Origin of the sequence: Pseudorhodoferax aquiterrae (assembly GCF_014652235.1) — a bacterium.
Taxonomy (GTDB): Bacteria; Pseudomonadota; Gammaproteobacteria; order Burkholderiales; family Burkholderiaceae_C; genus Pseudorhodoferax; species Pseudorhodoferax aquiterrae.
In genome coordinates this window covers 385,644-496,136 of record NZ_BMYK01000001.1, presented here as the reverse complement: position 1 = coordinate 496,136, position 110,493 = coordinate 385,644, and the positions used below count along the sequence as shown (strand labels likewise).

Here is a 110,493-nt window from a genome sequence, read left to right as displayed (position 1 = left end):
CGGTGCTCAAGTCCAAGGTGCAGGCCTGGCTGATCCAGAAGCAGGAAGTGCTGGCCTTCGTGCAGGCCCGCGCCGACGAAGGCGGGGCCGGCGCGCTGGTGGTCCTGCTCAAGCCGCAGTCCTGAGCGCAAGACGGCGGGCGCCACGCCGAACGGCGTCACCGGGACGGGTCGGCCGGGCGCGCTTCCGCCAGGATCGTCTGCGCGAGCAGCGCGATGGGCTTGTCGACCATCTTGCCGTCCACCGTGACCGCTCCCAGCGGCCCGGCCGCCAGCGCCGCGACCACGCGCTCGGCCCAGGCCACCTCGGCGGCTGTCGGCGCAAAGCCCTCGTGCACACCCGCCACCTGCTTGGGGTGGATGCAGAGCTTGGCGCCGAAGCCGAAGCGGCGTGAACGGCGCACGTCGCTGTCCAGCTGCGCGGCGTCGTCGATGGCCACGGACACACCATCGATGGGCGCGGCGATGCCGGCCAGGCGCGACACCAGCACCAGCTGCGTGCGCACGGCGTGCATCTCCTCACCCTCGCCCTGGATGCCCGAGTCGGACATGAAGTCCACGGAGCCGAAGGCCAGCCGCAGCACGCGCGGCACGCGTGCGATGGCTTGGGCAGCGAACCACCCGGCCACGGTTTCCACGAGCGGGATCAGCCACTGGTCCTGGCGCAGCCGGGCGGCCAGCTGCGCCAGGCCTTCGGCGTCCTGCGCCTTGGGCACCATCAAGCCGCGCACCATGGGTGCGGCGAGCAGGCTGCAGTCCTCGGCGTGCCAGGCTGTGTCGGCGGGATTGATGCGGACCCAGACCGGCTGGCGCGCCTGCGCCAGCCATTGGCGCACGGCCTCGCGGGCGTGCGGCTTGCGCTCCGGCTGCACCGCGTCTTCCAGGTCCAGGATCACACCATGGGCGCCGCTGGCCATGGCCTTGTCGAAGCGCTCGGGCCGGTCACCGGGCACGAACAGGTAGCTGCGTTCTTGCATCCTCAAGTCTGCCTTTCATCGATTGCATACAGAAAAAATGTCGACTCCATCACATTCGTCTGGGCCGGGCGCCAATCGAACACCAAATTCTGCACAAAAGTAATCCGCATGCTTTTGTATGCTTCGGCTACTTTTTGCGCACCACCGGAGATATCGATGAACCTGCACAGCGTCCTGGCCACCGTGGCCCTTTCCGCGTCTCTCACCGCCCCCGCCGGCGCCACCGTCGTCCAGGGCACGATGACGCCAACCAACTACTTTTCCGGCTACATGGGCGAGATGACGGGGGTCACGACCGTATCCGGCACCGAGACGCTGCCCGATACCCTGTTCGCCATCTGCATCGAACACTCGGCGCAGTTTCCGGGTTGGACCACCGCCTACCAATACACGCTGACCGACTCCTTTGCGCCCTTCCTCAAGAACCCGGGCACGATCGACATGGCCACGGCGCTGCTGCATTACGTGATCGACGGCTACTACGCCTCCCTGATGCATGGCGACTACGGAAGTGCCGCCGGCTACGGCCTCAACCTGGCCGTCTGGCAGGTGACCAACTTCGACGGCACGCAGGCCAGCATGGGCATCAAGCCCAACCAGTACGACAGCGATCCGAACGGCTCCTACGCGCTGTACACCATCATCATGGAGGACGTGAACGACAACTTCGCGTCCATATCGCCCAACTACCGCTCGACCGACTACGAGATCCGCTTCCTGCAGCAAAACGATTCCGACACCCAGTCGTTCGCCATCATCACGGATCGCGACAACGAAGTGCCCGAGCCTTCGTCGCTGGCACTGCTGCTGGCCGGCGGCATCGGCCTGGCGGCCCGCGCACGGCGCAAGTACCAGGCCTGAGCCAGGCCGCGCACGCACCACCGTGCGCTCAGCGGCCGCCATCGGCGGCCCGCGCCGACAGCCGGGCGCGCAACAGCGCCACGCAGCACAGGCCAGTCGGCATCGCCAGCGCCAGATAGCCCGCGCGGTAGGTCCCGAACAGGGCCGACAAAGCCCCGAACACCGGTGGCCCCAGCACCACCCCGAAGAACGTGAACGCCAGCGTGCCCCCCGTGGCCACGCCGGCCAGGCCGGGCGGCGCCTGGCGTGCCACCTCGGCCAGGTACACACCGTTCCAGCCGATCGCCGAGGCGCCGAACACCACCAGCACGGCCAGCACCAGCCACTGCGGCAGGGCGGGCGAGAGCCAGGCCGTGGCCGCGCTGCCGAGCGCCATCACGGCGGCCAGCAGCGCCAGCATGCGGCGCGCGCCCATGCCGCGGTCGGCCACCCATCCCCACAGGATGCGCCCCACCACGCCACCCAGCTGCGCGAGCGAGAGCGCCAGCCCCGCCGCCACCAGGCCGTAGGCCAGACCTTCGTTGAGGTAGGTCACGAGGTAGGTGGTCAGCGACAGCTGGGCGATCGAGAACACGAAGGAGCAGGCCGCCAGCATCTTGAGTGCCGGATGCCCCAGCACCAGCCGGATCGGCTGCGCGAGATTGCCCAGCGCCATGGGCTTGTCGGCCTGCCGGTCGGCATCGAGCTCGGCCCGCAGCGGCTGGGCGATGACCGCGCAGCCCAGGTTGGCCGCAGCCGAGGCCAGCAGCGCGCCCTGCCAGCCCAGCAGCAGCATCATGCTGGGGACCAGCGCGCCGGCCAGCATGCCGCCCAACGGCACGCCGGTCTGCTTGACCGAGAACACCAGTGACATGCGGTGCGCCGGCGTGCTCTTGCTGAGCAGGTGCGAGCTCGACGGCGTGATCGGCCCGTAACCCAGACCGATCAGCACCGCGCCGACGGCACTGGCGGCCGGGTGCGGCACGGCGCACAGCGCCAGGCCCGCGGCGCACAGCACCAGGCCGCCCTGGCTCACGCGGATCGCACCGAACCGGGCCACGGCCGCGCCTGCCGCCAGGCTCGCGGCCATGGCGCCGGCATAGACCAGGGCCACGTAGACCCCGACCAGTGCGGCCGATACACCGAGCGCCGGGGCCACCACGGGCGCCATGACCGGCAGGGTCAGCAAGGCCATCGACACCATGGCCTGCACGGCCAGCGTGATGGCCAGGGTCATCCGGGGACCGGTCATCGTTGTTCTTCCATGGGCGCCGACTGTAGCGGGCGCGCGGTGCACGCCCTGACCCGCGCCAGACTCAGCGCCCCTTCGCAACCCGGCCCAGCACTTGCGCCAGCGCGCCCGCTTGTCCCTGCTCGATGCCCAGCACCGCGTCGAGGATGTGGTCGGCATGGGCGCGGTCGACCGCGCGTGCGGCGTTGTCGTGGAACTTGGCCACGATGTCGGCATTGGCGATGGGCCGTCCCGCCGCGCCGCGGTTGATGGGCTCGTGGTGGCGCAGCGTGCGGCCGTCGGCCAGCTCGACGATGACCTCGCCGCCGAAGTAGCGCGGGAAGTCGGCCTCCGGGTCGCTCTGGCATTCGACCAGTGCAGCGATGCGCAGGGTCTCGGGGTCCTGCCAGGCGGCCGGATCCAGCGCGTCGAGCGTGAAGCGGCCAAATCGCAGGCCCGTGGCCACCGAGTACGGCACGCTGAACTGCGCATCGTAGGCATTGGCCGGGCGCAGCTTCTTCTCGATCGGCTCGCAGACGGCCTTCATCGCGCCCGTGGGCACGCGCGCCACGATGCGCCGGATCGGCGCGCCGCCCCAGTCCCTGGACAGGAGGCTGGCCGCGTCGGCGAAAGCATGCGTGAAGTGGCAGGCCGGCACCGGCTTGACGGCCACGTTCATGATCTCCCAGACCCGGCCCAGCCCTGCCGTGACCATGGACAGGTCGGCCTTGGCCAGCAGCTCGGCCCCCAGGTGGCTCGCGTACAGACCGAAGCGCCCCTCGTACGCCGCGCCGGGACCGACGAAGCCGTGCTTGCCCAGGGTGGCCGCGGTGATGCCGCCGGCCGCGCCCCAGCCTGGGTGCAGACGCTTCGTCCAGGCGCCGTCTTCCAGGCATTCGAGGCTGCCCGAAGCCACCGACAGCGCGATGCCCTGGGCGTCGACCAGCTGCCGCTCGCCGAGGCGCAGCAGCCGGCCGGCCGCCAGCGTGCAGCCGAAGGTGCCGACCAGGCCGGTCGGGTGGAAGCCGATCTGGTGGAAGCCGCTCTTCGCCGCCGCGCCGATGCGCGTGGCCGTCTCCATGCCCAGCACGTAGCCCGCCAGCAGATCGCTGCCGCGGCTGCCCAGGCGCGTGCCCAGGCCAAGCACGGCCGGCAACACCGAGGTGGTGGCGTGGATCACGCCGGCCGGGTGCGTGTCGTCGTAGTCCAGCCCGTGGATCAAGAGCGCGTTCATGACCACCGCATCGCGCAGCGGCAGGTTCTGGCCGCAGCCGATCACGGGCACGTCGCCGCCGGGGCCGGCCAGCTCGCGCAGGCCGGCCAGCGTGGTGCGGGCGAAGTCCCATTGCGTGGACGCCAGGCCGATGCCCAGCGCGTCCAGCATCAGGTGCGCGGCGCGCTCGCGCACTTCGACGGGGACGGCATCGAGCGTGAAGCCCGTGGCGAAGGACGCCAGTTCGGAGGAGATCGTCGCCATGCCGTCAATCCACCTTGGCGCCGGAGAGCTTGACGGCCAGCGCCCATTTGTCGATCTCGCTCTGGATGTACTTGGCGAACTCGGCCGGCGTCATGACGGCCGCTTCGGCACCCAGACCATTGAGTTGCTCGCGCACGTCCGGCGCGTCCCGCCAGTTGGCCGCCAGTGCCTTGTGCAGCGTCTCGACGATCTCCTTGGGCGTGCCCTTGGGCGCAGCGATGCCGACCCAGGCGGGCGCCACGAAGTTGCCCAGGCCCGCCTCCGCCATGGTCGGCACCTCCGGCGCGGCCGCATTGCGCTTCTCGCTGGCCACGGCCAGGATGCGCAGCTTGCCCGTGCGCATGTGCGGCAACAGCGCGGGCCCGGTGTCGATCATGGTGTTGATCTGGCCTCCGACCAGGTCGGTCACCGCCGCCGGGCTGCCCTTGTAGGGCACGTGCACGAGGTCGATGCCCAGCGAGTGCTTGAGCAGTTCCATGGTCAGGTGGCTGGTCACGCCGCTGCCACCCGAACCGAAGTTGATCTTGCCCGGCGCGGCCTTGGCCTGCTGCACGAACTCGGCCGCGGTCTTGGCCGGGAAGTTCGGGTTCACGGCGAGGAACAGCGGCACCACCGACAACAGGCTGATGGGCTCGAAGTCCTTGAGCGGGTGGTAAGGCAGCCTAGCGTACAGGCTGGGGTTGATGGCCATGGTGCCGCTCGAACCCACGACCAGCGTGTAGCCGTCCGGTGCGGCCTTGGCCACGGTTTCCGAACCGATGATGCCGGCGGCGCCCGGCTTGTTGTCCACGATCACGGGCTGGCCCAGCGTGTCCTGGAGCTTTCTGGCGGCCGTCCGCGCGATGAGGTCGGTGGCCTGGCCCGGCGGGAAGCCCACGACGAGCCGGATCGGCTTGTCCGGGTAGGCGGCCAGCGCCAGGCTGGCGCCCAGGCACAGGCAGGCGGCCACCAGGGCCTTGCGAACAGCGTTCATGTCTTGTCTCCTTCGGGTTTCGGAATGGGCCGCGCTCAGTCGCCGACGCCGTGCCCACGCTTGGGGATCAGCGACATGCGGATGAACTCCATGACCTGCACACCCTTGTGGTTCAGCCCGCGCGTGCGCGTGGTCACGATGCCCTGGGTCGGCCGGCTCCTGGACTCGCGCACCTCCAGCACCTCGGACTCCGCGTACAGCGTGTCGCCGCAGAACACCGGCGCGGTCAGCTTGATCTCCTTCCAGCCCAGGTTGGCGATGGCTTTCGCGCTGATGTCGTTGACCGTCATGCCCAGCACGATGGCCAGCGACAGGCCGCTGTTGACCAGCAGCTGGCCGAACTCGCTCTGCGCCGCGAAGTGCACGTCGCAGTGCATGGGGTGGGCGTTCATCGTGATCAGCGAGAACTGGATGTTGTCGTTCTCGGTGATGGTGCGGCCGGGCCGGTGCTCGTAGATGTCGCCGACCTGGAAGTCTTCGAGGTAGCGGCCATAGGAGGCACGGTAGCGCTGGGGGCTGATTTCAATGGCGGTCTGCATGGGGAAGGTCTCCAGAAAGTGGCTGTCGTCATACGCGGTGCCGGTCCACCAATTGCTTGGCGATGACCTGGCGCAGAATCTCGTTCGTGCCTTCGCCGATGCACATCAGCATGGCGTCGCGGTAGTAGCGCTCGATCTCGTACTCCACCGCGTAGCTGTAGCCGCCGAAGATGCGCATGGCCTGCTGCGCGCATTCGGCGCCGGCCTCCGAGCCCGCGAGCTTGGCCATCGCGGCCTCCAGGTCGCAGCGCTCGCCGCGGTCGTACCTGGTGGCGGCCTGCTGCAGCAGCAGCTTGGCGCCCTCCACCTGCGTGGCCATGTCGGCCAGCTTGAGCTGCATCGCCTGGTGCTGCCAGATCGGCTTGCCGAAGGCCTCGCGCTCCTGGGCATAGCGCAGCGCATGCTTGAAGGCGCCCTCGGCGATGCCGGCACCGCGTGCGCCCACGTTGATGCGGCCCAGTTCCAGCCCGCCAGCGGTCTGCACGAAGCCCTTGCCCTCGACGCCGCCGACCAGCTGGCCCACCGGCACGCGGTAGTCCTCGAACGTGAGCTCGCAGGTGTCGATGGCGCGGTAGCCCATCTTCTTGAGCTTGCCCACCACGTTGAAGCCCGGCCCCTTGTCGGCGATGAGCAGGCTCATGCCCTTGTGGCGCGGCTCGGCCTGCGGATCGGTCTTGACCAGCAGCAGCGTGCCGTGGCCGTGCATGCTGTTGGTGATCCAGGTCTTGCTGCCGTTGACGACGTAGTGATCGCCCTCGCGCCGGGCCACCGTGCGGATGGCCTGCAGGTCCGAGCCGGCGTTGGGCTCGGTCAGGCCGATGCTGCCGCGGTATTCCCCGCTGGCCATGCGCGGCAGGTAGGCGCGCTTTTGTTCCTCGGTGCCGTGGCGCTCGATGGCCGCGGCCATGATCAGGTGCGAGTTGAAGATGCCCGAAGGCGCCATCCAGACCGAGGCCACCTTGATCACGATCTGCGCATAGGTCCAGGCCGACAGGCCCAGGCCGCCGTATTCCTCGCCGATGGTGGCGCCGAACAGGCCCAGCTGCTTCATCTGCTCGACGATCTCGTGCGGGTACTCGTCGGCCAGGTCGTACTTGCGGGCCACGGGCCGCAGTTCCTTCTCGGCCCAGGCCTCCACCGCGTCCACGAAGGCGCTGTCGTCCGCCGCGCCGCGGCTGTCGTTCTTGCTCATGCTCTGCCCTTGTCCACTGTGTGCATGTCCGCGCTCGAATGGAGCGCACCATTTGGCATTCTTTTCTATTATTGTCCGGACATTATTAAGTCACTGCCGACACGCTGTCAACGCGGTGCCAGGCACGAACTGGTGCAGACTCCCGCCATGAGCCGCCACAAGAACGACCAGCCCCCTCCCAACGCCAGCGGGGACACCGAAGCGACCGAGGCCGCCAGCGGCACCCAGCCGATCTACCAGCGCATCGCGGCCGAGCTGCGCCGCGGCATCGCCGAGGGCCGCTACCCCGTCGGCGCGCGGCTGCCGACCGAGATCGAGCTGTGCGAACAATTCGGCATCAGCCGCTTCACGGCGCGGGCGGCCATCCGGCTGCTGTCCACGGCCGGCCTGGTCACGCGGCGCCAGCGCGTGGGCACGGTGGTGATCGCCGAGCCCGGCCAGGCGCGCTACCGGCACGACGCGACCTCGCTGCCCGACCTGCTCCAGTACGCGCAGGACACCGAGTTGCGCATCGTCTACGTGGGCCGCATCGCGCTGAGCCGCAGCCAGGCGCAGGATTTCGGCACCGAGGCCGGCGAGGAATGGGTGCTGGCCGTGGGCCTGCGCCACGACCAGCCCGGCGCCGGCGGTGCGCGCAAGGCGCCGCCGCCCTTCTGCATCACGCGCATCTTCCTGAACCCCATGCTCAAGGACATCGAGGCCCGGCTGCGCGAACGCCAGACCGCCGTCTACGCGTTGATCGAGCGCGAGTACAAGCTGTCCATCCAGCGCGTGGAGCAGGAAATCCAGGGCGTGGTGCTGAGCGCGGACGACGCCGCCAGCCTGCAGAGCGAACCCGGCGCGCCCGCGCTGCGCATCGTGCGGCGCTACTACAGCGACAGCGGCGACCTCGTCGAGGTGGCCGACAACGTGCACCCGAGCGACCGCTTCAGCTACCGCATGGAGCTGCGGCAGTAGCGCCACCGGTTGCATTTGGGCTGGTTCGGGCCATACAATTGTCCGCACAATTCAACCAAACCGCCCCACCATGCCCGAGACCCCCGCCCTGCCGCTCGCCGGCCTCCGCGTGCTCGCCGTCGAACAGTACGGCGCCGGCCCCTTCGGCACCTCCTACCTGGCCGACCTGGGTGCCGAGGTCATCAAGATCGAGAACCACCACGACGGCGGCGACGTCGGCCGCCACGTCGGCCCGCACTACTTCGGCCAGGGCGACAGCCACTTCTTCCAGACCTTCAACCGCAACAAGAAGAGCCTCACGCTGGACTTGAAGCAGCCCGAGGGCATGGCCGTGCTGCGCAAGCTCGCGGCCGGCGCCGATGCGCTGCTCGACAACCTGCGCGGCGACCTGCCCCACAAGCTCGGCCTGACCTACGCGCAGCTGAAGGACACGAACCCGCGCCTGGTCTGCGCCCACCTGTCGGCCTATGGCCGCAGCGGCTCGCGCAAGGCCTGGCCCGGCTACGACTACCTGATGCAGGCCGAGGCCGGCCACCTCTCGCTGACCGGTGAGCCCGACGGCCCGCCCACGCGCTACGGCCTGTCCATCGTCGACCTCATGACCGGCCTGGCAGCCGCCTTCGGCCTGCTGGCCGGCGTGGTGCAGGCGCGCGCGAGCGGCCAGGGCATGGACATCGACACCTCGCTGTTCGACGTGGCGCTGCACAACCTCAACTACCCCGGCACCTGGTACCTCAACGCCGATGTCGTCACGGGCCGCACGGCGCGCAGCGGCCACCCCAGCCTGGTGCCCAGCCAGCTCTACCGCACGCAGGATGGCTGGCTGTTCATCATGTGCAACAAGGAGAAGTTCTGGCCGCTGCTCGCGCGCGAACTCGGCCACCCGGAATGGGCGGAGAACCCGCAGCTGGCCACCTTCGCCGCACGCCTGAAGAACCGCAACCAGGTGCAGGAACTGCTGGACACCGCGCTCATGCAGCAGCCCACCGCCGTGTGGCTGGAGCGCCTGTCGGGCAAGGTGCCCGTGTCCCCCGTGTTCGACGTGGCCCAGGCGCTGCAGAACCCCTTCGTGCACGAGCGCGACGGCGTCGTGGACTTCGCCTACGGCGACGGCCGCAGCGCCCGCATGATCGCCAACCCGATCCGCGTCGCGGGCCGGGAACTGCCGCACCGCGCGGCACCGCGCATGGGCGAGCACAACGAGGCGCTGCTGCGCGAAGCCGGCTTCGACGACGCGGCCATCGCCAAGCTGCGCGCGCTGGGCGTGATCGCCGGCCAGGCCATGCCGGTGCGTTCCGAGGGCATCGACACGGGGCACGCGGCCAGCCCCTGAGGCTTCAGGCTCAGCCGCGCAACATCCTCTGCCCGATGGCCTGCGCGGCGGCCAGCAGTGCGGGCAGCATCTCCTCGCGCATCTGCGCCTCGCTCGTGCGGTTGGCCTGGCCGCTCACGTTGAGCGCAGCCACGGTGCGGCCCGCGCGATCCACCAGCGGCGCCGCGATCGAGATCAGGCCTTCCTCCAGCTCCTGGTTCACGAGGCACCAGCCCTGTTCGCGCACCGCCCGGATGCGGGCCAGCAGGCCTTCATCGTCCAGCGTGGTGTGGGCCGTGTGGCGTTCGCGCGGCACGCGGGCCAGGCGCGCGCGCAGCTGGTCCTCGGGCAAAGCCGCCAGCAGCACGCGGCCCATCGAGGTCCAGAACGCCGGCAGGCGCGAGCCCACGCCCAGGTTGGTGCGCATGATCTTGTGCGTGGGCACGCGCAGCACGTAGACGATGTCCAGCCCCTCGAGCACCGCGGCCGAACTCGACTCGCGCACGCGCTCCACGAGGTCTTCCATCACGGGCTCGGCCAGGTTCCAGATCGGCAGCGAGGACAGGTAGGCGAAGCCCAGGTCCAGCAGCCGCGCCGTGGGACGGAACAGCCGGCCGTCGGTCTCCACATAGCCCAGGGCCTGCAAGGTCAACAGGATGCGCCGCGCCCCGGCCCGCGTGAGGCCGGTGCGTGCCGCCACCTCGCTCAGCGTCTGCTGCGGCGCCTGGGCGCTGAAGGAACGGATGACTTCCAGCCCGCGCGCGAACGACTGCACGTAGCTGTCGCCGGGCTTGGGTGTCGCCAAAGCGACTGGGATGTTTTCTGTGGCCATGAGGGCGCTCACTATAATTCTTTTAGCGAACAAATGTTCGCATGTAGAACAAATTTTGTTTGAGGAGCGAGCAGTGATCGACAAGATTGCAGAGTCCGTCGCGTCCGCACTGGCGGACGTGCGCGACGGTTCCACCGTGTTGATCGGTGGCTTCGGCACGGCCGGCATCCCGGCCGAGCTCATCGACGGGCTCATCGCCCAGGGCGCGCGCGACCTCACCGTGGTCAACAACAACGCGGGCAACGGCGACACGGGCCTCGCGGCACTGCTGGCCACGGGCCGCGTGCGCAAGATCATCTGCAGCTTCCCGCGGCAGGTCGACAGCCATGTGTTCGACGGCCTGTACCGCAGCGGCAAGATCGAACTGGAGATCGTGCCCCAGGGCAACCTGGCCGAACGCATGCGCGCCGCCGGCGCCGGCATCGGCGCCTTCTTCTGCCCGACGGCCTACGGCACCGAGTTGGCCAAGGGCAAGGAGACGCGCGAGATCAACGGCAAGCAGTACGTGCTGGAGTACCCGATCCAGGGCGACGTGGCCCTCGTCAAGGCCGAGCGCGGCGACCGCTGGGGCAACCTGACCTACCGCATGTCCGCGCGCAATTTCGGCCCCGTGATGGCCATGGCCGCGCGCCGCACCATCGCCTCGGTGCACGAGGTCGTGGAACTGGGCACGCTGGACCCCGAGGCCATCGTCACCCCCGGCATCTTCGTCAGCAAGATCGTCAAGATCGACCGCGTGGCCACGCAGGCCGCCGGCTTCAAGAAGGCGGCATGAACATGGCCTACACCAAACGCAGCAAAGACGCGCTGGCGCGCCTGGTCGCGCAGGACATCCCCGACGGCGCCTACGTGAACCTGGGCATCGGCCAGCCCACGCTGGTGGCCAACCACATCCCGGCCGGCCGCGAAGTGATCCTGCAGAGCGAGAACGGCATCCTGGGCATGGGCCCGGCCCCCGCCGCGGGCAGCGAGGACTACGACCTCATCAACGCCGGCAAGCAGCCCGTCACGCTGCTGCCGGGCGGCGCCTACTTCCACCACGCCGACAGCTTCGCGATGATGCGCGGCGGCCACCTGGACATCTGCGTGCTGGGCGCCTTCCAGGTCTCGGCCCAGGGCGACCTGGCCAACTGGAGCACGGGCGAGCCCGGCGCGATCCCGGCCGTGGGTGGCGCCATGGACCTGGCCATCGGCGCCAAGCAGACCTGGGTCATGATGGACCTGCTGACCAAGCAGGGCGCCAGCAAGATCGTGCAGGCGTGCACGTACCCGCTGACCGGCCTGGCCTGCGTCAAGCGCATCTACACCGACCTCGCCACCTTCGCCATCACGCCCGATGGCGTGCGCCTGGTTTCGGCCGTCGACGGCCTGTCCCACGCCGAGCTGGAACAGCTCGTCGGCCTGCCCCTCCTCCAGGACTGATCCCATGAGCATCCACGCCTTCATCTGCGACGCTATCCGCACGCCCTTCGGCCGCTACGGCGGCGCGCTGTCGTCCGTGCGCACCGACGACCTGGGCGCCATCCCGCTCAAGGCGCTGATGGCACGCAACCCCGGGGTCGACTGGGAACAGATCACCGACGTGCTGTACGGCTGCGCCAACCAGGCCGGCGAGGACAACCGCAACGTGGCCCGCATGTCGGCGCTGCTGGCCGGCCTGCCCATCGCCGTACCGGGCGCGACCATCAACCGACTGTGCGGCTCGGGCCTGGACGCCGTGGGCACGGCCGCACGCGCCATCAAGTCCGGCGAGGCCGGCCTCATGATCGCCGGCGGCGTGGAGAGCATGAGCCGCGCGCCCTTCGTGATGCCCAAGGCCGAGAGCGCATTCAGCCGCGCCAACGCGGTCTACGACACCACCATCGGCTGGCGCTTCGTCAACAAGCTCATGAAGGCCCAGTACGGCGTGGACGCCATGCCCGAGACGGCCGAGAACGTGGCCGTGGATTACAAGATCGAGCGCGAGGCCCAGGACCGCATGGCCCTGGCCAGCCAGAAGAAGGCCGTGGCCGCCCAGCAGGCCGGCCACCTGGCGCGCGAGATCACGCCCGTGACCATCCCGCAGAAAAAGGGCGAGGCCATCGTCGTCGACAAGGACGAGCACCCGCGCGACACCAGCCTGGAAGCGCTCGCCAAGCTCAAGGGCGTGGTGCGTCCCGATGGCACGGTGACGGCCGGCAACGCCAGCGGCGTCAACGACGGCGCCTGCGCGCTGCTGCTGGCCAGCGAAGAGCAAGCCAAGAAGAACGGCCTGACGCCGCGCGCCCGCGTGGTGGGCATGGCCACGGCCGGCGTGGCCCCGCGCGTGATGGGCATCGGCCCGGCACCGGCCACCGAGAAGGTGCTGGCCCAGACCGGCCTCACGCTCGCGCAGCTGGACGTGATCGAACTCAACGAGGCCTTCGCCGCGCAAGGCATCGCCGTGCTGCGCCTGCTGGGCCTGGCCGACGACGACGAGCGCGTCAACGCCTGGGGCGGCGCCATCGCGCTGGGCCACCCGCTGGGCGCCAGCGGCGCACGCCTGGCCACCACGGCCGTCAACCGCCTGCACGCCACGGGCGGGCGCTATGCGCTGGCCACCATGTGCATCGGCGTGGGCCAGGGCATCGCCGTCGTGCTCGAGCGCGTGTGAGCGGGGCCGGCATGAGCGACACCCTGGTCCAGACGCCGAGCGGCACGCTGCGCGTGCGGGTCGAAGGCCCCACCGACGCGCCCGCACTGGTGTTGTCGAACTCCCTGGGCACGACGCTGGAGATGTGGGATGCCCAGGCGGCGCGCTTTTCCCAGGACCACCGCGTAGTGCGCTACGACACGCGCGGCCACGGCGGCAGCGCCGTCTCGCCCGGCCCCTACAGCTTCGACCTGCTGGGCGGCGACGTGCTCGCCATCCTGGACGCGCTCGGCATCGCGCGCGCGCACTTCTGCGGCATCTCCATGGGCGGCTTCACCGGCCTGTGGCTGGGCGTGCACGCGCCGCAGCGGCTGGACCGCCTGGTCGTCGCCAACAGCGCCGCCAAGATCGGCACCGCCGAAGGCTGGGCCGCGCGCGCCGCGCTGGTGCGCGCACAGGGTGCCGCCGCCATGGCCGAGCTCGCGGCCTCCTCGCCCAGCCGCTGGTTCACCGAGGCCTTCACCGCGGCCCAGCCCGCGCTAGTGCAGCGGGCGCAGTCCTGGATCGCCGGCACCGCACCGCAAGGCTATGCCGCCTGCTGCGAGGCGCTGGCCCAGGCCGACCTGCGTGCGGACATCGCGCGCATCGCCGTGCCCACCCTGCTCGTGGCCGGCAGTGCCGACCCTGTGACCACGGTGGCCGACGCCCAGGCCATGCAGTCCGCCATCGCCGGCGCCCGGCTCGTGGAAGTGCCGGCCTCGCACCTGTCCAACCTCGAGGCGCCACAGGCCTTCGACGCGGCGCTCGCGCAGTTCCTGCGTGGCTGAAGCGGCGCAAACGGCCATGACGACCACCACCGCAGCCGCCAACCCGCGCTGGCAACAGCGCCCGCCCGGGTCGACCTGGGGCGATTTCGGCCCGGACGACCAGCTGGGCCGGCTCAACCTGCTGACGGCCGAGAAGGTGCGCCAGGGGGTGGCCGAAGTCCGCGCAGGGCGCAGCTTCGCGCTGAGCCTGCCGCTGGACTACCCCGGCGGCAACGCGCTCAACGCCAACCGCCAGCCGCCGGTGCTGCGTCCGCTGCTGCGCAAGGGCCTCGTGAACTTCAACTGCCTGCTCGGCGCGCTGGAGCCCGGCCGCACCGATGTGCTGTCGGACGATCTCGCGATCCTGCACCTGCAGTACTCCACGCAATGGGACGGCTTCGCCCATGTCGGCGCGCTGTTCGATGCCGACGGCGACGGCCTGCCGGAGCCGCTCTACTACAACGGCTTCGCCGCCGGCCGCGACATCGCCGGCCCCAGCGACGTGCGCGACGCGGGCGTTCCCGCGGCCGGCGCCGCCGTCAGCACCTCGGCCGCGCATGCGCTGGGCATCGAAGGCATGGCGCGCACCGGCGTGCAGGGGCGCGGCGTGATGGTCGACCTGCATGCCCACCTGGGCAACGCCTACACCGTGGTCGGCTACGAGCAGCTCATGCGCGTGCTCGAGGCCGATGGCGTCGTCGTGGAGCCCGGCGACATGCTGTGCCTGCACACCGGCTTCGCCGAGGTGGTGCTGGGCATGCACAAGCGCCCGGACCCGGCGGTGCTGGCCGCCAGCTGCGCTGTGCTCGACGGCCGCGACGAGCGCCTGCTGCAATGGATCACGGACAGCCAGATCGCCGCCATCGCCGCCGACAACTATGCCGTCGAGGCCTTTCCGGCCAAGGCCGGGCCGGCCTGTTGCGCTGCGCTGCCGCTGCACGAGCACTGCCTGTTCAAGCTCGGTGTGCACCTGGGCGAGTTGTGGCATCTCACGCCGCTGGCCCAGTGGCTGCGTGCGCACGGCCGCCACCGCTTCCTGCTGACGGCGCCGCCGCTGAACCTGCCCGGGGCCGTGGCCTCGCCGGTCACGCCGGTCGCCACGGTCTAGCGCTTGCCAGGGCGGCCGCGGCCGCCCGCCCCCGTCCCGCGCCCCAGGCCCCACCGCGCACCGGCCTGCGGCGAACCGCCGCGCACCACGGAGACCGCCATGCCTTTCATCATCGAGACCTTCGACAAGCCGAACCACCAGTCCGTGCGCCAGGCGCACCGCCCCGCGCACCTGGTCTTCCTGGAGCAGCACAAGCACCTGCTGCTGGCCTGCGGCGCCAAGCTGGCCGACGACGGCAGCGACCTGGGCGGCGGCCTGTACGTGGTGGCACTCGACAGCCGCGAGGAAGCCCAGCGTTTCATCGAGGCCGATCCCTTCCACGCGGCCGGCCTGTTCGAGCGCGTGACGCTCACGCGCTGGCGCAAGGCCTACGTGGACGGCCACTGCCACCTCTGAACCCCGGTCCTTCCCGCCCTCGAACAAGGAGAACAACCATGACAACCCATGCTTCCCGCGAACGCGTGCTGATCACCGGCGGCGGCGCCGGCATCGGCGCGGCCACCGCGGAACGCTGCCGCGCCGACGGCTACGAGCCCGTGGTCATCGACCGCACGGTGGACCATGTGCCCGGCGGCATCCAGGCCGACCTGTCCAATCCCGAAGAGACCGCGCGCGCGCTGCAGCAGGCGCTGGCCGGCGGTCCGATCACGCGGCTGGTCAACAACGTGGGCATCGTGGTGCCCGCCGAGACGGCCGAGCAGACGCTGGCCCAGTTCGACCTGGCCGTGGCGCTGAACCTGCGCTGCGCGCTGCAATGCCTGCAGGCCCTGCTGCCCGGCATGCAGGCCGCCGGCTTCGGCCGCGTCGTGAACATGTCCTCGCGCGCAGCGCTGGGCAAGGAGCTGCGCACGGCCTACTCGGCCACCAAGGCCGGCCTGATCGGCATGACGCGGGTCTGGGCGCTGGAGCTGGGCCGCCATGGCATCACGGCCAACGCCATCGGCCCGGGGCCGATCCGCACCGAACTGTTCGACCGCGCCAACCCGCCCGATGCGCCGCGCACGCAGGCCATCATCGACGCGGTGCCGGTCAAGCGGGTCGGCACGCCGGACGACGTGGCCCATGCCGTGTCCTACCTGCTCGATGCCCGCAGCGGCTTCGTCACCGGCCAGGTGCTCTACGTGTGCGGCGGCATGACGGTCGGCGTGGCAGGCGTCTGAAGGCGCCCGCACCCCGCCCTTCCCGATCTCTTCCACGGATTCCATGTCGAAAATCACTGCGTTCTTCACCGAGCTGATGCGGCGTTACCTGCCCGATCCGTTCGTCTTCGCCATCATGCTCACGCTGCTCACCATGGCCCTCGCCTTCGGTGTGGAGAGCCGCCCGCTTGCCGCCGTCGTGCAGGACTGGGGCAAGGGCTTCTGGAGCCTGCTCGCCTTCACGACGCAGATGGCCGTGATCCTCGTGATGGGTTATGTGCTGGCCGCGGCGCCGGTCGTCGACCGCTTCCTGAACCGCATCACCGAGCGCGTGCACACGCCGCGCCAGGCCATCATCGTCGCCACGCTCGTGGGCTGCATCGGCAGCTACCTGAACTGGGGCTTCGGCCTGGTGATCGGCGGCATCATGGCGCGCAAGCTGGCGCTCAAGGTCAAGGGCGTGCACTACCCGCTCATCATCGCCTCGGCCTACACCGGCTTCACGATGTACAGCCTGGGTTTTTCCGCCACGATCCCGGTGCTGATCTCCACCAAGGGCCACAGCTTCGAAAGCACGATGGGGCTGATTCCGCTGAGCGAGACCATCTTCTCGGCGCCCATCCTGCTCACCAGCCTGGCCGTGCTGATTGCGCTGCCGCTGCTCAACGCGACCATGCACCCCAAAGCCGGCGAGCCCGTCACCGAACTGGACCCGGCCAGCGTGGCGGCCGAGGCCAAGGCGGGCGGCGACGCACACCAGCTGCTGGGCGACGAGAAGACGCTGGCCTACCGGCTGAACAACAGCCGCCTGCTCAGCCTGCTGATCGGCCTGTGCGGCATGGCCTACGTGGTGATGCACTTCGTGCAGGGCGGCAACCTCGACCTGAACATGATCAACTTCTTCATCCTGTTCCTGGGCGTGCTGTTGCTGGGCACGCCGATGAAGTACGTCGAGAAACTCAACGAAGGCGTCAAGACGATCGGCGGGATCATCCTGCAGTTCCCCTTCTACGCCGGCATCATGGCCATCATGCACGGCTCCGGCCTGGTGGAATCCATCGCCCACCTGTTCGTGAGCGTGTCCACCGCCGACACGCTGCCGCTGTGGGGCCTGGTCAGCTCCTTCGTCATCAACTTCTTCGCGCCGTCGGGCGGCGGCCACTGGGTGCTGCAGGGGCCGTTCATGATCGACGCGGCCCACCAGCTGGGCGCCTCGCAGGCCCAGACCGCCATGTCGGTGATGCTGGGCAACGGCTGGAACGACCTGGTCCAACCGTTCTGGATTCTGCCGGCGCTCGCGCTGTCCAAGCTCAAGCTCAAGGACATCATGGGCTACACGGTGGTGTCCATGCTGCTGGTCGGCGCCATCTACGCCGCCACCATGGTGATCTGGCCGCATCTGTGAGCCGCCCCCCATCGTCTTTTCAAGGAGTCCCCACATGCTGTACATGGTCCACATGGTCGTGAACATCCCCGCCACCGTCAGCCCTGCCGAGGCCGACGAAATCAAGCGCCGCGAAAAGGCCTACTCGCAGGACCTGCAACGCGCCGGCAAATGGCGCCACCTGTGGCGCGTGGTCGGCGAATACGCCAACGTGAGCATCTTCGACGTCGCCAGCAACGACGAACTGCACACCCTGCTCAGCGGTCTGCCGCTGTTCCCCTACATGCAAATCAAGGTCACGCCGCTGGCCAACCACCCGTCGTCCATCGTGCAGGAATGAGACCTGCGCGCCATCCCCCCATTTTCAGAGGAGCATCCATGACCACCATCCACACCGTCACCCGCCGCAGCCTGCTGGCCGTGGCCGCCGCCGCGACCACCCTGGCCGCCGGCCCGGCCGCCGCCCAGGCCTACCCCAACAAGCCCATCACCATGATCGTGCCGTTCTCGGCCGGTGGCACCACCGACATCCTGGCCCGCATCGTGGGCCAGGCGCTCTCCACCGAGCTGGGCCAGAGCGTGGTCATCGACAACCGCGCCGGCGCGGGCGGCAACATCGGCGGCCAGCTGGCCGCACGCGCCCCGGCCGACGGCTACACGCTGTTCATGGGCACCGTGGGCACGCACGCCATCAACGAGGCGCTGTACAAGAAGATGCCCTTCAACCCGATCAAGGACTTCGCGCCGCTCTCGCGCGTGGCCAATGTGCCCAACCTGCTGGTGGCCCACCCGGCGCAGCCGTTCAAGACCGTGCCCGAGCTGATCGCCTACGCCAAGGCCAACCCGGGCAAGGTCAACTTCGGCTCCTCGGGCAGCGGCAGCTCCATCCACCTGTCGGGCGAGCTGTTCAAGTCCATGGCCAAGGTCGACATGGTGCACATCCCCTACAAGGGCAGCGCGCCGGCCGTGAACGACCTGCTGGGCAACCAGATCGCGATCATGTTCGACAACATGCCCTCGGCCATCCAGCACGTGCGCGCCGGCAAGCTGCGCCCGATCGCCGTGACCACGGCCAAGCGCTCGCCCGAGCTGCCCGACGTGCCGACCATCGCCGAATCCGGCGTGCCCGGCTACGAGGCGACCTCGTGGTTCGGCCTGTTCGCCGTGGCCGGCACGCCCGCGCCCATCGTCACGCAGCTCAACAAGGCGCTGGTCAAGGTGCTGAACAACCCTGACGTGAAGGCCAAGATCGTCGCCCAGGGCGGCGAGGTCGTGGCCGAGACGCCCGAGCAGTTCGCCGCCTTCATCAAGGCCGAGACCGCCAAGTGGGGCAAGGTCGTGAAAGAGTCCGGCGCCAGCGTGGACTGATCTAGCGCGCGGTCGCCATGCGCACGCACAGGTCGAAGGCCTCCTGCAGGCCCTCGATCTGCGCGATGCCGCGACCCGCGATGTCGAAGGCGCTGCCGCTCGCCGACGTGGCCACGGGCACGGGCAGCCCGCCATGCAGCGTCACCCCCTTCTCGAAGCCCATGAGCTTCATCGCGATCTGGCCCTGGTCGTGGTACATGGAAACCACGGCGTCCACGTCGCCGCGCCGCGCACCGATGAACACGGTGTCGGGCGAATAGGGGCCGCGCGCGTCCAGGCCCTCGGCGCGCAGGCCTTGCACGGCCGGCGCGATGATCTCGATCTCCTCCATGCCGATGGAGCCGCCGTCGCCCGCGTGCGGGTTCAGGCCCGAGACCGCGATGCGCGGCCTGGCCACACCGGCCTTGCGCAACGCGCCGTCGATGAGCCGCACCGCATCGGCCACGCCCTCGCCCGTGATGTGCGCCGCCACGTCCTTGAGCGGGATGTGCGAGGTCACGCGCGAGGTCCACAGCGCACCTGTCAGGTTGAACTCGCTCGTGAAGCCGCGCACGCCGAAGCGCTCCTGCAGGTGCCGCAGTTCGTCCTCGTGCACCAGGCCGCCGAGGCGCAGCGAATGCTTGTTGAGCGGCGCGAACAGGATGGCGTCGGCGCGGCCCGCGCGCACGGCGTCGATGGCCAGGTCCAGCGCGCGCATGCTGGCGCGGCCCGAGGCCTCGTTGGATTCGCCGAGCACGGGCGGGCCCTCCAGCACGTCGCAGGGCAGCAGCGTGATGCGGCCCGGCTCGTGGCGCACGGCGTCCAGGTGCTCCACGCGCAGCAGTTCCAGTGGCTGGCCGGCGATGGCCTGGCCGGAGGCCAGCGCCGCGCGGTCGGCGATCAGCAGGATCTCGGCCTGCGCACGGTTGCGCTCGCGCGCGAGCAGCTTGACGGCCATCTCGGGGCCGACGCCGCTGGGGTCGCCGAGCAGCACGGCGATGCGGGGGGTGCTCATCTTCTTCATTCCGCCTTGATGTTGGCGCCGCGCACGAGGCGGCCGTAGTGTTCGTATTCGCTGCGGTTCATCTCGGCGAAGCGCTCGCCGGTCAACGTGCCGAGCTCGCCGCCCAGGGCCTTGATGCGGGCCTGCACGTCGGGCAGCTGCAAGGCCTGGCCGAGGTCGGCCGTCAGCCGCTCCACGGCCGCGCGCGGCGTGCCGCCCGTGGTGTAGAGCCCGTACCAGGTCGACACGTCGGCGCCCTGGATGCCGAGCTCGGCCAGCGTGGGCACGTCCGGCATCTCGGCCGAGCGCGCGGGCGCGCTCACCGCGAGCGGACGCAGCTTGCCCGCGCGGATCTGGCTCATGGCCGAGGAGGTGCTGTCGAACATCATGTCGACCTCGCCCGCGATGATGTCGATGTGGGCCTGCGAGCTGCCCTTGTAGGGCACGTGGATGGCACGCGTGCCCGTGGCCATGCCGAAGGCCTCGCCGCCGATGTGCTGCGTGCTGCCGATGCCGGACGACGCGTACTTGAGGGCGCCCGGCTTGGCCGCCAGCGCCGTCTGCACGTCCTTCGCGCTCTTGTACGGCCCGGTGCTGGAGACCACCAGCACGTTGGGCATCACGGCCACGAGGCCGATGGGCTGCAGATCCTTGAGCGGGTCGTACTTGAGCTTGAGCATGTGCGGCGCCACGGCCTGGGCCGTGTTGGTGGCCAGCAGCAGCGTGCTGCCGTCCGGTGCCGCGCGCGCGGCCAGCTCGGCCGCGATGGTGTTGGACGCGCCGGGCCGGTTCTCCACCACCACCGGCTGCTTGAGCGTGGCCGCCATCTTGTCGGCCAGCACGCGCGCGAGGATGTCGGTGCCGCCGCCCGGCGAGGCGCCGACCAGGATGCGCAATGGCTTGTCGGGAAAGCCTTGGGCCCAGGCGGGCGCGCCGGCGGCCAGCAGGCCCAGCAGGGCCAGCGCGCGGCGCCGGTCCAGGGTGTCGTGGGGGGGCATCGTGGTGTCTCCGTCTGCGCGGCCGCTCGAAGCGGCGGCCGTCGTGGACCGAGAGGTTAGGGATTTCCGTGGCGGCGATCCAATCGCGGATGCCGAACAATCCATCACCTTTTGGATATGACACCACCCGCCCACCTCAGCGATGCCGCCCTGCTGCTGCGCGTGCGCCCGCGCCAGCTGCTGCTGCTGGCCGCGCTGGACGCCGAGCGCCATCTGGGACGCGCTGCCCAGTCCATGAACGTGACGCAACCGGCTGCCACCAAGCTCTTGCTGCAGCTGGAGGAGTCGCTCGGCGAGAAGCTGTTCGAGCGGCTCGCGCGCGGCATGCGGCCGCTGCCCGCTGGCGAGGTGCTGATCCGCTACGCCCGCCGCGTGCTGACCGACTTCGGTGCCGTGCGCGAGGAGATGGGCGCGTTGCGCTCGGGCCTGTCGGGTGCGCTGCGGCTGGCCGCGGTGCCGGGTGCCGTGCCCGCGCTGCTGGCGCCGGCCCTGCTCGAATACCGCCGCCGCCATCCGCAGGTGGCGCTGGCCGTGGCCGTGGGCACCAGCGACGTGGTGCTGGCCCAGCTCGCGCGCGGCGATGTGGACCTGGTGCTGGGCCGGCTCACCGAAGGCTTCAGCGAGGACGAGTTCACGATCACGCCCCTGCTGGAAGAGGCCATGCAGGTCGTGGTGCGCAAGGGCCACCCCGCGTTCGCGCGCAAGCGGCTGCAGTTGCACGAACTGGGCGACTGGTCCTGGGTGCTGCAACCGGCGGGCTCGCCGCAGCGCGGCCGGCTCGAGGCGGCGCTGCGCGAGGCCGGCGTGCACCAGCGGCTGGACTACATCGAGACCGCGTCGACCACCGTGACGACGGCGCTGGTGGCGGGCTCGGACATGGCGGCGCTGATGCCCGCCTCCCTGGCCGCGCACTACGCGCGGCTGGGCGCGCTGCGCGTGGCCCCCATCACCTTGCCGATCCGGCTGCCGGCCATCGATGTGATCGTGCCGCGCGCGCGGCCGCTGTCGCCGGCGGCGCAGCAATTCCGTGCGCTGCTGCTGGAGCGGCGTTAGCCGCCGCGGTTGCGCATCCAGTCCGCGGTCTGGAAGAAGCTGTCCTTCAGCCGCGTGCGCAGGTCCTCGGGCACGCCGGTCTCGCCCATGGCCTGGTCCATGCAGGCCAGCCACTGGTCGCGCTCGCGGATGCCGATGGAAAAGGGCATGTGCCGCGCACGCAGCCGCGGGTGGCCGAACTGGTCGGTGTAGTAGGACGGGCCACCCAGCCAGCCGCACAGGAACCAGAACAGGCGCTGGCGCGCATTGTCCAGGCTGTCGCCATGGGCGGCCCGCAGCGCGGCGTAGCCGGGCTCCAGGTCCATGAGGTCGTAGAAGCGCTCGACCAGCGCGCGTACCTTGTCTTCGCCGCCGATCCATTCGAAGGGGGTGGCGAAGGCGGGCTGTTCCTCGGTCTGCATCGGCCGATTGTCGGTGCTGGGCCGGATCAGCCCCGCCCGGCCGCGAAGGGGCCTTGGGCGCCGTGCGGGTCCGGCGTGCGCAGGATCCGAAAGACCACGCACGCCGTGGCCAGCGTGACGCCGGCCAGCACCTGGGTGAGCAGGCCGAAGGCCCGCGCATAGGCCTGCAGCAGTTCGGCGCGCGTGCCGCCGGGCAGCAGGGCCAGGGCCTGCGCCAGATCGCCTGTGGCCAGGCGCTGTGCGGCCGGGGCCACGTCCGCGCCCGGGAACAGCGGGCGCAGCTCGGTCGCCAGCAGCGCCGCCAGGCCCGCGCCGACCAGCGCCAGCGCAATGCCCTCGCCGGCCACGCGCACGGTGTTGAAGATGCCGGCCGCCATGCCTGCCCGCTCGCGCGGCACCACGCTGACGGCCAGACCGTCCATGAGCCCCCAGGGCAGGCCGATGCCCAGGCCGATCGCGAGCAAGGGCCCGGCATAGTCGCGCAGGCCGCTGGTCGGCCCGCAGTGGCCCAGCCACAGCAGCCCCGCGGCGCACAGCACGAGCCCGGCCGCGCAGACCGCGGCGGCCGACCAGCGGCCCACGAGCCGCGCGGCGACGCCGGGCATCAGCAGGATGGGGCCGGACAGCAGCAGCATGAACTGCCCGGCCTCCCAGCTGCTGCGACCTTCCAGGCCGATGAAGCGGATCGGCAGCAGCACCAGCAGCACGACGAAGCCGTAGGCCGGCGCGGCCGCCAGCAGCTGCACGCCGACGAAGCGTGGATACCGGAACAACGAGATGTCCAGCATGGCTTGGCCGCCACGGCGCAGGACGCGGGCCTCGGTGCGCCAGAACAGCAGCGCAGCCAGCACGGCGCCGGCCAGCGGCAGCACGACCTGCACCGCGCCCCAGCCCTGCGCAGGCGCCTGCAGCACGCCCAGCGGGAGCAGGCCCAGCACCAGCGTGAAGGCCACGGTGCCAGCCACGTCCAGCCGTGTCGCCGCCGGGTTGCGCGAGTCCGGCAGGCGCCAGGCGCCGAGCACCAGGGCCAGCGCGCTGACCGAACCCGGCAGCACGACCACGGCGCGCCAACCCAGGCTGTCGCCGAGCAGGCCCGCGGCTCGCGCGACGCCCTCGCGCGCGGCGAGCTCGTGCAGGTGCTGGCCGACGCGCCGCGCGAAGCGGGGCAGTTCTCGGCGCTGTGGCCCTCGAGCCGCCAGCTCTCGCCCAAGGTACGGGCCTTCGTGGACTTCGCGGCCGAGCACCTGTTCCCGGAGTAGCCGTTACACTCGCTCCCCTTCATGGCCCACACCCTGCGCACCATCACCATTCGCCGCCGTCCGCGGACGGTGGGTTAGCGCGCGGCTGCAAGCCAAGACGACCCGCCCCAGAAGGCGCGTCGTCACGGTCTCCTGGGGTTCTCACCACCAGGAGCTCCCATGACCCGTCCCGCCAGTGCCTCCGCCATGCTGCACCTGTTGTGCGGCAGGATCGCGGCTGGCAAATCCACGCTCGCGCGCCGCCTGGCCGCGCAACCGGCCACCGTGCTCGTGCAGGAGGACGCCTGGCTCGCCGTGCTGTACCCGGGCGAGATCCAGGCCCTGCCAGACTACCTGCAGCGCACCGGCCGGCTCAAGGCCATGCTCGGCGAGCACGTGGTCGCCATGCTGCGCAGCGGCGTCTCGGTGGTGCTGGACTTCCCGGCCAACACGCGGGCCCAGCGGGCCTGGATGCGCGGGCTGATCGACCAGTCCGGCGCGGCGCACCGGCTGCACCTGCTGGACGTGCCCGAGGCCGTCTGCCGCGCGCGGCTGCAGGCGCGCAACGCGGCCGGCACGCATCCGTTCCAGACCGACGATGCGCAGTTCAGCCTGATCAACCGCCACTTCGAGCCCCCCGATCCGCGCGAAGGCTTCGCGCTGCAGCGCTACGGCTGAATCAGGCGGCGGCGCGGCGCAGCGTGTCGACCACGGGCCGGCGCAGCACGTCGCGCAGGCCCCACCAGCCCGCGCCGAGCGCCAGCACGGCGCCGGCTGCCGCGCCGGCCAGCGGCACCCACGGCGAGCCCGACCAGCTGAACTCGAACACGTACTTCGCCAGCGCCCAGCCCACGGCCATGGCCACCAGCGTGGCCAGGAGGCCGGCCAACACGCCCACGCCAGCCAGCTCGGCGCGCTGCACCTGGCGCAGCAGCGCGCTGCTGGCACCCACGGCGCGCATGATCGCGAACTCGCGCGCGCGCTCCTCGCGCGTGGCCGTGATGGCGGCGAACAGCACCACCAGGCCGGCCGCCAGCGTGAAGCCGAACAGGAACTCCACCGCGCGCACCACCTGGTCCAACACGCGCTGCACCTGGGCCAGCGCGGTGCTCATGTCCACGTTGGTCACGTTGGGGAAGGCGCGCACGAGCGCGTTGTCGAAGCCGGGCGTCTCGGGCGCGCGGTAGGCCGCCAGGTAGGTGATGGGCAGGTCGGGCATGGCCGCCACCGGGTACATCACGAAGAAGTTGGCGTGCAGCGAACCCCAGTCAACCTTGCGCAGCGAGGTGATGCGTGCGTCCGAGGGGATGCCACCGACGTCGAAGCGCAACTGGTCGCCCAGCTTGAGGCCAAGCGTCTGCGCCAGCCCTTCCTCGACGCTGACGGCGCCCTGCTCCTCGGGCGTCCAGCGGCCGCCGACCAGTTCGTTGTGCGGCGGCTTCTGGGCCGCATGCGAAAGGTTGAATTCGCGGTCGACCAGGCGCTGCGCGCGCTCGTCGGTGTAGTCGGCCGGGTTCACGGGCTTGTCGTTCACGGCCACCAGGCGGCCGCGGAACATGGGGTACCAGTCGTACTTCGCCACGCCGGCATCCTCCAGCGTCTTGCGGAAGGCATCGCCCTGCTCGGGCAGGATGTTGATGACGAAGCGGTTGGGCGCGTCCGGCGGCGTGGCCTGGCGCCAGGCCTGGACCAGATCGGTCCGCAGCAGCACCAGCAGCACCAGGGCCAGCAGGCCGACCGACAGCGCGCTGACCTGCACCACGGTGTAGGCCGGCCGCGCCGAGACCTGGCGCGTGGCCAGCACCAGCCAGCGCGGTGCGGTGCTTTCGTTGACGCTCTTGCGCAGCAGCCAGACCGCCACCCAGGACAGCGCGGCGAACAGCAGCACCGCGCCCGCGAAGCCACCCACGGCGATCAGCCCCAGCTTGAGGTCGCTGCTGACGGCCAGCAGCAGGCCGGCGAAGCCGGCCACGCCGAGCGCCAGCACCGCGATGGAGGCAGGCTTGAGCTGCCCCACATCGCGCCGGATCACGCGCAGCGGCGGCACCTTGGCCAGTTGCAGCACGGGCGGCAGGCCGAAGGCGAACAGCAGCGTGAGGCCGATGCCCAGGCCGTAGGCCACGGGCCACAGCGTGGCGGCCGGCAAGGTCGCCTCGACGAGCCCGGCCAGCAGCAGCACGAACAGGTAGTGCACGCCGAAGCCCAATGCCACGCCCAGGCAGCTGGCGAACAGGCCGACCAGCGCGAATTCGAAGCTGTAGGACAGCGCGATCGTGCGCTGCGACAGGCCCAGCACACGCAGCATGGCGCAGTCGTCCAGGTGTTTGGCAGCGAACGCACGCGCGGCCAGCGCCACGGCCACGGCGGAGAGCAAGGCAGACAACAGCGCGACGAGACTCAGGAATTTCTCGGCCCGGTCCAGCGTCTGGCGCATCTCGGGCCGGCCGCTCTCGACCGACTCCAGCCGCAGCCCGCGCGCCTCGCGCGACTGGATCTGCGCATCGGCCCAGCGCGTGAAGCGTTGCACGGCGGGCTCCTCGCCAGCCACGGCGAAGCGGTAGGTGATGCGGCTGGCCGGCTGCACGAGATGCGTGGCCGGCAGGTCGGCCGCATTGACCATCACGCGCGGCGCGAAGCTCATGAAGCCGCCGCCGCGGTCGGGCTCGATCACGATGATCCGCACGATGCGGAAGCTGCCATCGCCCAGCAGCAGCGCATCGCCCATCTTGAGGTCCAGCGCGGCCAGCAGCGGAGCATCGACCCAGACCTCCCCCCGCGCCGGGACCTCGCGCGTGTTGCCCCCCTCCTCGCCCGGCTGCTGCGCCACCTTGAGGCTGCCGCGCAGCGGATAGCCTTCCGGCACGGCCTTGAGCGCCACCAGCCGGCTGGCGCCACCCTGCGCCTCGGCTGCGCGGCCCATGGTCGGAAAACCCAGTGTGGAGACGGTCTGCAGGCCCAGCGCGCGGGCCTGCGCCTCGAACGCCGGCGGGGTCGGGTTGTCGCTGGCCACCACGGCATCGCCGCCGATCAGCTGGCGCGCATCGCGCTGCAGGCCGCCCTGCAGCCGGTCGGCGAAGAAGCCCACGGCCGTCAGCGCGGCCACGGCCAGCGTGACCGCCACGAGCAGCAGGCGCAGCTCGCCCGAGCGCAGGTCGCGCCACAGCGTGCGCCACCCCAGCGAGAGAAATGATTGATTCACGCAACCTCCACGACAGGACGCTCCACACGCGTGCCATGACCCAACGCCAGCAGCGGCCACGGAACCGGCTTCGCCGGGCCGCTGGCAGCGCCCCCGCGAGGGGGCTTGCGAAGCGCGTAGCGCGCAGACTGGGGGAGTTCCATTGCAGCTCCGAAGCAGCGGGGGATTATCCCGGCCGGGTGGTTCCGGGCCAAAAGCCCTGGCGCGGCGGGCATACTGCGCGGCTCCGACCGCTTCCCAACTCCGCACCATGTGGCAACCCGCGACCCGCTACCCCGATCCCGCCGTCGTCGTCCTGGATCCCCGTTTCGCCAAGGTCCGCATCACCTCGGCCGCGGTCGAGCGCATCGCCACCGGCATGCGCTGGGCCGAGGGCCCGGTCTGGTTCGGCGACGGCCGCTACCTGCTCTGGAGCGACGTGCCGAACGACCGCATCATGAAGTGGGACGAGACCACGGGCGCGGTGAGCGTGTTCCGCCAGCCTTCGGGCAACGCCAACGGCCACACGCGCGACCGCCAGGGCCGCTTGGTCGGCTGCGAGCACCTGGGCCGGCGCATCGTGCGCACCGAGTACGACGGCAGCATCACCACGCTGGTGGACCGCTTCGAGGGCGCGCGCCTCAACTCGCCCAACGACGTGGTCGTCAAGTCCGACGGCAGCATCTGGTTCACCGACCCGCCCTTCGGCATCCTGGGCTGGTACGAGGGCCTGCCGGCGACGCCCGAGCGGCCCGAATGCGTCTACCGCTTCGACCCGGCGACCGGCCGGACGACCGTGGTGACCGACGCCGTCGCCCGGCCCAACGGGCTGGCCTTCTCACCCGACGAGAAGCTGCTCTACGTGGTCGAGTCCGGCGCTTCGCCCAAGCGCATCCGCGTGTTCGGCGTGGCGGAGGGCGGCGCCACGCTCACGAACGACCGCGTGTTCCACACCTGCGGCGACGGGGAGTCGCCCGACGGCTTTCGCTGCGACGTGGACGGCAACCTGTGGGCCGGCTGGGGCACGGGCGAGGGCCAGGACGGCGTGCGCATCTTCGCGCCCGACGGCACCACCATCGGCCGCATCCTGCTGCCCGAGCGCTGCGCCAACCTGTGCTTCGGCGGGCGCCAGCGCAACCGGCTGTTCATGGCGGCCAGCCAGTCGGTCTATGCGCTGTATGTGAACACGCAGGGCGCGCCGGGGGGCTGATCAGGCCGCGCGCAGTTCCTGCATGAGGTCCAGCAGCGGCAGGTGCTCGATGACGCCGGCCATCGGGAAGCGCGCGTTGGCGCTGCTGACCACCAGCCGCCGCGTGGGCTGGATGTCGTCGCAGGCGATGTGGAAGCCCTTGCTGACAGACGGCGCACTGGAGCGCTTGATCTCCAGCGCCCACAGGCCGCCGCCTGGCAGTTCCAGCACCAGGTCGATCTCGGCTCCGACGGCCGTACGGTAGTAGCTGGCTTCGGTGCCCGCGGGCACGCAGGCCAGCAGGTTCTCGATGATCCAGCCCTCCCAACTGCCGCCCACCACCGGATGCGAGAGCAGCGCATCGGCCGTCTCCAGCCCCAGCAGCGCATGCACCAAGCCACTGTCGCGCACATAGACCTTGGGCGCCTTGACCAGGCGCTTGCTGGACTGGCGCGCCCATGGCTGCAAGCGACGCACGAGCAGCAGGTCGCACAGCAGGTCGAGGTAGCGCGCAATGGTCTGGCCGCTCACCGCCATCGAGGCGGCCAGCCGCGCCGCATTGAGCATCTGGGCCTGCTCGTAGGCCAGCATGGTCCAGAGCCGGCGCAGCGCCTGGGCCGGAATGCGCGGCCCCAGCTGCGGAATGTCACGCTCCAGATAGGTCGTGATGAACTGCTGGCGCCAGCGCAGGCTGGCCGCGTCGCTGCGCGCGAGGTAGGACTGCGGGAAGCCGCCGCGCAGCCACAGGGAGCCGGGTGTGGCGGCCTCGTCAAGCGACAGTTCCGTGACGATGAAGGGCGCCAGCTCCACATAGGCCAGGCGGCCTGCCAGACTTTCAGAACTCTGCGCCAGCAGGTCGATGCTGGCCGAACCCAGCAACAGGAAGCGCCCGGCAGGCGCACCGGCACGCCGCAGCCGGTCGATGCAGCCGCGCAGCACCATGAACAGGCCTGGTACGCGCTGCACTTCGTCCAGCACCAGCAGGCGGTCGGCATTGGCGGCGAAGAAGGCCTCGGGGTCGCTCAGGCGGGCCAGGTCGGCGGGCGACTCCAGGTCCAGGTACAGCGGCGCAGCATCCCGCATCTGCTGCTGCACAAGATCCAGCGCCAGCGTCGTCTTGCCGACCTGGCGCGGCCCCAGAATCGCCACGGCCGGGAACTCCTCGAGATGCTGGAGTAGCGCAGCGGCGATCTGGCGAGAGACGGAACTCATCCCTGCAATTCTTCCAGAGAATGGAAGAATTACAAGGTTCTTCATCCTTCGATCTTGAACCCCGTCTCCTTCACCACGCGCTGCCAGCGCGCGTAGTCGTCGCCGATCAGCTTGGCGAACTCGGCCGGCCCGCTGCCCACGGGCGTGTGGTCCATGGCCTTCAAGCGCTCCTGCATCTCGGGCGTGCGCACGATCTTCTGCACCTCGGCCGACAGGCGCTCGACGATGGCCCGGGGCGTGCCCTTGGGCGCCAGCAGGCCGGACCAGCTCGCGAAGTCCATGTCCTTCACCCCAAGTTCGGCCAGCGTGGGCACCTCGGGCAGCGAGGCCGCGCGCTGCGGCGCGATCACGGCGAGCGGGCGCACCTTGCCGGCCTTGATCTGCGGCAGCGTGACGAAGGAGTCCACCGAGATGTCGACCTCACCCTTGACGACGGCCTGCGCCTGCATCGAGGTGCCCTTGTACTGGGCGTTGATGAGCGTGGGCGCGCCGATCACGCGCTTGAGCTGGTCGGTGGCCAGCACGATCATGCTGCTGCCCGACGAGGCCGACAGCGGCGGGTTGGCGGCCCGCGCCAGGGCCACCATGTCGGCGAAGGTCTTCACCGGCAAGCCCTCGCGCGCGACGATCACGAAGGGGATCGAGCTGATCAGGCTGATGGGCTCCCAGCTGTCCAGCGCGTGGAACTTGGTCTTGTAGATCACGGGGGCCAGCGCCTGCGCACCGGCCGTGTTCATGAGCAGCGTGTAGCCGTCGGGCGCAGCGCGCGCGGCGATGTCCATGCCGATCACGCCGTTCGCCCCGCCCTTGTTGTCGACCACGAAGGGCTGGCCGAGCGCCTCCTGGAGCTTCTGCGCGATGAGCCGGGCCACGATGTCGGTGGAGCCGCCGGCCGTGTAGGGCACGACCATGGTGACGGGGCGGCTCGGGTAGGGCTCGTTGGCGCGGCCTGGCAGGGCGGTGGCGGCCAGGGTGCCGGCAATGCCGCCCAGGGCGGTGCGGCGGCCGATGGCGGCAGTCAGGAATCGGGTCATGGTGTCTCCTCGGTTGGAGTTGCGCATTGTGGGCAGCGCGCCCAGCGCGGCGCCCTGGGTTTCCCCCAGCCGGCTGTCGCCTAGGCGCTCACCGGCAGAAGACCGTCGCGCAGCATGCCTACGCCCAGCTCGTAGACGCCGTCCCAGACGATCTGCACGCCTAGGCACAGCAGGATGAAGGCCGACAGCCGCAGGAAGATGACGGAGCCCGCCTCACCGAGCGGTTTGAGCAACTGCTGTGCATAGCGGAACGCCAGGTACATCAGCACGCCGACCGCCAACAGCGCCACCACGCCACCGCCCATGCGTGCCAGCGAGAGCGAGAGCCGCGCATCGGCCAGGGACACGCCGACCGTGATGGCTGCGGCGATCGAGCCAGGCCCGCAACTCACTGGAAAGGTCAAAGGGTAGAAGGCCTGGCGCCGCGCCATGTCTGGCGTGAAGCTCTCGGCCAGTTCGGTGCGGCTGTCCACCGTGGCCTGCGTGGCCGTGAGCAGCCGCCATGCGGTGGCGGCCACGATCATGCCGCCGCCCACGCGCACGATGGGCAGCGAGATGCCGAAGAAGTCCAGCACGTAGGAGCCCACGAGCATGGCGCCCAGCATGAGCCAGAACATGTTGCGCGCAATGCGCCGCGCCAGCAGCGTGCGGGTGCTGGCCGACGCACCTTCGGTCAACCCCAGGAAGATGGGCGCGGTGGCCGCCGGATTCAGGATGGGCAGCAACGCGGCGAACACGAACAGGAAGCTCTTGCCGAAGGCACCCAGCAGTTCGAGGGTCAAGGCGCTCTCCGACGCTTCAGGCCCGCGGTGGCGCCTGGTCGGCCAGTTCGCGCATGCGCCGGCGCAGCGCCCGCTCGCGCCGGCGCTCGGCCTCGTAGTCTTCGCGCAGGCCGCGCCACAGCGCCACGGCCATCAGCACGATGACGACGGTGAACGGCAGCGCGAAAACGATGGTGGCCGTCTGCACCGACTGCAAGCCGCCAGCCAGCAGCAGGCTGGCCGCGATGCCGGCCACGAGCAGGCCCCAGGCGACCTTCACGCGTGCGCTGGGGTTCTCGTTGCCGCCCGTGCTCATCATGCCCAGCACCAGCACCGCCGAGTCGCCCGAGGTGACGAAGAACACCACCACGAGGATGGTGGCGATGCCCGACATCAGCGTGCCCAATGGCAACTGGTCGAACAGCGCGAACAGGGCAGTGGAAACGTCGGCCTTGACGGCCTCCGCGATCGGCACGTTCTGCATGATCTCCAGGTGCAGCGCTGTGCCGCCGAACACCGAGAACCAGACGAAGGCCGCCACCGTGGGTGCGGCCACGGTGCCCAGAATGAATTCGCGCACCGTGCGCCCACGCGAGACGCGCGCGATGAACAGGCCCACGAAGGGCGACCAGGACACCCACCAGGCCCAGTAGAAGATGGTCCAGCCACTGATCCAGCTGCTGTCGCGAAAGGGCGTCATGCGCAGACTCATGCGCACCAGCTCGCTCATGTAGCTGCCCAGTGTGGTCGTCAGCGTATCGATGATCGCGATGGTCGGCCCGAGCACGAACACCGCCAGTGCCAACAGCGCGGCCATCAGCAGATTGAACGAGGACAGCCACTTGATGCCCTTGGTCACCCCGCTGACGGCCGAGCCGATGAACAGCAAGGTCGTGACGGCGATGATGCCCAGCTGGGACCACTGGCTCACGGGCAGTCCGAGAACGGCGTTGAATCCGCTGTTGATCTGCAGCGCGCCCATGCCGAGCGAGGCGGCCACGCCGAATGCCGTGGCGATCACGGCCAGCACGTTGACCAGCGGCCCGATGCGCCGCAGCGGTGCCCAGGGCAAGGATTCCACGGCGGTGCTGACCAGCGCGGAACCGCCACGGCGGAACTGGAAGAACGCGATGGCCAGGGCCACCACGCTGTAGACCGCCCAGGGATGCAGGCCCCAGTGGAAGAAGCTGTAACGCATGGCCGCGTTGGCGGCCTCCGGCGTGTTGGGCGCAATGCCTGGCGGTGGCGTGCCATAGTGCGAGACCGGCTCGGCCACGCCCCAGAAGACCAGCCCGATGCCCATGCCCGCGGCGAACAGCATGGCGAACCAGGCGCCGACCGAGAACTCCGGCTCTTCGTCCTCGCCGCCGAGCTTGAGATCACCGTAGCGGCTGAAAGCCAGCACCAGCGCGACGATCACCAGGCCGAGGACCAGCCAAAGGTAGAACCAGCCGAAGTTGCGCGTGATCAGCGCCAGCGCACCGTCGAACACGGCACCCAGATGGGCTGGCGCTACCACGCCCCATAGGACGATGGCCAGGATGAAGCCGGCCGAGACCATCAGTTGCATGTTTTGTGTCCTCCTCGAATGACGGCACGCACGGGTGCGCACATGCAGCAGCTGGCGCGACGCGCTCGCATGCGAACCGGGATGGATGGATGGCGGCGGTGCCGGCCCGATGTGCCAGATGGAGTCTGCCGTGCCCAGAGCGCGGCAGCTGTCAGCAAGGGCCTGCAAACCGTTGGACCGGCGCCGTGCAATGCACGCTTCGTATGCGGTCCGGCCGCCCGAAAAGGGCCGTATTCTAGCCGCCGGCCTCGTGCACAAGTGACAGGACCAGCTCCTGCACCCCGTTCCAGACGATCTGCACGCCCAGACACAGCAGGATGAAGGCCGACAGCCGCAGGAAGATGATCATGCCGGCTTCGCCCAGCGGCTTGAGCAGTTGCTCGGCATAGCGGTAGGCCAGGTAGACCAGCGCGCCCACCGCCAGCAGCGCCAGCACGGCCCCGCCCGTGCGCGCCAGCGCCAGCGACAGCCGCGGGTCGGCCAGCGAGACGCCGACCGTGATCGCGGCCGTGATCGAGCCCGGCCCTGAAGTGATCGGGAAAGTCAGCGGGTAAAAGGCCTGGCGCTTGGCCATCTCGGGCGTGTAGGCCTCGGCCAGCGCCGCGCGGTGCTCGCTGGTGGTCTGCGAGGTGTTGAGCAGGCGCCAGGCGCTGGCCGCGACGATGAGGCCGCCGCCCACGCGCACGATGGGCAGCGAGATGCCGAAGAAGTCCAGCACGTAGACGCCGACCAGCATGGCGCCCAGCATGAGCCAGAACACATTGCGCGCGATGCGCCGTGCCAGCAGCGCACGCGTGGGCGCGGAGGCGCCATCGGTCAGACTCAGGAACACCGGCGCCGCGGCGGCCGGATTGAGGATGGGCAGCACGGTCACGAACGCGAACAGGAAGCCCTTGCCCAGGGCCGCCAGCAATTCCAGCGTCATGGCGCGCCGCCGTTTCGCGCGGGGTGCTTACTCGCCTTGCGAGAGCAGCGGCAGGTCGGTGTCGCTGCCCTTGCCGAGCAGGCCCACGCCCGCGTAGATGCCCAGCTTGTCGCGCGTGTCGGCGATGTCCAGGTTGCGCATGGTCAGCTGGCCGATGCGGTCGGCCGGCGTGAAGGCCGCGTCTTCCACCTTCTCCATCGACAGGCGCTCGGGCTTGTAGGTCAGGTTGGGGCTGGTGGTGTCCATCAGCGAGTAGTCGTTGCCGCGGCGCAGCTCCAGCGTCACCTCGCCGGTGATGGCGCGCGCGACCCAGCGCTGGGCCGTCTCGCGCAGCATCAGGGCCTGGCTGTCGAACCAGCGGCCCTGGTACAGCAGGCGGCCCAGCTTGCGGCCGTTGGCGCGGTACTGCTCGATGGTGTCCTCGTTGTGGATGCCGGTGACCAGCCGCTCGTAGGCGATGTGCAGCAGCGCCATGCCCGGAGCCTCGTAGATGCCGCGGCTCTTGGCCTCGATGATGCGGTTCTCGATCTGGTCGCACATGCCCAGGCCATGGCGCCCGCCGATGGCGTTGGCTTCCATGAACAGTGCCAGCGGGCTGTCGAAGGTGCGGCCGTTCAGCGCGACGGGCTGGCCTTCCTCGAAGCGCACCGAGACGGTTTCGGCCTTGACCACGCAGTCCTCGCGCCAGAATGGCACGCCCATGATGGGCTTGACGATGTGCATGCCGGCGTTCAGGAACTCCAGGTCCTTGGCCTCGTGCGTGGCGCCCAGCAGGTTGGAGTCGGTGCTGTAGGCCTTCTCCACGCTCATCTTGTAGTCGAAGCCGTTGGCGATGAGGTATTCGCTCATCTCCTTGCGGCCGCCCAGCTCGTCGATGAACTGCTGGTCCAGCCAGGGCTTGTAGATGCGCAGCTTGGGGTTGGCGAGCAGGCCGTAGCGGTAAAAGCGCTCGATGTCGTTGCCCTTGTAGGTGCTGCCGTCGCCCCAGATGTCGACGCCGTCCTCGCGCATGGCCACCACCAGCACGGTGCCGGTGACGGCACGGCCCAGCGGCGTGGTGTTGAAGTAGGTCGCGCCGCCGGTGCTGACGTGGAAGGCGCCGGACTGGATCGCGGCGATGCCTTCGGACACCAGCTGCGGACGGCAGTCGATCAACCGGGCCTTCTCGGCGCCGTAGGCCAGGGCCTTCTTCGGGATGTCGTCGTAGTCGCTCTCGTCGGGCTGGCCCAGGTTCGCGGTGTAGGCGCAGGGGATGGCGCCCTTGGCGCGCATCCAGTGCACGGCGGCGCTGGTGTCCAGGCCGCCCGAGAAGGCGATGCCGACGCGCTCGCCTGCGGGCAGGCGGTTCAGGATGGTGGCGGTCATGGGAAAGAGTCCGGAAAGCAGGGAAAGGGCGCGATTTTAGGGGCGTGCGGGCGCTCGTCGCCGTGGGGATGCGGCACCTGCGGCACAGCGCGCCCTTCGCGCCGTCGCACGGCCGGCGAGGCGGCGCGCGGCCTCAGCGGCCGGCCAGCGCCGGGTAGGTGAAGGCCAGCGCATGCACGGCGTTGACGGCGAAGTGCACGAGCACGGCCGGGCCGAGCCGGCCTGTCGCGGCATAGGCCAGCGCCGCGCCCAGGCCCGTGAGCCCCGCGAGCATGGCCATGCGCGGCCCACCCGCCAGATGCGCCAGGCCGAACAGCGCGGCCGAAAGCAACACGGCGGTGGCGGTGCGCCCGGCCGATGTCCGGCCGCCGAAGCGGCCCGCCAGCGCGTCCTGCACGAGCAGGCGGAACAGCGCCTCCTCGGCCACGCAGGTCAGCAGCAGGTTCACGGGCAGGAACAGCGCCAGCGACAGGCTCCACTTGAGGTCCGGCCGCACCATGCCCAGCCACCAGGCCAGGCCCAGCACGAGCGTCACCGTCGCCAGCGCGGTGGCCGCCGCCAGGCCCATGGCACGCCGGCCGTTGCCCGCCGCGGGTGGTGCCAGCAACACCAGCAGTGCCAGCCCCACCGAGCCCTTGTCGAAGTTCAGGTGCTGCGTGAACGGCCGCGCGCCGGCCGACCAGCGCACGCCGTCCAGCAGCACCGGGTTGTGGAAACCCGGCACGCGGTGCAGGGCCAGCGCGGCGCACAGACCCGCCAACGCCAGCCAGAGCACGACGAACAGCGCGCGGTTCTGCATGCGGGGCACCGCGGCGGCCAGCACGAACAGGGCGGCCAGTGCCGCCAGCGCCGGCGTCTGCAGCCAGCCCCGGTTCCACGCCATGGCCACCGCCGCCCCGTACAGCAGGGCCCAGGGCGGCACCTGGCCGGGCCAACCGCCGCGCGGCAGCGGCCAGCAGGCTGCGGCGATGGCCAGCAGCAACAGGATGAAGGGTGTGGGCATGGCCTACGCCCCGCAGCGGGAACGCGCCATCAAGCCGCTGCCGCCCAGACCACGCGCTCGGGATGCGTGTAGACGCTGAGCCGTTCGCTGCGCGCGAAGCCCACCAGCGTCAGGTTGGCGTCGGTCGCCAGGTCGATCGCCAAGCCCGTGACGCCCGAGACCGCCGCCAGCAAGGCGCTGCCGGCGCGCACCGTCTTGCCGACCATCTCGTAGCTGGCCCGGCTGGTCACCACGACAAAACCGTCCTGCGCCGGCTGGCGCGCCACCAGCAACGCGCCGACCAGCTTGTCCAGCGCGTTGTGGCGGCCCACATCCTCGCGCACCAGCAGCAGCCGGCCCTGGGCATCGGCGAAGCCGGCCGCGTGCGTGGCACCGCTGGCATCGCGCAACGGCTGGCGCTGTTGCAGGGCCTGCACGGCCTGCGACACGGCGGCGGCACCGAAGCGGGCCTCGCTTTGCAGAGGCGCGGGCCGCTGCACGGCCTGCGGCAGGCTTTCGGCACCGCACAGGCCGCAACCGGTGCGGCCGGCCAGACTGCGGCGCTTGTCCTTGAGCCGGGCGAAGCAGCCGGAGGCGATCTGCAACTGCACCGTGAGCCCACCGCAGCCCTCCACGAGCGCGATGTCGCGCACGTCGGCGCGGCTGTCGACGATGCCCTCGGTCAGCGAGAAGCCGAGTGCGAAGTCCTCCAGGTCCAGCGGCGTGGCCAACATCACCGCATGCGAGATGCCGTTGTATTCGAGCGCGACGGGCACCTCCTCGGCCACGCCATCGGCGTCGGGCGCCCCAGCGCCGCGCTGCACCGCCACACCGCGCGTGCCGGCGGGAAGGCCGCTGCTGGCGTCCTGCTGCGTAGCCATGGCTCCTGCGTCTCGCGCGCGCGGGCTCACGTGTCCTTGGACACCTTGATGGTCGGGAACTTGGACGAGAAGTCCTTGTTCTTCTGCGCGATGGCGACTGCCACCTGGCGCGCCACGGCCTTGTAGATGCCGGCCAGCTCGCCATCGGGCTCGGACACCACGGTGGGCGTGCCGCTGTCGGCCTGCTCGCGGATGGCCCGCGCCAGAGGCAGCGCGCCCAGGTAGTCCATCTTGTACTCGGCCGCCATCTGCTTTCCGCCATCGGCACCGAAGATGTGCTCCTGGTGGCCGCAGTTGCTGCACACGTGCACGGCCATGTTCTCCACCAGGCCCAGGATGGGCACGCCGACCTTCTCGAACATCTTGACAGCCTTCTTGGCGTCGATCAGCGCGATGTCCTGCGGCGTGGTGACGATCACGGCGCCGGTCATGGGCACGCGCTGGCTCAGCGTGAGCTGGATGTCGCCCGTGCCGGGCGGCAGGTCGACGATCAGGTAGTCGAGCTCCTGCCAGTGGGTCTGGCGCAGCATCTGCTCGAGCGCCTGCGTGGCCATGGGGCCGCGCCAGATCATGGCCTGGTCCTGGTCGACCAACAGGCCGATGGACATGACCTGCACGCCATGGCCCAGCAGGGGCTCCATGGTCTTGCCGTCCAGGCTCTCGGGCCGGCCCGACAAGCCCATCATCATGGCCTGGCTGGGACCGTAGATGTCGGCATCCAGCAGACCCACGCGGGCGCCTTCGGCCGCCAGCGCCAGCGCCAGGTTGGCCGAGGTGGTGCTCTTGCCCACCCCGCCCTTACCCGAGGCCACGGCGACGATGTTCTTCACGCCGGGCAGCAGCTGTACGCCGCGCTGCACGGCGTGGGCGGTGATCTTGCTGGCGATGTTGACGGACACGTTGTCCACGCCCGGCACGCTGCGGGCCGCGGCCACCAGCGCACTGCGCAGCGCGGGGATCTGGCTCTTGGCCGGATAGCCCAGCTCGACGTCGAACGCCACCTCGCCGCCCTGCACGGTGAGGTTGCGCAGCAGCTTGGTGGATACGAAATCCTTGCCGGTGTTGGGATCGACCACCTGCTTGAGCGCGTCGGTCAGCGCCTGTTCCGTCACTGGCATCTTGGCATTCACTCCTTTGGGGGCGCAAAGTGTAGCGAGCCGGGCGCGCGGCGCTGCCCGCTCCTAAAATACCCGTCCCTTGCGCGCCGGCCGGCGCGCAGTGCCACCGCCCTTCCCTGAAAGCGCCCCTCCCAGATGTCCGCCCCGCGCAAGATCTTCGCCACCACCGCGTTGCCGTACGCCAACGGCAATTTCCACATCGGCCACATCATGGAGTACATCCAGGCCGACATCTGGGTGCGGTTCCAGCGCATGCGGGGCGCGGAGGTGAACTTCGTGGGTGCCGACGACGCGCACGGCGCACCCATCATGATCGCGGCCGAGAAGGCCGGCAAGACGCCCCAGCAGTTCGTGGCCGACATCGCCGCGGGCCGCAAGCAGTATCTGGACGGCTTCCATGTCGCCTTCGACAACTGGAGCCACACCGACAGCGCCGAGAACCACGCGCTGTGCGCCGACATCTACCGCGCGCTGCGCGCGGCCGGCCTGATCGCGCAAAAGAGCGTGGAGCAGTTCTTCGATCCCGAGAAGAACATGTTCCTGCCCGACCGCTTCATCAAGGGCGAGTGCCCCAACTGCGGTGCCAAGGACCAGTACGGCGACAACTGCGAGGTCTGCAGCGCCGTCTACAGCCCCACCGACCTCAAGAACCCCTACTCGGCGCTGAGCGGCGCCAAGCCCGAGTTGCGCACCAGCGAGCACTTCTTCTTCAGCCTGTCCGACCCGCGCTGCGCCGAGTACCTGCAGGGCTGGATCACCGACAGCGGCCTGCAGAGCGAGGTGGCCAACAAGGTGCGCGAGTGGTTCACGGTGCGCAAGAACCCCGACGGCACCACCAGCGAAGGCCTGGCGGACTGGGACATCTCGCGCGAGGCGCCCTACTTCGGCATCGAGATCCCGGACGCCCCGGGCAAGTACTTCTACGTCTGGTTCGACGCGCCCATCGGCTACCTGGCTTCGCTGAAGAACCTGCTGAACAAGCGCGGCCAGGACTTCGACGCCTACATGGCCGACCCGGCACTGGAGCAGTACCACTTCATCGGCAAGGACATCGTCACCTTCCACACGCTGTTCTGGCCGGCCGTGCTGCATTTCGCGGGCCGCAAGGCACCCAACAACGTGTTCGTGCACGGCTTCCTGACCGTCAACAACGGCGAGAAGATGAGCAAGAGCCGCGGCACCGGCCTGGACCCGCTCAAGTACCTGAGCCTGGGCATGAACGCCGAGTGGCTGCGCTACTACATCGCCGCCAAACTCAACGGCCGCAACGAGGACATCGACTTCAACCGCGACGACTTCATGGCGCGCGTGAACGCCGACCTGATCGGCAAGTTCGTCAACATCGCCTCGCGTGCGGCGGGTTTCATCGCCAAGCGCTTTGCCGGCCAGCTCGGGGCGCCGGGCGCGGACGGCCAGGCCCTGCTGGCGACGCTGCAGCGTGAGGCCGAGGACATCGCCGACGCCTTCGAGCGCCGCGACACCGCACGCGCGCTGCGCGAGACCATGTTGCTGGCCGACCGCGTGAACGAGTACGTGGACGCGAACAAGCCATGGGAACTCGCCAAGCAGGAAGGTGCCGACGCACGCCTGCAGGATGTGTGCAGCACCTGCATCGAAGCCTTCCGGCTGCTGGCGCTGTACCTGAAGCCCGTGCTGCCGGCGCTGGCCGCGCAGGTCGAGGCCTTCCTCCAGGTCGAGGCACTGCAATGGCCGGATGCCAACCGGCTGCTGGGCGCGGGCCATGCCATCGGCGTGTACCAGCACCTGATGCAACGCGTGGACATCAAGCAGCTCGACGCGCTGTTCGAGCCGCCCGCGGCACCCGAGCCCGAGAAGCTGCTGCCCGGCGGCGAGGAGATCGCGCCGACCATCACCATCGACGATTTCGCCAAGATCGACCTGCGCATCGCCAAGATCGTGGCCTGCGAGAAGGTCGAAGGCTCGACCAAGCTGCTGCGCCTGACGCTGGACGCCGGCGAAGGCCACACGCGCAACGTGTTCAGCGGCATTGCCAGCGCCTACCAGCCCGAGCAGCTGGTCGGCAAGCTCACCGTGATGGTGGCCAACCTGGCACCGCGCAAGATGAAGTTCGGCGTCAGCGAAGGCATGGTGCTGGCGGCCAGCCACGCCGACGAGAAGGCCCAGCCCGGCATCCACGTGCTGGAGCCCTGGCCCGGCGCCCAGCCCGGCATGCGGGTGCGCTGATGCGCCGCGCCGCCGCGCTGCTCGCCGCCCTGGCCTGCATGGCGCTGGGCGGCTGCGCGGTGGTGACGGTGGCGGGTGCGGCCGTCAGCGTGGGGGCCACGGCCGTGGGCGTCGCAGCGGACGTGGCCGTCGGCGCCGTCAAGGTCACCGGCAAGGCCGTCGGCGCCGCCGTGGACGCGGTAACCCCCGACAACGAATAACAGCGTCGCTCAGTGGGCGCCGTGGGCGCAGGCCCCCACGATCAGCTCGGCCAGCACTTCCAGGCTGCCCACCTTCTCGGCCGCATCGACCGTGAACAGCTCCTGCACCGCCGCACCGCGCAGCGAGGAAAACACCACCGAGGCCACGCCCTGCGGATGGGGATGCGACTTCAGCTCGGGGAAGGTGGCGAAGAACTGCGTGTAGAAGCCGCGGTCCACTTCCTCGCGGTAGTTCTCGATGCGCGCGAACAGCGACGGAATCGCCTTGCAGCCGAAGAACAGGCTCCAGGCCGTCTGGTAGTTCGGCGCGCCGAAGATGTGCTGCCAGGCGCGCTGGACGAACTCCGGCGCCCGCTGCTCCAGCGGCAGCGACGGGTCCGGCCAGACCCCGCCCTGGTCGCCCAGCGGCGCCATGACCTCGGCCACCAGCCGCTCCATCAGCACGTCGCGGCTCTCGAAGTGGTGCTGCAGTGCACCCATGCTGACCTCGGCCCGGCGCGCGATCGCCTGCAGCGTAGCGCTCTTGAACCCCTCCTCGCGCAGCAGCGTCAGGGCTGCTTCGATGATCTTGCGCCGGGTGGCTTCCACGCGCTCGCTCTGCGGCGTGCGGACGCGGGCTTCGTCGGAAGTCGTGGTGCTGCGGCGAACGGTCATGCACAAATAATAAATTGATATGGCCGGCCGCCCGCCGCGCTGGCCGCCTTAACTTGTTCCCCGCAGTCTGTCCATAGGGTCATCCACTAAACAATAATAATTTATTGATACTGCACAATTTTCGCACCGGCCCACCAGGCCCATCCTGCGGAGTTCACCCTTGCCCCACGACATCGACCGGCTACCGACCGACGACAACACCAACGGCTGGAGCGCGCTGCTCGGCCCGCGCCAGCCGCGCGCGCCGCTGCAGCAGGACTTGTCGGTCGACTTCCTGGTCATCGGTGCCGGCTATGCCGGCCTGGCCGCGGCGCGCCAGCTGGCGATCCGGGAACCTCATGCCAGCATCGCCGTGGTCGACGCCGGCGTGGTGGGCGAGAACGCCTCGGGCCGCAACTCGGGCTTCGCCATCGACCTGCCGCACAGCTCCGCCCCGTCCGACGCCGATGTCGAAGCCGGCCGGCGCGTCATCCGGGTCAACCGCTTCGCCGTGGACGCGCTGGAAAACCTCGTGGCTGAACACCGCATCCAATGCGACTGGGCCCGGCGCGGCCGCTACCACGTGGCGGTGACCGAGGAGGTGGCCGAGAACGCGCTGCAGCCCTATGTCCGCAACCTGCAGGCCTGGGACGAGCCCTACGCCTACCTGGACCGCGACGCGCTGCGCAAGCGCCTGGGCACCAGCTACTACGCCGCAGCGGTCTACACCCCGGGCACCCGGCTGCTGAACCCCGCCGCGCTGGTACGGGGCCTGGCCGACAGCCTGCCCGCACCGGTGCAGCTGTACGAGAACACGCCGGTGGTCGAGGTCGAGCTGAAGGACCAGAACCCGCACGTGCGCACGGCCCAGGGCCGCCGCATCCGCGCCGGCCGCGTGGTCCTGACCGTCAACGCCTACTCGCAATCCTTCGGCGTGTTCCGTGAACGCCAGGTGCCGGTGCTGCTGTTCGCCAGCCTCACGCACCGGCTGGATCCCGCGCAGCTGGCCCGGCTGGGGTCCGAACCGGTCTGGGGCGTGACGCCCGCCCACGGCGTGGCCGGCTCCACGGTGCGGCTGACCGCCGACGGAAGGCTGATGATCCGCCAGGGATTCGAATACTCGCCCGGGCTGCGCACCGACGACGCGCGCCGCGCCGAGGCCCGTGCGATGAACCTGGAGTTGCTGCGCCGCCGCTTCCCGCAGCTGGGCGCCATCGAACTGGAGCATTTCTGGATGGGCTGGCTGGCCGTCTCGCACAACCATGCGCCGGCCTTCGACCAGATCGGCCCGCAGACCTGGGCCGCCTCGTGCTGCAACGGTTCGGGCATCGTGCGGCACACGGCCGCCGGCATGCTGATCGCCGACCACGCCCTGGGGCACAGGAACCCGCTGATCGACGACTTCCTGGTGCAGGGCACGGCCAACTACATCCCGCCGCGCCCGGTGCGCGACGTCGGCGTCGGCCTGACCCTGGCCTGGGACATGTGGCGCGGCAAGGCCGAGCAGTAAGCCCTGCGCCCCGCGCCGTCCCTCCCCCGACATCCCGCGATTCCCAAGGCGGCCACGAGCCGCCGCCCCCCACCTTGACCCGAGGAGACATTCCCATGACACCCACCCACAGCGGCCACCTGGAGCGCAAGCTCCAGAACCGCCACATCCAGCTGATCGCGCTGGGCGGCACCATCGGTACCGGCCTGTTCCTGGGCTCGGCCGGCATCATCGAGATGGCCGGCCCGGCCGTGCTGCTGGGCTATGCCATCGGCGGCGCGCTGATCTTTCTGATCATGCGTTTCCTGGGCGAGATGCTGGTCGAGGCGCCCAACGCCGGCTCGTTCAGCTACTTCGCCAACCGACACCTGGGCCGCTTCGCGGGCTTCCTCTCGGGCTGGAACTGCATCGCGCTGTACGTGCTGGTGGGCATGCTGGAGCTGACCGCCTGCGGCAAGTTCATCCAATACTGGTGGCCCCAGGTGCCGACCTGGGCCACGGCCGCCGTGTTCTTCGTGCTGATCAACGCGGTGAACTTCATCAACGTCAAGGCCTACGGCGAGTTCGAGTTCTGGTTCGCGCTGATCAAGATCGTCGCCGTGGTGGCCATGATCGCCACCGGCGTCTACCTGCTCTCGACCACCGGCAACCCGACCCAGACCGTCACCAACCTGTGGACGCAGGGCGGCTTCATGCCCAACGGCATCGCCGGCCTGGTCATGTCGCTGGCCTTCATCATGTTCGCGTTCGGCGGCGTCGAGATGCTGGGCTTCGCGGCGGCCGAGACCGACCAGCCGCGCAAGGTCATCCCCAAGGCCATCAACCAGCTGGTCTGGCGCGTGCTGGTGTTCTACGTGGGCTCGATGGCCGTGCTGCTGTCGCTGACGCCCTGGACCGACCTGGTCGCCCAGCTCAAGGCCGGCGGCGACACCTACAGCAACAGTCCCTTCGTGCTGGTGATCTCGGGCATCGGCCAGAACCTGGCGGCCCACGTGCTGAACTTCGTGATCCTGACCGCCACGCTGTCGGTCTACAACAGCATGGTCTACAGCACCAGCCGCCTGCTGTACGGCATGGCCGGCGAAGGCAATGCGCCCAAGTCGCTGATGCAGGTCAACCGGCGCGGCGTGCCGGTGCGCGCCATCGTCTACCCGGGCCTGGCCACCGCCCTGTGCGTGGTGCTGAACTACGTGGCGCCGCACGGCCTGATCGAGCTGCTGATGTCGCTGATCGTGGCCGCGCTGGTGATCACCTGGGTCGTCATCATCGTCACGCACATGCGCTTTCGCCGCGACGCGGTGCGCAAGGGCACGCCGCTGGCCTTCCGCGCCCCGTTCGCCCCGGTGTCCAACCTCGTCTGCCTGGCCGGCATGGCGCTGGTGGTCGGCGTGATGCTGCTGACCCCGTCCATCCGCGGCTCGGCCCTGGCCATCCCGGTCTGGATCGGCGTGCTGTACCTCGCCTTCCGCGCCCTGTCCTCCCGCCCGGCCCTGCCCTCCGTGCAGGGCGTTGCCTGAACCCAGCCCATGTCCGCCACCTTCCACCCCGCCCCCGGCCCCATGCCGTTCTCCACCGCCGTGCGCGCCGCCGGCCTGCTCATGCTGTCGGGCCAGATCCCGTTCGACGCCGCCGGCAAGCCCCACACCGGCAGCATCGAAGAGCAGACCCATGCGGTGCTGCAGACCATCGACCGCACGCTGCAAGGCCTGGGCAGCACGCTGGACCAGGTGGTCAAGACCACCGTCTGGCTGCGCGACCTGGCCGACTTCGCCGCGTTCAACGCGGTCTACCGCAGCTACTTCCAGGAAGGCCGCTATCCCGTGCGCAGCCTGGTGCAGGCCGAGCTGGCCTTCGGCGTGGCGGTCGAGATCGAAGTGCAGGCGCTGGACGTGTCCGGCGCACCCGCTTGAACAGGAGCAACCCCATGAAGATCGACCGCATCCACCACGTCGCCTACCGCTGCAAGGACGCCAAGGAAACCGTGCTCTGGTACCAGAGCATGCTCCACATGGATTTCGTGCTGGCCATCGCCGAGGACATGGTGCCCTCCACCAAGGCGCCGGACCCGTACATGCACGTCTTCCTGGACGCCGGCAACGGCAACGTGCTGGCCTTCTTCGAGCTGCCCACGCAGCCGCCCATGGGCCGCGACCCCAACACGCCCGAGTGGGTGCAGCACATCGCCTTCCGCGTGAAGGACCGCGCCGAGCTGCTGCAGTTCAAGGCGCATCTGGAATCCAGGGGCGTGCCGGTGCTGGGGGTGACCGACCACGGTGCCTTCCACTCCATCTACTTCTTCGACCCCAATGGCCACCGCGTGGAGCTGGCCTGCCCGGACCCCGAGGAAGAAGCCCTGGTCCGCCGGCTCGATGCCGTGAAGTGGGAGATGCTGGAGGATTGGTCGAAGACGAAACGCGCGCCCAAGCACGCGGCCTTCCTGCACGCCCGCGAACTCGGAGCCGCCGCATGATCGACGCCACCCACGATCCCGCGCTGCGCAGCTGGGTCGCCTCGGCCCAGGCGGCCGGCACCGATTTTCCGATCCAGAACCTGCCCTTCGCCAGCTTTCGCCGCCAGGGCACGGCCGAGCCCTACCGCGGTGGCGTGGCCATCGGCGACCAAGTGCTGGACCTGGCGGCACTGCAGCGCAGCGGCACGCTGCAGGGCCTGGCGGCCACGGCCGCGGCGGCAGCCGCCCAGCCGCAACTCAACACCCTGATGGCCATGGGCCCGGCGGCCTGGAGCGCGCTGCGCCAAGCCCTGTCCGGGGGCCTGCGCGCCGGCGCGCCGCAGCAGTCCGCCTGGCAGGCCTGCCTGGTGCCGCAGGCCGAGGCCGAGTACGGCCTGCCGGCGCGCATCGGCGACTACACCGACTTCTACACCTCGGTGCACCACGCCACCAACATCGGCCGGCAGTTCCGTCCCGACAACCCGCTGCTGCCCAACTACAAGTGGGTCCCGATCGGCTACCACGGCCGGGCCTCCAGCATCGGCGTGTCGGGCCAGCGCTTTCGGCGGCCCGTCGGCCAGACCCTGGCGCCGGGCGCCGCAGCGCCCCGGCTGGGCCCGTGCCAGCGGCTGGACATCGAGCTGGAGCTGGGCGTGTTCATCGGCACCGGCAACGCGCTCGGCGAGCCCATCGCCATGGAAGAGGCCGAAGACCACGTGTTCGGCCTGTGCCTGCTGAACGACTGGTCGGCGCGCGACATCCAGGGCTGGGAGTACCAGCCGCTGGGGCCCTTCTTGTCGAAGAACTTCGCCACCACGGTCTCGCCCTGGATCGTCACGCTGCAGGCGCTGGCGCCCTACCGCGTGGCCTTCGAGCGGCCGGCCGGCGACCCGCAGCCCCTGCCCTACCTGGACTCCGCCCACAACCGTGCAGCCGGCGCGTTCGACATCCAGCTGGCGGTGGAGCTGCAGAGCGCCACCATGCGCGCTGCCGGCCAGGCGCCGGCCCCCATCGTGCAGACCAGCTACCGCCACGCCTACTGGACGGTGGCGCAGATGGTGGCGCACCACACGGTCAACGGCTGCAACCTGCAAAGCGGCGACCTGTTCGGCAGCGGCACGCTGTCCGGCCCCACGCTGGACCAGGCCGGCGCACTGATCGAACTCACCAGCGGCGGCACGCAGCCGGTCCGGCTGCCGAACGGCGAGGTGCGCACCTGGCTGCAGGATGGCGACAGCGTGGTGCTGCGCGGCTGGTGCGCGCGGCCCGGGGCGGCCCGCATCGGCTTCGGCCGTTGCGAAGGCACGGTGCTGGCCAGCGCCGTGGCGGCTTGAAGGAACAACGGACGATGAAACTCTCGAACGAACAACTGCAACCCCTGCTGGCGCAACTGCCCGCCTGGCAGGCCAGCCCGGCGCGGGGCGGCCTGATCACGCGGCGCTTCGTGTTCCGCGATTTCGCGCAGGCCATGGGCTTCATGTGCCAGATCGCGGTGCACGCGGAGAAGAACGACCACCACCCCGAGTGGTCCAACGTCTACAACCGCGTGGACGTGACACTGACCACGCACGACGTGGACGGCCTGTCGATGCGCGACATCCGCCTCGCACGCACCATGGACCAGGTGGCCGATGCCCTCGCGCAGCAGGCCGCCCCCACCGAGGACAACGACCATGCATGACACCGCCCCCACCAAGCACGGCCTGGCGGCCGGCGACCACCGCCCGGACCGGCCCGACTGGACCATCGCCCAAGGCTGGGAGCGCTATACGGCCGCCGAGCACGGCGTCTGGAAGACGCTGTTCGAGCGCCAGAGCCGTCTGCTGCCGGGCCGCGCCTGCGCCGAGTTCGTGCGCGGCATGGCCGAGCTGCCGCTCAGCGCCGACCAGATCCCGAACTTCGAAGAGCTGTCGGAGGTGCTGATGCAGCGCACCGGCTGGCAGGTGGTGGCCGTGCCCGGCCTGGTGCCCGACGACGTGTTCTTCGAGCACCTGGCCCACCGGCGCTTTCCCGCCGGCCAGTTCATCCGCAAGCCCCACGAGCTGGACTACCTGGAAGAGCCCGACGTGTTCCACGACGTGTTCGGCCATGTGCCCATGCTCATGAACCCGGTGATGGCCGAATTCATCCAGGCCTACGGCCAGGGCGGCCTGCGCGCCAAGCAGCTGGGGGTGCTGGACCAGCTGGCGCGCGTGTACTGGTACACGGTGGAATTCGGCCTGGTGCTGGAGGGCGGTGCGCCGCGCATCTACGGCGCGGGCATCGTGTCCTCGTCCACCGAGACGCGCTTCTCGGTCGAGGATGATTCGCCCAACCGCATCGGTTTCGACCTGGAGCGCGTGATGCGCACGCGCTACCGCATCGACGATTTCCAGGAGAGCTACTTCGTGCTGAACCACCTCGACGATCTGCTGGCCCTGGCCCAGATCGATTTCGCCCCCTACTACCAGCGCGTGACGGGCGCGGCCGAACACGAGCCCGGCGACGTGCTCGCCAGCGACCGCATGCTGACACGTGGCACCGGCCGCTACCACGCGCGCAAGCGCCAGGGAGCCCCGGCATGACGACGGCCACCACCACCGTGCTCGTCACCGGCGCCGCCGGTCAGCTGGGCCAGGCCGTGGCGGCCCACTTCCAGCGAGGGGGCGCCCGCCTGCTGCTGCTGGACCGCGACGCGCAGGCACTGCAGCGCCTGTACGGCGACATGCCCGGCGCGCAGACCGTCGCCGCCGACCTGCTGGACCGGGCCCAGCTGCAGGCCCGCATCGACGCTGCCTGGGCTGCACCGCAGCGCATCGACGTGCTGTGCCACCTGGCCGGAGGCTTCCGCATGGGCGAGGCGGTGCACGAGTTGGCGACCGGCAGCTGGGACTTCCTGATGGACCTGAACGCGCGCAGCTTCCTGAACGTGGCAGCCGCCGTGGTGCCGCGCATGCTGGCCCAGGGCACCGGCCGCGTGGTGACGGTGGGTGCCGGCGCCGCGCAACGCGGCGCGGCCCACATGGGCGGCTATTGCGCATCCAAGAGCGCGCTGGTGCGGCTGACGGAATCGATGTCGGCCGAACTGCGCGACCAGGGCATCCACGTGAACTGCGTGCTGCCCTCGGTGATCGACACGCCCGCCAACCGCGCCGCCATGCCGGAGGCGGACCCCTCGCGCTGGGTGGCGCCGGAGGCGCTGGCCGAGGTGATCGGGTTTCTTGCGTCCGACGCGGCCCGCGCGGTGCACGGGGCGGCGCTGCCGGTCAGCGGCAGGGTGTAGCCGCCTCGCGGCGCCGCTACTGGACCTTGTTCTCCGGCGCCTGCGGATCGAGCATGGAGCCGGTGCGCAGCACGCGGTAGTCGGTGTTGAAGACCACGCTGAACACCATCGAGGTGTTCGGCGGCTGCAGGTAGCGCCAGTCGTAGACCACTTCACGCTGCAGATCGTAGGGCGTGATCTTCATCGGCTTGCCCAGCATCTTGCGCACGTCTTCCATCATCATGCCGGGCTGGACCTTGGCGAAGTTCTCGGGCGTGAGCACCTGGCGCAGCGCGCTCATCTTGCCGTCCGGGCCGATGGTGATCATGTAGTTGCGGTGGCCGGCGGGCTGGCGGTTGTACTCGAGGGTACGGCCGCCGCCCGGCGCGTCCCAGATCTTCTCGGGCTCGCCGAACTGCTTGCGCACGTCGGCCTCGGTGGCCACGCCCTCCTCCAGCGCGTCGATGCGTTGCGGGTCGCACCCCAGCAGCAGCAGACCTGCCAGCGCCGCTGCGGTCCACCGCGCCATCCCGTTCCATCGCGCCGCCATGCTGCCCCCTTAAAATCCGCGCCTTCGAAAGGTTCAGTGTATGTCCATCTTCCGCCGCCCCGACTACAAGTCCGACGCCACGCAGTTCATCGACCAGCTCAAGGCCCAGCAGCCCGATCTGGAAGCGCGCCAGCGCGCCGGCCGCGCCCTGCTGTGGGACAAGGCCGTGGACCGCAACGCCTGGGCCCAGTTCCGCCAGGGCCGCGTGGCGCAGAAGCCCTACGTCTACCAGACCGACAACAACAACTGATCGCCGCAGGCGCCAGGCCGCGTGGAGTCCGAACTGCTGCCGCCGGCCCCCGGCGAGGGCGCGTCCATGCCCGAAGTGGTGGACCAGGTGGCGTTGGCACGCCTGTACGGCGAGCCGCTGTTCGCCATCCCGCAGGACCTGTACATCCCGCCGGATGCGCTGGAAGTCTTCCTCGAGGCCTTCGAAGGCCCGCTGGACCTGCTGCTCTACCTGATCCGCAAGCAGAACTTCAACATCCTGGACATCCCCATGGCTGCCGTCACGCGGCAGTACCTGGCGTACGTGGACGAGATCCGCACGCGCAACCTCGAACTGGCGGCCGAATACCTGCTCATGGCCGCCATGCTGATCGAGATCAAGTCGCGCATGCTGCTGCCGCCCAAGCCCGTGGCCGAGGGCGAGGAGCCCGAGGATCCGCGCGCCGAGCTCGTGCGCAGGCTGCTGGAATACGAGCAGATGAAGCTGGCCGGCGCGCGCCTGAACGCGCTGCCGCAGTTCGGCCGCGACTTCCTGAAGGCCCAGGTGTACATCGAGCAATCGCTGCAGCCGCGCTTTCCCGAGGTGCACCTGGCGGACCTGCAGGAGGCCTGGCGCGACATCCTGAAGCGCGCCAAGCTCGTGCAGCACCACAAGATCACGCGCGAAGAGCTTTCGGTGCGCGACTACATGACCCAGGTGCTGCGCACGCTGCAGGGCCGCAAGTTCGTCGAGTTCGAGGAGCTGTTCAACCCCGAGAAGGGCTCGACCGTGCTGGTCGTGACCTTCATCGCGCTGCTGGAGCTGGGCAAGGAAACGCTGGTGGAGATCGTGCAGGCCGAGGCCTTCGCACCCATCTACGTGCGCCTGGCCTACACCGCCACGAACTGACTAGACGCCGTCGGCCGCCGGCTCGCGGCCCATCAGCGCAGCCACGGCCTGCTGCGGCTGCAACTGGCCGTCGAGCAGGGCCAGCACGCTTTCGGCGATCGGCATCTCCACCCCAAGGGCCCGCGCGCGCTGCACCACGGTGCGCGCGCTGTAGACGCCTTCGGCCACATGGCCCAGCGAGGCCACGGCCTCGTCCAGCCGCATGCCGCGGGCCAGCAGCAGGCCGACCTTGCGGTTGCGGCTGAGGTCGCCCGTGGCCGTCAGCACCAGGTCGCCCAGACCCGACAGGCCCATGAAGGTCTCCGCGCGCGCGCCCAGCGCCAGGCCCAGCCGCGTCATCTCCGCCAGCCCGCGCGTGACCAGCGCCGCGCGCGCATTGAGCCCCAGCGAGAGGCCGTCGCACAGGCCGGTGGCGATGGCCAGCAGGTTCTTGACGGCACCGCCGACCTCCACGCCCGGAACGTCGTCGCTGCTGTAGACGCGCAGGGTCGGGCCGTGGAAGGCCTGGACCAGCGCCTCGCGCAGCGCCGCATCGGCGCTGGCGGCGACCAGCGCGGTCGGCTGGCCGGCCGCGACCTCCTGCGCGAAGCTGGGGCCGCTGAGCACGCCGAACGGCGCCTGGCCGACCACGGCCTGGTGGATCTCATGGCCGAGCAGTCCGGCGCCGCCGGCCTCGAAGCCTTTGCAGAGCCAGGCCAGCGGCCGGCCCAGCGGCGCGAGCTCGGCCAGCATGGAACGCAGCGCCGCCATGGGCGTGGCGATGACGAGCAGGTCCTGGTCCGCGCACAGCGGCGCCAACGGCCCGTCGGCCAGCTGCAGCGGCGTGGGCAGCAGCGTGTCGGGCAGGTAGCGGGCGTTGCGGCGCTGCGCGCGCATCTGCGCCAGCTGCGCGGCGTCGCGCGCCCACAGGTGCACGCTGCGCCCTGGCAGCCGGCTGGCATGCACGGCCAGTGCCGTGCCCCAGGCGCCCGCGCCCAGCACGGCGATCTTCATCGGCTTTACTGGATGGCCGGAGCCGCGCCGTTCGCGGCGGTGGCCTGCTGGGCCTGCTGCTGCTCGTACATGGCCTGGAAGTTGATCTCGGCCAGGTGCACGGGCGGGAAGCCGGCGCGCTGCACCAGGTCGGCCACGTTGCCGCGCAGGTAGGGGTAGACGATCTGCGGGCAGGCGATGCCCATGATGGGGCCCATCTGGTCCTGCGGCAGGTTGCGGATTTCGAAGATGCCGGCCTGCTTGGCCTCGACCAGGAACACCGTCTTGTCGCCGCCCACGCGCGTGTGCACGGTGGCCGTCACGGTGACTTCGTAGATGCCGTCGGCCACGTTGGCGCCGTCCACGCCCAGCTGGATGTCGACCTGGGGCTGTTCCTGCTGCAGCAGGATGGCCGGCGAATTGGGCTGCTCCAGCGATGCCTCCTTCAGGTAGATGCGCTGGATCTGGAACACGGGGGCTTGGGCTTGGGTCTCGGCCATGGAGGTCTTTCGGGTGTCAAAAAATGCCCGCCGGGGATGCGTCCGCGGCGGGCGGCAGTCAGCCGGCGATTATGGCCGAGCGCCGTGTCAGCTTCCCTGCAGCAGCGGCACCAGGCCGCCGCGGCTGTCCAGCGCGATCAGGTCGTCGCAGCCGCCCACATGGGTGTCGCCGATGAAGATCTGCGGCACGGTGCGACGGCCGGTCAGCTCCATCATCTTCACGCGCTCGGCCGGATCGGTGTCGACGCGGATCTCCTCGATCTGCGCCACGCCCTTGGCCTTGAGCACCTGCTTGGCGCGGATGCAGTAGGGACACACCGCCGTGGTGTACATGCGCACGGCCTGCATCACGCCTTCTCCACCGGCAGGCCGGCGTCGCGCCAGCCCTTCATGCCGCCGGCCACGGCCTGGGCTTTCTCATAGCCCAGCTTCTTGGCGGCCGCCACGGCACGGTTGGCACGCGCGCCCGTGGGGCAGACCAGCAGCAGCGGCACGCCCTTGTTCTTGACCACGCCGGCAAGCTTGGTGTCGAGCTGGCCGAAGGGCACGTTGCGTGCACCGACGACATGGCCGGTCGCGAACTCCGCCTCCTCGCTGACGTCGACCACCACCGCCTTTTCGCGGTTGATCAGTTGCACGGCACCGGCCGGCGTCAGTGCCGAGGCGCCGGCGGCACCGGAAACCATGGGCCACAGCAGCAGGCTGGCGGACACCAGCGCCACGGCGAACAGCATCCAGTTGTCGATCACGAATTTCATGCAGAAGGCTTTCTCGTTGGGACCGCAGCCGATCTGGCGGGCGGGTCGGCGATTCTAAAATGCCGGGTTTCGGCCCGCCCGGCGCGCCGAGCCAATTCCCTTTCGCCCTCCCAAGCTTGACCACCATGCACAAACTCGTCCTGATCCGCCACGGCGAATCGACCTGGAACCTCGAGAACCGATTCACCGGCTGGACCGACGTGGACCTGACCGCCACCGGCATCGAACAGGCCAAGAACGCCGGCCGCCTGCTGCGCGCCGAGGGCTACGAGTTCGACGTGGCCTACACCAGCGTGCTCAAGCGCGCCACGCGCACGCTGTGGCACGTGCTGGACGAGATGGACCGCACCTGGCTGCCCGTGGTGCACAGCTGGCGCCTGAACGAGCGCCACTACGGTGCATTGCAAGGACTGAACAAGGCCGACATGGCCAAGCAGTACGGCGACGAGCAGGTGCTGGTCTGGCGCCGCAGCTACGACACGCCGCCGCCGGCCCTGGAAGCCAGCGACCCGCGCAGCGAGCGCGGCGACCTGCGCTACGCCAAGCTGGCGCCCGAGCAGGTGCCGCTGACCGAATGCCTGAAGGACACCGTGGCCCGCGTGCTGCCCTTCTGGAACGAGTCGATGGCTCCGGCCATCAAGGCCGGCCGCAAGGTGGTGGTGGCGGCGCATGGCAACTCCATCCGCGCGCTGGTCAAGTACCTGGACGGCATCTCCGACGCCGACATCGTGGGCCTGAACATTCCCAACGGAATTCCGCTGGTTTACGAGCTGGATGCCGATCTCAAGCCGATCCGCCACTACTATCTGGGCGATGCCGAAGCTGCGGCGCGCGCCGCGGCGGCGGTGGCGGCACAGGGCAAGAAGGCCTGATTTCAGTGAACGGCCTGTAAAGGCCGAAAATTCTCCGCTGTTCCAGCGGAACCGGCCCGCGATCCGGCATTCCAATCGCTTATTTGTCGGAACCTGTCTGGGGATTGCTCGCTATGGGTCAGAAACTGAAGATCGCAGGCTGGGTGGCAGCCGGTGCCCTGGCAGGGGCCATGACCACCGTGTCGCTGCAAACCGTGGCGCGCGGCGCCATGGCGCCCCTGCCGCTGGAGGAGCTGCAGCAGATGGCCGCCGTGTTCGGCATGATCAAGAGCGACTACGTCGAGCCCGTCGACGAGAAGAAGCTGATCAGCGACGCGATCTCCGGCATGGTGTCCAGCCTGGACCCGCACTCGCAGTACTTCGACAAGAAGTCCTTCAAGGAATTCCGCGAGGGCACGACTGGCCGCTTCGTGGGCGTGGGCATCGAGATCACGCAGGAAGACGGCCTGGTCAAGGTGGTCTCGCCGATCGAGGGCTCGCCGGCCTTCCGCGCCGGCCTGAAGCCCGGCGACCTGATCACCAAGATCGACGACACGGCCGTCAAGGGCCTGTCGCTGAACGACGCCGTCAAGCGCATGCGCGGCGAGCCCAACACCAAGGTCGACCTGACCATCTTCCGCAAGGACGAGAGCCGCAGCTTCCCCGTGACGATCACGCGCGAGGAGATCCGCACGCAGTCGGTCAAGGGCAAGGTCGTGGAGCCGGGCTACGCCTGGATCCGCCTGAGCCAGTTCCAGGACCGCACGGTGGACGATTTCGCGCGCAAGCTCGAGGAGATCTACAAGCAGGAGCCCAACCTCAAGGGCCTGGTGCTGGACCTGCGCAACGACCCGGGCGGCCTGCTCGACGCGGCCGTGGCCGTCTCCGCGGCCTTCCTGCCCGAGGGTGTGACGGTCGTCTCCACCAACGGCCAGCTGGCCGACAGCAAGTTCACCTACAAGGCCGCGCCCGAGTACTACTTGCGCCGCGGTGGCGCCGACCCGCTCAAGCGGCTGCCGGCGGCGCTCAAGAACGTACCCATCGTGGTGCTCGTCAACGAAGGCTCGGCCTCGGCCAGCGAGATCGTGGCCGGCGCGCTGCAGGACCACAAGCGCGCCACCATCATGGGCAGCCAGACCTTCGGCAAGGGCTCGGTGCAGACCGTGCGCCCGCTGGGTCCGGATACGGGCCTGAAGCTCACCACGGCGCGCTACTACACGCCCAGCGGCAACTCGATCCAGGCCAAGGGCATCGTGCCCGATGTGATGGTCGACGAGACCGAGGAAGGCAGCCCGTTCGCCGCCCTGCGCACGCGCGAGGCCGACCTGGAGAAGCACCTCAACAGCGGCCAGGGCCCGGAAGTCAAGGACCCGGCCCGCGAGAAGGCCCGCGAAGAGGCGCGCAAGCGCCTCGAAGAGGAAGCCAAGAAGCCGGTGGCAGAGCGCCGCCCGCCCGAGTTCGGCTCGGACAAGGACTTCCAGCTGGCCCAGGCCATCAGCCAGCTCAAGGGCGGCCCGGTGCTGGTCAGCAAGACCCTGGTCGAGCGCCCGGCGGAGAAGAAGGAAAACTGATCCGCGCCCGTGCGCAGGCACCACGGAGAGCCCCGCGATGCGGGGCTTTTCTTTTGGCCACAATCGCCGCATGACCGACGACCAGCTCCTGCGCTACTCGCGCCACATCCTGCTCGACGAGATCGGCATCGAGGGCCAGCAGCGCCTGCTGGACGCCCATGCGCTGGTCATCGGCGCCGGCGGGCTGGGCTCGCCGGTGGCGCTGTACCTGGGCAGTGCGGGCGTGGGCCGCATCACGCTGGTGGACGACGACGCGGTCGACCTGACCAACCTGCAGCGCCAGATCGCCCATGGCATGGCGCGGCTGGGCCAGCCCAAGACCGAATCGGCGCGTGCGGCCATCGCGGCGCTGAACCCCGAGGTGGTGGTGGAGACGGTTGCGCAGCGGGCCGACCCGGCGCTGCTGGACCGGCTCGTGCGCACGGCCGACGTGGTGCTGGACTGCTGCGACAACTTCGCCACGCGCCAGGCCGTCAACGCGGCCTGCGTGCGGCATGGCCGGCCGCTGGTGTCCGGCGCGGCGATCCGCTTCGACGCACAGCTGGCGGTGTTCGATCCGCGCGATGCCGCCTCGCCCTGCTATGCCTGCGTCTTCCCGCCCGACAGCGCGCCCGAGGAAGTGCGCTGCGCGACCATGGGCGTGCTGGCCCCGCTGGTCGGTGTGGTCGGCAGCCTACAGGCGGTGGAAGCGCTCAAGCTGCTCAGCGGCGCCGGGCCCTCGCTGGCCGGTCGCCTGCTCATGCTCGACGCGCGGCAGCTGGAATGGACCTCGCTGCGCGTGGCCCGGCAGCCGCATTGCCCGGTCTGCGCCAGCCGCTGAGGGTTCACACGCAGGGGCCGTGCTGACGGCGGAACGCGTAGGGCCGCTGCGCCGCCGGATCGGCGAACAGGCCGCGCCGGGCGGCACGCGCGGCGCGCTCTTCGTGGGCGTAGGGTCCGGAGCTGTGCCGGTAGCGGTACGACCAGGCATGGCCCGCGCCCACCATGCGGGCTGCCACGTCGTCTCCCTCCGCCCACAGGCGCGCGAGCAGGCGCCCGTAATCGTCATGGCGCAGCGGCTGCACGCGCACCGCGCGCCCGAGCACCTGGCGCTGCAGAGCCGCACGCGCCTCGGCACCATAGGCCTGGCACAACTCCGGCGCATCGATGCCGTGCATACGGACCTTGCGCGGCTGGCCGCCATCGGCGGGGCGCACCCACAGCGTGTCGCCGTCGCTGACGTGGCTGACCACGCCCCACCAGACCTCGGCCGCCTGCGCCGGCGGGCAGCACAGGTTCGCAAGGATCCAGCACAGGGCGGCAAGGGCACGGAACACGACAGGCGAAGAGAACGGACGATGGGACAATGCGCCGCCCGCAGCTTGCCGGGCGCCCTGCATGATGCCCGAAGCCCCGCATACCCCTGTCCGCCGGCCCTGGCGCCGCTTCTTCCCGTTCCTCGCGTGGCCCCGGCCGGACCGCGCCACCCTGCAGGGCGAGGCCATCGCCGGTCTGACCGTCGGCATGATGGTGATCCCCCAGGGCGTGGCCTATGCCGCACTGGCCGGCATGCCGCTGGTGACCGGCATCTACGCCTCGCTGTTGCCAGCGCTCATCGCGGTGCTGTTTTCGGCCTCCACGCGGCTGTCGGTCGGCCCCACCGCGCTGAGCTGCCTGCTGATCGCCGCCTCCCTGTCCGGCATGGCGGAGCCGGGCAGCCCGCAGTGGGTCAACCTGGCCGTCTGGCTGGCGCTGCTGTCGGGGCTGTTGCAGGTGGTGCTGGGCGCGGCGCGCTTCGGCTGGCTGCTCAACGTGGTCAGCGCGCCGGTGCTGATGGGTTTCACCCAGGCCGCGGCCGTGTTGATCCTGTTGTCGCAGCTGCGTGACCTGCTGGGCCTGCCGGCCGACTGGCAGGCGGCGCAGCTGGCGCAGCAACTCAACCCGGGCGCTGCGCTGTTCGGCATCGGATCGCTGGTGCTGCTGGTGCTGTCGCGCCGGCTGTCGCCCAAGCTGCCGGCCGTGGTGCTCGTGGTGCTGGCCGCTGCAGGCATCAGCTGGGCCATCGGCTTCGAGGCGGCGGGCGGCGCCGTGGTCGGCTCCCTGCCGGCCGGCATGCCGCAGCTGTACCTGCCGCAGTGGCCGGGCTGGCAGGACTTCAGCCGGCTGCTGGCGCCGGCCCTGGTGATCACGCTGATCAGCTTCCTGGAGACCGCCTCCAGCGCCAAGGTCGACAGCCAGAAGGGCGGCCAGCGCTGGGACCAGGACCAGGACCTGATCGGCCAGGGCCTGGCCAAGCTGGCGTCCGGCCTGTCCGGGGCCTTCCCGACCAGTTCGTCGTTCTCGCGCTCGGCGCTCAACCTCTACGCCGGCGCGCGCACGGGCTGGGCCACCATCGCCTCGGTCATCGTGGTGCTGGCCGCCCTGGTCTGGTTCACGCCGCTGTTGCACCCGGTCCCGCAGGCGGTGCTGGCGGCCATCGTCGTGGCGGCCGTGATGGGCCTGGTCAAGCCGGCCGCCTTCGTGCAGCTGTGGCGGGTCTCGCGCGTGGAGGCCGTCACGGCCGGCGTGACTTTCGGCGTGACCGTGTTGTCGGCACCCGCGCTGTACTGGGGCGTGATCGCCGGCCTGCTCATGAGCCTGTCGCACTTCCTGTACCAGCGGCTGCACCCGCGCATCATCGAGATCGGCCTGCATCCGGACGGCAGCCTGCGCGACCGCCACCTCTGGCACCTGCCGCCGCTGGCGCCCCGGCTGTGCGCGCTGCGCATGGACGGCGGGCTGGATTTCGCCTCGGCCAACGCCTTCGAGCGCGCCGTGCTGGAACACCTGGCCGCGCATCCGGAGGTGCGCCACGTCTGTGTGTTCGCGCTCTCCATCAACCACATCGACGCCACCGGCGTCGAGATGTTCGGCCAGCTGCGCAAGGGCCTGCGCGAGCGCGGCATCTGCCTGCACATCGCCGGCATGAAGCTGCCGGTCGAGCGCGTGCTGCTGCGTGCCGGGGAACTGCCCGCCCCCGGCGCCGCGCCCGACCCGCTGCTGCGCCTGTACCGCACCGACGCCGAAGCCCTGGCCGCGCTGCAACACCCGAGCATGCAGAACCCGGCCTGAAACACGGGGCCATCCGCTCGCTTTTCTGCCGTTCAGGGGCATCGCTTGCCGGCGCTGGAGCCGGACCGCACTGGTAAACTGGGCCGGTTCAACACCACGCCCATCTGTGATCCATCCGGCCCCGTCCAACCTGGTCGACCTGCGCGAATTGCGCCTGGATGCGGCGTGTGCACTGCTGGCCCGCGCGGGGACGGCCCCGCTGCCACCGGCCGATGGCGACGCCTCGGCCTACCTGCAGGCCGTGATCGACGGCCTCAACGAGCTTTCGCTGAAGGACGCGCTGACCGGCCTGTCCAACCGGCGCCAGCTCGAGCAGGTGCTGGAGGCCGAGATCGACCGCGTCGCCCGTTCGGGTGAAGCAGCGCTGCTGCTGATGCTGGACATCGACCACTTCAAGTCCGTCAACGACAACTACGGCCACATGGCCGGCGACCAGGTTCTGCAAGCCGTGGCGCAGGCCCTGGCCAGCTGCATCCGCCCCATGGACACCGCGGCCCGCTACGGTGGAGAAGAGTTCGCCGTGGTGCTGCCCAGCTGCCAGCCGGCCTTCGGCCAGGTGGTGGCCGAGCGCATCCGCCGCACCATCGAGGCCTCGCCCATCCGGGTCTCGCCCAGCGTGGACCTGCGCGTGACGGTGAGCATCGGCGGCGCGTTCGCGCTGCAATGGATCCGCTCGACCACCGAGCTGTGGATCGACCGGGCGGACCAGCAGCTCTACGAGGCCAAGACCGGTGGCCGCAACCGGCTGTGCCTGGAGGAGCAACCCGACAGCACCGTCAGCGCAGAGGAGAAACACTTGCTGTTCGGCCATCTGGCCGCCGCAGATCCTGCCTGGATCGACATGAGTTCTGGCATCGCCTCCGGCGGCGCCGTGTAAGAGGAACACGATGAGCGATCCCTCCACCCCCACGCCCATGCCACCGGCACTCGGCGCCAGGGTCCTGGCCGTCACCAGCGGCAAGGGCGGCGTGGGCAAGACCTTTCTTTCTGCCAACCTGGCCGCCGCCCTTGCCCGGCGCGGCCAGCGCGTGCTGGTGCTGGACGCCGACCTGGGCCTGGCCAATCTGGACGTGGTCCTCAACCTGCACCCCAAGATCACGCTGCACGACGTGTTCACTGGCAAGGCCACCATCGCCGAGGCCATCGTCAAGGCGCCGGGGGGCTTCTCGGTGCTGCTGGCCGGTTCGGGCATGGTCGAGTACTCGCGCCTCACGCCCGAGGTGCGCGACGAGTTCCTGGGCGTGATCCGCAGCGTGATGCCCAACTACGACGTGCTGCTGCTGGACACTGGTGCCGGCATCTCCGACGTGGTGCTGTTCGCGGTGTCCCTGGCCTCCGAAGTCATGGTCGTGGCCACGCCCGAGCCGACCTCGCTGACCGATGCCTATGCCGCCATCAAGGTGCTGGCCACCCAGCACAAGCGCCAGCATGTGCGCATGGTCATCAACCAGACCGCCCGCCCGGGCGACGGCCGGGCCATCACCTCGCAGCTGCAGCAGGTGCTGGACCGCTTCGTGACGACCGGCGCAGGCCGCTCCGTGCGCCTGATCCACCTGGGCGACATCCCGGTGGACCCCGCCGTCCGCGAAGCCGTGATGCGGCGCCAGCTGCTGATGGTCAACGCCCCGGGCAGCCCGGCCGCGATGGCCGTGACGGAGCTCGCGCGCAAGCTCGACGAGACGGTGATCTCGCGCGCCGACGGCACCGGCAACTGAGCGACGCGGCGCGCCTGCGCGCCCCTATTTGCGCCAGCCCGGCGGCTCCAGCGGGGCCTGGGCAGTGTCCCATTTGGACTGCGGCGTCATCACCTCGCCGCAATGGCCGCAGCGCCGGCCGGCATGGTCGGCCTGCTCGCCGCAATGCGGGCAAGGTGCCCACTGCGGTGCCGGCCTGGCCGGCGGCACGATGCCAACCGCCCGCGCCACCGCCACGCACTTGCGTGCGAAGCCCCGCAGGCCCTGGTTTGGATCGGCAGTGGACATGGCCCTTCCCCTGTGTAACGAGCCCGCACATTTTTGCAGGCATTCCACGAATCAGCAATGCAAACTGCGCAATCGTCAGCCAGATGATGGGAAGGGCGCGGTCAGGATCCAGCCCTCCAGCCCATCCGTGGTCGGCGGCATGCCGTAGCGCGGGTCGCCTTGCGCATACCGGCCCTGCCCCCAGGCGGCCTGCAGCAGGCACAGCGTGGCGTCCAACAGGTCGCCGCTGCCATCGTCGGCGATCGCGCGCTGGTCGGCTGGAGGCAGCGCCAGACGCAGACCCAGGCGGGTCGCACCGGCGCTGCTGCACAGGGCCGTCAGCAGGTCCGTGCGTGCCAGCCGGCGCTCCGCCGTCTGCCGCTTCGGATCGTCGCTCTTGTAGCTGCGCCTGCCCAAGACCTCGCGTGCCAGCAAGCCCGGATAGGTTTCCAGCGCGACGCGCCTGCGGTCGCCATCGGCCAGGCCGGGCAGGTGCACGCCGGCCGCGCGCAGCAGCGGCATGCCGGCGTGCAGCATCCAGGCCACGGGGGGATTGACCCATTTCATCGACGTGCTCGAACCGGCCGGACCGTCGGTGGCGCGGTGGGCGAACTTGCCTCCCGCCGGTCGATGGGCGCAGAAGGCCTGGAACAGGCCGCGCAATTGCGGCCGCGTGAAACCGGCATAGTGGGCCATGCACGCGGCCCACTCGGTCGGCCAGCCCAGTGCGAGCACCAGTTCGCGCGGCAGGCCGAAGGGCATGTCGAAGCCGCCGACCCAGTCGCCGGGCCGGGCCAGCCAGGCGCCGAAATCGGCCAGCGCGGTGAAGCGTTCGAAGCCGTCCACATGGACGGTGCTGCCGTCGAGGTGGCCGCGCGCCAGCACGATGGGTTTGCGGCGCGTGGGGCTGCTCGTGAAGTCGCAGCCGAGCAGGGTCGGGTGGACGGAGATGGTCAGCGGTTCCAGCAGTTCTGCACGCTCTCCGTGCCCGTCACACCCCGCACGCCGGTGTGGGTCAGCGTGAAGTTGCCGCATTTGTCGCCGGCCTGGGCGCCTTGCGGTGTAGCGGTCAAGGTGAAGGTGCGGCCATTGTTGGCCGCGTCGTTGTCAGTCGGGGAAGCCATCGAAATTTTGTAGCGGCGCGACTGAACCCATACAAGGTTGTCTGGCAGCGTGGCCGTACCGTATGTCGACGAAAGCGGGTATGTCCCCGATGCTGTCGCCGCACGCTCCATCCACTGCGCGGTCTGCAGCAGCGCCGCCCGCGCTTCTGACCGCGCACCACGGCGGACGTATTCGGTGTAGTTGGGCAGCGCGATGGCGACCAGGATGGCGGCGATGGCCACCGTGATCATCACCTCGATCAGCGTGAAGCCGTGCGCACGGCGTGAAAGTGTGGGGCTCATTGCAGTTGGCGCCAGTTCGGGCGCAGCGGGATTTCAGGGAGGCGCGCCAGCTTGTCGATGGTGTTCGTGGACGAGGTGCCGCTTTTCCCGATGCGGATCTGGCTGGCCCGGGTCGTCACCCGGTTTTCGGCTCCGGATGCCGTCATGCGCGAAGTACCGCCGTCCGCATTGTTGTAGACCCCATCGCCGTTCGTGTCCATGACCTGCACCGAAGGCCGCTTGCCGTCCATGATGTTGAGCAGGGTGCGGTACTTCTGGACCGTCGTGCTCGTCGCCGCACAGGTTTCCCCGGCTGTGCTGCCGCCCGAGGCGGGGACCTCCGAGATCAGCTCGATGTTGTTGCTCTCGTCGTAGAAGTACATCTGCGTCAACACCCGCTCACCGGTGGCGGGCAAGTGCATGTACCACCCCTTCTTCGCTCCGGTTCCGGTGTATGGCACATCGTTCTGGCTCACCGTCCAGAACGTCCGCGTGGCACTTGCGTTCGAACCCGTCGTGGAGGTAGCGCTGACCGTTTGCTGCACGAGGTTCGTCACCCCGCTGCCGAGGGCGGCGGGCGCGACCACGGTGGTGTCGACCACCACCTTGCCCGACACCAACTTGTAGCGTGTGTTGTCCAGCACCGAATAGACGCTCTGCACCGAGGTGTCGGTCCGGTCGGCCTCGGTCAGGTTGCGCCCGGTCCCGAACGCCACCATCAGCCCGGTGGCGCCGCGCTCGTTGGCGCGCACGACGGGCGGTGCGGTGATCGGCTGCGCCTTGCTGGCACCGCCGCTGGTGTAGACCGCGCGGTACAGCGGCGTGCCATTGAACACGAGGCTGTTGGTGGTGCTGGTGCTCAGGGCGGCCCCGCTGAAGGCCACGTTCCAGCTGGCTGGGTTGGCCGCAGACACATCGAACTTCCAGAGGTTGCCCAGAAGATCGCCGGCATAGACCAGATCGGGCGTGCCGTTGCCGTCCAGGTCCACCAGGCGCGGCGCCGACAGTCCGTTGCTCGCGCCCGTCGTGCTGCTGGCGACGATCTTGAACAGCTCCTTGGCGCCATCCAGGTACTGGATCAGCAGCACCGGGCGCTCGTTCGTGCTGTTGTAGCCGTTGCCCATCACAGCAGCCCAGCGCCCGTTGTTCATGCGCACGATCTGCGTGGTCTTGAGCGCGTTGCTGTCGTCGAGCACGGGGGCGACCATGATGTGGCCCAGGTCGGCATCCTCCGCGGCCGAGCCGGCCGGCGAGGTCTTGTCCATCACGACGAGCGATGCGGCATTGGCCTTGAGCATGTTGGACTCCACCGCGGTGCTGCCGGTGACGGTGCTGCCCGGCGTGGTCACGTCCAACACGAAATACCCCTTGCCGCCGGCGCCCAGCGTACCGAACAGCAGCGTGCGCCATTCCGGGTCGGTGCTGCTGCCGAACGGGATGAACACGTCGCCGCTGAAAGGCGAGCCGTCCACGTAGTAGCGGTGCGTGTAGCTGCTGCGTGTGAGCTCTGGCAGATTCTGGATCACGCCCTTGGGCACATAGGCGATCTTCTCGCTGCCGTCCACGCCGGAAAAGCCGTGCAGCATGCCATCGTTGCCGCCGACATAGACCATGGGGAGGCGCTTGGCATGCTTCCTGGCGAATGCCTGGTAGTTGTCGAAGCCGTAGTTGCTGACCGGATCGGCGACGTACCACAGGCTGGAGTTGACGATGTCGCCCTGGATCGACGTGCGCGTGCGCAAGGTCGTCCCCTCCAAACTCCTGTCCCCTCGAATGAAGTTGAGCCGCTGCTGGCCAAGCAGGTTGGCCGCAGTTGTCGTCGCCGTGCTCTCTTTGAGCAGGTCCTTCTGTGCCGTACTCAGATAGGTTTCGTCAGCCGCCCACTCGAACGATGTTGGCCCGGGCGCAGCCGCCGAGTCGCGCCAGCTCAGGATCAGCCGGTTGGCGATGCCCGTGGCGGTGGCGGCCAGCGCATTGAGCTTGTCCGCCGTGTTGAGGTTGGGCGGGGAGGCGCTCTTGGTGCCCCAGGTGGTGTCGGGCGTGGTGGTGGTGCCGCCCGTGTTGGTGTCCTGCGTCACCGTGTCGGCCTGCACGAAACCGTACCAGCCGTCGGCATAGTAGCCGCTCGTGTATTGGGTGGTGGCCGAGTAGGCGATCGAGGACGAGGCGTTGGCGAAGCTCGTCACCGGCGTGCTGTTGTCGGCCGCGATCTCTCCGAAGATGTCCTGGAAGGCCGCCACCAGGCCGGCCGAATCCGATGCAGGGATGAAGCGACCCCGGCCGGCCAGCGCCATGGCCCATAGCTCGATGCGCTTGGCCGCGTTGGATGCGCCAGGATTCGGCCAAGTGACGGCGCCGGTCACGAGGCTAGGGAAATCGCCGGCGTACGTGTCGTCACCCCAGGTCGGGCGGATCGTCCACTCGGCGGCATCGCGGAAACCGATCGTGTAGGTCTGGATGTGCTGCCAGGTCGCGGGATCGTTGCGCGGGTTCCAGGTCTGCGACAGCGTCACCGACCTCAGGCTGCTGCCCGTGCCGCTCTGGTACACCGTGTCCCCGGAGACCTTGGGCGCCAACCTCAGGTTGTCCGCCAGACTCGTGTTCAGATCGGTGGCCCAGTAGTAGAAGGTCAAATCCGCCAGCTTGTTGTAGTTGGTGGCATTGGGATTGCGGTACAGCTGTGTTTCGGCGCTGGTCGCGTCGTAACGCGTCACCCCGTCGGGCAAGGTCACGGAAGTCCCCGTGGGGGCGGTGGTGCCGGCGGCACGCGCTGCCGGCGTGACGTTCCACTCGCCGTCCGTCATCACGATCACGTAGTTGCGGCGGCAGCTCAGCACCGGCGCCAGCGTCGTTCCCGGCGTCGCGGCCCAGGCCCCGTTGGTGTCCGTGGCCGAGGAGCTCTGGATGTAGTTGCCGGCCGCCGCATAGGCCGCGTGCGTGGGCGTGTTTCCGGAACCGCGCAACTGGTTGCCTGTGGACGCCACGTTGGCCGGCCCCACCCAGTTGAGGAACTTGGTGCGATGCGCCGGATCGAGCACCCGGACCGCATTGCATCCATCGACGTTCGAATTGACGGTCTGGCACTGGTTGAAGGTGTTCCAGCCGAGGCGGATCGAGTTGTCCGGAATGACCTGCGCGGTCGCACTGAAGATGGCATGCAGAGCCGTCTTGAGCTCGCGCATGCCCGAGCCCGTCGTTCCGGACGAACCCATGCTTCCGGAGTCGTCCAACGTGAGGATCACGTTCGGCGCTGGCGCGCGGCTGGCCGAGCCAGCGGGGAACTGCGCCAGCGACAACTGTGCCGCGAACGGCGCCGACGGCATGCCGATCGCCGCGATGAGCACGCTCAGCAGCGTGCGCCTGGCCCTGGGATGTGCGCGCATCGTGGCCTCCTTCAATCCCTGACTTTCTGCCGCGCGAAGGTCGACTGCAGGACCACCTGCGTGCCCTCCTTCAATCCCCGGGCCACAGCGGTGATGCGGTAGACCACACGCGGACTCAGGTTCAACGCCATGGTCTGCGACGCGTTCGAGACAACGCTGGATTCGCCAGTGCTGGCGTACTGCATGACCTCGATCCAGTACCAGGCCCCGCGGCCGGCCGCGCGTTCGGTCAACAGCGGATTGACCATGGCCGTACTGCCTCTGGCTGGCAACGCGCCGGTGTATTCGCCGTAACGCGCACCGACGTTGTCGGCGATCATGGGATCCAGCGTGGCCTTCGCAGTCCAGAAGTCCTGAATGCCCGTGCGCTTGAGGCAGATGCCGTTCAGGCACTTGGCAGTCTCGGCCGACAGCTGCGTCACCAAACGCTGGAAGGCGGCCATCTCGTCGATGAACCGGACCGTCGTGCCCGTGCGGCAGGTCTTGGTGTTGGTGACGTCGGCCACGCAACTCGTCCCGTCCGCACGCATGCCCTGGATGTCGAGCTCGGCGTCCTGGATCATGGCCTGGGCGGCCTCGAATGCGCGCTGGTAATCGGCGTCGTTGCCCACGATGGCTTCGTTGACCAGCGAGGACCGGAATGCCCACAAGGCCAACAGCGAGGACAGCAGCACCACGATCATCACCACCAGCAGCGAGATGCCGCGCTGGCGCCCACGCACTGGGCCCGCAGATGCGCGCCTCACCGCGCCGCCCCCCGGCTGCGCAGCTGGAAGGTGTTGCGCAGGACCAGGCGCATGCGGTTGCCCAGCGACACGTCCGACTGGGCGCAGTTGCGGTAGGTCGCACCGGCCGTGTCGATGTTCTCATCGCCGACAAGCTCCAGACAGACGTCCACCGCAACGACCGAAGCCCAATCCGCCGTGGCCATCGCGGCTGGAGCGACGCGGCGCACGGTCGTGGCACCGACCCCGCCGGTCGGCAGCGTCTGCACCAGGTACGTCACCCGGAAGTCCGCCACATTGCCGATCAGCGCTTCCTCGGAACCGTCCGTCCCGCGGCACAGCAGGTCGCCCGTCGACGCACCGGTGGCCCGCTGCAGCCGGAAATCGCTCTGCACCACCGCCGCCGTGGTGGAACTGCGGCCCAGGCAGTCGCTGAGCAGTGACTGCGCCGTGCTCGCGGTCGACACCGTTTCCGTGAAGTTCTGGTATCCCACGCGCAGCGCGTAGGTCGGATCGCTTTGCAAGGTACGCGTGTTGCGGTCGAAGGTGGTTTCGAACGCCACAGGCTGGGCAGGATCTTCCGCTGCGCCGGCGGCAGCACCGAAGGCCGTATTCAGACGGATCGCCCCTGCTTGCCGCAGCTGCCGGCCGACGACTCGCAGCGCATAGGCGCCTTGCTGCTGCAGCTGGCTGGCGTCGCTGACCGTGCCGGACACGCCGCGCGAGATCAGCAGTGCGCCCAGCGCCACGGCAATGGTCATCAGACCGATGGCCAGCCCGACCAGCAGTTCGAGCAGCGTGACGCCGGACTGGGTGGCGCGGCTCATGGGCAATACAGCTTCGGATCGGCCGCATCACCCACCACGTAGGGCGCACAGCGCAACGTGGGCTGCAGGTACTGCAGATGGCAGATGCGGTCGGCGGGGCAGCTCACGCTGGTCGTGCCGGTCACGGCGCCGGTGGTCACGGTGGGCGTCGCGAACGGCGCCTTGTAGGCCGCGTTCTCGGCGTCCGTGGCACCCTCGCGCTGGCGCTCGTTCTCGCGCCAGCTCACCATCACGCCCAGTTGCGGCCGCACGTTGGTGGCTGCGCCCTGGGCGACAACGAACACCGTGGCCTCGCCCAGCGGCATGGTGGCGGCCACATTGGCCTTCCACTGCGCGATGTCGGCCAGCGCTGTGTCGGCCGGCCCACAGCCGTTGGCGCAGTTCGGCGGCGAGGCGCTGACCGCGTTCCAGCCCACCGCGTAGTTGGCCAGGACCGCCGCCGTCAGCGAGGTCGGATTGGCCTTGATGCGCTCGCCGAGATCTTCGATCAGACGGATCGCCTGGGCGCGGCGCACCGCGGTCTGCGTGTCGGCCAGCGTGCGCAGTTGCATGCCCAGGATGCCGAGCACGCCCAGTGCCACCAGCACGATGGCGATCATGGATTCCAGCAGCGTCACGCCGCGCTGACGCCGTGCCATCAATTGCATGTGCTGGCCCCTGCCTTGCTGCGGATGCGCCCTCCGCCACCCAGGCAGACCGCCGAGCGCACGGTGGAACCGCTGCGCGTCGACGCCACGACGAAGGTCACAGCGCCGCCGGTCGCCGGATCGCCCCAGCGCGTCAACGCGAAGGAACCAGAACTGGCTGCATGGGTGACGCTGACGCCGCTGCCCAACGGCGATTCGCGCAACACGGTCGTGCCGTCGGACACCGTCCACCCGCAACGCCAGTCGGCCACGTCGGTCGGCAGCGCGCATTGGTCGGTCCCGGGCGTGCTGCGCGCCACCGACACATTGCCCCCCCGCTTGATCGCTTCCGAGCGCGCGAACGCCATGGTCGCCACCATCTCTTCCGCAGCCTGCCGCACCCGCCAGCGCTCGATCACCGGCACCATGCTCGGCCCGGCCAGCGCCGCGAGGATGGCCAGGATGGCCACGACCACCATGAGCTCGAGCATGGTGAAGCCGCGGGCCGCAGGAAGGTGGAAATGGCCACGGGAAAAGCGACGCATGGGAGAGCGCATCCTAAACGCCAGACCGCCCGAAACAAGCATGTCGCCCGGCAGCCGCGTCAGGCGGCCCCCGGCGCGCGATGAGCGGTCAGGCCTGCGGCAGCCCCGCACGTGGCGTGCCAAATAGTTCACACAGACGCGGGTGTTACAACGGCGGAGTACGATGCTCCGGCACCCGCCGCAGCCGCGGCGCCGCCCCACCACCCAGATAAAACGGAGCATCCGGCATGGCCCACGCATTCGCGCGCACCCGCAAGAAGTTCACCACCGCATCCGGCAAGTCCGGGCAGTTCTACTCGCTGCCGGCGCTGGCCAAGGAATTCCCCCAGATCAACCGGCTGCCGGTGTCGCTGCGCATCGTGCTCGAATCGGTGTTGCGCAACTGCGACGGCAAGCGCGTGGCCGAGGAACATGTGCGCCAGCTCGCCAACTGGGCGCCCAACGCCGAGCGCACGGACGAGATCCCGTTCGTGGTCTCGCGCGTGGTGCTGCAGGACTTCACGGGCGTGCCGCTGTTGGCCGACCTGGCCGCCATGCGCAGCGTGGCCGCCCGCCTGAACAAGCCGGTCGGCCGCATCGAGCCGCTGGTGCCGGTCGACCTGGTGGTCGACCACTCGATCATGGTCGATTACTACGGCCAGAAGAACGCGCTGGACCTCAACATGAAGCTCGAATTCCAGCGCAACCGCGAGCGCTACGAGTTCATGAAATGGGGCATGCAGGCCTTCAAGACCTTCGGCGTGGTGCCGCCCGGCTTCGGCATCGTGCACCAGGTCAACCTCGAGTACCTGGCGCGCGGCGTGCACAAGACCCGTGACGACGTCTACTACCCCGACTCCCTGGTCGGCACCGACAGCCACACCACCATGATCAACGGCATCGGCGTGGTCGCCTGGGGCGTGGGCGGCATCGAGGCCGAGGCCGCCATGCTGGGCCAACCTGTCTACTTCCTGACGCCCGACGTGGTCGGCTTCGAGCTCACGGGCCGGTTGCGCGAGGGCGTCACCGCCACCGACCTGGTGCTGACCGTGACCGAGATCCTGCGCCGCCACAAGGTGGTGGGCAAGTTCGTCGAGTTCTTCGGCGAGGGCACGCGCACGCTGGCCCTGCCGGACCGCGCCACCATCGGCAACATGGCGCCCGAGTACGGCGCCACCATGGGTTTCTTCCCGGTGGACGAGAAGACCATCGATTACTTCAAGGGCACGGGCCGCACCAAGGCCGAGATCGAAGCCTTCGAGGCCTACTTCCGCGCCCAGGGCCTGTTCGGCGTGCCGCAGGCCGGCGAGATCGACTACTCCCAGGTGGTCAGGCTCGACCTGGGCGACGTGACGCCCAGCCTGGCCGGCCCCAAGCGCCCGCAGGACCGCATCGAGCTGGGCCAGGTGGCGAGCCAGTTCAAGAGCCTGTTCTCCAAGCCAGCGGCCGAGAACGGCTTCAACCAGCCGGCCGCCGTGCTGGGCACGCGGCACCACGTGCGCACCACCCAGGATCCGATGCTGGACAAGGTGCCCGAGAACCCGCCCACGCCCGCGGGCGCGGCGCGCCCCGTGATGGAGATGGAGGGCAACAAGCCCACCTTGGCGGCGGCCCAGGCCGAAGCCACGGCCCCGGCCAAGGCGGCGCCCGAGATCACGATCGGCAACGGCGACGTGCTGATCGCCGCCATCACGAGCTGCACCAACACCTCCAACCCCAGCGTGCTGCTGGCCGCGGGCCTGCTCGCCAAGAAGGCCGTGGAGGCCGGCCTGCGGGTGCAGCCGCACATCAAGACCTCGCTCGCGCCAGGCTCGCGCATCGTGACCGAGTACCTGACGGAGACGGGCCTGTTGCCCTACCTGGCCAAGCTCGGCTTCGCGCTGGCCGGTTACGGCTGCACCACCTGCATCGGCAACGCGGGCGACCTCACGCCCGAGCTCAACGAAGTCATCACCAAGAACGACCTGGTCTGCGCCGCCGTGCTCTCGGGCAACCGCAACTTCGAGGCCCGCATCCACCCCAACCTCAAGGCCAACTTCCTGGCCAGCCCGCCGCTGGTCGTGGCCTACGCCATCGCCGGCACCGTGCTGAAAGACCTCATGACCGAGCCGGTCGGCAAGGGCAAGGGCGGCAAGGACGTCTACCTGGGCGACATCTGGCCCAGCAGCGAGGAGATCCACGCGCTGCTCAAGTACGCCATGAACGGCAAGGCCTTCCGCGAGAACTACGCCAAGGTCCGCACCGAGCCCGGCAAGCTCTGGGAGAACATCAAGGGCGTGGCCGGCGCCACCTACACCTGGCCCAAGAGCACCTACATCGCCGAGCCGCCGTTCTTCGCCGATTTCGCCCTGGCCCCGCCGGCGGCCGACGAGGCCGTGGCCGTGCGCGGCGCACGCATCATGGCGCTGTTCGGCGACTCCATCACCACCGACCACATCTCGCCGGCCGGCTCGATCAAGGCCAGCGCGCCGGCCGGGCTGTGGCTGCAGGAGAACGGCGTGCAAAAGGCCGACTTCAATAGCTACGGCGCGCGCCGCGGCAACCACGACGTGATGATGCGCGGCACCTTCGCCAACGTGCGCATCAAGAACCTCATGATCCCGGCCGGCCCCGACGGTTCGCGCGAGGAAGGCGGCCTGACCCTGCTGCAACCGTCAGGCGAGAAGCTGCCGATCTACGACGCGGCCATGCAATACATCGCGGCCGGCACGCCCACGGTGATCTTCGCAGGCGAGGAGTACGGCACCGGTTCCAGCCGCGACTGGGCCGCCAAGGGCACGCAGCTCCTGGGCATCAAGGCGGTGGTGGCCAAGAGCTTCGAACGCATCCACCGCAGCAACCTGGTCGGCATGGGCGTGCTGCCGCTGCAGTTCAAGCACGGCGACAGCTGGGAGTCGCTGGGCCTCAAGGGCGACGAGCAGATCGACATCACGCCCGCGGCCGATCTGGCGCCGCGCAGCGATGCCAAGCTCGTGATCACGCGCGCCGACGGCAGCCGCCAGGAGGTCGATCTCACGCTGCGCATCGACACGCCGATCGAGGTCGACTACTACCGGCACGGCGGCATCCTGCCGTACGTGCTGCGCCAGCTGCTGGAATGAGCCGGCTCCTCGCCATCGACGAGTCGGAGGTCGAGGTGACGGCCATCCGTGCCCAGGGCGCGGGCGGCCAAAACGTCAACAAGGTGTCCAGCGCGATCCACCTGCGCTTCGACATCCCGGCCTCGTCGCTGCCCGAGGATGTGAAGGAACGGCTGCTGGCGCTGCGCGACAGCCGCATCACGCAGGCCGGCGTGCTGGTGCTCAAGGCGCAGCAGCACCGCACACAGGAGATGAACCGGCTCGACGCCTTCTCGCGCCTGCACGAACTCGTGCAGAGCGTGTCGCGGCCGCCGCGCGTGCGCAAGGCCACGCGGCCCACGCTGGCCTCCAAAGTGCGGCGGCTGGAAGGCAAGAGCCGCCGCTCGGAGATCAAGGCCGGCCGCGGCCGGGCCGGCCTGGACTAGACCGACCGCGCCTACGGCGTGCAGCTGGCACCGCTCTGCGCGATCGCGGCACGCAGCTGCGCCGTGGTGCTGCTGTCGTCCGGCCCCAGCGTGTCGCGCGTGTAGGTGCAGCCGTAGGTCGGCGCCGCCACGGTGGTGGCGGTGACCACGTCGTCGCCGCCCGGCCTGGCACCGCCCTGCTCCCACTGCACCATGGCCTCGAAGGCCTCGACCTGCTCGGCCACGGTGAAGTCGCAGTGCGAGGCGCCGCGGATCGCGCGCTGCACCAGCCAGGCGCTGTTGCCCTTGGCCGCCACGCGGCGCTGGTAGATCTGCTCCATGCTGAACGGCACGTACAGATCTCCCAGCGTGTGCAGCGTCACCACCGGAATGCCGATCTCGCCGTTGGTCTTCGGAATCCAGCGCAGCCCGTCGCGCCGCAGCCGGTTGGCGTCTGGCGTCGCCGTCACCTTCTGCGCCTGGGCGTTGAGCGCCGCGCTGGCCGTCGGGTTGCCGTCGATCACGTAGGTGAACCGGGTGGTGTCCGTCACGTTGGCATTGAGGATGCCGTTGACCGTGCCGTCGCTGCCGAACACGCCCCACACGGGCGCGAAGGAGCCGCCCACCGCCACGCCGAGCCCGAACAGCGGCCGCGGCCCGCCGGTCAGGTTCTGGATCACCGACAGGTAGCTCTGGCCCAGTGCCGTCGGTGCCGAGGGGAAATTGGTGAACAGTGCGGACGTGACCTGTGCCGAGACCGCCGCCCACTGCGCCACCGGCTGCTGCGGCACGCCGGCCAGCGCCTGGGCCGTGACCTGCGCCGCGGTGAAGTAGTCGAACAGCTCGGTGTCGCCGAGCACGCCGCACATCGGCACCGCACCGTGGTAGCGGTAGCGGTTGTTGGCGGTGGACTGCGCCTCGGCCTCGATGGCGGCGGCCGTGATGTGTCCGCCCATGGAGTGGCCGATGATGTAGCTGCGCTGCGGCGGCGAGAGTGTGCGCCCGCGCGCGGTGGCGATGCTGTTGAACGCCAGCGCCAGCGCGTTGGTGTCCTCCACGCCGGCGCGCACGTCGTAATAGTTCTTGCTGTAGCTGGAGGCGGCCCAGGCGTAGCCCTGCTGGATCAGGTAGCGGCGGATGGAGGGGTTGCTCACGCCCAACGTGTTGCCTGTGCCCGCGTAGCCATGGGCGTACATGACCAACCGCCCGTTCCAGTTCTGCGGCACCTCGATGCGGTAGGCTGCGCCGCCCAGCACGCCGGCCCAGCGGCTGGTTGTTCCGGGGTCCACCGTGTCGCTGGGCGCCGCCGCCAGGGCCGGAAAGGTCGTGGCATTGGGCTCGGCCGGCACGAAGCTGTTGCGGCTGTCCTGCGGGCGGGTGTCCTCGGGGGTGTTGTCGTCGTCGCCACCACCGCAGGCGGCCAGGGTGGCCGCTGCGAGCAGGCTCAGGAACAGGGGTCGCATGGATTGCATCGGGTGTCTCCTCGTCATGTCGTTGGCGCGGAATGCGCCGGCGCAGCCTACGCCTGCGGCCGCCTCCCGCGTGTCAGCGAAAACGCCGAGACGCGTGGTTTGACGCTTGCCAGCCGCGCGTCGCATACTGGTCCGGCAGCGCCACATCCCACCACAAGGCGCGCGGGCCGACGGAGCGGGCCCGCTGCACCAGAGGGCGCTGGCACGCTCCACCCGCCTTGCAAAGGACCGCACCATGACCGGCATGAGCTTCAAGCCCCTCGGCACCCACCCTCTTGCGGCGCGCGCGCTGCTGGCGCGGCCGGCACCGGGCAAACCGGTCACGCTGGAGTCCCCGGCGCTCGAGGTCATGACCGACTTCACGCAGACGCAACCCGTCGGCATCGCGCCCGAGGCCACGCTGTTCGCGGCCAACGAGGCCATGATCACGTATGGCGTGCGCCTGCTGTTCGTGACCGAGCGCGAGCACCTGCTGGGCATCATCAGCACCCAGGACACGCTGGGCGAGCGCCCGATGCAGCTGCGCCACCTGGGCCAGGGCACGGTGGCCGACCTCAGCGTGGCCGACCTCATGCACCCGCTGTCCAGCCTGCAGGTGCTGCGCCTGGCCGACGTGCGGCATGCCAATGTCGGCGACCTGGTGGCCACGCTGCAGCGCGCAGGCCGCCAGCACCTGCTGGTCAGCGAGCAGCTGCCCGACCAGCCCCTGTCCATCCGCGGCATGTTCTCGGCCACGCAGATCGAGCGCCAGCTCGGCGCGCCCGTGGAGACCTACGAGCGCGCCCAGACCTTTGCACAAATCGAGGCCGCGCTGGGCGCCTGAGCTTCAGCGCCCGGCGGCGCTGGCGATGGTGGCCACCAACTCGGCCGGCTCCACGGGCTTGGCCACATGGGCGCGAAAGCCGGCCTTGAGCGCACGCACGCGGTCCTCCGCGCGCGCGAAAGCCGTCAGCGCGATGGCCGGCAGGTCGCCACCCTGGGCCGGCCCCAGCGCCCGCACGCGGCGCAGCAGTTCGTAGCCGTCCACCAGCGGCATGCCGATGTCGGACACCAGCACCTGCGGCCGCGCGCGCACGACGGCCTGCAGCACGGACTCGGCACCGTCGGCCACCAGCACCCGGGCGCCGGCATCGGCCAGCATGCGCTGCAGCAGCTCGCGCGCGTCGGCCTCGTCGTCCACCACCAGCACGCACAGGCCGGCCAGTTCGGTGCTGGCCGGTGGCAAGGGCACGAAGGCCTGCAGCGCCGGCGGCGGGCCGGCCGCCGGCCGCGGCAGGCGCACCGTGAACGCGCTGCCCTGCCCCTCGCCGGCGCTGCTGGCTTGCACGCTGCCGCCGTGCAGTTCCACGAGCTGGCGCACGATGGCCAGGCCCAGCCCCAGCCCGCCGAAGCGCCGTGTGATGGAACCGTCGGCCTGGCGGAAGCGGTCGAAGATGTGCGGCAGGAACGCGGGCGCGATGCCGATGCCGCTGTCCTGCACCACGATGCGCAGCGCCTCGCCCTCGGTCGCCAGTTCCACCGAGACCAGGCCGCCACGCGGCGTGAACTTGACCGCGTTGGCCAACAGGTTCCAGACCACCTGCTGCAGCCGCACCGCGTCGGCCGACACCACGCCGGCCGCCGGGTCGAGCCGGGTCTCGATGCGCACGCCGGCAGCCTCGGCCGCCGGCCGCACGGTCTCGATGGCGGCCTCGATGCAGCCCTGCGGCGCCACCGGCTGCAGGTCCAGCTGCAGCTTGCCCGAGACGATGCGGCTCATGTCCAGCAGGTCGTCCACGAGCTGGCTTTGCGCGCGCGCATTGCGCTCGATCACCGCGATGCCCTTGGCCAGGTCGCCCGCCGCGTCGGGGTAGCGCCGGCGCAGGATGTGCACCCAGCCCAGGATGGCCGACAGCGGCGTGCGCAGTTCGTGCGAGAGCGTGGCCAGGAACTCGTCTTTGAGCGCGCTGGCGCGCTGCACGTCCGCGTACAGCCGCGCGTTGTCGATGGCGATGCCGGCCTGCCCGGCAACGCCCACGGCCAGCCGCTCGGCGCGCGCGTCGAAGCGGCCCGGCTCCGGATGGCCGAAGAACAGGCCGCCGAACACCTGGCCGGTGCGCGAGGTGACGGCCACGGCCAGGTAGCTGCGCACCGGCAGGTGGCCCGCCGGCATACCGTGGTGCGGACCCCATTGGCCGTAGCGGGGGTCGGCCAGGATGTCGTCGCAGCGGATCGGCGGGCCGCCGCGGAAGGTCGGACCGAACAAGGTGGTCGGCCGCGGATGGCCGAGCTGCTCGAAGGCCTCGCGCGGCGCGCCCGACAGCGCGTAGAGCAGGTAGGCCTCGCCCTGGTCGTCCACGCCGTTGTAGAAAAAGGCTCCGAAGCGCGCGCCCGTGAGCTGCGTGGCGGCGTCGGTGACGCGCTGCAGCAGCGCATCGAGTTCCAGCTCGCCGGCCAGCGCGGCGCCGGTCTGGTTCAGCAGTTCCAGCGTCTGCGCCTCGTTGCGGGCGCGCTCCTCGGCCAGGCGCCGCGCCGTGACGTCACGCACCACGCCGATCATGCCGACCAGTTGGCCCTCGGCGCCATAGGTGGGCTTTCCCTGCACGGACACCCAACGCAGGCCCTCGGGCCGCGGCACGCGGTACTCGATGTCGTACAGCCCGCCCTGCGTGGCCGCATGGGCGGCGGCCAGCCGTGCGGGCTCGCGGTCGTCGCGGTGCAACAGCCGGCGCATGGCGCTGCGGGTCCAGCTGCTGCCTGGCTCCAGGCCGTACAGGCGTGCGGCCGCGTCGCTGAGGGTCATGTGGTCGGTGCTGGCGTCCCAGCTCCAGTCGCCCAGCTCGCCGGCCGCCAGGGCCAGGCTCAGGCGCTGGTGGGCGTCGCGCAAGGCGCGCTCGGTGCGCAGCCGTTCCAGCGACTCCCAGCAGCGCGCCACCACGTTGACCACCAGCGCGATCTCGTCGTCCTGCCAGACGCGCGGCCGGTCCTGGTGCACGGCCATGCCGGCCACGAAGCGGCCGTCGCGGTGCAGCGGCACGCAGATCACGGCCTGGATGCGCGTGGCGCGGTAGGCCGACAGGTCGCTGCCCGCCGTGCGCGGGTCGCTGTCCACGTCGTGGTTGATGTAGGGAAGATCGGCCCGCATGAGGTCGCGCACCACCGGGCCGAAATCGGAGAAGGCATACCGCCCGACGATGCTCGGCACGCCGTCGTTGTAGTCGCCGAACAGGTCGAAGTGGTCCTGGTCGGCATCGACATGGGCGTAGGCGCAGCGGCTGGCGCCCAGGTGCTGCCCCAGCAGGCGTGCCGTCAGGCGCATCACCTCGGCCGGATCGGCGACCCGCTTGGTCAGCTCGAACAGTTCATCCAGCATCTGCGCATGGCCGGCGCCTGGCTGGCGGCGGTCGGGCGTCGCGCGAGTTCGGGTCATGGGCCTCCCCGCAGAGTGCGGCGCGCGCAGTGTAGTCCCGCGCCCCGATGCCCGGCTTCAGCCCAGCGGCACCCAGCGTCCGTCGGCCGCGCTGCTGCGCAGCACGGCCTCGATGAAACGGTGGCCGGCCACGCCGTCCTCCACGGTCGCAACCTGCAGCGCCTGCGCGTCGGCCGGGCGGCCTTCGGCCTGCGCGCGGATCAGTTCGGCCGCATCGCGGTAGACCTGGGCGAAGGCCTCCAGGTAGCCCTCGGGATGGCCGGCCGGCACGCGCGTGGCCTGGCGGGCGGCGGCGCTGTCCACGCGGCCGCGCGTGAGCCGCTGGGCCGCGCCACCCAGCGGCGTGAACCACAGTTCGTTCGGCTGCTCCTGGTCGAAGGCGATGGACGCCTCGGTGCCGAACACGCGCAGCCGCAGCGCGTTCTCGCAGCCCGCCGCGACCTGGCTGGCCCACAGCAGGCCGCGCGCGCCGTTGGCATAGCGCAGCATCATCTGCACGTGGTCGTCGAGCACGCGGCCCGGCACGAAGCTGGTCAGCTCGGCGCTGAGCTGCTCGGGCACCATGCCGGTCACGAAGCAGGCCAGCTGAAAGGCGTGCGTGCCGATGTCGCCCAGGCAGCCGGCCGGGCCGGCCTGCGCGGGATCGTTGCGCCAGGCGGCCTGCTTGTTGCCGGCCTGCTCCTCGGCGCGCGTGAGCCAGTCCTGCTGGTATTCGGCCTGCACCAGGCGGATGGTGCCCAGCGCGCCACTGGCGACCAGGTGGCGTGCATGGCGCACCATGGGGTAGGCCGCGTAGGCATGGGCCAGCGCGAACACGCGGCCGTGCTGGCGCGCCAGGCGCGCAAGTTCTTCCCCCTCGGCCAGCGAGACCGCGAGCGGCTTGTCGCAGACCACGTGCAGGCCCGCCTGCAGCGCGGCCGTGGCCATGGGCGCGTGCAGGTGGTTGGGCGTGACGATGGCCACGACCTCGGCGCCATCGGGGCGTGCGGCCTCGGCGCGGAGGAGTTCGCGCCAGTCGGCGTAGCTGCGGTCCGCCGGCAGGTGGATCGCGGCGGCGCTGGCGGCCGCGCGCGCCGGGTCGGACGAGAGCGCTGCGGCCACCAGTTCATAGCAATCGTCCAGCCGCGCGGCGATGCGGTGCACGGCGCCGATGAAAGCGCCCTCGCCGCCGCCCAGCATGGCCAGTCGCAGCCTTCGGCTCATTGATCCAGCCCCATCAGGCCGCGCACGGCGGCACGGTCCACGCCGCTGCCGGCGAAGTCGTCGAAGGCCCGGTCGGCCACGCGGATGATGTGGCGGCGGATGAACTCCGCGCCCTCGCGTGCGCCGTCTTCCGGGTGCTTGAGCGCGCACTCCCACTCCAGCACGGCCCAGCCCGCGAAGTCGTGTTGCGCGAGCTTGGAGAAGATCGCGCCAAAGTCCACCTGCCCGTCGCCCAGCGAGCGAAAGCGCCCGGCACGGTCGACCCAGCCGCTGTAGCCGCCGTAGACGCCCTGCCTGCCCGTCGGCCTGAACTCGGCATCCTTGACGTGGAAGGCCTTGATGCGCGCGTGGTAGATGTCGATGAAGGCCAGGTAGTCGAGCTGCTGCAGCACGAAGTGGCTGGGGTCGTACAGGATGTTCGCGCGCGGGTGCTCGCCCACCGCTGCGAGAAAGCGCTCGAAGCTCACGCCGTCGTGCAGGTCCTCGCCGGGGTGCAGCTCGAAGGCCGCGTCCACGCCGTGCGCGTCGAGCTGGTCCAGGATGGGCCGCCAGCGCCGCGCGAGTTCGGCGAATGCCTCCTCCACGAGCCCGGCCGGCCGCTGCGGCCAGGGGTAGAGGTAGGGCCAGGCCAGCGCGCCGGAGAAGGTGGCCGTGGCCGTGAGGCCCAGGCGCTCGCTGGCCTGCGCGGCCAGCTGCATCTGGGCGATGGCCCAATCGGTGCGCGCGGCCGGCGTGCCGCGCACGGCCTCGGGCGCGAAGCCGTCGAACAGCGCGTCGTAGGCCGGATGCACGGCGACGAGTTGCCCCTGCAGGTGCGTGGACAGCTCGGTGATCGCCAGGCCGTGCGCCTTCAAGGTCCCTGCGACTTCGTCGCAATAGGTCTGGCTGCGCGCCGCCTTCTCCAGGTCGACGATGTGCGGCGCCGTCGGCAGCTGCACGCCCTCGTAGCCCAGGCTTTTCGCCCAGGCGCCCAGGTGATCCAGCGTGTCGAACGGCGGCGCGTCGCCCAGGAACTGGGCGAGGAAGATGGCGGGACCTTTCAGCGTGCGCATGTCAGAAGGGGCTGTCCGGGTGGTAGAAGTCCTTGGCGTTGTCCTTCGTGATCAGCACCGAGGGAATGATGGTCGTCGCCGGCAGCGTCGTACCCTTCAGCCGCGCCTCCGCCGTGAGCTTGATCGCGTCGTAGATGAACTTGGGCGAGTAGCTCACGTCGGCGTCGATGCGCTTGTCCTTGCCGTCCAGGATGGTCTTGACCATGCCCTTGGCGCCGGCGCCGCCGAAGACGATCTTGATGTCGTCGCGCTTGGCCTGGTCGATGGCCTTGAGCACGCCGACCGCCATGTCGTCGTCGGCGGCCCAGACCGCATCGATCTGCTTGAAGCGCGTGAGGTAGTCCTGCGTGACCTTGAAGGCGTCGTCGCGGTTCCAGTTGGCGTACTTGGCGTCCAGCAGCTTGATGTCGGGGTGGTTCTTGAGCACGGCGTTGAAGGCGTCCATGCGCTCGTTGTCCAGCGTGGTCGCGATGCCGCGCAGCGCGACCACGTTGCCCTTGCCGCCCAGCTTCTTGGCGATGTACTCGGCCGGGATCCTGCCGAAGGCGGTGTTGTCGCCAGCCACGTAGGCGTCCTGCGCGCTGGTGTCGGTGAGGCCGCGGTCGACCACCGTGACGTAGGCACCCTTGGCCTTGACCTGGGCCACGGGCTTGGTCAGCGCGGCCGACTCGAACGGGAACACCACCAGCGCATTGATCTTGGAGACGGAGGACAGGTCCTGCAGCTGGTTGGCCTGCTCCGGCGCATTCGCTGCTGTGCGGATCGTGATCTTGAGGTCCTTGTGCTGCTTCTCCAGGTCTTTCTTGGCCTGGTTGGCCCAGTAGTTGATGCCGCCCATGAAGCTGTGCGTGGCGGCCGGGATGGACACACCCAGGTGCACCGGCTCGGCCGCGATGGCAGGCAGGGCGAGGCTGGCGGCGGCGATGGCCGTGAGGGCGAGGCGTCTGGAAATCATGCGGAAGTCTCCTGGTTGGTTGAAGGCACAAAACTCACCGCTTTCCGCGCTGCAGGAACGCGACGACGATGATCACGAAACCCTGCACCGCCGCGTTGAGGTACACGCTGATGATGCTGGTGAGGTTCAGGATGTTGCTGATGACCGAGAGCAGCACGGCACCGACCACCGTGCCCGTGATGCTGCCCGCGCCGCCCTTGAGGGCGGTGCCGCCCACGATCACGGCGGCGATGGCCTCCAGCTCCCAGAGCAGGCCCGTGGTCGGCGAGGCCGAGCCCAGCCGTGGCACGTAGAGCAAGGTGGCGATGCCCACGCAGATGCCCAGCAGCATGTAGGTCTGGATCTTCACGCGGTCCACGGCCACGGCCGCGTAGCGCGCGACCTGCTCGTTGGAGCCGATGGCCTGCACGTAGCGGCCGTAGGCCGTGCGGTTCAGCACCACGCCGCCGGCCAGTGCCACCAGCAGGAACACCCAGACCGGCACCGGAATGCCCAGCAGGCTGCCGTAGTAGACCGGCGCGTAGAGGTCCGACAGATCGTTGTCCAGCGTGATCGCGCCACCGTCCGCGGCCCAGGTCAGGTAGGCGCGGAAGATGCCCAGCGTGCCCAGCGTCACGATGAAGGGCTCGATGCGGCCCTTGGTGATGAGCAGCCCGTGCGCGAGGCCGAAGGCCGCGCCCAGCACGATGGCCAGCAGAGCGCCCAGCACCACGGCCAGCAGCGGCGAGCCCGTGAGCGGCCCCATGGCATTGATGAACAGGATCACGCAGCCCGCGATCAACGCGGCCATGGAGCCCACCGAGAGGTCGATGCCGCCCGAGATGATCACGAAGCACATGCCCACGGCGATGATGCCGATGAAGGCCGTGCGCGTGAGGAGGTTCATCGCGTTGTCCACGGTCGCGAAGTCGCTGTTGAGCAGCGTGCCCGCGATGCACAGCAGCACCAGGCCGAGCACCGGGCCCCAGCCGTGCAGCTTGCGTGGGGACTTGGAAGGTTCAGGCTGGGACATGCGGTGGCTCCACCACGCCGGTGGCGTGGGCGATCAGGGTTTCTTCGGTCAGGCCGTCGGCGTCCAGGGTGGCGACGAGCCGGCCCGCACGCACCACGGCCACGCGGTGCGCCAGGCCGATCAGTTCCATGAGTTCGGACGAGACCACGAGCACGGCCAGGCCCTGGCGTGCCAGACGCTGCACGAGCTCGTAGATCTCGCGCTTGGCGCCCACGTCCACGCCGCGCGTGGGCTCGTCCAGCACGACGATGCGCGGGTCCGGGTGCAGCACGCGCGCGAGTGCGAGCTTTTGCTGGTTGCCGCCCGACAGCGCCGAGGCCGGCACGTCCAGCGAGCCGGTGCGGATGCCGAAGTCGCGCTGCGCCTGTTCCAGCGCGCGGCGCTCGGCCGACGGGTCGAGCCAGGGCCTGGCGTAGCGCTGCAGCGCCATCAGCGTGAGGTTCTCGCGCAGGCCCATCTGCACGTGCAGGCCACGGCCCTTGCGGTCCTCGCTGAGGTAGGTGAGGCCCGCATCGGCCGCGGCGCGCGGATTCCTGAAGCCGCCCTCGCCCGCCAGCGCCTGGCCGTGCAGCCAGACCTTGCCGCGCGCGGGGCGCAGGCCCAGCAGGCCTTCGAACAGTTCGGTGCGGCCGGCGCCGACCAGGCCCGCGAAGCCCAGGATCTCGCCGGGGCGGACCGCGAAGCTCCAGCCCTCGGCCCAGCCCGGCACGCTGAAATCCTCGACGCGCAGCGCCAGCGGACCCTCGGTCGGCCGCGCGTCGCGCACCGGGTACAGGTCGGCGATCTCGCGGCCGACCATCAGCTGGGCCATGGCCTGGCGCGTGAGGCCCTGCGTGGGCTGCTGCGCGACGAACTGGCCGTCGCGCATCACGACCACCTCGTCGGTCACGCGCTCGACCTCGTCGAGCTTGTGCGAGATGTAGACCACGGTCACGCCGTCCGCGCGCAGCTGCGCGATGAGCGCGAACAGGCGCTCGGTCTCGGCCGCCGTCAGCGTGGCCGTGGGCTCGTCCATGATGAGCAGCCGCGCACGACGCGCCACGGCCTTGGCGATTTCCACGAGCTGCTTCTCGGCCACGATCAGGTCCCGCACGCGCCGGTCCGGGGGCACCGTGAGGCCGACCTGGGCCAGCGCGGCAGCGGTCTCGCGCGCCATCGCGGCGTCGTCGAGGAACAGCCCGCGCTTCTTCTCGTGGCCCAGGAAGATGTTCTGCGCCACCGTGAGGTCGTCCGCCAGATTGAACTCCTGGTGGATCAGCACGATGCCCAGCGCCTCGGCGTCACGCGGGCCCTGGAACATGCAGGCCTGGCCGTTCACGCGCAAGGTGCCGGACGTGGGCGCCTCGTAGCCCGACAGGATCTTCATGAGCGTGGACTTGCCCGCGCCGTTCTCGCCGAGCAGGCCGACCACGCGGCCGGGCTGCAGGCTGAACGAGATGCCGTGCAGCACCTCGACCGGGCCGAAGGACTTGCGGATCGCGTCGAACGCGACGCCGACGCTGCCCGTCATGGTGCCAGCCCCCGCGCCCGCAGCGCCTCTGCCATGGCCAGCGCCCCCGCCCCCACCACGCCGCCCTGCGCCCCCAGCGGCGCGTACTGCACCTCCAGCTGGCGCGTGGACAGCGCCAGCGAGCGCTGGTAGACGCTTTGCCGCACGGCCGCCAGGAACAGCGGCCCGACCTGCGTGATGCCACCGCCCAGCAGCACATGCGAGGGGTTGAAGAAGTTCACCACCGCGGCCAGCATCTGCCCGACCAGGTGGCCGGCATGCTGCAGGATGCGGTTGGCCGCGGCATCGCCGGCGCGGCTGGCCGCGCCCACGTCCTCGGCCGCCAGGTGGCCGCGCACGGCCAGCGTCGCGGCCAGTTGGGGACTCTCGCCGGCCTCGGCCGCCTCGAGCGCCATGCGCACGATGGCCGGCCCCGCGGCCATGGCCTCCACGCAGCCGCGGTTGCCGCAATGGCAGCGCGGGCCCTCGGGGTCCACGCTGATGTGGCCCACGTCGCCGGCCGAGCCCGTGGCGCCGCGGTACACGCTGCCGTGGCAGACGATGCCGCAGCCGATGCCGGTGCCGATCTTGACCACGATGAAGTTGGGCAGCGCGCGCTTGAGGCGCCACAGCTCGCCCAGCGCCATGAGGTTCACGTCGTTGTCCACGAACACGGGCGCGCGGTACTCGTCGCGCAGGAAGTCGCGGATGGAGAACTGGTCCCAGTCGGGCATCAGCGGCGGGCTCACGAGCTGGCCGGCCTCGAAATTGACCGGTCCCGGCACGCCCACGCCGATGGAGAGCACCTGGGCGGCCTGGCCGCCGCTGCGCGCCAGCAGTTCGCGCATCAGCGCCGCGGCGCGCGCCAGCACCACGCCCGGCCCCTGGCGGCGCACGTCGATGTCTTCGCTGTGCTGGGCCAGCAAGCTGAGGTCGGGCCGCAGCACGGCCACGGTCAGGCTGGTCACGCCGATGTCCACCCCCAGCAGCAGGCCCAGGCCGTGGTGCAGCCGCAGCGTCTCCGCCGGCCGGCCGCCTTGCGAAGCCTGGGTGCCCGCCTCCTCGAGCAGGCCCTGGTCGATGAGACCGGCGACCAGCGCCTTGCCCTTGCTGGACGAAAAGCCCAGCGGCGCCGCCAGCGCGTGGCGCGAGCTGCCGGGCGACCAGAAGGCCGCGTCGAGCACGCGCATTTCATCCGCAGTGGTGGCTTGCCAGGGCGTCACGCCGCTTGTCTCCCGGGTGTTCTCAGCGATGCGGCGCATGCTAGGGCTCCCGCTTTGGCTTCACAAGACCCAAGTTAAGACAAATTCAGGCCAAAGTCAGACCAGGCAACGCGGCGCCGGAAAATCGATCACGCTGCGGATGATCTCGCGCATCTCGGTGATGAGCGGCCGCGCATCGTCGCGCCGCCATTGCACGGTGTAGGTCAGCGGCACCAGCGCACCGCCGCCCGACAGAATGGTCAGCACACCGCGCGCCTGCAGCGCCTCGGCCCAGCCCTGCGGCATGTAGGTGAAGCCCAGGCCCTCGGCCACCATGCCGACCACGGCGCCCCAGCTGTTGCAACTCAGGCGCCGTTCGATGCCCAGGCCCTGGCGGCCCAGCCATTCGTCCAGCGTGCGCGTGGCGCCCGAGCCCACGGGCAGCGCGATCAGCAACTGCTCGCGCACCAAGCGCTGCGGTTCGTCGGTGCCGGCACGCGCGAGGAAGTCGGCGCTGGCGGCCCAGACGAAGCGCACCTGCGCCACCTGTTCGAAGGCCAGGCTGCTGCGCGACGAGGGCCCGGCGATCACCACGCAGTCGAGTTCGCCGTCCACGATGCGCTGCTCCAGCACCTGGCCGATGTCGGCATACGGCTCCAGCTGCAGCGCGGGGTGCAGCTCGGCCACCTTCTGCACGAGCTTGGGCAGCCAGGTCAGGCCGCTCAGTTCGCCGAAGCCGATGCGGCAGCGCCCCTGCAGGCCCACGCTGCGGCCGGCCGATTGCTGCAGCTGCGCGGCGTCGTGCAGCAGCGCGCGCACGCGCGGCAGCAGCTGCTCGCCCTGCGGCGTGAGCTCGGCTGCCCGGCCGCTGCGGTCGAACAGCGGCGTGCCCAGCGAGGCCTCGAGCTCGGCGATGCGCTTGGACAGGGAGGACACCGACAGGTGCACCCGCTCGGCCGCGACGGAAAAGTTGAGGCAGGTCGCGGCCCAGTAGAAGGCTTCGAGTTGCTTGAGCGTCATGGCCATATTTTCTAAAAAGCGAAATGACAGCGCCGCTTTTTTTCGCTTTTCTTTGAACATCCGCCTGGGCACCATGGCCGCCCCATGCCCGCTCCCACCCCCGCCCTGCCCCGGGCCTGCCGCCAGGTGCTCTCCCTGGACGACTTCGAGCCACTGGCCCGGCGCCATCTGCCGCGGCCCATCTACGCCTACATCAGTGGCGCGGTGGAAGACAACCGCGCGCTGGCCGAGAACCGCCGGGCCTTCGCCGACCTGGCCTTCCGTCCGCGCGTGCTGGCCGACGTGGCCCAGCGGGACCTGGGTTTCGAACTGTTCGGCCAGCGCTACGCCGCGCCCATCGGCCTCGCGCCCATGGGAATCTCGGCCCTGTCGGCCTACCGCGGCGACGTGGTACTGGCCCGGGCCGCGCAGGAGGCCAAAGTGCCCGCCATCATGAGCGGCTCCTCGCTGATCCGGCTGGAAGAGGTCATGGCAGCGGCGCCGCAGACCTGGTTCCAGGCCTACCTGCCGGGCGAGATGGCACAGATCCACGGCCTGCTGGACCGCGTGCAGGCGGCCGGTGTGCGCACCCTGGTCATCACGGTGGACACGCCCGTGGCGGCCAACCGCGAGAACAACGTGCGCGCGGGCTTTTCCACGCCGCTCAAGCCCAGTCTGGCGCTGGCCTGGCAGGGCATCAGCCACCCGCGCTGGCTGCTGGGCACGTTTTTGAGGACGCTGCTGCGCCACGGCATGCCGCACTTCGAGAACAACTACGCCACGCGCGGCGCGCCCATCCTCTCGCCCAGCGTGCTGCGCGACTTCTCCGACCGCGCCCACCTGGCCTGGCCGCACCTGGCCGCGATCCGCCAGCGCTGGCCCGGCCAGCTCGTGGTCAAGGGCGTCCTGACGCCCGAGGACGCCGTGATGGCGCGCGCGCACGGTGCCGACGGCCTCATCGTCTCCAACCACGGCGGCCGCCAGCTCGACGGCGCGGTGGCGCCGCTGCGCGTGCTGGCCGCCATCGTGCGCGCCGTGCCCGGCCTGCCCGTGATGCTGGACAGCGGCGTGCGCCGCGGCACGGATGCCGTCAAGGCGCTCGCGCTGGGCGCGCGCTGCGTGTTCGTGGGCCGGCCCTTCAACTACGCGGCCACGGTCGCCGGCCAGGCCGGCGTGGCCCACGGCATCGCGCTGCTGCGCGAGGAGATCTCGCGCGACATGGCCATGCTGGGCCTGACCCGGCTGGACCAGATCACCCCCGCCTGCATCCGCCCGGTCGCGGACCCGGCCGACTACTTTCCCTCCACCGAGAACCACCCATGAGCAAGATCCAGGGCTTCCACATCCATGCGCGGCCGGCCGTTGCCGTGAGCGACGCGCTGCTCGCGCGCTACCGGGGCTTCCAGGTTGCCAACATCAGCGACGCGATGAGCCGCACCACGGGCACCTCGGCGCTGCGCCCTTTCCACCAGCGTGACGGCGGCTTCGCCGGCCGCGCGCTGACGGTGCGCACCCGGCCGGGCGACAACCTGCTCGTGCACCACGCCATCGACACCTGCGCGCCGGGCGACGTGCTCGTGGTCGACGCCGGCGGCGTGGGCCCCAACGCCATCATCGGCGAGATCATGCTGGCCCTGCTGATCGCGCGCGGCGCGGCCGGCATCGTGATCGACGGCCTGATCCGCGACAGCGACACCATCGCCCGGCACAGCCTGCCGGTCTATGCCCGCGGCGTCTCGCACCGCGGGCCCTACAAGGACGGCCCGGGCGAGCTGCATGTGCCGGTCAGCATCGACGGCATGGTGGTGCGCCCCGGCGACATCATCGTCGGCGACGGCGACGGCCTGCTGGCCGTGCCGCCCGAGGAGGCCGAGGACATCGCCGCGCGCGTGGAGGCCATCGAGCGCGTCGAGGCCGAGGCGCTGCAGGCGATCGCCGAAGGCCGGGCCGACCGCAGCTGGGTCGTGCGCACGCTGCGCGAGAAGGGCGCGCTGTGAGCAGCGCCAAGCGCGTCGTGCGCTTCGACTTCTGGCTGGACCCGGCCTTCGACCGCATCGTCGCGGCCGCGCCCGGCATCGCGCTGCGTACCTGCCAACGCGAGGGCGCCGATGCCGAGGCCTGGGATGCGCTGGCCAGCGCCCAGGTGCTCCAGACCACTGCCGCCAAGGACGAACTGCCGCGCCACTGGTTCGTCACCGAGCCGCTGCTCGCGCGCTGCCCGCAGCTGCTGGCCGTCTCGACCAGCGGCTCGGGCTACGACACGGTGGACGTCGCGGCGTGCACGCGCGCCGGCGTGGCGGTGCTGAACCAGGCCGGGGGCAATGCGGACTCGGTGGCCGAGATGGCCATCGGGCTGATGCTGTCCGTGCTGCGCCGCATCCCCGCGTCGGACCGATTGCTGCACGCTCCCGGGCGCAGCTTCAGCCGCGAGGACCTCATGGGCCATGAACTGCGCGGCCGAACGCTGGGTGTCGTGGGCGTGGGCCATGCCGGCAGCCGCGTCGCTGCGCTCGGTCGCGCCTTCGGCATGCAGGTGCTGGGCGTGGATCCGGCGCTGGACGCCGCGCAGATGGCCGCCCGCGGCGCCGAGGCCGTGACGCTGGACGAACTGCTGCGCCGCGCCGACATCGTCTCGCTGCACTGCCCGCGCGACGCCAGCACGCTGGGCATGCTGGACGCCCGGGCCTTCGCGGCCATGCGCCCCGGCAGCATCTTCGTGAGCACGGCGCGCGGCGGCATCCACGACGAGGCCGCGCTGCATGCGGCGCTGGCCAGCGGCCACCTCGGCGGCGCCGGCCTGGACGTCTGGGACCAGGAGCCGCCGCCGGCCGACCACCCCTTGCTCGGCCTGTCCAACGTGGTCGCCACGTTCCACACCGCCGGCGTCACGCACGAAGCCCGGCGCAACAACGCCACGCTGGCCGCGACGCAGATCGTGCAGTTGCTGGCCGACGGACAGCGGCCCGCGCGCCTGGTCAATCCCGAAGTCTGGCCACAGGCCAGCGCACGCATCGCGGCCGCGCTCGGCCGCTGAGTTCGCCACAGCCCGCCGAGGCACCACCAACGGAGACATCAGATGAACATGCACTGGACCCGCCGCGCACTGTGCGCCGGCCTCGCCGCCACGGCCTTCGCACAGCCCGCCCTGGCGCAACCCGACGCACCCTACCCCGCCAAGCCGATCGAACTCATCGTGGCCTACGGCCCCGGCGGCGGCACCGACCTCGTCGCGCGCCTCCTGGCGCGCCATCTGGAAAAGCAGATCGGCGGCAGCGTGGTGGTGCTGAACCGCCCCGGCGCGGGCGGCGGCATCGGCTTCGGCGAACTGGCGCGCGCCAAACCCGACGGCTACACCATCGGCTTCATCAACACGCCCAACGTGCTGACCATCCCGATCGAGCGCAAGAGCGCGTTCCACTGGAGCCAGTACGACCTGCTCGGCAACCTCGTGGACGACCCGGGCGGCTTCGCCATCCACAACAGCAATGGCATCACCACGCTGGCCGGCCTCGCGGCCTACGCCAAGGCCAACCCCGGCGCCGTGACCGTGGGCACCACGGGCACGGGCTCGGACGACCACCTGGCCATGCTGCTGTTCGAGCGCGCGACGGGCACCAAACTCACCCACGTGCCGTACAAGGGTGCGGGCGAGGTGCGCGCCGCCGCCACGGGCCAGCAGATCGTGATCGGCGCCATCAACGTCGGCGAGGTGCTGGCCTACCAGAAGGGCGGCACGCCGATCCGGCTGCTGGGCCAGATGTCGGCCGAGCGATCGTCGCTGGCGCCGCAGGTGCCCACCTTCCGCGAGCAGGGCATCCCGATCGAGCTGGCCTCGCTGCGTGGTCTGGCCGCCCCCAAGGGCCTGCCCGAGCCCGTGCGCAAGAAGCTCGTCGACGCCGTGGCCGCCATCGCGGCCGACCCGGCGTTCAAGCAGCAGGCCGAGGCCATGTACGCGCCGCTGCGCTACCTCCCGCCGGCGGCCTACGCGGCCGAACTCGAAGCCACCGAAGCGGGCTTTCGCAAGCTCTGGGCCGAGATGCCGTGGCAGGACAAACCTTGATCCCCTTGTCTTCTTCGACCCGCACCATGCACGTTCTTTCCCGCCGCGGCTTCACCGCTTTCGCCCTCGCCCTGCCTTTCGCCGCCACCGCCCAGGGCGCACTGCCCGCCGGGCCGATCACGATGATCGTGGGCTGGCCGGCCGGCGGCCCCTCCGACAACGTGGCACGCCTCACGGCCCAGCGCATGGCCGAGGCGCTGGGCCAGTCCATCGTGATCGACAACAAGGGCGGCGCCGGCGGCAACATCGGCACCGACGCCGCGGCCCGGGCCAAGCCCGACGGCAGCACCATCATGCTGGCCACGGTGGCCTCGCACGGGCTGAATTCCGCGCTGTACCCCAAGCTCAACCACGACCCGATCAAGGATTTCGCGCCGATCGGCATGATCACGACCTCGCCCAGCGTGCTGCTGGTGCCGACCGGTTCGCCGTTCCGCTCGGTGGCCGACCTGCTCGCCGCCGCCAGGGCCGCGCCCGGCAAGCTCAACTACGGTTCGGGCGGCGTGGGCTCCAGCCAGCACCTGGCCGGTGCCAGCTTCAAGAAGCTCACCGGCGTGGACGTGACCCACATCCCGTTCAAGGGCACGGCCCCGGCCATGACCGACCTCATGGCCGGCCGCGTGGACTTCGTGCTGACCACGGGTGCCATGTCCTTCATCCGCTCGGGCAAGCTGCGCCCGCTGGCCGTCGCCGCCCAGCAGCGCCTGCCCGCGCTGCCCGAGGTGCCGACCTTCGAGGAGGCCGGCGTGAAGGGCTTCACCACCGACTCCTGGTACGGCCTGGTCGCGCCGGCCGGCACGCCGCGCGCGGCGCTGGACAAGCTCAACGCGGCCCTCGCCACGGCCCTGCGCAACCCCGAGGTGCAAAAGCAGTTCCTCGACCAGGGCTCGCTGCCGGTCCAGCCCATGGGCGTGGACGCGTTCTGGCGCTTCGTGCAACACCAAATGCCGCTCGCCGCCGAGCAGGTGCGCGTCTCGGGCGCCAAGGCCGAGTGAGCCGCTAGGCAGTCAGCCGGGGGGCCGCCGGCTGACGATCCGCAGCGCTGGGCCGACAGACGGAGTTCAGGCGCCGTCTGTCGTGCACAGACGGCCCTAGTCTGGTCAACGTGTGAACGAACCAGACGCACCGAATTCCGCTGTTCCAGAACTTCCTTGTTGTAGACACGGGCGACGCACGCGGTGCGTTCGCCCTGCCTGCGCACGCGGGTGTGCAGGCGCGAGAACGGCAGCGCGGCGGACGCCATGGGGAGAGCACAGGCTTTCAGACCAACCCTTGGGGGAGCGACATGGCCGAGCAGTCGATGACGTTGCGGATGCGGTTGATGCTGTACACCGGTGCGCTGGTCTTGCTGGGTCTGGGCGTGCAGGCCGCAGCGAACATCTCGATCGCGCGCAGCAACGCCCTGCAGACGCTGGCATCGAGCGCGCGGGCCATCGCGCGCGCGCACGCCGACAGCATTGCCCAGTGGGTGGACAACCGCCTGCAGGTGATGCGCGCGATGGCGCCCCTGCCCACGACCACCGATCCCATGCTGGGGCTGCGGCAAGCCGCGGTCGCCGCCCGGCTGGACATCGCCTATCTGGCTTTCCCCGACAAGCGCGCCCTGTTCTCGCGCGAGGAGCCGCTGCCCGCCGGCTACGACCCGACCGTTCGCCCCTGGTACTTGCAGGCGCTGGCCAGCGACGCGCCCATCATCACCCAGCCCTACCTGGACCTGGGCACCAACAAGGCCGTGCTGACCGTGGCCATGGCCGTGCGCGCGGGCGGCCAGGTCAGCGGCGTGGTGGCCGGCGACGTGTTCATGGACAGCGTGATCGACAACGTGGCCTCGATCCGCCCCATGCCCAACACGCGCGGCTTCGTGCTCGATGCCCAGGGCCGGCTGGTGGTGCATGAGGATTTGAAGCTGATCGGCAAGCCGGCGACCGACATCGCGCCGCAACTGACCGCCGAACGCGTGGCACGCCTGCTGGCGGCCGGCGACCTGGAGGCGCTGGACATCGCCGGCCAGCCCCGCCTGGTGCAGCTGGCGCACGTGCCGGGCACGCCCTGGATCCTGGCCGTGGCACTGGACCGCAGCGAGGCCCTGGCCGCCATGGTGCGCATGGTCTGGATGTCCTCCATCAGCAGCGTGGCCATCGCCATCGTGGCCGTGCTCGTGATCGGCGCCGTGCTGGCGGCCAGCCTGCGACCGCTGGGCGCGCTGCAGCAGGCCATGGTGGACGTGAGTTCGGGCGAAGGCGACCTCACGCGGCGCCTGCCCGCCCGCGGCGCGCGCGAGCTGGCCGGCATCGCCGCGGGCTTCAACGGCTTCGTCGAGAAGCTGCAGCACATGCTGCGCGAGATCCGCGCCAGCGCCGACCACATCAGCACCGCGAGCTCGGAAATCGCCGCCGGCAACCAGGACCTGAGCCACCGCACCGAGCAGACCGCGGGCAAGCTGCAGGCCTCGGCATCGAGCATCGACACGCTGACGGCCGCGGTGCGCCAGTCGGCCGACGCCGCCCAGCATGCCAACCAGCTGGCCGGCGGCGCCGCCACGGTGGCGCAACGCGGCGGCAGCGTGGTGGGCGAACTGGTGGCCACCATGGACCAGATCCAGCACAGCAGCGGCCGCATCGCCGACATCATCGGCGTGATCGACGGCATCGCGTTCCAGACCAACATCCTGGCGCTCAACGCCGCCGTGGAGGCGGCCCGCGCGGGCGAGCAGGGCCGCGGCTTCGCGGTGGTGGCCAGCGAGGTGCGCAGCCTGGCGCAGCGCAGCAGCCAGGCGGCCCGCGAGATCAAGGAATTGATCGGCAGCAGCGTGGAGCGGGTCGGCGCGGGCAGCCAGCTGGTGCACACCACCGGCACCACCATGCAGGACATCGTGGCCAGCGTGCAGCGCGTGAGCGACATCGTGGGCGAGATCAGCACCGCAGCGCGCAGCCAGAGCCAGGAGATCGCCGAGGTCAACACGACGGTCACGCAGCTGGACCAGATGACGCAGCAGAACGCCGCGCTGGTCGAGCAGAGCACGGCCGCCGCGCAAAGCCTGCACGACCAGGCCGAACGGCTGCGCCACGCGGTGGCCGCCTTCCGCCTCGACTGAAGGTGAGTCGCCATGTCGGGCTACGCGCTGGACCCCCGCACCACGATCCTGATCGGCGGCATCACGAGCGGCCTCATGGCCATTGTCTTGTCGCTGCTGGCACGCGCCACGCCGCTGCCCGTCCCGGGGCTGTGGAGCTGGGTCGCGGGCGGCTGGCTGGTGTTCAGCGCCATGGTCCTGCTGGGCCTGCGCGACTGGACATCCAACCTGGCCACGGTCACGCTGGGCAACGGCGCGCTGATGATGGCCTACATCGTCTGGCTGGCCGGCACGCACCGGCACCTGGGCCAGCGCATCCGCTGGGCGCCCTGGCTGCTGGCCTGGACCGTCGCCACCGCCCTGGTGAGCTGGTTCATCTTCGTCGAGCCCAGCTTTCGCGTGCGCACGGTGGTCGTGGCCGGCCTGTGCGCCTACCTCAGCGCGCACCACGCCGTGGTGCTGCTGCACCACCCGCGGGCCGAGCGTTTCGGCCGGTCCATCGGCGTCTCGCTGACCTCCACCTGGCTGCTGATCCTGGCCGCCGTGTACGCCACCCGCGCGCTGCACGCCGCCTGGTTTCCGCAGGGCAGCACCGGCCTGCTCACCCAGGGCGCGGTGCAGATCGTCTACACCGGCAGCTTCACGATCTGCAACCTCATGCTCGTGATCGGCTACGCCACCACAGCCTCCGACCACGTGCGCGCGCGCATCGAGGACCAGGCCATCCACGATCCGCTGACGGGCGGACTGAACCGCCAGGCCCTGATGGACAGCCTGGAGCGCGAGCGCGCCCGCAGCACGCGCACGGGCCAGCCCTTCAGCGTGGCCATGCTGGACGTGGACCACTTCAAGAAGATCAACGACAGCCACGGCCACCCCGTGGGCGACCGCGTGCTGGTGCACCTGTGCCGCCGCATGTCGGCCCTGGTGCGGCCCAACGACGTGGTGGCCCGCTACGGCGGCGAGGAGTTCGTGATCGTGATGCCCGAGACCACGCTGGCCGCGGCGCTGCAGGCCGGCCAGCGCATCCTCACGCAGGCGGTGCAGGTCGAGGACCAGCCCCTGCCGCCCTTCACGATCAGCATCGGCCTGGCGCAATGGTCCAGCGCCGACACCTCGGTGGAGACGGTGATCGCGCGCGCCGACGCGGCGCTCTACGCCGCCAAGGCCAACGGACGCAACCGCGTGGAGGTGGGCGGCTCGGCGATCTCCGTGTAAACCCTCATCGCCAGGAACTGAAACCGGTTTCACAATCCGGCGCGTGAACTACCAATTCCAGTTCGACGCGGTCTTGGCCGCCTGGCCGCTGATGCTCAAGGGCACCTGGATCACCGTGCAGCTCTCGCTCACGGCCACGGTGCTGGGCCTCGTCGTCGCCGTGCTGGGCGCCTGGGGCAAGACCAGCGGGCCGGCCTGGCTGCGCTTCGTGATCCAGGCCTACATCGAGCTGATCCGCAACACGCCCTTCCTGGTCCAGCTGTTCTTCTTCTTTTTCGCGCTGCCGGTGTTCGGCCTGCGCTGGTCGCCCTACCAGGCCGCGCTGACGGCCATGGTCGTGAACCTGGGCGCCTACGCCACCGAGATCATCCGCGCCGGCATCGAGTCCATTCCTAAGGGGCAGATCGAGGCCGGCCGCGCGCTGAACCTCAAGGGCTGGGAGATCTTCCGCTTCGTGATCTTGAAGCCCGCGCTCAAGGCCATCTACCCGGCGCTGACCAGCCAGTTCATCTTGCTGATGCTGACCTCGGCCGTGGTCTCGGTGATCTCCGCCGACGACCTGACCTCGGTGGCCGCCACGCTGCAGTCGCAGACCTTCCGCAGCTTCGAGATCTACATCGTGGTGACGGCCATCTACCTGGGCCTGGCCCTCGCGTTTTCGGCGCTGTTCAAGCTCGTGCACCGCCAGTTCCTCCACTATCCGGACAAGAGGTAAGCCGAGATGCGCACCTTCGGCTGGCCCGAATTCCTGTTCATCGTCGAGGCGGCGAAGTGGACGCTCGCGCTGTCCGCCATCGCCTTCGTCGGTGGCGTCATCCTGGGCCTGTTGGTCGCGCTGGCGCGCACCGCAGAGCACCGCGGCGCGCAGCTCCTGGCCACCGGCTTCATCCAGGTGTTCCAGGGCACGCCGCTGCTGCTGCAGCTGTTCCTGATCTTCTTCGGCTTCCCGGTGCTGGGGCTGGACATCAATCCCTGGGTGGCGGCCGGCATCGCGCTCACGCTCAACACTGCGGCCTTCCTGGCCGAGATCTGGCGCGGCTGCATCCAGGCCGTGCCGGGCGGTCAGAAAGAGGCGGCGCTGGCGCTGAACCTCTCGTACATGGACCGCATGCGTTTCGTGATCCTGCCGCAGGCCTTCAAGATCGCGCTGCCGCCGACCGTGGGCTACCTCGTGCAGGTGATCAAGGGCACCTCGCTGGCGGCCATCATCGGCTTCACCGAGGTCACGCGCGCCGGCCAGATCATCAACAACGCCACCTTCCAGCCGCTGCACGTGTTCACCACGGTGGCCGCCGTCTACTTCCTGATCTGCTGGCCGCTGTCGCTGCTGGCCGCGCGCATGGAAAAGCGCCGCGCCGCCGCGCTGGCCCGCTGATCCGCCCCGTCAACCCCGGAGACCCCGCATGACCACCACCCGCCGCACCGTTCTCGCGCTGGCCCTCGCCAGCACCATCGCCCTGCCCGCCACGGCACAGACCGTGGCCGATCTCAAGAAGAAGGGCGAGATCACCATCGGCATGCTGGTGGACTTCCCGCCCTACGGCACGACCAACGCACAGAACCAGCCCGACGGCTACGACGCCGACGTGGCCAAGCTGCTGGCCAAGGACCTGGGCGTGAAGGCCAACATCGTGCCCGTGACCGGCCCGAACCGCATCCCCTTCCTGCTGACCAACAAGGTCGACGTGCTGGTGGCCTCGCTGGCCGTCACGCCCGAGCGCGCCAAGCAGGTGGATTTCTCCACGCCCTACGCGGCCGCCACCATCGTGCTGTACGGTGTGCAGAAGGTGCAGATGAAGGAGCCCGCCGACCTCAAGGGCAAGCGCGTGGGCGTGGCACGCGCCAGCACGCAGGATGTGGCGCTCACGGCCATTGCCCCGGAAGGCACGGAGATCCGCCGCTTCGACGACGACGCCTCAGCCATGCAGGCGCTGATGTCGGGCCAGGTCGACGCGATCGGCTGCTCGACCACGGTGGCCGCGCAGATCGCCAAGCGCGCGCCAGGCGGCACCTACGAGAACAAGTTCAACCTGCGCCAGCAGGTCATGGGCATCGCCATGCGGCCGGGCCAGGCCGAACTCAAGAAGACGCTGGACGAGTTCGTCGAGCGCAACAAGAAGAACGGCGAGTTGAACAAGCTGTACCAGAAGTGGCTGGGGACGGACTTTCCGGCTCTTTGAGCTGGCCAGCGTGGTGCGGGACCGCGCCGACGGTGTACTCCACTCCGCGAATGTCCCCCGCCGAGGGCCGCAGGCGGCCCGCGGCTCCTCCTTTATTTCGCTGCGTGGAGCACACCATCGACACGGTCAACCAGCGTCGCGTTGCATCACCCGTTCGACGCGACGTGTCCAGGGTCGAGGGTGTCGGGTGGCCTTCGCAGCGAAATAAAGGAGGAGGCCGCCAGGCCGGGGGACATTCGCGGAGAAGGCCACCCGGCGACCTCGGCCCCCGCACAACGCATCCGCCCCTTGCCTTGAAAAAACCAGACCAGCCAACGTGAACACCAAGCAGCAACACACCCTCGGCGCCCCCATCATCGAGATGGCGGGCGTCAACAAGTGGTACGGCCAGTTCCAGGTACTGACCGGCATCGACCTGTCGGTGCGGGCCGGCGAGCGCATCGTGGTCTGCGGCCCCTCGGGCTCGGGCAAGTCCACGCTGATCCGCTGCATCAACCGCCTGGAGACCGTGCAGCAGGGCACCATCACGGTGGACGGCATCGAACTCACGGCCGGCGGCAAGAACGTGGACCGTGTGCGGGCCGAGGTTGGCATGGTGTTCCAGCAGTTCAACCTGTTCCCGCACCTGACCATTTTGGAGAACTGCACGCTGGCCCCCATGCGCTCGCGCGGCATGACGCAGCAGCAGGCCGAAGAGGTGGCCATGCAGTACCTCACGCGCGTGCGCATCCCCGAGCAGGCCAAGAAGTACCCGGCCCAGCTCTCGGGCGGCCAGCAGCAGCGCGTGGCGATTGCGCGCGCGCTGTGCATGGCGCCCAAGATCATGCTGTTCGACGAGCCGACCTCGGCGCTGGACCCCGAGATGGTCAAGGAGGTGCTGGACACCATGATCGCGCTGGCCGAGGATGGCATGACCATGCTGTGCGTCACGCACGAGATGGGCTTTGCGCGCAGCGTGGCCGACCGCGTGATCTTCATGGCCGAAGGCAGGATCGTCGAACAGGGCGCGCCGACGCAGTTCTTCGACCATCCGCAGCACGAAAAGACCCGGCAGTTCCTCGGACAGATCCTATGAGCACTCCCACCGCTTTCGACGTCGCCGTGTTCGGCGAAGCCATGATGCTGCTGGTCGCCGACCAGCCCGGCCCGCTGGAGGATTGCACGGGCTTCCTCAAACGCACGGCCGGTGCCGAAACCAATTTTGCGATCGGTCTGGCGCGCCTGGGCTTCAAGGTCGGCTGGGCCAGCCGCCTGGGCACGGACAGCATGGGCCGCTACCTGCTGCGCAGCATGCAGGCCGAGGGCATCGACTGCGGCCACGTCGTTTGCGACGCGAGCCAGAAGACGGGCTTTCAATTCAAGGGCCGCGTGACGGATGGCAGCGACCCGCCCGTCGAATACCACCGCAAGGGCTCGGCCGCGAGCCAGATGACGCCCGCCGACATCGACGAGGCCTGGCTGCGCAGCGCGCGCCACCTGCATGCCACGGGCGTGTTCCCGGCCATCTCGGCCACCACGCTGCCCACGGCCATCCGCAGCATGGAGATCGCGCGCGAAGCCGGCCGCACGGTTTCGTTCGACACCAACCTGCGGCCCACGCTGTGGCCCAGCCGCGCCGCCATGGTCGAGGCCATCAACGGCCTGGCCGCGCGCGCCGACTGGGTGCTGCCCGGCATCGAGGAAGGCGAGATCCTGACCGGCGAGACCGCGCCCGAACGCGTGGCCGCCTTCTACCGTGCCCAGGGCGCCAGGCTCGTGGTCGTCAAGCTCGGCGCCGACGGTGCCTACTACGACAGCGACGTGGCCGGCACCGGCCGCGTGCCGGGCTGTCCTGTCGAGAAGGTCGTGGACACCGTGGGCGCCGGCGACGGCTTCGCGGCCGGGGTGGTCAGTGCCTTGCTCGAAGGCCTGAGCGTGCCCGAGGCCGTGCGCCGCGGCGCGTGGATCGGTGCACGCTGCGTGCAGGTGATCGGCGACACCGAGGGCCTGCCCACGCGCGCACAACTGGAGGAAGCCGCCCCATGAACGTCGTCGTCTTCGGCACCCTGCCGCCCGACCAGCTCGCGCGCCTGCAGGCCCGGCACCAGGTCACCGTCACCCACCCCAAGACCGACCCCGCAGCCTTCGAAGCCGCATTGCCGCAGGCCGAGGGCCTGATCGGCGCGAGCTACCCCATCACGCCCGCGCTGCTGGACCAGGCGCCGCGCCTGCGCGTGGTGTCCAGCGTCTCGGTCGGGGTGGACAACTACCCGCTGGCCGCCCTCCAACAGCGCGGCATCGTGCTGTGCCACACGCCCGGCGTGCTCGACGAGACCGTGGCCGACACCGTGTTCGGCCTGCTCATGGCCACCAGCCGGCGCATGGTCGAGCTGGCCAACCTCGTGCGTGAAGGCCGCTGGACCAAGAGCGTGGGCGAAGACCTGTACGGCTGGGACGTGCACCACAAGACCCTGGGCCTGCTGGGCTTCGGCCGCATCGGCCAGGCGATCGCGCGGCGTGCCGCGCTGGGCTTCGGCATGGAGGTGCTCTACCACGCGCGCCGCCCGGTCGACCTGGCTGCGCAGGCGCCCGAACTCGTGGGCAAGGCGCGGCACACGCCGCTGGCCGAACTGCTGCCGCGCGCCGACTTCGTGGTCGCCATGCTGCCGCTGTCGGACACCACGCGCGGCATGCTCAACGCAGACCTGTTCGCGCAGATGAAGACCGGCAGCATCTTCGTCAACGGCGGCCGTGGCGCCACCGTGGACGAGGCCGCGCTGCTGCACGCGCTGGACCACGGCCCGCTGCGCGCGGCCGGCCTGGATGTGTTCGCCAAGGAGCCGCTGCCGGCCGACTCGCCGCTGCGCACGCACCCGCGCGTGACGCCGCTGCCGCACATCGGCTCGGCCACGGCCGAGACCCGCCATGCCATGGCCGCGCTGGCCGTGACCAACCTGCTGCAGGTGCTGGCCGGCGAGCGGCCCAGCGCCGTCTACGACACGCGCCAGGTGTGAGCGCAGGCCGCCCGACGATCTCCGACGTCGCCGCGGCCGCGGGCGTCTCCAAGGCCACGGTCTCGCGCTTCTTCAACCACCGCGAGCGCCTGCTGAGCCCGGACATCGCCGCGCGCGTGCAGGCCGCGATCGACCAGCTCGGCTACGCGCCCAGCCCCATGGCCCAGGCGCTGAGCCGCGGCCGTTCGCGCCTGATCGGCCTGGTCGTGGCCGACATCGCCAACCCCTATTCCGTGGCCGTGCTGCGCGGGGCCGAACGCGCCTGCCGCGAAGCCGGCTACCTGGTCATGCTGTTCAACCTGGGCAACGAGCCGGGCCGCGAGCGCGAGGCCATCGAGGCCCTGGCCGGCTACCAGGTCGACGGCTTCATCCTCAACACGCTGGGCCGCGGCCACAGCGTGCCCGACGCCGTGGCGGCCCAGGGCAAGCCCGTGGTGCTGATCGACCGGCGCCACACCGGCATGCAGACCGACTTCGTGGCGCTGGACAACGCCGGCGCCATGGCCCAGCTGTGCAGCCACCTGCAGGCCGGCGGCTGGCAGGAATTGCTGTACGTGACGGAACCCGTGGCCGGCGTCAGCACGCGGCGCGAGCGCACGGCGGCCTTCGGCACCTGCCTGCAGGCCCCCATGGCCGGCAGCGTGTTCGAAAGCGCCGAGGGCGACGACGCCGCGCTCCTGGCGGCCCTGGCCGCGCTGCGCCGGCGCGCCGGCAGGAAGCGCCGCCCCGCCGTGGTGGCCGGCAACGCGGTGGTCACGCTGCGCGTGGCCCGCGCGGTGCGCGAGCTCGGCTGGCAGTTCGGCAGCGACCTGGGTTTCGCCGGCTTCGACGATCCGGACTGGGCCCCGCTGATCGGCCCGGGGCTGACCTGCATCGCCCAACCCACCGACGCCATCGGCGAAGGCGCGGCGCGCTGCCTGATCGAGCGGCTGCAGGGCCACACCGGCCCGGCACGGCGGGTGTTGCTGGAGGGACAGCTGGTGGTGCGCGGATCGTCCGCACCGGGCTGAAGCCGGCTAGCATGCCGCGCCATCCCACCACGGAGACACGCGCATGACCACCGCCACCCTCGTCAACCACCAGGTCCGCCTGGCCCGACGCCCCGAAACCACCGCCACGCGCGAGCACTGGAACTTCACCACGGAGCCCGTGGCCGAGCCGTCCGAAGGCGGCGTGCTCGTGCAGACACTCTCGCTCTCGCTGGACCCGGCCATGCGCGGCTGGCTCAACGACGCGAAGAGCTACATCCCGCCCGTGGCCATCGGCGAAGTCATGCGCGCGGGCGGCGTCGGCCGCGTGATCTCCTCGCAGAACCCGGCCTTCGCGGTCGGCGACACGGTCTACGGCACGCTGGGCGTGCAGGAATACGCGCTGGTCCCGCAGGACGCCTTGAAGCGCGTGGGCCTCGTGAAGATCGACCTGCGCCTGGGCACGGTGGGCCAGTGGCTCAACGTGCTGGGCATGCCGGGCATGACGGGCTACTTCGGCCTGCTGGACATCGGCCAGCCGCAGCCGGGCCAGACCGTGGTGGTCTCGGCCGCGGCCGGCGCGGTCGGGCAGACGGTCGGCCAGCTCGCCAGGATCAAGGGCTGCCGCGCGGTCGGCATCGCGGGCGGCCCCGCCAAGTGCGACTGGGTGGTGAAGGAGCTGGGCTTCGATGCCTGCATCGACTACAAGGCCGGCCCATCGGCCGTGCGCGAAGGTCTCAAGCAGCACTGCCCGAACGGCGTGGACGTGTACTTCGACAACGTGGGCGGCGAGATCCTCGACCAGGTGCTGGCCAGGCTCGCGCGCAAGGCCCGCGTGATCGTCTGCGGCGCCATCAGCCAGTACAACAACGCGAACAGCATGCCGGGCGCCGGCCCGCGGAACTACCTGAGCCTGCTCGTGAACCGCGCGCGCATGGAGGGCATGGTGGTGTTCGACTACGCCGACCGCTTCCCGCAGGCGATCGCCGAGCTGGCCGGCTACCTCAAGGACGGCCGCATGCAGAGCAAGGAAGACGTGGTGCAGGGCCTGGACCATTTCCCCGAAACGCTGAACAAGCTGTTCGCGGGCGGCAACTTCGGCAAGCTGGTGCTGCAGGTGGCGGCGGCCTGAGCTTGGCAACCATGCGAATTTTTCGCATGCGACGTTGCTGATGCTGTGATGGACGGCAATGCAGGCGAATCCTAGGATGCGCCCATTCCCCACCCTGGAGTTGCCGCCATGACCACCACCCGCCGCCTGTCCCTGCTGGCCTGCACGTTCGGCCTGCTGGCCGCCGCCCTGCCGGCGGCCGCCCAGGGCAAGTACCCCGACCATCCCGTTAAGCTCATGGTCGCGCTGCCGGCCGGCGGCGGCGTGGACATGATCGCGCGCCTGGTGGGCCAGAAGCTGGCCGCGCTGAACGGGCAGCCCTACGTGGTGGACAACCGGGCCGGCGCCTCGGGCCGCATCGGCCTGCCGCTGGTGGCCAAGGCCGCGCCGGACGGCTACACACTGATGGCCTCGCCGGCTTCGTTCCTGACGACCAACCAGCACATCTTCAAGGAGATGCCCTACGACGCCCAGGCCGATTTCGCGCCCATCACCAAGCTGGCCAACCAGTCCATGGTGCTGGTGGTCAAGGACCGGCAGAAGTTCGCCAACGCGGGGGCGGTGCTGGCCGCGGCCCGGGCCAAGCCGGAAGCCGTCAACTACGCCTCGTCGGGCGACGGCAGCCCCCAGCACCTGGCGGCGCTGATGTTCGAGACGCGCATGAAGGTGCGCATGGTGCACATCCCCTACAAGGGCGGCGCGCTGGCCATCAACGACCTCTTGGGCGGCAACGTGGACATGCTGTTCGCGCCGCTGCCCGAGGCCCTGCCCCACATCAAGGCCGGCAAGCTCACGGCGCTGGCCATCATGAGCGAGCAGCGTTCGCCCCTGATCGCCGACGTGCCGACCATGCGCGAGGCCGGCATCGACAACATGGTGTTCCAGACCTGGATCGGCATGCTGGCCCCGGCCCGCACGCCGCGCCCGCTGATCGACCAGCTGAACCAGCAGATCCACGCCATCCTGGCCAGCGAGGAGGTCAAGGCCCATCTGCGCGACGCCGGCATGGACGTTGCGCCGACCACGCCCGAGCAGTTCGCCAAGACCATCTCGGAGGAAAGCAGGCTGCACGCGGAACTCGTGAAGGCTTCCGGACTGGTGCCGCAGTGAGGCTTGAAATCGGGCCGGGCGCCCTGCAGCTGCCCGCATGACCACCCCGCTGCACCTCGTCTGCCCGCACTGCCACACCACCAACCGCGTCGCCGCGGCCGACCTGGCCAAGGCGCCGGACTGCGGCAAGTGCCACCAGCCGCTGTTCACGGGCCATTCCGTGGCGCTGGACGGTGCCAGCTTCGACCGCCACATCGGCCGCAGCGACATCCCGGTGCTGGTGGACTTCTGGGCGCCCTGGTGCGGCCCCTGCCGGCAGATGGCGCCGGCCTTCGAGCAGGCTGCGGCCCAGCTGCAGCCCCATGTGCGGCTGGCCAAGCTCGACACCGAGGCGCACCAGGCCCTGGGCGCCCGCTTCGCCATCCGCAGCATCCCCACGCTCGCCTTGTTCCGCGGCGGCCGCGAGATCGCGCGCCAGGCCGGCGCCATGGGCGCGGCCGACATCGTGCGCTGGACGCAGGCCCACCTCGCACGGGTCGGCTGAGCTTCAGCGCCGCTGCAGCGTGAGCCCGATCAACCGCGACACCACGGCCGCCAGGTAGATCACGCCCGCGAACATCTCCAGGCTGGCCATGGCGCGCGCCACGGGCCGCACCGGGATCACGTCGCCGATGCCGGTGGACGAGAGCAGCGCGAAGCTCAGGAACAGCAGCTCGGTCCAGCTGCGCGGGCCTGCGAGTCCACCGCCGCCAGGAAGCTGCCGGGCTGCAGCGCCTGCAGCACCACGAACACATGGGCGAAGGCCCAGGCCAGCAGCGTGAAGGTGGCGCCCGCGGCGAACAGCTCGTCGGTGGTAGCGCGCAGGTCGCCCAGCATGTAGGCGATCAGGCTGCCCACGGCGTAGAAGTAGAACACCGCCTCCAGCGCCGCCGACCAGGGCAGCAGCCAGTGCACGTCGAACGCCGCCTGCAGCACCAGCAGCGCGATGGCTGGCAGCGCGATGCACACGCTGATCCAGGTCAGCCCCGGCGTGCTGCGCACCATGTGCGTGGTGACGATCAGCACGAGGCCGGCCAGCTGCACGAGTAGCAGGATAGCCGAGGGGTGGCGCCGGGTCAGGGCAAGGAATCGCAGGGGCCGCATGCGCCGCATTCTCGGCGCAGCACCGGCCCCGCTCAGGCCTGCGCCGGCCGCGGCCCGTACCGCCAGACCAGCAGCGCCCCCAGCGTGACCGAGCCCAGCGCGAACAAGGGCCCGCCGTGCGCGCCCACATGGTCGACCAGCAGGCCGCCGCCGATGGCGCCGCTGGCGATCGCGACCTGGAAGGCCGCGACCAGCAGGCCGCCTGCGCCTTCGGCCTGGTCGGGCGCGGCACGCACGATCCAGGTCTGAAAACCCACGGGAAACGCGCCGAAGGCGAAGCCCCAGAGCACCACGGCCACCGCCGTGACGGCCACCGAGGAGGCGCCCAGCAGCAGCACCCCGGCCAGCAGCGCGACCAGGCTGCCGCCGGCCACGATGGCGCGACGCTCGCTGCGCTCGGCGATGGCGCCGCCCACCAGGTTGCCGAAAAAGCCGCCGATGCCGTAGCCCAGCAGCACGCCCGTGATCGCGCCGACCGACAGGTGCGTCACGTTCTCCATGAGCGGGCGGATGTAGGTGAAGCCCGCGAAGTGGCCCGAGATCACGAGCAGCACGGCCAAGAGCGCCACGCGCACGTCGGGCCGCGTGAGCAGTTCGGCCAGCACGCGCAGGTCGGGCCGGTCGCGCGGGGGCAGCGCGGGCAGCGTGGCGAGCTGGAACACCAGCGTCACCACGCTCACCGCACCGGCCGCCCAGAAGGCGCTGCGCCAGCCCCATTGCTCGCCCATCCAGGCACCGATGGGCGCGGCGCAGACCGTGGCCACCGACACGCCGGTCAGGATCAGCGCCATGGCGCGTGCGAAGCGGTCGGCCGGCACCAGGCGCAGCGCGAGCGCGCCCGACATCGACCAGAAGCCGCCCAGCGCCACGCCCAGCAGCACGCGCGCCACCAGCAGCGCCGGCAGGCTGGTGGCCGCCACGGCCAGGCCGTTGGACAGCAGCAGGAGCACGGTCAGCGCCAGCATCACGCTGCGGCGGTCCAGGTTGCGCGTGAGCAGCGGCAGGCTTGGCGCGGCCACGGCCGCGACCAGCGCCGTGGCCGTCACGGTCTGGCCGGCCGTGCCCTCGCTGACACGCAGGTCGGCGGCCATGGCCGTGAGCAGGCTGGCCGGCAGGAACTCGGCCGTGACCAGGCCGAACACGCCCAGCGCCAGCGCGGCGACGGCCGGCCAATGGGCCTGGGTGGGCTCCGGCGGTGCGCCGGCAATGGGGGGGCAGGTGGTGCAGGAAGCGGAAGACACAGGGTATATCCCAGGTTGGACAAGCAGAGCGCGGAGCTTAGGCCTAAGATCCCGGCGTTTGAATGCCGGAAAAGCCGAAATGCTTGACGAATCCTCCAGACCTTCTGCCCTGGCCACGCTGGCGGCGCCCACCATCCCCCCCGACCGGCGCGACACGCTCACGCGCATCCTGCTGGGCCTGCGGCTGGACGGCGTGGAGTACGGCCGCTGCCTGGTGCGCGCTCCGTGGTCGCTGCGCTTTCCGGCCCAGCGCGATGCGCGCTTTCATTTCGTCGCCAGCGGCGGCGCCTGGCTGCGCCTGCCCGGCAGCGACTGGCTGCGGCTGGACCCCGGCGACGCCGTGCTGCTGCCGCGCGGCAGCGCGCACGCGCTGGCCAGCGCGCCCGACCTGCCGGCCACCGACATCGCGGCGCTGCCGCGCGTGCCGGTGTCCGAGCAGGTCTATCTCGTGCGCGACGGCACGGCGGACGATGGGCAGGCGCCGTCCGACCTGCTGTTCTGCGGCAGCATGCGCTTCAACCTGGACCCGCTGCACCCGCTCATGGCGCTGATGCCGGACCTCATGCGGGCGGGCGAACTCGCGCTGCGCGACCCCGGCGTGCCGGCCCTGCTGGACGCGATGGAGCGCGAGGTGGCGCTGGACCGCATCGGCAGCTGCGGCATCCTCGCGCGGCTGGCCGACGTGCTGGCCGCCAGCATCATCCGCGCCTGGGTGGAGTGCGCCTGCGGCGACGCGACGGGCTGGCTGGCGGCCGTGCACTGCCCCGACATCGGCAAGGTGCTGGCGGCCATCCATGCCGAGCCCGAGCGCGACTGGAGCGTGCCCGCTCTGGCCGAGCTCATGGGCGCCTCGCGCTCGCGCTTCGCCGAGGCCTTCACGAAGACCGTGGGCGAGAGCCCGGCGCGCTACGTGGCCAAGGTCAAGATGTTCCAGGCCCGGCACTGGATCGCCCAACAGGGCATGCGCGTGGCGGTGGCCGCCAGCCGGCTCGGCTACGACTCCGAGGCCTCGTTCAGCCGTGCCTTCAAGCGCGTGATCGGACAGCCGCCCAGCGCGGTGCGGGCGCCGGTGCCCGCGCGGCATCCCATGTAAGCGGGATTTCCGCGCCTTTGCACTCCCTGGAGACTGCGCCCGCCGTGGGCTGCGCCGCGATCGGCAGGCGCAGGGCACGGCAGCGAAGGAGCCAGGAATGGACGCACGACCCCCGCGACGCCAGCGCGCGCGCCTGCACACGATCGGACTGGGCATGGCCTGGTGCTGCTGCGCCAGCCTGCCCGCCAGCGCGCTCGTGCGCACCGCAACACCGCCGAGTCCGGCGCCGGCGCCGGCGGGACATGCCATCACCGCCGCTGCGGACACCCGGGCGGCAGAACGGCCCCCGGGGCGGCCCGCCCCCGTGCAGGACCGCGCGCCGAGGCCGCGCGCCGCCACGCCGGCCGAGCCCGAACCGGCCGCCGGCTGGCTGCTGGCCGGAGCGCTGGCCACGCTGCTGTCGCTGCGCCGCCATGTGCGTGCGCCGGGGCTGCTGGAGGCCGCCGCGCGCCCCGACGGATACGCCCCGGCCGTCCGCATGTCGCGCAGGTGATCGCAGGCGCCGCAGGGCCTGCGCATGATCCCGCGCGCAGTCGCCCGGCCGCCGGCCCGCTGGCGACCGCACTGCAACGACAGGGAGACACGCATGGACTTCGACCAGGTGGTGCAGCAGCGCCGCAGCATCCGCGGTTACCAGAACAAGCCGGTGCCCCGGGCCTTGATCCGCGAGGTGCTTGCGCTCGCGATGCGGGCGCCGACCTCGCTCAATACCCAGCCCTGGAATTTCCACGTGGTGACGGGCGCGGTGCTGGACCGCATCCGCGCTGGCAACGTGGAACGCAACCTCGCCGGCATCCCGCATTCGCGTGAGTTCCGCCTGGGGCCGGACTACGCGGGCGTGCACCGCGAGCGGCAGATCGGCATCGCCAAGCAACTGTTCGCCGCCATGGGCATCGCGCGCGACGACAAGGCGGCGCGCCAGGACTGGGTGCTGCGCGGCTTTCGCCAGTTCGATGCGCCGGTCTCCATCGTGGTGACCTACGACCGCGCCATCCACGGCAGCGACATCGCGCCCTTCGACTGCGGCGGCGTGGTCAACGCCATCGTCAATGCCGCCTGGTCGCGCGGCCTGGGCTGCGTGATCAACAGCCAGGGCATCATGCAGTCGCCCGTGGTGCGTGCCGAGGCCGGCATCCCGGACGACCAGGTGATCCAGACCTGCATCGCGATGGGCTGGCCCGACGACAGCTTTCCGGCCAACGCTGTGGTGTCGCAGCGCAAGTCGGTGGACGAGGCGGCGCGCTTCGTGGGGTTCGACGACGAAGCCGCGTGATCCGGCCGGGCCGCGGCCGCGTACAGGGTGGGTCGCCACCCCGGACCCCGCCCCTTGCACCGTACCCGCCCGCTGCTCCGCACGCTCGCCCTCCTGTTCGCCGCCCTGGCCACGCTGCCGCTGCTGGGCGCCTGCTCGGGCACCGGCACGCTGAATGCGCTGTCCGCGCGCGACACCTACACCCTGCAGACCGGCGTGCCGTATGCGGACGGCCCGCGCCAGCGCCTGGACATCTACACACCCACCGCCACGCCACCGACCGCGGGCTGGCCCATGGTGGTGTTCTTCTACGGCGGCTCCTGGAACAGCGGGGACCGCGCCGACTACCGCTTCCTCGGCGAAGCGCTGGCTGCGCAGGGCGTGCTGACGCTCATCGCCGACTACCGGCTCTACCCGCAGGTGCGCTATCCCGCATTCCTGCAGGACAGTGCCCAGGCCCTGGCCTGGGGGCTCGCGCAGGCGCAGCGCCTGGGGGCGAACCCGCGCCGCGTGTTCGTGATGGGCCACAGCGCGGGCGGCTACAACGCCGCCATGCTGGCGCTGGACGCGCGCTGGCTGCAGGCCACGGGGCACCGGCCGCAGGAGCTGGCGGGCTGGATCGGCCTGGCCGGGCCCTACGATTTCTTTCCCACCGACAACCCCGATGTGCGGCCGGTGTTCTTCCACCCGGACTACCCGCCGCGGGCGCAGCCCATCGACTTCGCGCCGGCCGATGCGCCGCGCACCTTCCTCGGCACGGCGCGCCAGGACGATCTCGTCAGCCCCGAGCGCAGCAGCGTGCAGCTGGCGCGCAAGCTGCAGGCGGCCGGGGTGCCGGTCACGCTGCGCCTGTACGGGCGCGTGAACCATGCGACGCTGGTCGGCGCCATGGCCTGGCCGCTGCGCTGGATGGCGCCGGTGCTGGCGGACGTCCGCGCCTTCATCGACGCGCCCTGAGCGGCCGCCCGCGCACGGCCATCACAGCGCCGTGCGCACCGACCAGATCTCGGGGAACAGCACCACGTCCAGCATCTTGCGCAGGTAGGGCACCCCGCCCGTGCCGCCCGTGCCGCGCTTGAAGCCGATCACGCGCTCCACCGTGGTCACGTGGCGAAAGCGCCAGAGCCGGAACGCGTCCTCGATGTCGGTCAGCTTCTCGCCGAGCTGGTAGAGGTCCCAGTGCCGGTGCGGGTCGCGGTAGACCGCGGCCCAGGCGGCCTCGACGTCGGGGCTCGCCGCATAGGGCTGGGTCCAGTCGCGGTCCAGCCGGTCGGCCGGGATCGCCAGGCCTTCGCGTGCGAGCAGGCGCAGCGCCTCGTCGTACAGCGATGGCGCGCGCCAGGCGGCCTCCACCTGGGCGAGCAGGTCGCTGCGGTGCGCGTGCGGCTGCAGCATGGCCGCGTTCTTGTTGCCCAGCGCGAACTCGATGCTGCGGTACTGGTAGCTCTGAAAGCCGCTGGAGCTCGCGAGGTAGGGGCGCATAGCGCTGTACTCGGGCGGCGTCATGGTCGACAGCACGGTCCAGGCGCTGACCAGCTGCTCCATGATGCGCGAGACGCGCGCGAGCATCTTGAAGGCGTCGGCGCGCCGGTCGCCGGCGATCGCGCGGATGGCGGCGTGCAGCTCGTGCAGCATGAGCTTCATCCACAGCTCGCTGGTCTGGTGCTGCACGATGAACAGCATCTCGTCGTGCGCGGGCGACAGCGGGTGCTGGGCGTTCAGGATCTCGTCCAGGTGCAGGTAGTCGCCATAGCTCATGGACCGGCTGAAGTCCAGCTGGGCCTTTTCGTCGTGGACGATCTTCTCCGTGCTCATCAGGTCACCGCGTGCTTGGCGTTGAACTCGGAGCGGCGCCATTCTTCGCTGGCCAGCACTTCGCACAGGTGCTCGACGGCGTTCCAGACGTCCTCGAAGCCCAGGTACAAGGGCGTGAAGCCGAAGCGCAGGATGTCGGGCATCTGCGCGTCGCCGGCCCGGTAGTCGCCGATCACGCCACGTGCGATCAGGGCCTGCACGATCGCGTAGGCGCCCTCGCTGCGGCTCAAGCAAACCTGCGAGCCGCGCTGTGCATGTGCGCGCGGCGTGACCAGCTCCAGGCCATGGCCGGCGCAACGCTCTTCGACCAGCGCGATGAAGAGGTCGGTCAGCGCCAGCGACTTGGCACGCAGCGCGGCCATGCCGCCCAGCGGCTCGGCGGCCAGCACCGTGTCCAGCCCGCATTCCAGCCCGGTCAGACTCAGGATGGGCTGGGTGCCGCACAGGTAGCGCGCGATGCCGGGCGCAGGCTGGTAATCGGGTGTGAACGCGAACGGCGCCGCATGGCCCCACCAGCCCGACAGCGGCTGCCAGAAGCGCTGCGCATGGCGCGGGTGCACCCAGACGAAGGCCGGCGCGCCCGGGCCGCCGTTGAGGTACTTGTAGCCGCAGCCGACCGCGAAGTCGGCGCCGCCGCCGTTCAGGTCCACGGGCACCGCGCCCGCGCTGTGCGCGAGGTCCCAGACCGCCAGCGCGCCGGCCGCGTGCGCCGCGGCGCTCATGGCCGCCATGTCGTGCATGGCGCCGGTGCGGTAGTTCACGTGCGTGAGCATGAGCACGGCGGTCTCGGGCAGCAGCGCGGCGATCTGCTCCGGTGCGTCGACCAGCTGCAGCCGGTAGCCGCGCTCACGGCACAGGCCTTCGGCGATGTAGAGGTCGGTCGGGAAGTTGCTGCGTTCGCTGACGACCAGGCGGCGCTGCGGCGCGTCCTCTGCCGCGATCTTGAGCGCGGCCGAGAGCACCTTGAACAGGTTGACCGAGGTCGAGTCGGTGCACACCAGTTCGCCGGGCTGCGCGCCGACCAGGCGCGCGAGCCGGTCGCCCAGGCGCTGCGGCAGGTCGAACCAGCCCGATGCGTTCCAGGCGCGGATCAGCTGCGTGCCCCACTCCTCGCGCACGGCGGCGGCGATGCGCGCAGGCGCGGCGGCCGGCATCACGCCCAATGAATTGCCGTCGAGGTAAATCACGCCAGCAGGAATCGTGAACAGGTCGCGCAGCGCGCGCAGCGGGTCCGCGGCATCGCGCGCGCGGCAGTCTTGCAGGGTCGTCATGGTTCAGTTCCGGAGTTCGCGCAGCACCGCGCGCACGGGGGAGGCGTCGGCCGTCGTGAGCTTGAGCGGCAGCGCGATGAGTTCGTAGTCGCCCTCGGGCACGTCGTCGAGCACGAGGTTCTCGAGCACGCGCATGCCGTGGCGGCGGATCACCTGGTGGCTGGAAAGCGTCTTGCTGTCGGCCGGGTCGATGCTGGCCGTGTCGATGCCGATCAGCCGCACGCCCAGGGCCGCGAGCCGCTCGACCGTCTCGGGCGCATAGGCCGCGAGCTGCGGGTCCCAGCGGTCCTGCGGCATGGTGGCGTAGGTGCGCACGAGCAGGCGTGGCGGCAGGCCGTCCAGCGCATGCGCGAGATGCGCCCACTGCACGAGCGGCCCACCGCCGATGGCATGGACCACGCGGCACGGCCCCAGGTAGGGCGCGAGGTCCACGGCGCCGATGGCCGCGCCATCCGGGTCGTAGTGCAGCGGCGCATCGGCGTGCGCACCCACGTGCGGCGAGAGCGTCAGCTCGCCGACGTTGACGGGGCAGCCGGGGCCGATGCTGGCGGCCCAGCGCTGCTGGTAGGGGGTGTCGCCCGGGAACACCGGCGTGCCCGCGTGCACGGGCGGCGAGATGTCCCACAGGCGTGGTTCGGAAGACATGGGCGCGAAGGTAGCGCCATGCGTGGGGGCGTGGTGTCGGTTATTTCCAACAACAGCGCCGAGAATGACAGGCGAGCACCTGCGCCGCCGCGCGCCGCGACGTCCGTGCTCAGGAACCCAGCGCCTCGACCGCCCGTGCCGCCTGCAGCACGCGCGGATCCTCGAAGCGCGGTCCCACCACCTGCAGCCCCACGGGCAGGCCGCGCACCGTGCCGGCCGGCACCGAGCAGGCCGGCACGCCGCAGTAGTTGAACAAGGGCGTGAACGCCGCATGCCCGCGCGGGCCGGCCGGGCGGCCGCCGATGGCGGGCGGGCCGAGCTGGGCGAGCGGCCAGGCCGTCACCGGCGTGGTGGGGCACAGCAGCAGGTCGTAGCGCTCGAAGAAGCGCACCAGGCAGGCGCTGAGCCGTTCCTTGAGCCGCAATGCGCGCGCCACCTGCGCGGGCGTGACCTCGGCACCGGCCTCGATCTGGGCCACGAGCACGGGGTCGATGCGCTCGCGCGCGTCGGCCAGCCGCGCGCCGTACAGCGCGTGCAGGCCGGCCTGCTGCAGTGCCAGCAGCGGGTACTCGCGCGCCTCGGCCGGCCAGGGCGGGTCGGCATCGTCGATCTGCCAACCGGCCGTGCGCAAGGCGTCCACGCGCTGCTGCAGCGCCTGCAGCACGTCGGCATCGACCGCGAAGTCGCAGCCCAGCTGCGGGCTCCAGGCCACGCGCAGGCCGGTCACGGCTTGTTGCAGACCTGGCGACGCCTCGAGGCCCACGGCGATCGGCACACCGGCCGGGTCGGCCGCATCAAAGGCCAGCAGTTGGTCGTAGAGCCAGGCGCAGTCGTCCACGTCGCGTGCGAGCTGGCCGATCACCGAAAGGCCGAAGTTCGGCTCGGCGAAACCCCAGGGGTGCGGGATCAGCCCGTTGCTGGGCTTGAAGCCCACCAGTCCGCAGTGCGCGGCGGGCCGGCGCGTGGAGCCGCCCGCGTCCGTGCCCAGCGCCAGCAGGCCCAGGCCCGCGGCCAGGGCCGACACGGCGCCGCCGGAGGAGCCGCCCGGCGTCAGCGCCGGGTCCAGCGGGTGGCGCGTGGCGCCGTACAGCAGGTTGCTGGTCACGCCCTTGCAAGCGAACTCCGAACAGTTGGTGATGCCCAGCACCACCGCGCCGCGCGCGCGCAGCCGGGCCACGGCCCAGGCGTCGCGCGGCGCGACGAAGTCCTCGAACAGGCGCGAACCCTGGGCGATGCGCCGGCCTGCGACCCAGAGGTTGTCCTTGACCGTGAACGGCACGCCGGCCATGGGCAGATCCTCGCCCGCGGCCAGACGCGCATCCACGGCCGCGGCCTCGGCCAGCACCTGTTCCGCATCGAACTGGACGATGGCATTGAGGCCGGGGTTCAGGCGCTCCACACGGTCGATGAAGTGGCGCGCCACGGCCACCGCGCTGAGCACGCCCGCCCTGACCTGCGCCGCCAGGGCGCGCGCGCTGTGCGCATGGAGTTCCGTCATGCCGACCTTCCGAACAATGCGGTGAGTGCGGGCGACACGCCTTGAACGGCGCGCCCACCCGTCGGGCTCACGCTGCCCACGCGGGCGCGCGGCAGGCGCAGCCCCACCAGGGCCTGGGCCAGCGCCACGGCGCAGCCCACGCCGTCCAGCAGCGGCACGGGCAGGCGCGGCTGCAGCGCATCGGCCATGGACGCCATGGCCGCGCCGGCCAGCAGCACGGCTTCGGCGCCGTCCCGCTCGACGAGCGTGCGGGCACCTGCCAACACAGCCTCCAGCACGGCCTGCTGCGCCTCCTGCGGCGCGCCCACCATCTGCTGCGGCGTGAGCGTGAGCGTCTCCACGCCGGCCAGACGCTCGCCCAGGTCGTAGGACTGCACGAGTTCGCGGTACAGCGGTCCCATGCGTGCGCCGTTGGTCAACAGGCCGATGCGCGTGGCCACCGTGGCACCGCACAGCAAACCGGCCTCGGTCATGCCGACCACGGGAATGTCCAGCAACTCGCGGCAGGCCCACAGCGCCGTGTCGAGCGAGACGCCCAGCACCACGGCATCGCAACCGGGCGCGTGCTGCGCCACGAGGTCCAGCACGCCGTGCTGCGCGAGCGCGTTCTCCGCGCGCGAGCCGATCACGGCGGGGCCGAAGCGGCCGGTCACGGCCACGAGTTCGGTGCCGGGCGCGGCGCGGCTGCGCGCGGCGGCCAGCACCGCGTCGGTCACGGCCTGGGTCAGGTTCGGGTTGACCAGCAGCAGCTTCATGCAGCCTCCGGCGGCATGTGGGCCAGCCAATGCCGCGCGATCTGCTCGCGCGTGGCGCACCAGGCGCCGCCGCGCTGCGCGATGTGGCGCGTCAGCTGGCGCAGGCCCTCGATGCGGCCGGGCCGGCCGATGATGCGCGTGTGCAGGCCGATGGACAGCAT

Annotated in this window: 113 protein-coding genes and 1 pseudogene (2 of these 114 running past the window's edge); 60 read left to right on the top strand and 54 right to left on the bottom strand. The window is 70.4% G+C overall.

Features of this window, described 5'->3' with window-relative positions; all coding sequences use genetic code 11:
- A protein-coding gene (locus IE209_RS02345) for a Smr/MutS family protein (protein ID WP_189685495.1) crosses the window boundary here: on the top strand, positions 1-125 show its final stretch. 481 nt of this gene lie to the left of the window's left edge; 125 of the gene's 606 nt are visible here — the last part of the coding sequence; the start codon falls outside the window, past its left edge; it ends in the stop codon at positions 123-125.
- 32 nt (positions 126-157) lie between these two features.
- Here IE209_RS02345 and IE209_RS02340 read toward each other — a convergent pair whose 3' ends face one another.
- Positions 158-976: an HpcH/HpaI aldolase/citrate lyase family protein gene (locus IE209_RS02340; protein WP_189685404.1), complete on the bottom strand. Its 819-nt coding sequence runs from the start codon at positions 974-976 to the stop codon at positions 158-160.
- A gap of 156 nt (positions 977-1,132) precedes the next feature.
- Between IE209_RS02340 and IE209_RS02335 the strand changes: the two genes are divergently transcribed.
- Positions 1,133-1,837, top strand: a complete 705-nt coding sequence (locus tag IE209_RS02335) for a PEP-CTERM sorting domain-containing protein (RefSeq protein WP_189685403.1) — start codon at positions 1,133-1,135, stop codon at positions 1,835-1,837.
- Positions 1,838-1,865: 28 nt separating this feature from the next.
- Here IE209_RS02335 and IE209_RS02330 read toward each other — a convergent pair whose 3' ends face one another.
- The 5 genes from IE209_RS02330 to IE209_RS02310 form a co-directional block, all read right to left on the bottom strand.
- Positions 1,866-3,068: an MFS transporter gene (locus tag IE209_RS02330; RefSeq protein WP_189685402.1), complete on the bottom strand. Its 1,203-nt coding sequence runs from the start codon at positions 3,066-3,068 to the stop codon at positions 1,866-1,868.
- A 64-nt stretch (positions 3,069-3,132) separates the two neighbouring features.
- Positions 3,133-4,524: an MmgE/PrpD family protein gene (locus IE209_RS02325; protein WP_189685401.1), complete on the bottom strand. Its 1,392-nt coding sequence runs from the start codon at positions 4,522-4,524 to the stop codon at positions 3,133-3,135.
- Positions 4,525-4,528: 4 nt separating this feature from the next.
- A complete protein-coding gene (locus IE209_RS02320) occupies positions 4,529-5,497 on the bottom strand; it encodes a Bug family tripartite tricarboxylate transporter substrate binding protein (RefSeq protein ID WP_189685400.1) in 969 nt (322 codons plus the stop codon).
- A 35-nt stretch (positions 5,498-5,532) separates the two neighbouring features.
- On the bottom strand, positions 5,533-6,036 hold the full coding sequence (locus IE209_RS02315) for a MaoC family dehydratase (protein ID WP_189685399.1): 504 nt from the start codon (positions 6,034-6,036) through the stop codon (positions 5,533-5,535).
- Between the two features lie 28 nt (positions 6,037-6,064).
- Positions 6,065-7,228: an acyl-CoA dehydrogenase family protein gene (locus IE209_RS02310; protein ID WP_189685398.1), complete on the bottom strand. Its 1,164-nt coding sequence runs from the start codon at positions 7,226-7,228 to the stop codon at positions 6,065-6,067.
- A 147-nt stretch (positions 7,229-7,375) separates the two neighbouring features.
- Here IE209_RS02310 and IE209_RS02305 point away from each other — a divergent pair, with 147 nt between their 5' ends.
- A complete protein-coding gene (locus IE209_RS02305) occupies positions 7,376-8,185 on the top strand; it encodes a GntR family transcriptional regulator (protein WP_189685397.1) in 810 nt (269 codons plus the stop codon).
- Positions 8,186-8,255: 70 nt separating this feature from the next.
- Complete coding sequence (locus tag IE209_RS02300) at positions 8,256-9,518, top strand: CaiB/BaiF CoA transferase family protein (RefSeq protein ID WP_189685396.1); 1,263 nt, start codon at positions 8,256-8,258, stop codon at positions 9,516-9,518.
- Positions 9,519-9,528: 10 nt separating this feature from the next.
- On the opposite strand, the gene IE209_RS02295 is transcribed toward IE209_RS02300, so the two are convergent.
- A complete protein-coding gene (locus IE209_RS02295; RefSeq protein WP_189685395.1) occupies positions 9,529-10,329 on the bottom strand; it encodes an IclR family transcriptional regulator domain-containing protein in 801 nt (266 codons plus the stop codon).
- A 73-nt stretch (positions 10,330-10,402) separates the two neighbouring features.
- Here IE209_RS02295 and IE209_RS02290 point away from each other — a divergent pair, with 73 nt between their 5' ends.
- The 10 genes from IE209_RS02290 to IE209_RS02245 all read left to right on the top strand — a co-directional run bounded on the left by IE209_RS02290 (position 10,403) and on the right by IE209_RS02245 (position 18,745).
- On the top strand, positions 10,403-11,104 hold the full coding sequence (locus IE209_RS02290; RefSeq protein WP_189685394.1) for a 3-oxoacid CoA-transferase subunit A: 702 nt from the start codon (positions 10,403-10,405) through the stop codon (positions 11,102-11,104).
- Between the two features lie 2 nt (positions 11,105-11,106).
- Positions 11,107-11,751, top strand: coding sequence for a 3-oxoacid CoA-transferase subunit B (locus IE209_RS02285; protein ID WP_189685393.1), 645 nt, complete (start codon positions 11,107-11,109; stop codon positions 11,749-11,751).
- A gap of 4 nt (positions 11,752-11,755) precedes the next feature.
- Entirely contained in the window at positions 11,756-12,961 is a 1,206-nt protein-coding gene (gene pcaF / locus IE209_RS02280) for a 3-oxoadipyl-CoA thiolase (RefSeq protein WP_189685392.1), read from the top strand.
- 11 nt (positions 12,962-12,972) lie between these two features.
- The gene (gene pcaD, locus IE209_RS02275; RefSeq protein ID WP_189685391.1) at positions 12,973-13,767 is read left to right on the top strand and encodes a 3-oxoadipate enol-lactonase; all 795 of its coding nucleotides are present in this window, start codon (positions 12,973-12,975) and stop codon (positions 13,765-13,767) included.
- Between the two features lie 16 nt (positions 13,768-13,783).
- Positions 13,784-14,854: a cyclase family protein gene (locus IE209_RS02270; RefSeq protein ID WP_189685390.1), complete on the top strand. Its 1,071-nt coding sequence runs from the start codon at positions 13,784-13,786 to the stop codon at positions 14,852-14,854.
- Positions 14,855-14,953: 99 nt separating this feature from the next.
- Positions 14,954-15,250 (top strand): YciI family protein, encoded by a 297-nt coding sequence (locus IE209_RS02265; RefSeq protein ID WP_189685389.1) that lies wholly within the window; start codon positions 14,954-14,956, stop codon positions 15,248-15,250.
- Positions 15,251-15,288: 38 nt separating this feature from the next.
- Complete coding sequence (locus IE209_RS02260) at positions 15,289-16,014, top strand: SDR family oxidoreductase (RefSeq protein ID WP_189685388.1); 726 nt, start codon at positions 15,289-15,291, stop codon at positions 16,012-16,014.
- Between the two features lie 43 nt (positions 16,015-16,057).
- On the top strand, positions 16,058-17,398 hold the full coding sequence (locus tag IE209_RS02255) for a short-chain fatty acid transporter (RefSeq protein ID WP_189685387.1): 1,341 nt from the start codon (positions 16,058-16,060) through the stop codon (positions 17,396-17,398).
- Between the two features lie 34 nt (positions 17,399-17,432).
- Entirely contained in the window at positions 17,433-17,717 is a 285-nt protein-coding gene (gene catC / locus IE209_RS02250; RefSeq protein ID WP_056668896.1) for a muconolactone Delta-isomerase, read from the top strand.
- A gap of 38 nt (positions 17,718-17,755) precedes the next feature.
- Complete coding sequence (locus IE209_RS02245; protein WP_189685386.1) at positions 17,756-18,745, top strand: tripartite tricarboxylate transporter substrate binding protein; 990 nt, start codon at positions 17,756-17,758, stop codon at positions 18,743-18,745.
- Position 18,746: 1 nt separating this feature from the next.
- Here the strand turns inward: IE209_RS02245 and IE209_RS02240 are convergent, their stop codons facing one another.
- Positions 18,747-19,739, bottom strand: coding sequence for a 4-hydroxythreonine-4-phosphate dehydrogenase PdxA (locus IE209_RS02240; protein WP_229882654.1), 993 nt, complete (start codon positions 19,737-19,739; stop codon positions 18,747-18,749).
- Between the two features lie 5 nt (positions 19,740-19,744).
- Positions 19,745-20,725, bottom strand: coding sequence for a Bug family tripartite tricarboxylate transporter substrate binding protein (locus IE209_RS02235; RefSeq protein ID WP_189685384.1), 981 nt, complete (start codon positions 20,723-20,725; stop codon positions 19,745-19,747).
- Positions 20,726-20,842: 117 nt separating this feature from the next.
- Between IE209_RS02235 and IE209_RS02230 the strand changes: the two genes are divergently transcribed.
- Positions 20,843-21,778: a LysR family transcriptional regulator gene (locus IE209_RS02230; protein WP_189685383.1), complete on the top strand. Its 936-nt coding sequence runs from the start codon at positions 20,843-20,845 to the stop codon at positions 21,776-21,778.
- On the opposite strand, the gene IE209_RS02225 is transcribed toward IE209_RS02230, so the two are convergent.
- Together IE209_RS02225 and IE209_RS02220 are read right to left on the bottom strand one after the other, a co-directional pair.
- A complete protein-coding gene (locus IE209_RS02225) occupies positions 21,775-22,179 on the bottom strand; it encodes a group II truncated hemoglobin (protein ID WP_189685382.1) in 405 nt (134 codons plus the stop codon). The genes IE209_RS02230 and IE209_RS02225 overlap by 4 nt on opposite strands.
- A 26-nt stretch (positions 22,180-22,205) precedes the next feature.
- Complete coding sequence (locus tag IE209_RS02220) at positions 22,206-23,270, bottom strand: MFS transporter (protein ID WP_373305264.1); 1,065 nt, start codon at positions 23,268-23,270, stop codon at positions 22,206-22,208.
- 9 nt (positions 23,271-23,279) lie between these two features.
- Between IE209_RS02220 and IE209_RS02215 the strand changes: the two are divergent.
- Together IE209_RS02215 and IE209_RS02210 are read left to right on the top strand one after the other, a co-directional pair.
- Positions 23,280-23,438: pseudogene (locus tag IE209_RS02215) on the top strand (LysR substrate-binding domain-containing protein); the annotation flags it as partial.
- 159 nt (positions 23,439-23,597) lie between these two features.
- Positions 23,598-24,095 (top strand): P-loop nucleotide/nucleoside kinase family protein, encoded by a 498-nt coding sequence (locus IE209_RS02210; RefSeq protein WP_229882653.1) that lies wholly within the window; start codon positions 23,598-23,600, stop codon positions 24,093-24,095.
- A gap of 1 nt (position 24,096) precedes the next feature.
- Here IE209_RS02210 and IE209_RS02205 read toward each other — a convergent pair whose 3' ends face one another.
- Positions 24,097-26,616 (bottom strand): ABC transporter permease, encoded by a 2,520-nt coding sequence (locus IE209_RS02205; protein ID WP_189685381.1) that lies wholly within the window; start codon positions 26,614-26,616, stop codon positions 24,097-24,099.
- A 250-nt stretch (positions 26,617-26,866) separates the two neighbouring features.
- Here IE209_RS02205 and IE209_RS02200 point away from each other — a divergent pair, with 250 nt between their 5' ends.
- Positions 26,867-27,805 carry an SMP-30/gluconolactonase/LRE family protein gene (locus IE209_RS02200; protein ID WP_189685380.1) on the top strand — a complete coding sequence of 313 codons (939 nt, stop codon included), beginning with the start codon at positions 26,867-26,869 and terminating at the stop codon, positions 27,803-27,805.
- Here the strand turns inward: IE209_RS02200 and IE209_RS02195 are convergent, their stop codons facing one another.
- The 9 genes from IE209_RS02195 to apbC form a co-directional block, all read right to left on the bottom strand.
- Positions 27,806-28,996, bottom strand: a complete 1,191-nt coding sequence (locus tag IE209_RS02195) for an ATP-binding protein (RefSeq protein ID WP_189685379.1) — start codon at positions 28,994-28,996, stop codon at positions 27,806-27,808.
- A 41-nt stretch (positions 28,997-29,037) separates the two neighbouring features.
- Positions 29,038-30,030, bottom strand: a complete 993-nt coding sequence (locus IE209_RS02190) for a Bug family tripartite tricarboxylate transporter substrate binding protein (RefSeq protein ID WP_189685378.1) — start codon at positions 30,028-30,030, stop codon at positions 29,038-29,040.
- Positions 30,031-30,110: 80 nt separating this feature from the next.
- Positions 30,111-30,812 (bottom strand): MarC family protein, encoded by a 702-nt coding sequence (locus tag IE209_RS02185; protein WP_189685377.1) that lies wholly within the window; start codon positions 30,810-30,812, stop codon positions 30,111-30,113.
- 16 nt (positions 30,813-30,828) lie between these two features.
- Positions 30,829-32,361, bottom strand: a complete 1,533-nt coding sequence (locus IE209_RS02180; RefSeq protein WP_189685376.1) for a BCCT family transporter — start codon at positions 32,359-32,361, stop codon at positions 30,829-30,831.
- A gap of 235 nt (positions 32,362-32,596) precedes the next feature.
- The gene (locus tag IE209_RS02175) at positions 32,597-33,286 is read right to left on the bottom strand and encodes a MarC family protein (RefSeq protein ID WP_189685375.1); all 690 of its coding nucleotides are present in this window, start codon (positions 33,284-33,286) and stop codon (positions 32,597-32,599) included.
- Positions 33,287-33,313: 27 nt separating this feature from the next.
- Positions 33,314-34,651, bottom strand: a complete 1,338-nt coding sequence (gene argG / locus IE209_RS02170; RefSeq protein WP_189685374.1) for an argininosuccinate synthase — start codon at positions 34,649-34,651, stop codon at positions 33,314-33,316.
- 133 nt (positions 34,652-34,784) lie between these two features.
- The gene (locus IE209_RS02165) at positions 34,785-35,654 is read right to left on the bottom strand and encodes a CPBP family intramembrane glutamic endopeptidase (RefSeq protein WP_189685373.1); all 870 of its coding nucleotides are present in this window, start codon (positions 35,652-35,654) and stop codon (positions 34,785-34,787) included.
- Positions 35,655-35,683: 29 nt separating this feature from the next.
- The gene (gene fdhD, locus IE209_RS02160; RefSeq protein WP_189685372.1) at positions 35,684-36,514 is read right to left on the bottom strand and encodes a formate dehydrogenase accessory sulfurtransferase FdhD; all 831 of its coding nucleotides are present in this window, start codon (positions 36,512-36,514) and stop codon (positions 35,684-35,686) included.
- 26 nt (positions 36,515-36,540) lie between these two features.
- A complete protein-coding gene (gene apbC, locus IE209_RS02155) occupies positions 36,541-37,632 on the bottom strand; it encodes an iron-sulfur cluster carrier protein ApbC (protein ID WP_189685371.1) in 1,092 nt (363 codons plus the stop codon).
- A 135-nt stretch (positions 37,633-37,767) separates the two neighbouring features.
- On the opposite strand from apbC, the gene metG reads away from it, so the two are divergent.
- Positions 37,768-39,837: a methionine--tRNA ligase gene (gene metG / locus IE209_RS02150; RefSeq protein ID WP_189685370.1), complete on the top strand. Its 2,070-nt coding sequence runs from the start codon at positions 37,768-37,770 to the stop codon at positions 39,835-39,837.
- Entirely contained in the window at positions 39,837-40,037 is a 201-nt protein-coding gene (locus IE209_RS02145; protein WP_189685369.1) for a hypothetical protein, read from the top strand. Before metG ends, IE209_RS02145 begins: the two co-directional genes overlap by 1 nt.
- A 9-nt stretch (positions 40,038-40,046) precedes the next feature.
- Here the strand turns inward: IE209_RS02145 and IE209_RS02140 are convergent, their stop codons facing one another.
- On the bottom strand, positions 40,047-40,691 hold the full coding sequence (locus IE209_RS02140) for a TetR/AcrR family transcriptional regulator (RefSeq protein ID WP_189685368.1): 645 nt from the start codon (positions 40,689-40,691) through the stop codon (positions 40,047-40,049).
- A gap of 160 nt (positions 40,692-40,851) precedes the next feature.
- On the opposite strand from IE209_RS02140, the gene IE209_RS02135 reads away from it, so the two are divergent.
- The 8 genes from IE209_RS02135 to IE209_RS02100 all read left to right on the top strand — a co-directional run bounded on the left by IE209_RS02135 (position 40,852) and on the right by IE209_RS02100 (position 47,870).
- Positions 40,852-42,180 (top strand): NAD(P)/FAD-dependent oxidoreductase, encoded by a 1,329-nt coding sequence (locus IE209_RS02135; RefSeq protein ID WP_189685367.1) that lies wholly within the window; start codon positions 40,852-40,854, stop codon positions 42,178-42,180.
- 95 nt (positions 42,181-42,275) lie between these two features.
- Positions 42,276-43,676, top strand: coding sequence for an amino acid permease (locus tag IE209_RS02130; RefSeq protein ID WP_189685366.1), 1,401 nt, complete (start codon positions 42,276-42,278; stop codon positions 43,674-43,676).
- Between the two features lie 9 nt (positions 43,677-43,685).
- The gene (locus IE209_RS02125) at positions 43,686-44,069 is read left to right on the top strand and encodes a RidA family protein (RefSeq protein WP_189685365.1); all 384 of its coding nucleotides are present in this window, start codon (positions 43,686-43,688) and stop codon (positions 44,067-44,069) included.
- 14 nt (positions 44,070-44,083) lie between these two features.
- Positions 44,084-44,629, top strand: a complete 546-nt coding sequence (locus tag IE209_RS02120; RefSeq protein ID WP_189685364.1) for a VOC family protein — start codon at positions 44,084-44,086, stop codon at positions 44,627-44,629.
- Positions 44,626-45,942 (top strand): fumarylacetoacetase, encoded by a 1,317-nt coding sequence (gene fahA, locus IE209_RS02115; RefSeq protein WP_189685363.1) that lies wholly within the window; start codon positions 44,626-44,628, stop codon positions 45,940-45,942. The genes IE209_RS02120 and fahA overlap by 4 nt, the downstream gene beginning before the upstream one ends.
- Before the next feature lie 14 nt (positions 45,943-45,956).
- Positions 45,957-46,289 carry a 4a-hydroxytetrahydrobiopterin dehydratase gene (locus tag IE209_RS02110; RefSeq protein ID WP_189685362.1) on the top strand — a complete coding sequence of 111 codons (333 nt, stop codon included), beginning with the start codon at positions 45,957-45,959 and terminating at the stop codon, positions 46,287-46,289.
- Positions 46,282-47,172 carry a phenylalanine 4-monooxygenase gene (phhA, locus tag IE209_RS02105; RefSeq protein ID WP_189685361.1) on the top strand — a complete coding sequence of 297 codons (891 nt, stop codon included), beginning with the start codon at positions 46,282-46,284 and terminating at the stop codon, positions 47,170-47,172. The genes IE209_RS02110 and phhA overlap by 8 nt, the downstream gene beginning before the upstream one ends.
- Positions 47,169-47,870 carry an SDR family oxidoreductase gene (locus tag IE209_RS02100; RefSeq protein ID WP_189685360.1) on the top strand — a complete coding sequence of 234 codons (702 nt, stop codon included), beginning with the start codon at positions 47,169-47,171 and terminating at the stop codon, positions 47,868-47,870. The genes phhA and IE209_RS02100 overlap by 4 nt, the downstream gene beginning before the upstream one ends.
- A gap of 16 nt (positions 47,871-47,886) precedes the next feature.
- Here the strand turns inward: IE209_RS02100 and bamE are convergent, their stop codons facing one another.
- A complete protein-coding gene (bamE, locus tag IE209_RS02095; protein WP_189685359.1) occupies positions 47,887-48,378 on the bottom strand; it encodes an outer membrane protein assembly factor BamE domain-containing protein in 492 nt (163 codons plus the stop codon).
- Positions 48,379-48,439: 61 nt separating this feature from the next.
- Here bamE and IE209_RS02090 point away from each other — a divergent pair, with 61 nt between their 5' ends.
- Both IE209_RS02090 and IE209_RS02085 read left to right on the top strand, forming a co-directional pair.
- Positions 48,440-48,649 carry a DUF3460 family protein gene (locus IE209_RS02090; protein ID WP_189685358.1) on the top strand — a complete coding sequence of 70 codons (210 nt, stop codon included), beginning with the start codon at positions 48,440-48,442 and terminating at the stop codon, positions 48,647-48,649.
- A gap of 66 nt (positions 48,650-48,715) precedes the next feature.
- A complete protein-coding gene (locus IE209_RS02085; protein ID WP_189685493.1) occupies positions 48,716-49,516 on the top strand; it encodes a segregation and condensation protein A in 801 nt (266 codons plus the stop codon).
- Here IE209_RS02085 and IE209_RS02080 read toward each other — a convergent pair whose 3' ends face one another.
- From IE209_RS02080 to IE209_RS02065, 4 genes are all read right to left on the bottom strand, one after another.
- Positions 49,517-50,509: an NAD(P)H-dependent glycerol-3-phosphate dehydrogenase gene (locus IE209_RS02080; protein ID WP_189685357.1), complete on the bottom strand. Its 993-nt coding sequence runs from the start codon at positions 50,507-50,509 to the stop codon at positions 49,517-49,519.
- A gap of 5 nt (positions 50,510-50,514) precedes the next feature.
- Entirely contained in the window at positions 50,515-50,988 is a 474-nt protein-coding gene (gene secB, locus IE209_RS02075; protein WP_189685356.1) for a protein-export chaperone SecB, read from the bottom strand.
- Positions 50,989-51,075: 87 nt separating this feature from the next.
- Complete coding sequence (gene grxC, locus IE209_RS02070) at positions 51,076-51,336, bottom strand: glutaredoxin 3 (protein ID WP_189685355.1); 261 nt, start codon at positions 51,334-51,336, stop codon at positions 51,076-51,078.
- Positions 51,336-51,746, bottom strand: a complete 411-nt coding sequence (locus IE209_RS02065) for a rhodanese-like domain-containing protein (RefSeq protein ID WP_189685354.1) — start codon at positions 51,744-51,746, stop codon at positions 51,336-51,338. Before IE209_RS02065 ends, grxC begins: the two co-directional genes overlap by 1 nt.
- Before the next feature lie 125 nt (positions 51,747-51,871).
- On the opposite strand from IE209_RS02065, the gene gpmA reads away from it, so the two are divergent.
- The 3 genes from gpmA (at position 51,872) to IE209_RS02050 (ending at position 54,988) form a co-directional block, all read left to right on the top strand.
- Positions 51,872-52,618, top strand: a complete 747-nt coding sequence (gpmA, locus tag IE209_RS02060; protein WP_145545085.1) for a 2,3-diphosphoglycerate-dependent phosphoglycerate mutase — start codon at positions 51,872-51,874, stop codon at positions 52,616-52,618.
- Positions 52,619-52,731: 113 nt separating this feature from the next.
- Positions 52,732-54,168, top strand: a complete 1,437-nt coding sequence (locus IE209_RS02055) for a S41 family peptidase (protein WP_189685353.1) — start codon at positions 52,732-52,734, stop codon at positions 54,166-54,168.
- 70 nt (positions 54,169-54,238) lie between these two features.
- Positions 54,239-54,988, top strand: a complete 750-nt coding sequence (locus tag IE209_RS02050) for a HesA/MoeB/ThiF family protein (protein ID WP_189685352.1) — start codon at positions 54,239-54,241, stop codon at positions 54,986-54,988.
- Positions 54,989-54,992: 4 nt separating this feature from the next.
- Here the strand turns inward: IE209_RS02050 and IE209_RS02045 are convergent, their stop codons facing one another.
- Entirely contained in the window at positions 54,993-55,484 is a 492-nt protein-coding gene (locus IE209_RS02045; protein WP_229882652.1) for a thermonuclease family protein, read from the bottom strand.
- A gap of 64 nt (positions 55,485-55,548) precedes the next feature.
- Here IE209_RS02045 and IE209_RS02040 point away from each other — a divergent pair, with 64 nt between their 5' ends.
- From IE209_RS02040 to IE209_RS02030, 3 genes are all read left to right on the top strand, one after another.
- The gene (locus tag IE209_RS02040; RefSeq protein WP_189685350.1) at positions 55,549-57,258 is read left to right on the top strand and encodes a SulP family inorganic anion transporter; all 1,710 of its coding nucleotides are present in this window, start codon (positions 55,549-55,551) and stop codon (positions 57,256-57,258) included.
- Between the two features lie 106 nt (positions 57,259-57,364).
- Positions 57,365-58,135, top strand: coding sequence for a GGDEF domain-containing protein (locus tag IE209_RS02035; RefSeq protein ID WP_189685349.1), 771 nt, complete (start codon positions 57,365-57,367; stop codon positions 58,133-58,135).
- Positions 58,136-58,145: 10 nt separating this feature from the next.
- Complete coding sequence (locus IE209_RS02030; protein WP_189685348.1) at positions 58,146-58,973, top strand: MinD/ParA family protein; 828 nt, start codon at positions 58,146-58,148, stop codon at positions 58,971-58,973.
- A 24-nt stretch (positions 58,974-58,997) separates the two neighbouring features.
- Here IE209_RS02030 and IE209_RS02025 read toward each other — a convergent pair whose 3' ends face one another.
- The 8 genes from IE209_RS02025 to IE209_RS01990 form a co-directional block, all read right to left on the bottom strand.
- Positions 58,998-59,240 (bottom strand): hypothetical protein, encoded by a 243-nt coding sequence (locus IE209_RS02025; RefSeq protein ID WP_189685347.1) that lies wholly within the window; start codon positions 59,238-59,240, stop codon positions 58,998-59,000.
- A gap of 75 nt (positions 59,241-59,315) precedes the next feature.
- Positions 59,316-60,254: a DUF429 domain-containing protein gene (locus tag IE209_RS02020; protein ID WP_189685346.1), complete on the bottom strand. Its 939-nt coding sequence runs from the start codon at positions 60,252-60,254 to the stop codon at positions 59,316-59,318.
- Positions 60,173-60,625 carry a type IV pilin protein gene (locus tag IE209_RS02015; RefSeq protein ID WP_189685345.1) on the bottom strand — a complete coding sequence of 151 codons (453 nt, stop codon included), beginning with the start codon at positions 60,623-60,625 and terminating at the stop codon, positions 60,173-60,175. The genes IE209_RS02020 and IE209_RS02015 overlap by 82 nt, the downstream gene beginning before the upstream one ends.
- Positions 60,622-63,987, bottom strand: coding sequence for a PilC/PilY family type IV pilus protein (locus tag IE209_RS02010; RefSeq protein ID WP_189685344.1), 3,366 nt, complete (start codon positions 63,985-63,987; stop codon positions 60,622-60,624). Before IE209_RS02010 ends, IE209_RS02015 begins: the two co-directional genes overlap by 4 nt.
- Before the next feature lie 11 nt (positions 63,988-63,998).
- Positions 63,999-64,709 (bottom strand): pilus assembly PilX family protein, encoded by a 711-nt coding sequence (locus IE209_RS02005; protein WP_308433131.1) that lies wholly within the window; start codon positions 64,707-64,709, stop codon positions 63,999-64,001.
- A gap of 20 nt (positions 64,710-64,729) precedes the next feature.
- A complete protein-coding gene (locus IE209_RS02000; protein WP_189685343.1) occupies positions 64,730-65,539 on the bottom strand; it encodes a PilW family protein in 810 nt (269 codons plus the stop codon).
- Positions 65,536-66,186: a type IV pilus modification protein PilV gene (gene pilV / locus IE209_RS01995; RefSeq protein ID WP_189685342.1), complete on the bottom strand. Its 651-nt coding sequence runs from the start codon at positions 66,184-66,186 to the stop codon at positions 65,536-65,538. The genes IE209_RS02000 and pilV overlap by 4 nt, the downstream gene beginning before the upstream one ends.
- Entirely contained in the window at positions 66,177-66,710 is a 534-nt protein-coding gene (locus tag IE209_RS01990) for a GspH/FimT family pseudopilin (RefSeq protein WP_229882651.1), read from the bottom strand. The genes pilV and IE209_RS01990 overlap by 10 nt, the downstream gene beginning before the upstream one ends.
- 227 nt (positions 66,711-66,937) lie before the next feature.
- On the opposite strand from IE209_RS01990, the gene IE209_RS01985 reads away from it, so the two are divergent.
- Complete coding sequence (locus tag IE209_RS01985) at positions 66,938-69,790, top strand: aconitate hydratase (protein WP_189685340.1); 2,853 nt, start codon at positions 66,938-66,940, stop codon at positions 69,788-69,790.
- Complete coding sequence (gene arfB, locus IE209_RS01980) at positions 69,787-70,194, top strand: alternative ribosome rescue aminoacyl-tRNA hydrolase ArfB (protein WP_189685339.1); 408 nt, start codon at positions 69,787-69,789, stop codon at positions 70,192-70,194. The genes IE209_RS01985 and arfB overlap by 4 nt, the downstream gene beginning before the upstream one ends.
- Before the next feature lie 11 nt (positions 70,195-70,205).
- Here the strand turns inward: arfB and IE209_RS01975 are convergent, their stop codons facing one another.
- Positions 70,206-71,645, bottom strand: a complete 1,440-nt coding sequence (locus IE209_RS01975; protein WP_189685338.1) for an alpha/beta hydrolase family protein — start codon at positions 71,643-71,645, stop codon at positions 70,206-70,208.
- A 235-nt stretch (positions 71,646-71,880) separates the two neighbouring features.
- On the opposite strand from IE209_RS01975, the gene IE209_RS01970 reads away from it, so the two are divergent.
- On the top strand, positions 71,881-72,468 hold the full coding sequence (locus tag IE209_RS01970) for a CBS domain-containing protein (RefSeq protein WP_189685337.1): 588 nt from the start codon (positions 71,881-71,883) through the stop codon (positions 72,466-72,468).
- A gap of 3 nt (positions 72,469-72,471) precedes the next feature.
- Here the strand turns inward: IE209_RS01970 and IE209_RS01965 are convergent, their stop codons facing one another.
- From IE209_RS01965 to IE209_RS01930, 8 genes are all read right to left on the bottom strand, one after another.
- Complete coding sequence (locus tag IE209_RS01965) at positions 72,472-75,054, bottom strand: hybrid sensor histidine kinase/response regulator (protein ID WP_229882650.1); 2,583 nt, start codon at positions 75,052-75,054, stop codon at positions 72,472-72,474.
- Between the two features lie 57 nt (positions 75,055-75,111).
- Positions 75,112-76,257, bottom strand: coding sequence for a Gfo/Idh/MocA family protein (locus IE209_RS01960; protein ID WP_229882649.1), 1,146 nt, complete (start codon positions 76,255-76,257; stop codon positions 75,112-75,114).
- On the bottom strand, positions 76,254-77,309 hold the full coding sequence (locus IE209_RS01955) for a sugar phosphate isomerase/epimerase family protein (protein WP_189685336.1): 1,056 nt from the start codon (positions 77,307-77,309) through the stop codon (positions 76,254-76,256). The genes IE209_RS01960 and IE209_RS01955 overlap by 4 nt, the downstream gene beginning before the upstream one ends.
- A 1-nt stretch (position 77,310) precedes the next feature.
- Positions 77,311-78,264, bottom strand: coding sequence for a substrate-binding domain-containing protein (locus tag IE209_RS01950; protein ID WP_189685335.1), 954 nt, complete (start codon positions 78,262-78,264; stop codon positions 77,311-77,313).
- Between the two features lie 34 nt (positions 78,265-78,298).
- Positions 78,299-79,276 carry an ABC transporter permease gene (locus tag IE209_RS01945; RefSeq protein WP_189685334.1) on the bottom strand — a complete coding sequence of 326 codons (978 nt, stop codon included), beginning with the start codon at positions 79,274-79,276 and terminating at the stop codon, positions 78,299-78,301.
- Positions 79,263-80,786, bottom strand: coding sequence for a sugar ABC transporter ATP-binding protein (locus IE209_RS01940; protein WP_189685333.1), 1,524 nt, complete (start codon positions 80,784-80,786; stop codon positions 79,263-79,265). The genes IE209_RS01945 and IE209_RS01940 overlap by 14 nt, the downstream gene beginning before the upstream one ends.
- Positions 80,783-81,955: an ROK family protein gene (locus tag IE209_RS01935; RefSeq protein WP_189685489.1), complete on the bottom strand. Its 1,173-nt coding sequence runs from the start codon at positions 81,953-81,955 to the stop codon at positions 80,783-80,785. The genes IE209_RS01940 and IE209_RS01935 overlap by 4 nt, the downstream gene beginning before the upstream one ends.
- Before the next feature lie 129 nt (positions 81,956-82,084).
- Positions 82,085-82,987 (bottom strand): LysR family transcriptional regulator, encoded by a 903-nt coding sequence (locus tag IE209_RS01930; protein ID WP_189685332.1) that lies wholly within the window; start codon positions 82,985-82,987, stop codon positions 82,085-82,087.
- An 84-nt stretch (positions 82,988-83,071) separates the two neighbouring features.
- Here IE209_RS01930 and IE209_RS01925 point away from each other — a divergent pair, with 84 nt between their 5' ends.
- The 17 genes from IE209_RS01925 to trxC all read left to right on the top strand — a co-directional run bounded on the left by IE209_RS01925 (position 83,072) and on the right by trxC (position 100,163).
- Positions 83,072-84,289: an alpha-hydroxy acid oxidase gene (locus tag IE209_RS01925; RefSeq protein ID WP_189685331.1), complete on the top strand. Its 1,218-nt coding sequence runs from the start codon at positions 83,072-83,074 to the stop codon at positions 84,287-84,289.
- Positions 84,286-84,963: an RraA family protein gene (locus IE209_RS01920; protein ID WP_189685330.1), complete on the top strand. Its 678-nt coding sequence runs from the start codon at positions 84,286-84,288 to the stop codon at positions 84,961-84,963. Before IE209_RS01925 ends, IE209_RS01920 begins: the two co-directional genes overlap by 4 nt.
- On the top strand, positions 84,960-86,000 hold the full coding sequence (locus IE209_RS01915) for a hydroxyacid dehydrogenase (protein ID WP_189685329.1): 1,041 nt from the start codon (positions 84,960-84,962) through the stop codon (positions 85,998-86,000). Before IE209_RS01920 ends, IE209_RS01915 begins: the two co-directional genes overlap by 4 nt.
- 42 nt (positions 86,001-86,042) lie before the next feature.
- Positions 86,043-87,026, top strand: coding sequence for a Bug family tripartite tricarboxylate transporter substrate binding protein (locus IE209_RS01910; RefSeq protein WP_373305256.1), 984 nt, complete (start codon positions 86,043-86,045; stop codon positions 87,024-87,026).
- 26 nt (positions 87,027-87,052) lie between these two features.
- On the top strand, positions 87,053-88,021 hold the full coding sequence (locus tag IE209_RS01905) for a Bug family tripartite tricarboxylate transporter substrate binding protein (protein WP_189685328.1): 969 nt from the start codon (positions 87,053-87,055) through the stop codon (positions 88,019-88,021).
- A 326-nt stretch (positions 88,022-88,347) separates the two neighbouring features.
- The gene (locus IE209_RS34290) at positions 88,348-90,120 is read left to right on the top strand and encodes a methyl-accepting chemotaxis protein (RefSeq protein ID WP_189685327.1); all 1,773 of its coding nucleotides are present in this window, start codon (positions 88,348-88,350) and stop codon (positions 90,118-90,120) included.
- Positions 90,121-90,132: 12 nt separating this feature from the next.
- Positions 90,133-91,317 carry a GGDEF domain-containing protein gene (locus tag IE209_RS01895; protein ID WP_189685326.1) on the top strand — a complete coding sequence of 395 codons (1,185 nt, stop codon included), beginning with the start codon at positions 90,133-90,135 and terminating at the stop codon, positions 91,315-91,317.
- 43 nt (positions 91,318-91,360) lie between these two features.
- Positions 91,361-92,032, top strand: coding sequence for an amino acid ABC transporter permease (locus IE209_RS01890; protein WP_189685325.1), 672 nt, complete (start codon positions 91,361-91,363; stop codon positions 92,030-92,032).
- A gap of 6 nt (positions 92,033-92,038) precedes the next feature.
- Positions 92,039-92,692, top strand: coding sequence for an amino acid ABC transporter permease (locus IE209_RS01885; RefSeq protein ID WP_189685324.1), 654 nt, complete (start codon positions 92,039-92,041; stop codon positions 92,690-92,692).
- 28 nt (positions 92,693-92,720) lie between these two features.
- Positions 92,721-93,497: a transporter substrate-binding domain-containing protein gene (locus IE209_RS01880; protein WP_189685323.1), complete on the top strand. Its 777-nt coding sequence runs from the start codon at positions 92,721-92,723 to the stop codon at positions 93,495-93,497.
- Positions 93,498-93,858: 361 nt separating this feature from the next.
- On the top strand, positions 93,859-94,572 hold the full coding sequence (locus tag IE209_RS01875) for an amino acid ABC transporter ATP-binding protein (RefSeq protein WP_189685487.1): 714 nt from the start codon (positions 93,859-93,861) through the stop codon (positions 94,570-94,572).
- Positions 94,569-95,522: a sugar kinase gene (locus tag IE209_RS01870; RefSeq protein ID WP_189685322.1), complete on the top strand. Its 954-nt coding sequence runs from the start codon at positions 94,569-94,571 to the stop codon at positions 95,520-95,522. The genes IE209_RS01875 and IE209_RS01870 overlap by 4 nt, the downstream gene beginning before the upstream one ends.
- A complete protein-coding gene (locus IE209_RS01865; protein ID WP_189685321.1) occupies positions 95,519-96,490 on the top strand; it encodes a 2-hydroxyacid dehydrogenase in 972 nt (323 codons plus the stop codon). Before IE209_RS01870 ends, IE209_RS01865 begins: the two co-directional genes overlap by 4 nt.
- Positions 96,487-97,500, top strand: coding sequence for a LacI family DNA-binding transcriptional regulator (locus IE209_RS01860; RefSeq protein WP_189685320.1), 1,014 nt, complete (start codon positions 96,487-96,489; stop codon positions 97,498-97,500). The genes IE209_RS01865 and IE209_RS01860 overlap by 4 nt, the downstream gene beginning before the upstream one ends.
- Before the next feature lie 43 nt (positions 97,501-97,543).
- The gene (locus IE209_RS01855; RefSeq protein WP_189685319.1) at positions 97,544-98,590 is read left to right on the top strand and encodes an NADP-dependent oxidoreductase; all 1,047 of its coding nucleotides are present in this window, start codon (positions 97,544-97,546) and stop codon (positions 98,588-98,590) included.
- Between the two features lie 108 nt (positions 98,591-98,698).
- On the top strand, positions 98,699-99,679 hold the full coding sequence (locus tag IE209_RS01850; protein WP_189685318.1) for a Bug family tripartite tricarboxylate transporter substrate binding protein: 981 nt from the start codon (positions 98,699-98,701) through the stop codon (positions 99,677-99,679).
- Between the two features lie 37 nt (positions 99,680-99,716).
- Complete coding sequence (gene trxC, locus IE209_RS01845) at positions 99,717-100,163, top strand: thioredoxin TrxC (RefSeq protein WP_189685317.1); 447 nt, start codon at positions 99,717-99,719, stop codon at positions 100,161-100,163.
- 3 nt (positions 100,164-100,166) lie between these two features.
- Here the strand turns inward: trxC and IE209_RS33715 are convergent, their stop codons facing one another.
- Genes IE209_RS33715 through IE209_RS01835 form a run of 3 tightly spaced genes read right to left on the bottom strand, consistent with a single transcriptional unit; the run spans position 100,167 to position 102,003 of the window.
- Entirely contained in the window at positions 100,167-100,283 is a 117-nt protein-coding gene (locus tag IE209_RS33715) for a hypothetical protein (RefSeq protein ID WP_229882648.1), read from the bottom strand.
- A 35-nt stretch (positions 100,284-100,318) separates the two neighbouring features.
- Complete coding sequence (locus IE209_RS01840) at positions 100,319-100,762, bottom strand: hypothetical protein (RefSeq protein ID WP_229882647.1); 444 nt, start codon at positions 100,760-100,762, stop codon at positions 100,319-100,321.
- A gap of 32 nt (positions 100,763-100,794) precedes the next feature.
- A complete protein-coding gene (locus IE209_RS01835) occupies positions 100,795-102,003 on the bottom strand; it encodes an MFS transporter (RefSeq protein WP_229882646.1) in 1,209 nt (402 codons plus the stop codon).
- 79 nt (positions 102,004-102,082) lie between these two features.
- On the opposite strand from IE209_RS01835, the gene IE209_RS01830 reads away from it, so the two are divergent.
- The 4 genes from IE209_RS01830 to IE209_RS01815 all read left to right on the top strand — a co-directional run bounded on the left by IE209_RS01830 (position 102,083) and on the right by IE209_RS01815 (position 105,305).
- A complete protein-coding gene (locus IE209_RS01830; RefSeq protein ID WP_189685315.1) occupies positions 102,083-103,096 on the top strand; it encodes an AraC family transcriptional regulator in 1,014 nt (337 codons plus the stop codon).
- Positions 103,097-103,193: 97 nt separating this feature from the next.
- Positions 103,194-103,589 carry a hypothetical protein gene (locus IE209_RS01825; protein WP_189685314.1) on the top strand — a complete coding sequence of 132 codons (396 nt, stop codon included), beginning with the start codon at positions 103,194-103,196 and terminating at the stop codon, positions 103,587-103,589.
- Between the two features lie 93 nt (positions 103,590-103,682).
- Positions 103,683-104,369 (top strand): nitroreductase, encoded by a 687-nt coding sequence (locus IE209_RS01820; protein WP_145545045.1) that lies wholly within the window; start codon positions 103,683-103,685, stop codon positions 104,367-104,369.
- A gap of 54 nt (positions 104,370-104,423) precedes the next feature.
- Positions 104,424-105,305: an alpha/beta hydrolase gene (locus IE209_RS01815; RefSeq protein WP_229882645.1), complete on the top strand. Its 882-nt coding sequence runs from the start codon at positions 104,424-104,426 to the stop codon at positions 105,303-105,305.
- A gap of 21 nt (positions 105,306-105,326) precedes the next feature.
- Here the strand turns inward: IE209_RS01815 and kynA are convergent, their stop codons facing one another.
- From kynA to IE209_RS01785, 6 genes are all read right to left on the bottom strand, one after another.
- Positions 105,327-106,163, bottom strand: coding sequence for a tryptophan 2,3-dioxygenase (gene kynA / locus IE209_RS01810; protein WP_189685313.1), 837 nt, complete (start codon positions 106,161-106,163; stop codon positions 105,327-105,329).
- Positions 106,163-107,434: a kynureninase gene (gene kynU / locus IE209_RS01805; protein WP_189685312.1), complete on the bottom strand. Its 1,272-nt coding sequence runs from the start codon at positions 107,432-107,434 to the stop codon at positions 106,163-106,165. Before kynU ends, kynA begins: the two co-directional genes overlap by 1 nt.
- 3 nt (positions 107,435-107,437) lie before the next feature.
- A complete protein-coding gene (gene kynB / locus IE209_RS01800; RefSeq protein WP_189685311.1) occupies positions 107,438-108,079 on the bottom strand; it encodes an arylformamidase in 642 nt (213 codons plus the stop codon).
- A gap of 109 nt (positions 108,080-108,188) precedes the next feature.
- Positions 108,189-109,577: an amidase gene (locus tag IE209_RS01795; RefSeq protein ID WP_189685310.1), complete on the bottom strand. Its 1,389-nt coding sequence runs from the start codon at positions 109,575-109,577 to the stop codon at positions 108,189-108,191.
- The gene (locus IE209_RS01790; RefSeq protein ID WP_189685309.1) at positions 109,574-110,332 is read right to left on the bottom strand and encodes an aspartate/glutamate racemase family protein; all 759 of its coding nucleotides are present in this window, start codon (positions 110,330-110,332) and stop codon (positions 109,574-109,576) included. Before IE209_RS01790 ends, IE209_RS01795 begins: the two co-directional genes overlap by 4 nt.
- Positions 110,329-110,493: the final stretch of a polysaccharide deacetylase family protein gene (locus tag IE209_RS01785; RefSeq protein ID WP_189685308.1), read on the bottom strand. Its footprint extends 735 nt past the window's final position; only the last 165 of its 900 coding nucleotides appear in the window; its start codon lies beyond the right edge, outside the window; it ends in the stop codon at positions 110,329-110,331. The genes IE209_RS01790 and IE209_RS01785 overlap by 4 nt, the downstream gene beginning before the upstream one ends.

Coding starts and splice junctions, on each gene's coding strand:
- IE209_RS01905 (WP_189685328.1), top strand. CDS start 87,053: ATGCACGTTCTTTCCCGCCGCGGCTTCACCGCTTTCGCCCTCGCCCTG.
- IE209_RS02200 (WP_189685380.1), top strand. CDS start 26,867: ATGTGGCAACCCGCGACCCGCTACCCCGATCCCGCCGTCGTCGTCCTG.
- catC (WP_056668896.1), top strand. CDS start 17,433: ATGCTGTACATGGTCCACATGGTCGTGAACATCCCCGCCACCGTCAGC.
- IE209_RS02090 (WP_189685358.1), top strand. CDS start 48,440: ATGTCCATCTTCCGCCGCCCCGACTACAAGTCCGACGCCACGCAGTTC.
- IE209_RS01875 (WP_189685487.1), top strand. CDS start 93,859: ATGGCGGGCGTCAACAAGTGGTACGGCCAGTTCCAGGTACTGACCGGC.
- IE209_RS02190 (WP_189685378.1), bottom strand. CDS start 30,030: ATGACCCGATTCCTGACTGCCGCCATCGGCCGCCGCACCGCCCTGGGC.
- IE209_RS02175 (WP_189685375.1), bottom strand. CDS start 33,286: ATGACGCTGGAATTGCTGGCGGCCCTGGGCAAGGGCTTCCTGTTCGCG.
- secB (WP_189685356.1), bottom strand. CDS start 50,988: ATGGCCGAGACCCAAGCCCAAGCCCCCGTGTTCCAGATCCAGCGCATC.
- arfB (WP_189685339.1), top strand. CDS start 69,787: ATGAGCCGGCTCCTCGCCATCGACGAGTCGGAGGTCGAGGTGACGGCC.
- pilV (WP_189685342.1), bottom strand. CDS start 66,186: ATGCAATTGATGGCACGGCGTCAGCGCGGCGTGACGCTGCTGGAATCC.
- IE209_RS02315 (WP_189685399.1), bottom strand. CDS start 6,036: ATGCAGACCGCCATTGAAATCAGCCCCCAGCGCTACCGTGCCTCCTAT.
- IE209_RS01960 (WP_229882649.1), bottom strand. CDS start 76,257: ATGAGCCGAAGGCTGCGACTGGCCATGCTGGGCGGCGGCGAGGGCGCT.
- IE209_RS02340 (WP_189685404.1), bottom strand. CDS start 976: ATGCAAGAACGCAGCTACCTGTTCGTGCCCGGTGACCGGCCCGAGCGC.
- IE209_RS02265 (WP_189685389.1), top strand. CDS start 14,954: ATGCCTTTCATCATCGAGACCTTCGACAAGCCGAACCACCAGTCCGTG.
- IE209_RS01975 (WP_189685338.1), bottom strand. CDS start 71,645: ATGCAATCCATGCGACCCCTGTTCCTGAGCCTGCTCGCAGCGGCCACC.
- IE209_RS01965 (WP_229882650.1), bottom strand. CDS start 75,054: ATGACCCGAACTCGCGCGACGCCCGACCGCCGCCAGCCAGGCGCCGGC.
- IE209_RS02145 (WP_189685369.1), top strand. CDS start 39,837: ATGCGCCGCGCCGCCGCGCTGCTCGCCGCCCTGGCCTGCATGGCGCTG.
- fahA (WP_189685363.1), top strand. CDS start 44,626: ATGATCGACGCCACCCACGATCCCGCGCTGCGCAGCTGGGTCGCCTCG.
- IE209_RS01840 (WP_229882647.1), bottom strand. CDS start 100,762: ATGCGGCCCCTGCGATTCCTTGCCCTGACCCGGCGCCACCCCTCGGCT.
- IE209_RS01885 (WP_189685324.1), top strand. CDS start 92,039: ATGCGCACCTTCGGCTGGCCCGAATTCCTGTTCATCGTCGAGGCGGCG.
- IE209_RS01870 (WP_189685322.1), top strand. CDS start 94,569: ATGAGCACTCCCACCGCTTTCGACGTCGCCGTGTTCGGCGAAGCCATG.
- IE209_RS02065 (WP_189685354.1), bottom strand. CDS start 51,746: ATGAAATTCGTGATCGACAACTGGATGCTGTTCGCCGTGGCGCTGGTG.
- IE209_RS01955 (WP_189685336.1), bottom strand. CDS start 77,309: ATGCGCACGCTGAAAGGTCCCGCCATCTTCCTCGCCCAGTTCCTGGGC.
- IE209_RS02235 (WP_189685384.1), bottom strand. CDS start 20,725: ATGCCCCCCCACGACACCCTGGACCGGCGCCGCGCGCTGGCCCTGCTG.
- IE209_RS02125 (WP_189685365.1), top strand. CDS start 43,686: ATGTCCGCCACCTTCCACCCCGCCCCCGGCCCCATGCCGTTCTCCACC.
- fdhD (WP_189685372.1), bottom strand. CDS start 36,514: ATGGCTACGCAGCAGGACGCCAGCAGCGGCCTTCCCGCCGGCACGCGC.
- IE209_RS01930 (WP_189685332.1), bottom strand. CDS start 82,987: ATGACGCTCAAGCAACTCGAAGCCTTCTACTGGGCCGCGACCTGCCTC.
- IE209_RS01850 (WP_189685318.1), top strand. CDS start 98,699: ATGACCACCACCCGCCGCCTGTCCCTGCTGGCCTGCACGTTCGGCCTG.
- IE209_RS02245 (WP_189685386.1), top strand. CDS start 17,756: ATGACCACCATCCACACCGTCACCCGCCGCAGCCTGCTGGCCGTGGCC.
- IE209_RS02210 (WP_229882653.1), top strand. CDS start 23,598: ATGACCCGTCCCGCCAGTGCCTCCGCCATGCTGCACCTGTTGTGCGGC.
- IE209_RS02305 (WP_189685397.1), top strand. CDS start 7,376: ATGAGCCGCCACAAGAACGACCAGCCCCCTCCCAACGCCAGCGGGGAC.
- IE209_RS01940 (WP_189685333.1), bottom strand. CDS start 80,786: ATGACGGGCAGCGTCGGCGTCGCGTTCGACGCGATCCGCAAGTCCTTC.
- IE209_RS02330 (WP_189685402.1), bottom strand. CDS start 3,068: ATGACCGGTCCCCGGATGACCCTGGCCATCACGCTGGCCGTGCAGGCC.
- IE209_RS02270 (WP_189685390.1), top strand. CDS start 13,784: ATGACGACCACCACCGCAGCCGCCAACCCGCGCTGGCAACAGCGCCCG.
- IE209_RS02140 (WP_189685368.1), bottom strand. CDS start 40,691: ATGACCGTTCGCCGCAGCACCACGACTTCCGACGAAGCCCGCGTCCGC.
- IE209_RS01855 (WP_189685319.1), top strand. CDS start 97,544: ATGACCACCGCCACCCTCGTCAACCACCAGGTCCGCCTGGCCCGACGC.
- IE209_RS02165 (WP_189685373.1), bottom strand. CDS start 35,654: ATGCCCACACCCTTCATCCTGTTGCTGCTGGCCATCGCCGCAGCCTGC.
- IE209_RS02055 (WP_189685353.1), top strand. CDS start 52,732: ATGGGTCAGAAACTGAAGATCGCAGGCTGGGTGGCAGCCGGTGCCCTG.
- IE209_RS02030 (WP_189685348.1), top strand. CDS start 58,146: ATGAGCGATCCCTCCACCCCCACGCCCATGCCACCGGCACTCGGCGCC.
- apbC (WP_189685371.1), bottom strand. CDS start 37,632: ATGCCAGTGACGGAACAGGCGCTGACCGACGCGCTCAAGCAGGTGGTC.
- IE209_RS01830 (WP_189685315.1), top strand. CDS start 102,083: ATGCTTGACGAATCCTCCAGACCTTCTGCCCTGGCCACGCTGGCGGCG.
- IE209_RS02120 (WP_189685364.1), top strand. CDS start 44,084: ATGAAGATCGACCGCATCCACCACGTCGCCTACCGCTGCAAGGACGCC.
- gpmA (WP_145545085.1), top strand. CDS start 51,872: ATGCACAAACTCGTCCTGATCCGCCACGGCGAATCGACCTGGAACCTC.
- IE209_RS02085 (WP_189685493.1), top strand. CDS start 48,716: ATGCCCGAAGTGGTGGACCAGGTGGCGTTGGCACGCCTGTACGGCGAG.
- IE209_RS02000 (WP_189685343.1), bottom strand. CDS start 65,539: ATGAGCCGCGCCACCCAGTCCGGCGTCACGCTGCTCGAACTGCTGGTC.
- pcaF (WP_189685392.1), top strand. CDS start 11,756: ATGAGCATCCACGCCTTCATCTGCGACGCTATCCGCACGCCCTTCGGC.
- kynA (WP_189685313.1), bottom strand. CDS start 106,163: ATGAGCACGGAGAAGATCGTCCACGACGAAAAGGCCCAGCTGGACTTC.
- IE209_RS02335 (WP_189685403.1), top strand. CDS start 1,133: ATGAACCTGCACAGCGTCCTGGCCACCGTGGCCCTTTCCGCGTCTCTC.
- argG (WP_189685374.1), bottom strand. CDS start 34,651: ATGACCGCCACCATCCTGAACCGCCTGCCCGCAGGCGAGCGCGTCGGC.
- IE209_RS02320 (WP_189685400.1), bottom strand. CDS start 5,497: ATGAACGCTGTTCGCAAGGCCCTGGTGGCCGCCTGCCTGTGCCTGGGC.
- IE209_RS02195 (WP_189685379.1), bottom strand. CDS start 28,996: ATGAGTTCCGTCTCTCGCCAGATCGCCGCTGCGCTACTCCAGCATCTC.
- kynB (WP_189685311.1), bottom strand. CDS start 108,079: ATGTCTTCCGAACCACGCCTGTGGGACATCTCGCCGCCCGTGCACGCG.
- IE209_RS02295 (WP_189685395.1), bottom strand. CDS start 10,329: ATGGCCACAGAAAACATCCCAGTCGCTTTGGCGACACCCAAGCCCGGC.
- IE209_RS01985 (WP_189685340.1), top strand. CDS start 66,938: ATGGCCCACGCATTCGCGCGCACCCGCAAGAAGTTCACCACCGCATCC.
- IE209_RS01865 (WP_189685321.1), top strand. CDS start 95,519: ATGAACGTCGTCGTCTTCGGCACCCTGCCGCCCGACCAGCTCGCGCGC.
- IE209_RS02225 (WP_189685382.1), bottom strand. CDS start 22,179: ATGCAGACCGAGGAACAGCCCGCCTTCGCCACCCCCTTCGAATGGATC.
- grxC (WP_189685355.1), bottom strand. CDS start 51,336: ATGCAGGCCGTGCGCATGTACACCACGGCGGTGTGTCCCTACTGCATC.
- kynU (WP_189685312.1), bottom strand. CDS start 107,434: ATGACGACCCTGCAAGACTGCCGCGCGCGCGATGCCGCGGACCCGCTG.
- phhA (WP_189685361.1), top strand. CDS start 46,282: ATGCATGACACCGCCCCCACCAAGCACGGCCTGGCGGCCGGCGACCAC.
- pcaD (WP_189685391.1), top strand. CDS start 12,973: ATGAGCGACACCCTGGTCCAGACGCCGAGCGGCACGCTGCGCGTGCGG.
- IE209_RS01935 (WP_189685489.1), bottom strand. CDS start 81,955: ATGCGCGTGCTCGACGCGGCCTTCTGGTCGCCCGGCAGCTCGCGCCAC.
- IE209_RS02285 (WP_189685393.1), top strand. CDS start 11,107: ATGGCCTACACCAAACGCAGCAAAGACGCGCTGGCGCGCCTGGTCGCG.
- IE209_RS02050 (WP_189685352.1), top strand. CDS start 54,239: ATGACCGACGACCAGCTCCTGCGCTACTCGCGCCACATCCTGCTCGAC.
- IE209_RS01880 (WP_189685323.1), top strand. CDS start 92,721: ATGACCACCACCCGCCGCACCGTTCTCGCGCTGGCCCTCGCCAGCACC.
- IE209_RS02260 (WP_189685388.1), top strand. CDS start 15,289: ATGACAACCCATGCTTCCCGCGAACGCGTGCTGATCACCGGCGGCGGC.
- IE209_RS02025 (WP_189685347.1), bottom strand. CDS start 59,240: ATGTCCACTGCCGATCCAAACCAGGGCCTGCGGGGCTTCGCACGCAAG.
- trxC (WP_189685317.1), top strand. CDS start 99,717: ATGACCACCCCGCTGCACCTCGTCTGCCCGCACTGCCACACCACCAAC.
- IE209_RS02300 (WP_189685396.1), top strand. CDS start 8,256: ATGCCCGAGACCCCCGCCCTGCCGCTCGCCGGCCTCCGCGTGCTCGCC.
- IE209_RS02100 (WP_189685360.1), top strand. CDS start 47,169: ATGACGACGGCCACCACCACCGTGCTCGTCACCGGCGCCGCCGGTCAG.
- IE209_RS01795 (WP_189685310.1), bottom strand. CDS start 109,577: ATGACGGAACTCCATGCGCACAGCGCGCGCGCCCTGGCGGCGCAGGTC.
- IE209_RS01950 (WP_189685335.1), bottom strand. CDS start 78,264: ATGATTTCCAGACGCCTCGCCCTCACGGCCATCGCCGCCGCCAGCCTC.
- IE209_RS02040 (WP_189685350.1), top strand. CDS start 55,549: ATGCCCGAAGCCCCGCATACCCCTGTCCGCCGGCCCTGGCGCCGCTTC.
- IE209_RS01945 (WP_189685334.1), bottom strand. CDS start 79,276: ATGTCCCAGCCTGAACCTTCCAAGTCCCCACGCAAGCTGCACGGCTGG.
- IE209_RS01790 (WP_189685309.1), bottom strand. CDS start 110,332: ATGAAGCTGCTGCTGGTCAACCCGAACCTGACCCAGGCCGTGACCGAC.
- IE209_RS02180 (WP_189685376.1), bottom strand. CDS start 32,361: ATGCAACTGATGGTCTCGGCCGGCTTCATCCTGGCCATCGTCCTATGG.
- IE209_RS01925 (WP_189685331.1), top strand. CDS start 83,072: ATGCCCGCTCCCACCCCCGCCCTGCCCCGGGCCTGCCGCCAGGTGCTC.
- IE209_RS34290 (WP_189685327.1), top strand. CDS start 88,348: ATGCTGTACACCGGTGCGCTGGTCTTGCTGGGTCTGGGCGTGCAGGCC.
- IE209_RS01990 (WP_229882651.1), bottom strand. CDS start 66,710: ATGCGTCGCTTTTCCCGTGGCCATTTCCACCTTCCTGCGGCCCGCGGC.
- metG (WP_189685370.1), top strand. CDS start 37,768: ATGTCCGCCCCGCGCAAGATCTTCGCCACCACCGCGTTGCCGTACGCC.
- IE209_RS01825 (WP_189685314.1), top strand. CDS start 103,194: ATGGACGCACGACCCCCGCGACGCCAGCGCGCGCGCCTGCACACGATC.
- IE209_RS02020 (WP_189685346.1), bottom strand. CDS start 60,254: ATGCGGCAACTTCACGCTGACCCACACCGGCGTGCGGGGTGTGACGGG.
- IE209_RS02310 (WP_189685398.1), bottom strand. CDS start 7,228: ATGAGCAAGAACGACAGCCGCGGCGCGGCGGACGACAGCGCCTTCGTG.
- bamE (WP_189685359.1), bottom strand. CDS start 48,378: ATGGCGCGGTGGACCGCAGCGGCGCTGGCAGGTCTGCTGCTGCTGGGG.
- IE209_RS02130 (WP_189685366.1), top strand. CDS start 42,276: ATGACACCCACCCACAGCGGCCACCTGGAGCGCAAGCTCCAGAACCGC.
- IE209_RS02110 (WP_189685362.1), top strand. CDS start 45,957: ATGAAACTCTCGAACGAACAACTGCAACCCCTGCTGGCGCAACTGCCC.
- IE209_RS01895 (WP_189685326.1), top strand. CDS start 90,133: ATGTCGGGCTACGCGCTGGACCCCCGCACCACGATCCTGATCGGCGGC.
- IE209_RS02080 (WP_189685357.1), bottom strand. CDS start 50,509: ATGAAGATCGCCGTGCTGGGCGCGGGCGCCTGGGGCACGGCACTGGCC.
- IE209_RS02015 (WP_189685345.1), bottom strand. CDS start 60,625: ATGAGCCCCACACTTTCACGCCGTGCGCACGGCTTCACGCTGATCGAG.
- IE209_RS01910 (WP_373305256.1), top strand. CDS start 86,043: ATGAACATGCACTGGACCCGCCGCGCACTGTGCGCCGGCCTCGCCGCC.
- IE209_RS02010 (WP_189685344.1), bottom strand. CDS start 63,987: ATGCGCGCACATCCCAGGGCCAGGCGCACGCTGCTGAGCGTGCTCATC.
- IE209_RS01920 (WP_189685330.1), top strand. CDS start 84,286: ATGAGCAAGATCCAGGGCTTCCACATCCATGCGCGGCCGGCCGTTGCC.
- IE209_RS02325 (WP_189685401.1), bottom strand. CDS start 4,524: ATGGCGACGATCTCCTCCGAACTGGCGTCCTTCGCCACGGGCTTCACG.
- IE209_RS02255 (WP_189685387.1), top strand. CDS start 16,058: ATGTCGAAAATCACTGCGTTCTTCACCGAGCTGATGCGGCGTTACCTG.
- IE209_RS02240 (WP_229882654.1), bottom strand. CDS start 19,739: ATGAGCACCCCCCGCATCGCCGTGCTGCTCGGCGACCCCAGCGGCGTC.
- IE209_RS02230 (WP_189685383.1), top strand. CDS start 20,843: ATGACACCACCCGCCCACCTCAGCGATGCCGCCCTGCTGCTGCGCGTG.
- IE209_RS01970 (WP_189685337.1), top strand. CDS start 71,881: ATGACCGGCATGAGCTTCAAGCCCCTCGGCACCCACCCTCTTGCGGCG.
- IE209_RS01820 (WP_145545045.1), top strand. CDS start 103,683: ATGGACTTCGACCAGGTGGTGCAGCAGCGCCGCAGCATCCGCGGTTAC.